Below are 115343 nucleotides of genomic sequence, written 5' to 3'. Positions count from 1 at the left end.
CCGATAGTGCTGATATCCAATCTGGCCATGAAGGTACGGATGGAGGAGGTAAAGCCGATTCAAGGGCTGGCCGTTTACCAGGCCGGGCGCAGGGCGGCCCTTATGGTGAGCAAGATGGTGCAGTACCGCCGTTACCTCTCCGAGGATACCGTCCTTCCCGTAAACGATAATCACAGGCGAAAATCCGCGGTCAAAGCTCAGCGGTCACCGGTGGATGCGGGACAATTCGAAGAATTAATATCCGCCGCCGTCGCCCGGAAATAGGATGCAGTGGCACCTCATAACAGTGTTCTCCTGATAAACCCCAATCAGATGCAGCCCCCCGTGGCGCCAATCGCCCTCGATTACCTGGCCTCGTCGCTGAATGATTCCAGCTATCGCGTCGACCTGCTCGACCTGTGCTTTTCCAGCGATATCGCCTCCGATATCCGCCGCTACTTTGCGTCGAACAGCCCGTCTGTTGCAGCCATAACCCTGCGCAATACCGACGACACGACATTCGTCACACGCGACTTCTTCTTACCAAAGATAAAGAGTCTCGCCGCATGTATCCATGAGTGTACTGACGCTCCCATAGTACTCGGCGGCTCCGGCTTCTCGGTGGCGCCGGAGGCCATCCTGGACTTCTGCGGGGTGGATTTAGGAGTATGGGGAGAGGGGGAGCGGGCCCTGCCGCTAGTTGTCGATCGAATTATCAATGGTGGGGATTACCTCGATGTGCCGGGGCTGGTGTATCGCGGCGAGAATGGCTTCCATCGCAACAAAGCGGATTACATCGACCTGGATGAAATGCCGACGCCGCGGCGGGACACCATCGACAATCGCCGCTATTACAGGGAAGGCGGCATGGGCGGCGTGGAGACCAAGCGCGGCTGTCCCAAGAAGTGCATCTACTGCGCCGATCCGCTGGGCAAAGGTATCAACCTCCGCATGCGTTCGCCCTCCAGCGTTGTCGATGAGATGGAATCGCTGTTGGCCAATGGTATCGAGCACATCCATATCTGCGACAGCGAGTTCAACTATCCCTATATGCATGCCCGCTCCATCTGCCGCGAGATCATTGACAGGGACCTGGGCTCGAAGTTGCGCTGGTACGCCTACTGCAGCCCGATACCGTTCGATGAGGAGCTTGCGAGCCTGTTCCTGCAGTCGGGTTGCGCCGGCATCAACTTCGGCGCGGACAGCGCCAGCGACCGCATCCTGAAGACGCTCGGCCGCGATTACTCAGCCGAGGACGTGGTTCGGACTGCGGAAATCTGCCGCCGCTCGGGGCTTGTCTTCATGTATGACCTGCTGCTGGGCGGCCCCGGCGAGACCCGCGAGTCGCTGAAAGAAACCGTCGAGACCATGAAGCGCATGTCGCCGCAGCGCGTGGGCGCCAGCCTGGGCGTGCGGGTTTACCCCGGGACGAGGCTGGCGAAGATGATCCTGCAAGAAGGCCCCGTCGAAACTAATCCCAATTTGCAGGGTGAGCGAGATGAGGCATTCCTGGCGCCCGTGTTCTACCTGTCGTCCGAGCTGGGGGAGGACGCGTCGAGCTATCTGGAGGGGCTTATCGGCGGGGATGAGCGCTTTCTATTTATGGCGGGGGACGCTTCAAACAGTAACTATAACTACAATGCCAATACCGTTCTCGTCGACGCTATCCGCGATGGCTACAGGGGGGCGTTCTGGGATATATTGAGGCGGCTGGGGGAGAAGGGTTAGTCAACCCCCTGCTATCCCCCATACGTTGGTCGTCGCGTAGGGGCGCTGCTTGCTGCGCCCTGTTTGTCGGGCAGGGCAAGCCCTGTCCCTACGGAATACGGGACACCCCTAAAACCCCGGCCCCGATATATCGGGGCACCTCTTTTTCGGTCGATGTGAAGTAAAGGGTTTGCCGGCTTTTTTGACAATCCCCTCATCGTTATGTAGAATTGCCGTTGGTGATTGGAATGAAGAAATACGATGTCATAATTGTCGGCAGCGGGCCCGCGGGCATCTCGGCGGCTATCGAGCTGAGCCAGGCGCAAGACTTGAAGGTGCTGCTTTTAGATAAAGGCAAGGATATTGAGCACCGCGTCTGCCCCGGTCTCAAGGGGGATGACGGATGCCGCCGCTGCTCGCCGTGCAACCTGGTCAGCGGCTGGGGCGGCGCCGGAGCGTTCAGCGACGGCAAGCTCACACTGTCGACCGAGGTCGGCGGACGTTTGAAAGACTATATCGGCACGGCGAAAACCGAGGAGCTTGTCAAATATGTCGACAGCAGCTACTCCAGGTTCGGGCGCTCCGACAGGCTCTACGGCATAGGAGATAAGGTCGAGGAGATAAGGGAGCGGGCCACACTGGCCGACCTGAGGCTGATTCCCATGGTGGTGCGCCACATGGGGACCGAGCATGCCCGCGTCGTCCTGTGCCGCATGCGCGATCACGTATCGAAGAAAGTCGAAATAAGGCTCAACACTGCGGTGCGGTCGCTGATAACGGATGGCGGCAATATCGCAGGTGTGGAAACCGAGGACGGCGAGCGCATCGGGTGCAGCTATCTGATAGTCGCTCCGGGACGCGAAGGGGCGGACTGGCTGGGCCATGAGGCGCAACGGCTGAAGCTCACGCTCGAGATAAATCCCATAGATGTCGGAGTTCGCGTCGAAGTTCCCGAGGCCGTGCTCAAAGATATCACCGACGTCATGTATGAATGCAAGCTGGAATACTACTCCCAGTCGTTCGACGACAGGGTGCGGACGTTCTGCATGTGTCCTGCCGGAGAGGTGACCATGGAGACCACGGGCGGCGCGGACCCCGTGACCACGGTCAACGGCCACAGCTACGCCGAGCGCAAGACCAACAACACCAACTTCGCCATACTGGTGAGCACCACCTTCACTGAGCCCTTCCGTGATACCATCGCCTACGGACGCTACCTGGCGCGGCTGGCCAACCTGCTGAGCGGCGGCGTCATCGTCCAGCGCCTGGGCGACCTGCTTGAGGGCAGGCGCTCGACAAAGGATCGTATAGAGAGGGGCAACGTTGTGCCGACGCTGAAGAGCGCGGTGCCGGGCGATTTGAGCTTCGCTCTCCCATATCGTCATTTAAAGGACGTCATCGAGATGCTGCAGGCGATGGACAAGCTGGCGCCGGGCATCGCGTCGCGCCACACGCTGCTCTATGGCATCGAGGTCAAGTTCTATTCGTCGCGCCTACTACTAAGCGACAGCCTTGAGAGCGAGATATGCAACATGTTCGCCGTGGGGGACGGGGCCGGGGTCAGCAGGGGGCTGGTGCAGGCCTCCGCCTCCGGGGTGGTGGCGGCGCGGGAGGTGCTGCGGCGGGCGGGGGCTAAGGTTAAGTCGGCTTGACAATTCCTTTACTTAAAAGGATAATCGGCGTATCACAAAAAGGCAGGAGGTGCTGTTATGGCTACGGATGAAGGGAAAGTACCTGAGGGCGGGCAGGAGCCGCCTAAGGAACCTGTTGAACCTAAGGGTGCTAAAGCGAAGCAGAAGCCGCCTAAGAAGGGCGGAGGCGTTCCCGGCTGGGCTGTGGCGGTTATCGTTATCGTTGTCATAGCTGTTATAGCCGGAATTGCGGTCGGGGTGGTGATGGCTATGAGCGGTGGTGGGGAGAACCAGGCCCCGACGATCACAAGTTTGACAGCAAATCCATCCAGTGTAACTACAGGTCACTCATCGACTATAACGTGCGTAGCGAGTGATCCGGATGGTGATACATTGGACTATGACTGGGAATATACAGGGGGAGAATTACAGGGTTCAGGCACTACGCGGACATGGATTGCGCCGAATGTAGAAGGAACGTTTACCGTAACGGTTACTGTCGATGATGGCAACGGCGGAACCGATCAAGACAGCGTAGCGATCGTTGTTGCCAACGCTCCGACGCCTACACCCACGCCAACATCGACGGCATCTCCTACTCCTACGGCAACATCGACGGTGGCTCCAACTCCTTCCCAGGGTTCGATTGATATACAGTCCACTCCCTCTGGGGCAGCGGTGTACATAGACGGTGTGGATACCGGAAGCATAACGCCTTATGTCGCTACTCACCTTAACGAGGGGCCGCACGTTGTCAGGCTTGTATATCCGCACTACGAGTGGCGCACGGAGTCCGTGCCGGTATTCGGCGGAGCGACTGAATATGTAAACTGGGCGCTTGATTGGTCTCCCACACAATCGGTGACTATACAGCCGGATGCGCTTACTGGTAAGGATGCATACGTATTTGAAGGGGACCCAAGTTCTAACAGGGGTACCAATGCAGAGATATTCGTCAGCGGCAATGCCCTTGGTTCGCAATGCAGAGCGTATATTCAATTCCTTCTTGGAAGTGTACCTTCATCCGCTGTGATAATCGATGCGAAGCTCGGCTTGTTTTATGAAGACAATGCTGGCGGTTCCACTGAGGGTCCTGTAGGGGTTTATCGCGTGACTGGTACATGGGATGAAACTACCATCACGTGGGACAACCAACCCGCTATAGTTGCCGGAGTCGTTGCGACGACTACAGTCCCTGCAATTCATACGGACGATTGGATCTATTGGGATATAGATGACCTGGTACAAGGGTGGATATCAGGCTCGCTGCCAAATCGGGGTTTGACGCTAAGAGATACCGATGAAACAACATTTGAGGGATATAAAGGGTTCTATTCTGATGACAATGGAGCCGATACACCCAAGTTGACAATCCAGTACTACGATCCGGCGCCGTAGTTTCAATCAGATTCTTTTATGAAAACGAGGAGGGCTGGAGAAATCCAGCCCTCTTTTATTATGAGTTTTTTGGATTAAGGAAATGGGGCTGGATAAATTTAGCAACAAGTAATATAATAAAGCAGAACGAAAATGTATTGACAGGGGCGCACTTTTCTGGTAACATTACAATTTGCGAATGAAGGCCTCGATGCTTTTTTTTATTTCCTCGTGATTTAAAGCTTCTATTTTTTACGGGGTATTTTTTGCCTTTTTTAGGGGGGATTTATGAGTTCTATGCAAACGGTCAGCCAAGGGGCTGCACCCAGGAAATCGTATTCCAGGATAGCCCACATCTTAGAGGTGCCCAACCTCATACAAATCCAGCTGAACTCCTACCGCAGGTTCTGTGACGAAAGGCCGTATTACTTGAGCCCGGATGAGCGCGGAGGCTTAAGGACGCTGCTTGATGAGATTTCCCCGATACAGGATTTCTCCGGGTCCAGGTTCGAGCTGCGGTTCCTAAGTTACGGATTCGGCGAGAAGAGCGGCGCTAAAATGCCGGCATTCAAGGATGATGAGCAGTTCTGGGAATATATGCGGAACGCCGCTCCGGACAAGCGCTCGGAGCGGGAATGCAGGGAACGCGACATCACATACGCTGCTCCTCTTTATGTCAAAGTGCAGCTTATCATCAAGGATACAGGAGAGATCAAGGAACAAGACATCTTCATGGGCGATTTTCCCCTCATGACGCCCAAAGGCACCTTCATTATTAATGGAGCGGAGCGGGTCGTGGTCAGCCAGTTGATCCGTTCCCCAGGCGTATATTTTACCCTTGAGCAGGATGTCACCACCGGCAGACACCTGTGTTTTGCTAAATTGATACCGGAGAGAGGCGCCTGGCTGGAGTTTGAGACCAGCAGCAAGGATGTCATCTCGGTAAAAGTGGACGGAAAGAGGAAAATCCCCGTCACAACCATGCTGAGAGCCGTCGGTTACAGCAGCGACGAGGAGATACTGAAGCTCTTCGAGGGGGTGCCGGACGGCCATCGCTATATACAGGCGACTATAGAGCGGGATTCCATAGTACACAGTAAAGAAACGGCGCTGATCGAATTCTACAGGCGGTTGCGTCCCGGTGACCCTCCTTCAATGGATAACGCCCAGAGCCTCATAGAAAACCTGCTGTTCAATCCCAGGCGATACAATATGGGACGCGTTGGGCGCTACAAGGTTAACAAGCGCCTGAATCTCGATATACCCCGCACTCATCAGACGGCCACCGGCGAGGACCTCATAGAGATAGTACGCCATATCATTATGGTTAATACCGGCTCCGATAACTCAGACGACATAGATCACCTGGGAAATCGAAGGGTGCGCACTGTAGGCGAGCTGATCCAGAATCAGTTCAGGATCGGTCTCTTGCGCATGGAGCGCGTGATCAAGGAGCGCATGAGCATAATCGACCCGGAGTCGGTCACGCCGAGCGCATTGATTAATGTAAGGCCGGTGGTGGCCGCCATGCGCGAGTTCTTCGGAGCCTCGCAGCTGTCACAGTTCATGGACCAGACCAATCCGCTGGCGGAACTAACCCACAAGCGCAGGGTCTCCGCGCTGGGCCCGGGCGGTCTTTCCAGGGAGCGCGCCGGATTCGAGGTCAGGGATGTTCACTATTCGCACTACGGTCGCATATGTCCTATCGAGACTCCTGAAGGTCCCAACATCGGTCTGATAGGATCGCTCTCCACGTTCAGCATAATTGACGAATACGGATTCATCCAGGCGCCCTACCGCAGGGTTGTTCATGAAATGGACAACGATTCCGCGGAGCTCGCGGGCCGGGTCGCGACAGAGGATGTAGTCGATGATGACGGAAAGACGGTGCTTAAGGCCGGTACTAAGATTACTGAAAAAGCGGCGGCGAAGCTTTCCAAATTAAGCAAGGGGAAGATCAGAGTTTCTCCTTTTGTATCTAATGCGGTCATATATTTCTCAGCGGATGAAGAGGATGAATACGCTATCGCGCAGGCGAACGAGCCTCTGGGTGAGAGAAACCAGTTCGTTAACGAAAGGGTGGAGGCCAGACTCGGCAGCAAGTTCGAAGAGTCGCTGGCTACCAAGGTCAACCTTATGGACGTCTCACCCAAGCAGATCGTGAGCGTTTCCACGGCGCTTATTCCCTTCCTGGAGCATGACGATGCCAACCGCGCTCTGATGGGATCCAATATGCAGCGTCAGGCAGTTCCGATAATCTGGGCCGAGTCCCCGATAATAGGGACCGGCATGGAGGCGCAAGCGGCGTATGACAGCGGACAGGTGCTGATCGCGGATCGAGACGGGGTCATAAAGTCCGTTACCTCCAAGCAGATAGTGATCAAAGACGGGAAAAAGGACCACGTGTATCCGTTGACAAAATTCGCCCGCTCGAACCAGGGAACCTGCATTAATCAGCGCCCCCTTGTTTCTAAAGGAGACAAGATTAAGAAGGGACAGGTGCTAGCCGACAGCTCCTCCACCGATCATGGCGAACTGGCGCTGGGAAGGAATGTCCTTTGCGCCTTCATGTGCTGGGAAGGGTACAATTTCGAGGATGCGGTGGTTATCAGCGAGAGCCTGGTTAAAGAGGATAAGTTCACCTCTATCCATGTAGAGAAGCACGAGATAGAGTCCAGGGATACCAAGCTTGGACCCGAGGAGATTACCCGGGATATCCCCAACGTAGGCGAGGAAAGTCTAAGAAATTTAGATGAAAAAGGTGTGGTGCGTGTCGGTGCCGAAGTCAAGCCGGGAGACATCCTTGTGGGCAAGATCACGCCCAAGGGAGAAGCGGAGCTCAGCGCCGAGGAGAAGCTGCTGCGCGCCATATTCGGTGACAAGGCCCGGGATGTGAAGGATTCGTCGCTCAGGGTGCCCCACGGCGAATGGGGCAAGGTTATAGATGTCAAGGAGTTCACCCGCGAGACGCATAGCGAGCTCCCGCCAGGCGTTAACAGAATGGTGCGCGTGTGGGTGGCGCAGTTGAGAAAAATCTCCGAAGGCGATAAGGTTTCGGGGAGGCATGGCAACAAGGGAGTGGTCGCCAGAGTCCTGCCCGTAGAGGATATGCCTTTCCTGCCGGATGGGCGGCATGTGGATATTGTTCTAAACCCCATCGGCGTGCCGTCGCGTATGAACCTGGGACAGGTGTTGGAAACGCACCTCGGATGGGCCGCTAAGACGCTGGGCTTCAGGGTCGATACGCCGGTGTTCGACGGCGCCGACAACGATGATATCGAGGACGCGCTGGCCCAGGCCTGGCTCGCTCACCGGACAAACGCCATCGTTCCCGACCCCGAGAAGGGCGACCGTTTCGAGGTCGATATAGCCAAAGCGTATCTGGACGGCCTGGGATATGACGGGGCAAAGGTCTTCGGTAACGATCATGTCGGGGAAGCCAGACGTGTTGCGCTGCTGTTATGGATGAAGGATGTGGGGGCGAAGGTGAAAGCGGGTATCGATGATGAGGAGTTATTGGCGGCGGCGCTGAAGACCAGCAAGGATAAAAGCATTCCTCTGCCGATCTGGGGCTCGACTACTCTGTATGACGGCCGGACGGGAGAGCCGTTCGATCAGCCGGTCACGGTGGGATGTACATATTTAATGAAACTGATTCACCTGGTTGAAGATAAGGCGCACGCCCGCTCAACCGGTTCATATTCGCTTATAACACAGCAGCCGCTGGGCGGCAAGGCGCAGTTCGGCGGCCAGCGTTTCGGCGAGATGGAGGTGTGGGCGCTAGAGGCTTACGGCGCGGCCCACGTGCTCCAGGAACTGCTGACCGTCAAATCCGACGACGTCACAGGCCGGGCCAAGACATACGAGGCTATTATCAAAGGCGACACCATCTGGGAGCCGGGAGTGCCGGAATCCTTCAAGGTTCTGGTAAAGGAGCTGCAGAGCCTGGGTCTTGCGGTTGAAGTCTTGAATGATGACGAGGAAAGCGTGGTGCTGGCCACCGACCTGGGCGAGTATCCGGGTGCAAAGATGCCGAGACTCGAAGGGAGAGACATTGGTGCTTGAAGTTAACGATTTTAGCGCAGTGAGGATTTCTCTGGCTTCGCCGGAGCAGATAAGAAGCTGGTCCTGGGGCGAGGTAACCAAGCCCGAGACCGTTAATTACCGCACGCTTAAGCCGGAGCGGGACGGCCTTTTCTGTGAGCGGATATTTGGCCCGACCAAGGATTTTGAGTGCTATTGTGGAAAATACAAAAAAGTACGCTACCGCGGGATCATCTGCGATAAGTGCGGCGTCGAGGTAGCCCGGGCCCGGGTGCGCCGCGAGCGCATGGGTCACATAGAGCTGGCGGCTCCGGTGAGCCACATATGGTTTGTCAAAGGCACGCCCAGCGTGCTGGGCCTGCTTCTGGACATTTCGCCGCGAAACCTGGAGCGCGTACTGTATTTCTCCCAATATATCATTACAAGCGTGGACGAAGCGGCCAAGGAAAAGGCTCTGGCCGGGCTAAGGGAGCAGTTAGCAGCTATAGAGTCCACAGAGGAAACAACTCCGGAGATAGCCGGAGAGAAGCAGAAACGCTGGGATGAGATAAACAGCAGGATCGACGAAGTAGAAGAGATCAAGAAACTGGTTCTGCTCGGCGATAATAAACACCGCGAACTTGGCGATAGATATCCGGGCGTATTCAAGAACGGCATGGGAGCCGAAGCTGTCCTGGATATACTGGCCACGCTCGATCTGAACGGATTGAGCGAGGAGCTTTATAAAGAGACCAAGTCCAGCACCGGCCAGCGCCGCAAGAAGGCGATAAAGAGGCTCAAGGTGGTGGAGGCGCTAAGGAGGAGCGGGAATAAGCCGGAATGGATGATCATGTCGGTTCTTCCCGTGCTTCCTCCGGACCTGCGTCCTATGGTGCAGCTCGACGGCGGCAGGTTCGCCACGTCGGACCTTAATGATCTTTATCGCAGGACGATCAACCGCAATAATAGGCTGCGCAGGCTGCTGGACCTGGGCGCGCCCGAGATTATCGTTCGCAATGAGAAGAGGATGCTCCAGGAGGCCGTGGATTCCCTTATCGACAACGGCCGCAGGGGCAGGGCCATAACGAGCGCCGGCAATCATAAGCTGAAATCGCTGTCGGATATGCTCAGGGGCAAACAGGGACGCTTCCGCCAGAACCTTCTCGGCAAGCGTGTTGACTATAGCGGACGTTCGGTCATCGTGGTCGGACCTGAGTTGACGCTGGGTCAGTGCGGTTTGCCCAAGCGGATGGCCCTCGAGCTGTTCAAACCGTTTGTGATGCACCATCTCATAATTCAGGGCCATGCCCACAATATCAAGAGCGCCAAGCGCCTGGTGGAGAGGGAAAGGCCGGAGGTCTGGGACGCTTTAACGATTGTGATGAAGGAGCGGCCGGTTCTGCTTAACCGCGCCCCCACACTGCACCGGCTGGGCATCCAGGCATTCGAGCCCGTTCTGATAGACGGCAGCGCCATTCAGATACACCCTCTGGTCTGCACCGCGTTTAATGCCGACTTTGACGGCGACCAGATGGCGGTGCACGTTCCTCTTTCCAGGGCGGCGGTTCTGGAGGCGCGGGAGGTCATGCTCTCCACAAGGAACATGCTGCTGCCAAGTTCGGGCGAACCGGCGGTGGCCGCCACCCTCGATATCGTTCTGGGGTGTTACTACCTGACCATGCCCAAGGTAAACGGGAAAGGCAAAGGGCTGGCCTTCAGCGACTTTGAGGAAGCAAAGCTGGCTTACGATATGGGCATAATAGACCTTGGTGCCGAGATCGAGGCAAGGAATGCGGAAGGAGAACGCTTAAAGACCACGGTTGGACGCATCATTTTTAATGAAGTCGTTCCCGAGGAACTGGGATTCTTAAATAAGACGACAGATAAAGGGACGCTGAGGCGCATGGTGGCCGATTGCTACAAGAAGCTGGGCAACGAGAAGGCCGCAAAACTTGCCGACGATATCAAAAGACTCGGGTTCCGTTATGCTACGCAGTCGGGTTGCAGTATAGCGATACATGATATGCAGGCGCCGGAGTCCAAGAAAGGGATATTGGAAGAGATAGACAAGAAGGTGGCCGAGGTCGACAGCCAGTTCCAGAAGGGGCTTATCTCCGAGGATGAACGCTATACCAACACGGTTAGACTATGGTCGGAGGCGACCGACCGGGTATCCAAGGCCATCGAGGAGAACCTGGATAAGTACGGCTCAATATATTTGATGGCTACTTCGGGGGCCAAAGGAAACATTGCGCAGATAAGACAAATGGCCGGCATGCGAGGACTGATGGCCGACCCGTCGGGGCGGGTTATCGACCTGCCTATCCGCTCCAGCTTCCGCGAGGGTTTAACGGCGCTGGAATACTTTATATCCACGCACGGCGCCAGAAAAGGCCTCGCCGATACCGCCTTACGCACCGCGGACAGCGGTTACCTTACAAGAAGGCTCGTGGATGTGGCTCAGGACGTTATCGTGCTTGAAGAGGACTGCGGCACGACTTCCGGCATATGGATCACATCGGATTCGGGAAGGCGGATCATAGCGCCTTTCGAGGAACGAATATCTGGCAGGATCGTTATAGAAGATATCGTACATCCTAAAACCGGCGAGGTCATTATCGAGAAGGATGAAGAGATCGATGAAGGCAAGGCCAAGGAAATCGTTCAGGCCGGGATCAAGAGCGTTTACGTTAGATCGGCGCTGTCCTGCCAGCTCAGGCACGGCGTCTGCCAGAAGTGCTACGGCAGGAGCTTGGCGCACGGGACAAGGGTCAGGATGGGCGAGGCGGTGGGGATCATCGCGGCCCAGAGCATCGGCGAGCCCGGCACGCAGTTAACCCTGCGCACGTTCCATACGGGAGGCGTCGCCGGACAGGATATCATCAGTGGTCTGCCTCGCGTTGAAGAGTTGTTTGAGGCTCGTTCGCCGAAGATCCAGGCGGTCATCTCCGAGATAGACGGACAGGTACAGGTCATTGAGGGAGAAGATGAGCGCAAGATCAAGGTGGAAAGTTCTGAAACATACAAGGAGGAGGTTACCCTCCCTTCAGGCTGGAAGGCCAGCGTCAGCACGGGGCAATGGGTCGATGTGGGGGAGGTCCTTGCCGAGCCGGGAAAGGGCTCCAAGGCGCTGACAACGGAGGCCGAGGCTGCTCCGCATATCGCCAGGGTTGCCGGCACAGTGAGTGTCGACAAAAATCTGATCTCCATCTCATATGAGGAGAAGGAACAGCGCGAATATATCGTTTCGGCCGCGTCGCACATCATTGTCGAGTCGGGCCAGCAGGTGCATGCCGGGCAACAGATCACGGAAGGTTTCCTAAATCCGCAGGATCTGCTTCGTATCATGGGGCGGGAGTCCGTGCAGCAGTACCTGGTAGACGAAGTGCAGCAGGTATATCGCTCCCAGGGCGTGGCCATCAACGATAAACATATCGAGACCATAGTGCGCCAGATGCTGCGCAAGGTAAGAATAGATGTCCCCGGGGACACCGAACTGCTACCCGGCGAGCTTGTGGACCGCTTTACTTATGAAGATATCAACGCCAAGGTGCTGGCCGAAGGCGGCGAGCCGGCTACGGCGCAACCGGTTCTATTGGGGATAACGAAGGCTTCGTTGAATACGAACAGTTTCCTGTCGGCGGCATCATTCCAGGAGACTACGAGGGTCCTTACCGAGGCCGCGGTGGCAGGTAAGACGGACAAACTGCTCGGACTCAAGGAGAATGTCATCATAGGCAAGCTGATACCGGCAAGGTGTGTTCTCTCGCCCGAGGCTATGGCTTCGTTGATGCCTCCTCCTCCGCTCGTTCTGGATGAGAAGACCTTTGAGGGAGCGCTGCTGGAGGCATTGGACGGCGGTCTGATTAGAGACGAGATGGCATTGGCTGAGGAACTGGCGGCGGAGAAGGGGGAGGAAGAGGACCTGATAGAGGAGCCTTCCGCAGAGATCGAGCCGCCTGAGGAAGAGCCATCTGAAGAAGATTAGCGCCGGGTCGGAACTGACACATAGTCGAGCCTGAAAGCCTTGCCGATAATTACTGCAGTTGTGTCTGCGTGGCCTTCATTAAATGTAATCGGCGGCGCGATTCTGCAAGCGTAATCAAGGAGTTATTTCTATGGCCATAACTTCAGGGCCCAGAGCGCGATCGAAGCAGAAACAAGGGAATAAAAATACTCGTTCTAGGTCTGGAGCGAAGCTTCAGCCGCTCGGTCCTGTAGGTTCGTTCATTGAGCATCACTATCGTCACTTCAACGCCGCCGTATTGCTCGATGCGGCGCGAGCCTACCGCGATTTCCTGTCGCGGGGCGGAAAGATGATGGTATCCATGGGCGGCGCTATGAGCACCGCGGAGCTGGGCCTGTCGCTGGCCGAGATGATACGTAAGGACAAGGTACATCTCATCACTTGCACCGGCGCCAACCTCGAAGAGGACGTCTTCAATCTCATCGCCTACGACCTATACGAGGACGTGCCTAACTACCGCCACCTTACGCCTAAAGAGGAAAAGGCGCTTCTCGACAGCCGCCTGAACCGCGTGACCGATACCTGTATCCCCGAGTACGCGATCATGGAGCGTATGGAAAAGCCCATACTAAAGCTCTGGGAGAAGGCGGACAGGAAAGGCGAGCGCTACTTCCCCCACGAGTTCCTGCAGCAGCTCCTGGCCGGCGGCGGGATGAAGAAGTTCTATCAGATCGACCCCAAAAATTCGTGGATGCTGGCCGCGATGGAGAAAAAGGTGCCCATCGTCGTTCCGGGGTGGGAGGACAGCACCCTAGGCAACATGTACGCATCATATGTTATTCGTGGGAATATTAAGAACCCGCATACCGTGCGCACCGGCGTAGAGTACATGGTCTGGCTGGCCGATTATTACACCAAAACGACAAAGAAGCATCCGATGGGCATGTTCCAGATCGGCGGCGGCATCACCGGCGACTTCCCTATCTGCGTTGTGCCCATGCTTCAGCTGGACCTGGAGCGGGACGTGCCGCTGTGGGATTACTTCTGCCAGGTGAGCGACAGCACAACCAGCTACGGCTCCTACTCCGGCGCCGTGCCCAACGAGAAGATCACATGGGGCAAGCTCGGCGTCGACACGCCCAGGTTCATCATCGAGTCCGACGCCACCATCGTTGCGCCGCTGGTCTTCGCCTACGTGCTAGGCTGGTAATCGGCGATTCTCCCGAAGTCGTGAAGCTAACTTCGCAGTTATCCGCGGTCATTATCATTAACCATTCGTTGTCATTTATACTATAATCAGATCGGTTGCTTATATCCGTATCCGCGTCGGCGGGAATGAGAGGTTTGCTGCATGAAGAAGTGGCTGTTTTTCATCGGCACGGTTTTCATCGCTCTCATAGTCGTGGCCGTTCAGGTATGGTCGCTGGGCACTGACATCGGCCCTGCCGAGGATTGCGTGGAGCAGTTCATGTCGGCGGGTCAGTCCCGTAATTATGCCTCGGCCGATGCCCTCTATGTCGGGCTGGGCGCGTCGAAGAGCGACATCCAGGATTTCATCGATGAAAATTATGACGAACTGTTCGCGGAATACGAACATGTCGAATCATCGGGATGGCGTGTGGATACCAAAGAGTCGCAATCGACGAATATGAGCCTCTCGGTGATACGCGGCGATATCGTCTACGGCGATGGAGCGAAGCTGTCGTTCAACGCCGGCCTGACCAGGTACGACGGCTCATGGAGGATATGGTCTATAACAATCGACGGCAAAGAATTGTGACGTCGGCCGCCGGTTGCGTTTATTGATTGCAGTTGACTTTGACAACCCGGAACTGACATAATATTTTAATTTACGAATATCGCTTTCCGAAAAAGAAAACATAGATGGAAGAACTTGAAATAATCCGCGGGGTACTAATCTCCATCGTGGCCGCCGCGGTCATGGGCTACATAATGCACAGGCTGCGCCAGCCTGTCATCATGGGATATATCATCGCCGGCATCATCATCGGGCCGCAGCTCGGGCTCAAGTGGGTGACCAACCCCGACGCGATAAATTTCACCTCTGAACTGGGCTTGATAGCGCTCATGTTCATGGTAGGGCTGGAGCTCGACCTCAGGAAGATTAAACAGTCCGGCAAGTCGCTTCTCGTCGTAGCGGTGCTTCAGTTCGCCATATGCGTAGGCCTGGGTTTTGCTTTCTTCAAGCTGCCGGCATTCAGCGACGGCGGTCAGTATGCCACTTTGTATCTGGCCATCGTCTTCGCCCTCAGCAGCACTATGATCGTGGTCAAGGTGCTCTACGATAAGTTCGAGCTGGATACACTGCCGGGCCGCATCACACTGGGCATCCTGGTTTTGCAGGACATCTGGGCTATCATATTCCTTACCGTTCAGCCTAATCTGGCTGATCCCGCGATAGGCACCCTGGGGCTTTCGCTTCTCAAGGGGGTGGGGCTAATCGCTGGAAGCGTACTTGTCAGCCGTTACATATTGCCGTTCGTCTTCCGGGGCATAGCCAAGAATCCCGAGCTTATACTGGTGGCGGCGCTGGGGTGGTGTTTCCTTGTCTCATGGGTCTCGGGCGATGTCCTGGAATTAAGCCGGGCCATGGGCGCCCTCATCGCCGGCGTCAGCTTATTCGCCTTCCCCTATAAGCAGGAGATAAACGACAGGGTCAGCAGCATCCGCTCCTTCTTCCTCATCCTGTTCTTCGTCTCACTGGGTATGAGGGTAACCGAGCCTACGCTGAATATTTTCGTTTGGTCGCTTTTGGCGGCCCTGTTCCTGATAGCGAGCCGTTTCATTTCCACGTTCCCGGCGCTGTACCTGATGAAGAAGGGCATCCGGGTAAGTTTCCTTGTGCCGCTAAACCTGTCGCAGATAAGCGAGTTCGCCCTTGTCATCGTTGCCATCGGGATCACGTACGGTCACATCAATGAAAGCGTGATGACCATCGTGCTCTTCACCGTGATGATCACGTTCCTTTCGTCCACATACATGATGACCTACAGCCACAAGCTGTACCTGCTGGCGGACCGCGTGCTTAAGAAGATGAAGATGCCGGATGTGGGGATAAAAGAGGAAGATGGCGCCGGGGCCGAAGCGCATCGCCCTATACTGTTCCTGGGTTTCTACAAGATAGCCAGCCATCTGCTGCAGGCGGTGGAGAAGCTGAACCCTGCCATCAAGGATAAGATCGAGGTCATCGATTTCAATCCGGAGGTTCACCGCAAGCTGGGCAGACACGGCGTTAAATGCGATTTCGGCGATCTGGGCAATACCGGGACGCTGAAGGAGTGCGGGATCGAGGAGGCGAAAGTCGTGGTCTCGACCATACCCGATACGATTCTGAAAGGCACGAGCAACCTGGCGCTGCTCAACTACACGAAGAGGGTTAATCCCAAGGCCAGGGTAGTGGTCACCGCCGAAAGCATAGAGGCGGCCAAGAAGTTATGGGCCGCCGGAGCCGATTTTGTGATACTTCCCCACTTCGAGGCGGCGGAGAAGACGGCCGCCCTGCTGGAGAAGCTGCTGACCGAGGAGGAGATTCCGAATGAATGCTCGGAGTACCGCTGCAAGGTGACGGAGGACGAAGGAGAGATCATCGGGTGATATTTTGAACATTGTTCCGCGATTTCTAACGTAGGGGCGAAAAATTTTTCGCCCCTACTGTTATAATAGCCCTTGTGAGAATGTTGGAAAGAGTCTTATTCAACCCCCTGTTATCCCCCAGTCTTGGGGGAAGAGAAAAGGAATAGGGGACACCCCTAAAACCCCGGTCCTTCCGAGGAAGGACACCTCTTTTCCGAGAGGCTCTTTATTATGATGAAAAATACACCTGAAACGCAGCGCACGACGTTAGAATTCGTCGATATCGCGCCGCACGGCGACGCCGTCGCATATATGTGTGACGAAGCGGTTTTCGTCGCGGGCGTCATCCCCGGTGAGGAGGCCGTTGTCGATGTTCGTCGCGGACGTCGCGGTATGCTGTACGGTCGTATCGTCGAAATTACATCGAAGTCACCATATCGAGTGGAGCCGCGCTGCCCCCATTTCGGCGCGTGCACCGGATGCCAGTGGCAGCATATCGATTACAGCTTCCAGCTCGAATTAAAGCGCGAGGCGGTGCGCCGCCGGCTCCAGGACATCGGCGGCTTCGCCTCCCCACCCCTGCGCGCCGCCCTGCCCGCCGTCGAACCCTGGAACTATCGCAACCACGCCCGTTTCACCGTCGACCGCGACGGCCGCCTCGGCTTCGTGCACCGATGGCGCCGCAATTTCGTCGCCGTCGACCATTGCCACATCATGAATCCGTGGATAAACGAGACGCTGTCGGCCTTACAGGGGCGCTGCCAGAAGAGAACACAGATATCCGTGCGCTACGGAGTCAACACGGGTAGCTACCTCATCCAGCCCAGGATGCCGGAACTCGACCTACCGTCCGGCCAGAAATGGTACGACGAAGAACTCAAAGGGCGGCGTTTTCGCATCTCGTCGCCGTCCTTCTTCCAGGTGAACACGGCGCAGGCGGGGCGCATGATCGATTTCATCGAAGATCGGCTCGATCTTAAGGGTAACGAGGTAATCGTTGACGCCTTCGCCGGTGTGGGCACCTTCGCCGCCGTACTCGCGTCTAAGGCGGGTAAGGTCATCGCCATCGAGGAGGCGCCCGCCGCTATCGATGACGCGAAGGTCAACATCGCCGGTCTGGAAAACGTCGAGTTTATCATAGGTAAGACCGAGGTCTTGCTGCCGTCGCTCGATATAGCGATCGACGCCGTCATCCTCGATCCGCCGCGCGTGGGCTGCCAGCGCAGCGGACTCGACGCCCTGCTGAAGCTCGCGCCGCGCAAGGTCGTCTATGTCTCGTGCGACCCGGAGAGCCTGGCGCGCGATTTGCGTGTCCTGTGCGACGGCGGCTACCGCCTGGCCGAGGTGCAGCCCGTCGACATGTTCTCCCACACCTATCATGTCGAGTGCATAGCGACGATCATCCGTAGCGATATCTCGCCTGACGTCGTCCTTGCATCCGCGTCGCCTCGCCGCCGCGAATTGCTGCTGGCGCTGGGGCTCGATTTCGTGTCGGCAGCGTCCTCCGATGACGAGAGCATATCGTCGGACGAATCTCCCGCTGCCGTCGCCGAGCGCTTGGCTTTGCTCAAAGCGGAGTCGGTTGCCGCGTCGCATCACGATAAAGCTGTCATAGGCGCCGATACCATCGTCGTGCTGGAAGGTTCGATTCTCGGCAAGCCGCGCGATGAGGCCGAGGCCGCCGATATGCTGCGCCGCCTGCGCGGGCGGCGGCACGAAGTTATCACCGCCGTGGCCGTTATCCGCAACGGAAGTTCATTCGTAGACCACGTGTCGACCGGGGTTACGATGCGTAACTATAGCGACGATGAGAGCGCAGACTACATCGCTTCCGGCGACCCGATGGACAAGGCGGGTGCGTATGCGGTGCAGAATACGATTTTCGCTCCGGTGTCCAGCGTCCACGGCTGCTATCTCAACGTCGTCGGTCTGCCGCTGTGTCTTTTGGTACGCCTTCTGCGCGAGGCCGGCGTCGCGGTCAGGCCGAGGCCGGAGTGGGCTTTGCACCCGAAGTGCCTCGAGTGCGATGGGGGAGTAATTCTAAAGAATTAATTATAGAATAAGCCCGCCATCTTTTAGGATGGCGGGCTTTCGTTAAAGACTCAGCTGTGGAGAAACAAAACTCTTGGTTTAGTCATACTGAAAGATAGCGGTGGTATCGTCTGAGGCGTATACACCTACGGCGAACACGGTGTAAGGAGAAACTCCCCAGACATCTAAGAGACAAGAATAGGGGTCGCAATCCATCTGCGACCATGATGTGCCGTTGTAGTGCAGGACTTCATGTCCGAAGTATCCGCCTACGGCGAAGACATCGGAGGATGAAGTGCCCCAAACCTTAAAGAGGTTTCCTGAGCTGACGTTCATGTTCGACCAGCTGCTTCCATTGTAGTGTAAGACAACACCGTAGTATTCACCTTCGCTATAGCCTGTGCCAACGGCGAAGACGTCTGTGGCGGAAGAGCCCCACACTCCACATAGCATATCACTGGTGCCGCTAGTCATTGATGACCATGAAGAGCCGTTATAGTGTAGGATGGTTCCATCTAGGCCTACAGCGAAGACATCGGAAGAAGAGGTTCCCCACACGCACTCAAGGACTGCATTAGAGCCGCTGGTCATTGATGACCATGAAGAGCCGTTATAGTGCAATATAACGCCGCTTGTTCCAACAGCAAAGACATCGGAAGAAGAAGTTCCCCAGACATTGAAGAGGCCGCTAGATACAGGACTACTCATCTGACTCCAAGAGTTGCCGTCGTAATGGACGATTGTTCCCTGATGGCCCACAGCAAATATGTCGGAGGATGAAGAACCCCAGACATCGTAGAAGAAGTCCGTTGAGTAATGGTATACTTCTCGCCAATCGTTGCCATTGAAGTGCATTATGGTGCCTTCGTCCTGAGTGTGTCCGTTACCTCCGACTGCATAGATGTCAGAAGAATTTGATCCCCAGACACCGAAGAGTTCGTCAACCGCAACGTAGTTATCCATCTCTTCCCAGGTGGCGTATGAGACTACGGCTTCAACGTAATCGATATTCATCTGGTCTGTGACAGAAGCGTATACCCCCCAGTTAAGCGTGCCGAGGTTTGTTGAGTCTATGTAATCGTCGCAGTTGCTGGTGATAGAGCGCGTCATAGTGCTGTCGGAGCCGGACGGAATGCTCATGGTAGTGCCGATTTGGTCCCATGCGCCGGTATTGTTGTTGTATGCCCGTATCTGGAAAGTTGCAGTGGTGTCCAGATATCCTTCAAAGGTTAGATCGATCTGTTTAACACCAGGGGCATATTCATCCGTCGTTTGTTGGAACCACATGAAGACCTCGTCGCCGTATCCTGGATCGGAGGTTTTCCACCTGGAGTCGTCGCTGGCGGAAATAGCTTTGAATTCAGTATCATTGGCCAGGACGCGGCTGTTCAAGTTGCCGCTAATAGCCCCTGTTTTCCCAGTAAATGGTATGGCATCCACATCGCAATATGCCGCGGTGCTGACTAGCGTATAGTTATAAGTCGACTCGCCAGGCCCGCTTGACTGCGACCATGCTATCATGGCGCTGGATATCACGCAGCAAGTGGCAATGGAGAGCACCAAGATAAAGGTTAACACAAAGTTTATTTTTTTCACTGATAAACTCCTTAATCACTATGTTTTTATTGGCATACGAAAGCTATGTCTGACGTTATCTGTCTGTGCTATACCTCCTTTCATGAGTGGACAAGAAAAAAGCCCTTCTCGATTGAGAAAGGCCCAGTCCATATTATATATACGGCAGCCCAGCTATCCCGTACGCGTGATATTGGGATCTGTGGCTTTGCGTCCCCTCCTTGCAGAGGGTTTGCCCTTCTCGTCCTATGGGTAATATTAATAATATATTACAGTCTATAGTTTAAGAAACATGGAGGATATGATGAGCATCAAGTGGGGCCAAGCATAGCATATATATATGAACAATGTCAACATAATAATATAGCTTAATATTATTATAAAAATGCATTAGAATTATCTTATATAGGCAATGGTTAATACACACTTGTTATGCGACGGTGGTGTGGGGAGATGGGGGAGTAGCCCGTTTCTTGCAGCTTGTTCTGCCGTTTATACTGAACTATCTAAGGTCATCGATTAAGTCGTTAATTGTGTCCATAGCCCTGGCGCTATCCCACATACCACAAACGTTTTCTGCACACGCCCATATCTCAGGCAGGCATATCTCAGGAGTGGTTCCCTGCGGCAGTATTACCAGTTCGGTCGGAGTTATGATTCGATATCCGTCCTCGTTGGTCGTGATATGATCTCTTTCCTCCTCAGGGACTATGATACAGGTCGTTATCTCGACGGGTTGTGCAAATGAAACGTATACGAACTTACGGTGGGCTTCGTAAAGTTGTTCGACTGTTTGCAGACCACTGTAGTGTATGTTGATTGACAACGCGATGCGCAGCGCTTCGTCGCAAACATCGTTGAAATGTGCGGAATCCGGGGTCAACTCTATAGTTGCGCCGTCTTCGTAGCCAACTGTTATACCGGAAACCATCGGTTTTAAGTTATCTATTTCAGCCGTCGTCGGGTTGCAGGAATCCGAGCAGCCTATTGAAGTGAAGCTGACAGCAAGCAGAGTAATAATTGTGAGGGCAGTTATGATTCGACGCTTAATTGTGTCTATCATGGTGTAATTCTCCCTTCTTGCCACTTACTATATCTAGTCGATCCGCGCTATCTAAGGTCATTGATCAAGTCGTTAATTGTGTTCACAGACCTGGCGCTTCCCCAACAGCCGCAGATAATTCCTAAATCTTCTGTTTCGTTGCAGCTCGCCCATATCTCGGGAAGACTTTCATTCGGTAATATAACCATCACGGTCGTCGAGATAATTCGATAGCCATCTTCGCTCGTCGTGATATACTCTTGTCCTTCCTCGTCGACGGAGATGCAGGTCGTTATATCTACAGATTGCGAGAAGAAAACGTATATAAAAGCTTGGTTAGTTTCAGAGAGTTGCTCGACCGTTTGTAAGTTAGACACGCAACGGCACTGACTGTTGATTGACAATGCAATGCGGAGAGCTTCATCGCAGACCTCGTCAAAATGTGCGGAATCCGGGGTCAACTCTATAGTTGTGCCGTCCTCGTAGCCAACTGTTATATTGGAAACCATAGGTTTTAAGCTCTCTATTTCAGCCGTCGCCGGGTTACAGGCGTTCGAGCAGCCTACCGAGATAAAGCTAATCGCGAGCAGTGTAATAAGCGCAATCTTCGCTGTGGCCGAGCTTTTAAGTGCGTGTAACATAATACAATTTTCCTGATGTTTATTAATGGGTATATTATATCAGACGTTTGAAAGTTAGAAATGCTCCCTTTAGAGGTTTCATAAAAGACTCGCGATTGTGCATTTGATGAACATGAAATCTGGTATTGGCTAGAGTAATCGGGCCTACAGCGGATATCTGAGATTTATCAAACCCACGAAAAAGATGTTTATGAACAGGTGGATGATGAAGGCGGGCCAGAAGGACTTGCCCCGGTAGACGACGTAGCCGAAGATAATCCCGGTGAATATGGTGCTTATCGTCTCCAGCTCCGGCTTGCCTAGGTGCATCAGCGCGAACGGAACCATCTGCAACAGGATAGCGCCCTCTTTGAGCTTGTCCTTGAGCCCGAACAGCAGGTAGCCGCGGTAGATGAACTCCCACGCGAACAGGCTGATACAGCTTGTCCAGAAGTATTTCAGGAAATCGAAGTCGGCGGCTTGGTAAAAACTCTGCAGTGAGGAACTGAAAGAGGACGCGAACAGAACAATCGCTGCTATCAGGCAGATCACGCCCACGTGCAGACCCCATATGCGGGGGATGCCCAGCCTGAGGCCGAAGTCGAGGGGGTTCTTGCGCAGGATTATGAAGATTACCGCTATCGGGCAGACGGCGCAGTAGATGAAGGTGCTGAGCCATTCCGGTTCGATAGGGTGGTACCGTTCCAGGCAGAGGAACAGAACGGCGGAGGCGACGATGATCGTCTCACTGCTGTTGCGCTTGAGAGAACGTCCGATCTCGGCGAGCTCTTCTTTAAGCGGATGCATGAGGATAGTGTAAGAAAATCTGATTTGAAAGGCAAATGGTCGATGTCGGCTCTTTGGAATTACATTATCGATGCGTTAACTAGTCCCCGCGCTCGCGCTTCTTCTCGGCCAGGCGCAGCTCTCTCCTGCTGGCGGCCTGCTCGTGGCGCCGCTTTTCCACGTCGGTTTCAGGGATTACGGGCGGCACCTCCACCGGCTTGCGCTCTTTGTCCAGCGCGACATATGTCAGATACGCGGATGCGATGTGGCGCTTCTCGCCGGTCATGACATTCTCCGTCTCGACACTGACGCCGACCTCCATCGATGTCCTGCCCACGAAATTCAGTGCGGCCTTGAAGGTAAGTATCTCGCCGATGAACGCCGGATTGTGGAAATCGATCCTGTCGACCGAGGCCGTCACCGTGTTGGCGTGCGAGTGCCGCGCGGCAACCACGCCGCCGCAATCGTCTATCATCCTCATGATGACGCCGCCGTGGACGTTGCCGTAGTAGTTGGCGTCCTGCGGCGTGACGAAGTGCGAGAAAACGAGGGCGGTTTCTTTGACGGTCTTACCTTGCATTAAATCTCCTTAGGGTCGAGCTGTGTTGAGTTATCGTAGTGTATCGACACATGGGGTGTCAAGCAAAAACACGAATTGTCATTCTGAGTCCTTCCATGCCGGGATTTATTGGAAGGACGAAGAATCTCGTGTCTGGTGGATTGGGGAAAGACGAGATTCTTCAGTCGTCCTTCCACGAAATTCGACCTGTGGAAGGACTTCTTCAGAATGACAAAGGGCGAGACGACCTCGCCCCTACATTGAATCGATAACTTATTTCTTCGGCTCTTCCTTTATGGTGACGCTGATTATCTTGGAGCCGTTCTTGAGCTTCTTGAGGACGTCCATGCCCTCTACCAGCAAACCGAAGACACTGTGCCTGCCGTTGAGGTGCGGCTGAGGCCCGTAGCATATGAAGAACTGGCTGCCGTTGGTGCCGGGCCCGGCGTTGGCCATGGACAGCGCGCCCGTGGTGTGCTTGAGCTTGGCGTTGAACTCGTCGGCGAACTGGTAGCCCGGGCCGCCGCTGCCAGTGCCTGTCGGGTCCCCGCCCTGCGCCATGAAGTCGGCGATGACGCGGTGGAAAGTCGTTCCGTCGTAAAAGCCTTCACGGGCCAGGAAAACGAAGTTGTTCACGGTCATGGGCGCGTCCGCGGCGAACAAATCCAGCACCAGCGTGCCGGCCGATGTCTCTATGGTGGCGGTGTAGCTATTCTTGGGATCGATGGTCATGGCGGGGGGAGCAGCGTATTTCTTCATGTTCTTTTGTACCTCCTCGTGAGAGGATACTTCATGCGCGATACGGTGTCAACGAGTGTTTTCAGAACAGACTGCTGAAAAAGTCCTAATCAACACCCTTTATCCCCCAGTCTTGGGGGAGTTTTAAAGCTGGGGGGCACCCCCAGTTCCCCCATCAGGAGAGAAATCTCCTGCACCTCTTTTTCGTCGGTCTCCAGACGTCGCAGCCTAAGTTTGACAAGCGATGGCGCTCATTCTAATATGAATTCCGGTATGTTCTTATCGGAGTAATATGTAATCGAATGAAATATATAAAGACTTTCGTATCGCTCTCATTAATTCTTATCATGGCGGCTATGATCCCATTAGTCGGCTGCGGCAATGGAGGAGAAGAGGCTACACCCACCCCGATGCCGACGGCGACCGCGATCACGCAGACGGGAGAAACCGGTACGCTCTCCGATATCGCAGGGGATGTTCAGGTGCTCAGATACGGGTCGAATTCTTGGATCGAGGCGACGTCGGGTATGAAAATCGGAACGGGCGACAGCTTACAAACAGGTGACGACGGCTATGTGCTCATCACATTCTTCGATGGCAGCGTGATGGAAGTTGAGGCAGATACCGAAATATCGGTCGAGGAACTGAGTGTCGCGTCGGGGGGCTCGACGACCGTCCGCATCCACCAGACGATTGGCAGCACTCTCAACCGCGTGGAGAACATCATCGACTCATCGTCGAAATACGAAGTGGAAACGCCGGCAGGGACTGCGGCGGTGCGGGGCACGACCTTCCGCAATAATGTGGAGCGTGACGGTGGCATAATCCATACCTGTGTCAGCACCTTCAATGAGGAGGGGCAGCATTTTGTGGACTTCAGCAATAACGGGGAGACGGTGGAAATCCCCGAGGGGAAGACGGCCTGCTGTTGGGAGGGCGGCGTCCCCGGCAATCCCTTCTGGACCGATCCGGATGATAACCCCGCCAACTTCACCGGCGGCGGTGGCGGCAGTTGTTACGGTTACGGCTGTTACGTGTATACAACTCCGACGCCTACACCTATGCAGGAATGCTCGCCCGGCTGCTATGAATACATGATAGGGGACGGTAATTGCGACGAAGCATGCTATACCGAAGCTTGCAGCTATGACTATGGGGATTGTGCGGAATAGTGAAGCCGATTGACAATTGTTATAAGTAATTTTAATATAGTTCTCGATTAAGCGGCTTTGAGATTTTATAAGTAAGAGGATTGTATTATGAAGAACGCATCGATATTCAAGTGGCTTTCAGTAATGCTTGCGGTGCTTATTGTGGCGGCGGCTATCGGCTGCGGCAAGGGTGGGGAGCAGCAAGCGACGCCCACGCCCGTTCCCACGGCCACATCTTCTCCAACAGCTACGACGCCTGCCGGAGAGTCGGGCACCCTGTCCGATATCGCAGGGGATGTGCAGGTTCTCAGAAGCGGGATTTCCGCATGGGCGGCTGCTACGGATGGGATGAAGATATGGACGGGAGACGGGCTGAAGACCGGCAGCGATGGATACGTACTGATTACGTTCTTCGACGGCAGTGTGATGGAAGTGGAGGCTGATACAGATATATCGATCGAGGAGCTCAGTGAGAATTCAGGAGGCTCTACGACCGTACGCATCAATCAAGTTATAGGAAGCACTATCAACCGTGTGCAAAACCTTGTTGATTCCTCATCTACATATGAGGTTGAGACGCCCGCAGGCTCGGCGGTGGTGAGAGGCACAATCGAGAAGATTCAAGTAGGCCTATATGGTCGTACATGCACCGAGGTTGTTGATGAGGAAGATACAGAAGAGCATTCTGCGGTCTTTACCGGCATGGGGGTCGCTGTGGCTATAGCTGAAGGGATGATGAGTTGTTGCGAGGCGGGCGGTATCCCGGGCCAGCCGTTCTACACCGACCCGGCAGATGACCCATGGCAGGGTGGCGATGGTGGCGGCGGGTCTTACTGTCCGCCCGAGTGTTGGGAGGAAGGTTCCTGCGTCTGCCCGTGTTGTTGCCTGTCACCATGTTATTGGGTTGCATACCAGGGTGTGTATATAGAGGGAGAGGGGACGCCGTTATTATCAATTTTTCAAAACATATTAGTAACTATCCTGAACGGTTACACTGGGCAATGCTACTGCCCGGAGCCGACACCAACTTACACACCGCCGCCGAGTACGTAAAGATAGCTTAAGTTAGTCCGATGCCGTCCTTTTTAAAGCGATTAACCAGGAAGCGGCGCAGGCAGTTCAGGCATGTGCTGATAGCGCTGGGCATCGGCGTCGCCTTTGCCCTTATTACGTTTTTCGTCCAGCCTTTCTCCAGCATACAGTATCGCCTCAGTGATATGCTTTTCGTCCCCAGGGACCCCTCCCCCAATATCGTTATAGCTGCTATAGATAACGATACATTGAATCAGTACGGCAGGTTGGCGGAATGGCCCCGCTCGCTCCATGCCCAGGCAATAGAGAACCTGGACAATGCAAAGGCCATGGTCATAGGCTATGACGTGCTCTTCGCAAGCGAGACCGCCAACGATTCGGTGCTGGCTAAGGCTATGGCGGATGCCGGCAACGTTGTCATCGCCGTGGCCGGGGATGAGGATGGACAGATAAGCTCGCCGACCCATGAGATCACCTTCCAGGACGTTCTCCACCCGGCCGCGATGCTGGAGAATGCGTCTGTGGCGACGGGGCATGTCAGTGTGCTCATCGGCGAGGGCGGCATCGTACGCGAGATACCGCTGGTTATCTGTGAAGCGGAGGGCGACACGTATCCTGCGCTTATGATGTCGGTGATGTACACACACTTCGGGCAGGAACTGCCGTCGGAATTCACTGTCGATAATGGTGTAATGCATCTGCTTGACCGCGACATTCTCGTCGATGACACGAAGAGCATGCGCATCAATTATGCCGGGCCTCCCGGCACATATACCATGATATCGTACGCCGACATCATCCAGGGCAACTTCGATCCCGAGCTGGTCAAGTTCAAGATGGTGCTCGTGGGCATGACGGCAACCGGAGATCCGGACTCCTGGGTAACGCCCATATCCCCGGAGAAGATGTACGGGGTGGAGATCCATGCCAACGCCATGGATACTATACTGAACCAGCTCTATCTGGTGGAGATGAGCAAGGTTAACACCTTCCTTATCGTATTATTGCTGGTGGGCATACTGGGCTTGGCCCTGCCCTTCCTTAACCTGCGCTGGGGCGCACTGCTCAGCATACTACTGTTCATCGCTTACGGCCTGGCCGTATTCTTCAGCTTCGATTACGGCCATATTTTGAATATGCTGTATCCTCTGCTGGCGATACCTATAGTCTATATAACGGCGCTGATATGCCGCATAACCTCGGTGCAGGCGGACAGGCGGGAGACAAAAGATATCTTCGGCAAGTACGTATCGTCCCAGGTGGCGCGTGAGATTCTCAACATGGCCGACAGCGACCGCCTCAAGCTCGGCGGCGTGCGGCGCGAGGTAACAGTGTTCTTCTCCGATATCAGGGGCTTCACCGCCATGAGCGAGAAGATGACGCCGGAGGCCGTTGTCGATACTCTTAACCGCTACCTGGGCGTCATAATCGACTGCGTTCTGGCAAATGGAGGGATGATCAACAAATTCGCCGGCGACAGCATCATGGCCGTATGGAATACGCCTGAGGACCAGGCGGAGCATTGCCGTCTTGCGGTGAAGGCTGCCATCGAGTCCCAGCAGGCGGCGGCCAAGATAGCCGTCGGCGCCAATGAACCCGCGGTGCAGTTCGGCATCGGCATCAACACCGGCCCGGCGCTGGCCGGCAGCATAGGCACCGAGGGCCGCGCCGAATACACTGTCATAGGCGATACCGTGAACCTGGCGTCGCGCATCTGCTCCGGCACGCCCGGCGGACAGGTATGGATCGGTGCGCAGACCTACGAACAGGTGAAAACGTTCGTCGAAGCGGTGGAATTGCCGCCGCAGAGCTTTAAAGGCAAGGCCGAGCAGGTGAAGGTGTATCAGGTTGTGAGGTTGCTTGGACAAGAGGGGCAGATAATTCCTGCAAAATAGTGCGGGACTTCGGTTATAATATCATCATCCTATACCGTCTTTCAGGAGGATCATCGTGCGACTTACCGTGCTCGGCTGCAGCGCCGCTTATCCCGGACCGGATGGAGCCTGTTCCGGATATCTGGTGCGGGAGGGAAAGATGAATCTGCTGGTCGATTGCGGCACCGGCGTACTGAGCAACCTGCAGAAAGTCGTTGCTTTAGAAAAAGTCGACGCCATAGTAATCTCGCACCTGCACGCCGACCACTTCTACGATCTTATCCCCTATCGATACGCATTGATGCGGCTTATGCGAGAAGATATTAAATCTGCGTTGTACGTGCCTCCCGGCGGGAAGAAGGCTCTACTGAAAAACGTTTCCGTGTTCGATAAATCGCCGGACTTTTTCTCGAAGTATTTCGATGTCGAGGAATACGATCCAAAGTGTGGCATTCGGGTCGGGAAGCTAAACATCGAGTTCGCTGCTGTTAAGCATTACATACCCGCATACGCCATGGCGATATCGGGAAAGAAAAGGCTCGTTTATTCCGCCGACAGCGGAGTTTGCGACGAGCTGGCCGAGATAGCTAAGGGGGCGGACCTTTTCCTGTGCGAGGCCGCTCGCTGCTCGCGTGACGACGGGGAGTGGGGGCATATGCTTGCGGGCGATGCGGCCAGGCTGGCGAAGAGGGCTGGGGTTAAACGACTTATTCTTACGCACTTCTGGCCCGATTATGACTATTCGACGAAATTGAAGCAAGCGGGGAAGGCTTTCGGTGGGGGGTTGGAGGAAGCCGCTGTTCTAAGCGAGCATTTCGTTTAAACGATTAATCATGTACGTCTGTTTCCTTCGATAAATAGTAGAAGGCCGCTATTTTTATATATAACGGCCTTCTCACATTTCTTACAAGTTCAAATAAACCAAATTTACGTTGACCGGTTCTTGTTACGGGCAGTCTCCGCCGTCCCAGTTGCAGCCTTCGTTGTAGCAATCGGGGTCGAAGTGTCCGTCCCCGATCTGTGAGTAATGGCAACCGGAACCTTCACTGCAAATGTCGTCCTGCATGGAAGTGGCTGTGGGGTATTGCTGTGTAGCAGTGGGTGATGTAGCAGTGGGTGATGTAGTGGGAAAGAAAGGTAAAGCCCTGTTGCTTTCACAGCCGATCCCGACTCCGGCAGCCAGCGCCAGCACTAATATCAATCCTAGAAACAGTAAAGGGGCTTGTTTCTTCATTTGCGTTTACTTCCTTTCTCTGGAATACGGCAAATCGCGATCTTGAGAATATATCGGATTACATACACGCCAGGCGCTTTTTACGGTGTGTATATATTAAATTCTAATTGTCGAATTGTAAAGGGGTAATGAATCGATAGCATGGCTTTTTACGTACAGAAATATGGATTGCCTGCCGGTATTTTCCTGTATACTGTATCTTATGGAAATGTCCCTTAAGCAGAAATCCTTGCTCGATCTCAACACAACTCAGCTTGAAGCTCTGCTGGACTCCCTAGGCGCGCCCGCGTACAGGGCTAAGCAGGTGCAGCAGTGGATATACAACAATTATGCCGCCTCATTCGATGAGATGGCCAATCTGCCGAAAGAGTTACGTCGACGCTTGAGTGACGAAGTCGCGCTTCGAGCCGTGTCGCCCAAGCACGAGGCGGTATCGCGCGACGGCACGGTCAAGATGCTGTTCTCGCTGCGTGACGGCAAGACCATCGAATCGGCGCTCATGCCGTACGCCGCCGCTAAAGGCCGTTCCCGCCACACGGTCTGCGTCTCCACCCAGGCGGGCTGTCCCATCGGCTGCCCGTTCTGCGCCACGGGGCAACAGGGCTACGAGCGCAATCTGACACCGGGCGAGATAATCGACCAGGTGCTGCACTTCGCGCGGCGGCTGCGGGATCAGAGCGAATCAACAGTCGACAACATAGTTTTCATGGGCATGGGCGAGCCGTTCCTCAACTTCGACGCGCTGTGGCAGGCGATAGAGATGCTCAACTCGCCGCAGGGCTTCGGCCTGGGCGCGCGCCAGATGACGATATCCACGGCGGGCATTGTGCCGGGTATCCGTCGCTTGAGCCGTGAAAAATTGCAGGTCGGCCTGGCTGTCTCGCTGCATGCCGCTGACGATAAGCTGCGCAACAGGCTGGTGCCCATCAACAGGAAATATCCGCTGGAGAAGCTGATAGCTGCCTGCCGCGACTACTTTGAAGCCACGGGCCGCCGCGTCAGCTTTGAGTACGCGCTGTTCGAGGGCGTCAACGATTCCATCGAGCACGCTCGTGATTTGTGCCGATTACTCAAGGGCATGAACTGCCACGTCAACCTCATTGCCGGTAATCCGACGAGCGACGTTGAGTTCAAGTCTTCGGGCAAGGACGCGGTGCAGGCGTTCCAGGGAGAGCTGGAGCAGCGCCATATCCCGTGCACGCTGCGGGTGAGGCGGGGTATCGATATCGCTGCGGGGTGCGGGCAGTTGCGGAGCCGGGTGGGGTAAAGGGGCGGGTTTAACTATTCGTAATGTGTCCACATGCGGATTATCTTTACCGTTTCAATGTCGTCGAGCACCTGATAAACCAAACGATGCTGGATATTGATTCTCCGGGAGCATGCGCCTGAAAGGTCCCCCACGAGCTTTTCGTAAGGCGGCGGGCTACGGTATGGGTCTTCCTTAAGGATTTTCAGCAGGCGGATTGTTTGAGGTTTGAGTCCGGATTGTGCGATTCTCTTGGCGTCTTTCTTGGCCTGCTTGGTAAAGACCAGCCGCCAGCTCACCAGCCGGGCTCCTCGTCGCACTCTTCGACCGGGGTTTTAAGGCCCTGCTTAATCGATTTCTTCATGCCCGGGATAGAGGTCAGATATAGCGTTTCCTGAATCGCGCGCCAGTCTTCTTCCGCCAGGAGAATAGCGGTGTTTCTCTTACCCACGATGTGAACCGGCTCGTGCGTTTCCTTAACGTCGTCGACCAGATTATATAGCCGTTTTCTTGCTTCCGATGCCGATAGCGTAGTCATTTCAATACCCCCTGTCGTACCGCATATCGTACGATAATGAGCTTCCGATGTCAAGCCGTTTTGCGTATAACTACGGTCGGTAACTTACTCATTTCTTCTTTAGCTGTTTCTTTGCCGACTTGATGAACTGCCCGAATTTCTTTTCCTTCTCGCGTTTTTCGAGGTAGGACATCTCGTTGTATTCGGATTCCTTGAGGAGTTTCAGATAGCTCCGGTAGCGCTCCTCGCTCAGCTTCCCCTCAGCAATCGCCGCCAGGAGCGCGCAGCCCGGCTCCGTTGTGTGGGTGCAGTCGACGAAACGACAGTCGCGTGATAGCTCTTGAATATCAGCGAAAGTCTCTCCTATTCCGGCGCTATCGCCGATATTGCCCAGCTCCCGCATCCCGGGGGTGTCGATAATCATCGCTCCTTGCTCAAGTACGATCAGTTGGCGGCGCGTCGTAGTATGTTTTCCCCGCCCGTCTTTGGCGCGGACTATGTTTGTCTCAAAGAGGTCGCGGCCCAAAAGATTGTTTAAGAGACTGGTCTTCCCTACCCCGGACGAGCCGAGCAGGCAATAGGTTTTGCCGGGCTCTAATAGCTGGCGCACCTGATCCAGCCCCGAGCCGGTCGTGTTGCTGAACGCGATCACCCTGCAATCGATGTTTGCCCGCCTCACCGCCGAAATCCTCTGCTCCAGTTCTTCGGTGCCAACCATGTCGCTCTTTGTGAGCAGGAGCACGGGCTCAATCCGCCCTTCGTTTATCATCACCAGGTAGCGCTCCAGCCTGCGCAGGTTGAAATCGACATCGCAAGATTGCACGATCAGGGCGACATCGATATTGGCCGCTATCGCCTGGTAGTCGATTTTCTTGCCGGATGTTTTACGCCGCAGGAAAGATTTTCTCGGGAATATGCCGTGGATGACGGCGAACGTGTCGGAGTTGTAGTACTGAACAAGAACCCAATCGCCTACGCAGGGATAGTCCGTGCTCGACTCGGCGGCGAAGGTCAGTTTGCCTGTAAGTTCGGCCAGAACCTCGCTGTTCCCGTTGCTGGCGAGGTAGCTGTCTCTGTTGACCGCGGTTACGCGGGCCGCGCTGCAGTCAGGCCTCTGCAACTCTTCCCGTTTGCTCTGAAACCACTGGTTGAATCCAAGCTCTCTAAGTTCCATTTGAACGATTTCCCTATCCTATAATAACAGACAACTTTCCCGCTGCTCCTGATGTGGGGTGCGGGCAGCTGCGGAGTCGGGTGGGGTGAGAGTGGGGATAGACCACACACGATTGTAATGTGAGGAACATTGTAAGAAACGACCTGCGTAACCCTTCACTGTTTGGTTGGCTCTTTCCAAACATCATGTAGAACCTTGTCTTCGATTATGATACACATGATACCACGCCAATTTTCCATCCAGCCCTTTTGGGCGTTGCGAGCATTTTCCTCGATATATTTTCTGGCTTTAGGCGATAGTATTGAATTGCAGTGCGGGCAACGAGGGTAGGCTTCTCTTCTGAATGTGCCGCCACACGCACACGGGTTCAGAAAAGCCTCTGCGGATTCAGGGATTAAACCAACGTGAATTTCCTTTTGAATACCTTCCGGAATACCTTTCGGAATATGCCAGAGATTTAGCAAGCAAGTCTGCCCACATTTATCACAATATGCGTATCCAGAATCATTGAAACCGTTGTGAATCATGTAATAGCCGAACTGTTTACGGCATATTTCGCAATACCCGAAGCCTTTCTTACGGGTCACAGTTAGACGAAGCCTTCTAATATTACTTTTAAGCATTTCTACGAATGTGGTCATTTTATATCTGTAGGAATGGATATCGACTTATATATATTATAATCGGTTCCTCGATTCCCTTTCTTACAAAGTCTTTGTTCCATAAATCGGGGTTCTTCTTGATGAACTCCTGCATCGTTGAAATTAAGGGCAGGAGCCGTTTATCCCTATGCTATGAAACACCTTCCCCGCCGCCGCGAGTTCGGCAGTAGGTATGGTTATCCCCAGCATATCGGCGCGGCACAGGTTGAAGGCAATTTCCACGGCATTCGGATCGACGATGGGGATCGCGCCCGGGTCCGCGCCGCTCAAGATATCGCCGCCGATGATGCCGGTGTAGATGCCGGTCTTGTAGCCGTCAACGCCGGCGGTGGAGAGGTAGCCGTCCTCGGCGTGGAACGTGAGGAAGCCCACCTCGGGCAGGTTGCTGTTGGCCACGGTCCAGTCAACCACGTCCTGCGCCGGAACCACGTCGCCGCCCTCGTCACGCAGCTGGTGGTAGGTGATGATGCCGACGAAATCGGCCTTGGTCTGGTATTCGATGACGGTCGTTTTCCACTCGTCGAACGTCTCGTGCTGGATGGGGCCGATGATCTCCAGCGGGGGGTCGGCGATCACGTTCGTGTATCTCTGGTTGAAGTTGTCGATCACGGCGTTTGAGCTGGTGCTTGAATCGGCCAGCAGCACTATGCTCTGCGCGTCCGGCGATATGCGCACGGCCAGCTCGAAGGCGTCCTCGAAGGGCAGGCGCTCCAGCGTGCCGGTCATCACGCCGCCGGGCTGATCCAGGCTCTGGATGGTGTCATATATGGTCGGATCGATGTTGATGCCGCAAAAAACGAAAGGAAGCGCGCTTTGAGGGTGATCTTCGGTGTAGGCGACGGCCACATATTTGAGGGCGTTGTCGTCGTTCACAAAAACGATGTCGGGATCAAGTTCCTCGATCATGTCGACGGCGAGAGCGGCGCGCTGCTCTATCTGCTCGACGGTGGTATAGGTGACCTTGGTGTCCATGTAGAACGTCTCGATATCATAGTCGATGTCTTGTTCAAAGCCCTGGCGGTAGAGCCCCTCGATTATCCCCGCCTCGATATCGCTGTTCCAGTCCCAGCCCTCGTGGTAGGAGTGGATGAGCAGGATTTGGATGTCGGGGGTTGCCGTCGGTTCCGTGGTCGAAGAACAACCGGCTACGACGACGGTCGTTATCGTCAATAGAATTGCGAGAAGTAGGGACATTTTCGTTTTCATCATTGTATATTCCTTTATTTGCCTATATCCTCGTTCCACAGTTCCGGGTTCTTCCTGATGAAATCCTGCATCAGCGCATAGCACTCGTTATCGTCGACATCTATCACCTCGACGCCGTGTTCCTCCATGAACGATCTGGCGCCGGGGAAAGTTCTCGATTCGCCTGCTATGACCTTCTTGATGCCGAACTGGACGACGGCTCCGGCGCAGAGGTAGCAGGGCATCAGCGTTGAGTACAGCGTCGTACCCTTGTAGCTGCCGATGCGCCCGGCGTTGCGGAGACAGTCGATCTCGGCGTGGGCCATGGGGTCGCCATGCTGCACGCGCCTGTTGTGTCCGCGCCCGACGATTTCGCCGTCCTTTACGAGCACCGAGCCTATCGGGATGCCGCCCTCCGCCAGGCCCTTCTTCGCCTCGTCGATGGCGGCTTTTAGATATCGGTCCAATCAACCCCCTCAATTATCGGGCGCGACGAACCTCGCCCCTACGGTCAGATTTCAAACAACTCGACCATGAAGGTGTCGTGTCGATATGACGGAAGGCTATTTGGCCTTGACGTACTTCTTTACCAGGTCCACAGTGTCCGTCACACTGAGTTTCTCGAACAGCAGCGCGAAGCGCTCCTCAAGGTCCCGTCCTATCGCAGCCATTATGGCGTCGGGCAGGTCCCACATCTCCTTCTTAAAGTCGCCGAAGGCCTTCTTGCGCGTCTTGTATAAGAACTGCTCGTCCGTCTCTCCTGATTTTCTGTCGGCGGCGTATTTCTCCATGAGGCTGCCGTTGATTTTCTGGATGAGCGAGTCCGGGAAGTGCGGGCTGTCTAAGACGATGTTCTGGAAGCCGGTGGCCAAGTGCACCTCGACCGTGCCAACCTCGGGGAACTTGTGGAAGGCCTCATCCGGCAGCGTGGACGCCCCGTGCTGCACGGCGCCGCCCATGCCGTATTTCTCTTTCGCCGTCCGCGACAGGTCTTCCAGCGTCTTGAAGTCGATTTTAACCTTGGCAATCGATCCATCGGGCAATACGACGCCGCCGTGCGACGTGCCGGTCTGCACGCTTATCTTTGAAATACCTTTAACGTTGACACCGAGCTGCTTTTTGTAACCCGCCATGAAAGCGTCCAGGTCCTCAACCGTGCTGTTGGCGGTGCCCACCTCGCCTATCTCGCCGCCTACGGAGACGGTCACGCCCTTGGGCTCCATGCCGCGGATGAACTTTGTCATATCGGCGGTGATGGTGTAGTTGTCCGTCTGTTGCTCGGAGATGGTTTTTTTCGATAAATCGACTACGGTTGAAGCATCGATGTCGATATTATAAAATCCGGCAGCCACCGCCTCGCGGATGAGGTCTTTGATGGCGTTCAACTCCTTCTGCGCGTCGGTTTGATATTTTTTGGCGTTAACCTGGAAGTGGTCTCCCTGCATGAAAATCGGGCCGGTGAATCCCTCGGCCATGGCGGCGGCCAGCACGCAGGCGGTGTACTCGGCGGGGCGCTGCAGCGTGTAGCCGATCTCCGAGCGCGCGATCTCGAAGATCATGGCGCCCACCTTGCCCTTGACCGCCGCGCGGAAGACGGCGCGCGCCATATCGAATGTGACGCCGCGGAGGTTCATCGCCGGCACCGTTTTACCGCTGTACTTACCCTTCCCGGATGCTTCATACAGTCCCTGGATGCTGGCGAGATGTAGGCCGTTCTCCCCGGCCAGCTTGCGAATTTCGAGAAAGCCGTTGTCTCTGGCCTGCGCATCGGCGGTGAATACAGTGTCGGATATAAGCTTTTCAATCTTGTTTGCATCGACAGACATATGTACACTCCTTATCAGCGAAGGATTTTCCTCCGCCCGTTGTATCTCTCGGTATCGTACTCCGTAGCTACATCGACCTTATAGAGCTTACCGGTCACCTCGTTTATCGGGACCGATGTGATCTTGTTATTCTGCAGCGATACCATCCTGCCGAACTGGCGTTTCACCACCAGATCCACGGCGGCGATGCCGTAGTAGCGGCCCATCCTGCGGTCATAGGCGCACGGCGCGCCGCCGCGCTGAAGGTGGCTGAGCACCACGCTGCGCGTGTCCAGGCCCGCGGCGTCGCTTATCTCCTGGGCGATGACATCGCCGATGCCGCCCAGCGCCTCATGGCCGAAGGCGTCGACGGTTGCTTTCTTTATCGCTTCCTTGCCGCCCTCCGGCTTGGCTCCTTCTGCCACGACGATGATATTGTATCTGGCGCCGCGCTTGACCATATCCTTCACCAGGCTGTTGACCTTCTCGAAGGTGAACTCGTGTTCCGGTATCAGGATCATGGAGGCCCCGCCGGCCTCGCCGCCTATCAGCGCCATCCATCCGGCGTTGCGGCCCATGACCTCGACGACGAATGTCCTGCCGTGTGCGCCGGCTGTAGTTCGCAAACGGTCGACTGATTCCAGTATGACATTGATCGCGCTTTCGAATCCGAGAGTGTACTCGGTGCCGGGCAGGTCCTTATCGATGGTCTTGGGTATGCCGACTACATTGATGCCTGCGGCATCGAGCTTGCCGGCAATACTGAGGGTATCGTCGCCGCCTATCGCTATCACCGCCTCCAGGCCGAGCTTCTCTATGTTTTCGATAACTTTCTTTGACTGGTCGTTCTTGGGATTGTAGGGGTTCGTACGCGATGAGCCGAGAAACGTGCCGCCGTACCTGTCCCAGGAGCGGACTATCGCCGGCGTAAGGATAATTCCGTGCGGAATCTCGAAACCGTTAACGATCGAAGCGTCGTGCACCAGATTGTCGGGGTCGATATTGATGAGGCCTTTCCAGCCATTCCTGATGCCGATGACCTCGAACTCGGCACCGGCCTCGGCCTGCGTTCTCTCGTCCGATGCCGCCGTCACCACCCATTTAAGCGCCGGGTTCAAGCCAGGGCAATCGCCGCCCCCGGTTAAAACGCCGATACGTCTCTTTTTCATAGTAGTATCCCCCTGTGAATGAGATGGTTAGTAAAGGTTAGCACAGTCGATATAAATTTTCTACCGTCCTTAGAGACACGATGTAACCTCGGGCCAATTAAATCGACCCGTCCGTCGTTAAGAGATAATGCCGCGCTCTTTCAGGCTTACGAACCTGTGGTCGCCGATGATAATGTGATCGAGAACTTCTATGTCCAGCGCCTTCCCGCCTTTTATGATGTGCTCTGTGGCGGCGATGTCGTCGCTGCTGGGTTCCGGATCGCCGGATGGGTGGTTGTGTACCACGATCATGGCGGGGCAGTTCTCACGCACGGCGTTGCGGAACAACTCGCTGGTTCGAATCGTCGATGCGTTGACATTGCCTTTATAGACCTCGTGAATCGCAAGGAGGTGATTCTTTGAGTTTAGAAGCATGACTCGGAGATGTTCCTGCTGAAGGGGGCCCATGTCGTCCATGAGCAGGCCGGCGGCATCCTGCGGGGAGCGGATAATCGTTTTCTCCTCCGGCTGGGTGGATGCAGCCCTGCGCCCCAGCTCCAGAGCGGCCTTTATCTGGGCCGCTTTGGACTGGCCCACCCCGTGCTCGTTGCACAGCTCGTTGAAGCCGGCGCGGGAGAGCCCTGTGAGGCCGCCGAACCTGACAATCAGCCGGTTCGCCAGCCCCAGGACGTTTTCGGCGCGTGTTCCCGTGCGCAGTATTATAGCCAGAAGCTCGCTGCTGGAGAGGCTTGCGGCGCCGTTTTGACGTAGTCGTTCACGGGGGCGTTCTCCGGTGGGGAGTTCGCTGATGCGGATGTGATATTCCATCAGGTATATAACCCTCCTCTTAACGTCTGTGAGGTATGTAGGGAACAACTAATTTATCGGTTATTATGTTGAATTTAACTACATGCCGCTCGACGGCGAGGCCCAGGGTTCTATGTAAGTGGATTCTTTAGCCGGGGTCACCAGCAGACGGTCGATTTCGCTTAATATCTTCTTGCGTTCCGGATTGTTTTTCCATGCCTGCCATTCAGGCAAGCTGTGCCAGGTGCTGATTACAATGTGCGTGCCGGGGTTGTCCACGGAGAACAGGGTTTCTCCCGTCTCATATCCGGGCTGGTTCACAGCCAGAACCCTCAACTGCTTTGATAGAGTCTGCAATTTATCCTGGTTTTCCAGCGTTACAGTGCGTTCAATGATAACCTTGACTGTCATTGGTCAACCCTCCTGTGTTACCTGTGTCTCCTCGTAGCCCATTACGATTAAATAGTTACGGGGGCGGATGCCGGATAACTGCCGCCGATGACTCTAAGAAAACCAGATTCGTGCCAGACGGATGGGACAGGGTTCACCTTGGTCATCAGCACCCGGTGTTCTATCAAGTTTGTGCCGGGTGCCGATGCTAAGATGCTTATTCAGGCTATGACTGGAATCGTTGAAGCCTCATTGTGATTTATTTGATTTCTACAGTGGCGCCGGAAGTCTCCACTTTCTGCTTTATTGAAGCAGCTTCCTCTTTGGAGATCCCTTCCTTTATCGCCTTCGGGGCTCCCTCTACGAGATCCTTGGATTCCTTCAGTCCTAAGCCTGTGACCTCGCGTATAATCTTGATCACCTGTATCTTGTTCGCCCCGATCTCTTTGAGCATCACCGTGAACTCCGTCTGCTCTTCCTCTGCGGCAGGGGCTGCTCCCGCGGGAGCGCCGGCCACAGAGGCTACAGCCATCGGCGCCGCAGCGCTGACACCGAACTCCTCCTCTAGGGCTTTGACCAACTCGCTGAGTTCGAGGACGGTCATATTCTTAATAACACCTATAAGTTCCTCTTTGCTCATTTTCTGACTTTCCGACATTCTATCCTCCTTTTTCCAATTGCTTTTGTCTTGCAGAGAGTACGTATGTTAGCCCGGCTATATTAGCGTTGAGCACATTAACCAGCCCGTAGAGCGGCCCTTTGAGGCCGCCGAGCAGCTTAGCCACAAGCACCTCTTTTGGCGGCATAGTGGCCAGAGTAGCGACCTCGGCCGCGCTCAACACCCGGTTCTCGATAAGGCCGCCGCTTATCTTTAACTGGCTTTTTGTGCTGCGGATATATTCCATCAACACCTTCGCCGGAGCGGCTATGTCATCGTAGCCGAGAGCCACGGCGGTAGGGCCAACTATTATCTTGTCCAGATCATCCTTGCCGGCCTTTGTTGCCGCAAATCGCGCCAGGGTGTTCTTGATCACACGGAACTCGATCTGTTGGGCGCGCAGCTTGCGGCGCAGGTCGGTCATCTCGGCTACGGTGAGCCCGCCGTAATCGGTGCTGATGATTACGCTCGCGCGTTCCACCTTTTCGGCCAGCTCATCGACAGACTGTTTTTTTTCTTCCAGACGCATGTCTCACCTCTTAAATAAAAAAGTCCCAGTGCCATAGACATGAGGGACTCTTAGATCGGAGCTTCACCTCGGCAGGCCTTTCATTAAGCCGTAAGGCGCCTGCTGTCTATGGCGTTGCGTACGCTATTTGTTTTTCAAGGTTGAATAGTGGAATAGCGCATATCCCACACAATACCGCGTTATCGCGGTTACAATCAACAGCACCCCTAATACCGCCGCTAAAATCCCGCCAACCCTTCCGTCGGGTGCGTCGAGAATCAGGAACGCTATAACCGTCAGGGCTATTCCAGCTATTGCCCTGATGATTCTATCCGGATTGCCTATGTTCGGCTTAATCTTCACTTCGGACACCGCTAGGCTAACTGGCCTTTAGATCTAAAGCGGGTTTCAGGTCTACGTTTACACCCGGCCCCATCGATGTGCTGATAGAGATGCTCTTTACATATTGGCCTTTTGCACCTCTCGGTTTGGCTTTTACTACGGTTTCGATAATGGCGGCAAGATTCTCGAATAATTTGTTATCGTCGAAGCTGGCTTTGCCTATCGATACATGGATTACGGCGGTCTTGTCGAGCCTGAAGTCAACACGCCCCTTCTTCGCCTCGTTGATGGCGCGAGCGATATCGGCGGGCTGCACTATCGTCCCCGATTTGGGATTGGGCATAAGCCCTTTCCTTCCCAGTATCTTGCCGAGTTTTGATACCTTGCCCATAACATCAGGATTGGCTATGGCCACATCGAAATCTAGCCAGCCTTCCTCTATCTTCTTTATCAAGTCCTCGCAACCGGCGAAATCGGCGCCGCTTTCTTGAGCAATCCTTACTCCTTCGCCCTGTGTGAAGACTATGACCCTTACCTGTTTCCCAAGTCCATGCGGCAGGCTGGCGACGCCTCTCACCTGCTGATCGGCGTGCCTGGGGTCCAATCCCATGTGCATGTGCACTTCAACCGTTTCATCGAATTTAACGAACGATGCCTTCTTGAGAAGCGCAATGGCCTCTTTGGGATCGTATTCCTTCTGGTGGTCTATCAGCTTAGACGCCTCTTCGAATTTCTTACCGTGCTTAGCCATTATTCTACCTCGATCCCCATGCTTCTCGCCGTTCCCTCTATCATCAGCATAGCGCCCTTTACATCAGCGGCGTTCAGGTCTTTCATCTTCATTTTGGCGATCTCTTCAACCTTGCTTCTGGGAATCTTGCCTACCTTCACTGTGTTAGGTGCGCCGCTCCCCTTCTCTATGCTGAGCGCTTTCCGCAGCATATCTGCTACCGGAGGTGTCTTAAGCGTGAATGTGAATGAACGGTCGTCGTAAATGGTTATCTCCGCCGGGACGATCGATCCCGTTTGAGACGCCGTACGCTCGTTATACTCCTTGCAGAAGCCCATGATATTGCAGCCGTGCTGCCCGAGTATCGGGCCGACCGGCGGCGCCGGACTTGCCTGTCCTGCCGGCAGCTGGATTTTTATTATTGCTTTTACCTTTTTAGCCAAGTTACTACCCCTATGAAATGCTTCTCGCTGTGAACTAGATTCGTTCTATCTGCAAGAAGTCTAATTCTACCGGCGTCTCTCGCCCGAAGAGAGATATCAGTACCCTGACCTTGCCTTTCTCAGGGAATATCTCATCTACTATACCTATCAAATCGATGAAAGGCCCGTCTATTACGCGAACGCTCTCTCCTTTACGGAAACCGACCTTGATCCTCGGCGTGTCTCCCTCCATCCGCTGGAAGATGTTCTTTACCTCTTCCTCTTCCAGCGGAACGGGCTTGCTTCCGGCGCCGACAAAGCCGGTAACTCCCGGGGTGTTGCGCACAACGTTCCAGCTCTCGTCGGTTAATTTCATCTCCACCAGTATATAGCCGGGAAAGACCTTTCTCGCTACGGTTTTCTTCTGCCCGTCCTTGATCTCTATCTCGTTTTCGGTTGGGATGGTCACACTGAAAATCTTATCTTGTGCATCCATAGACCGGATACGCTGTTCTAAGTTGGTCTGAACCCGCTGCTCATAACCGGAGTAGGTGTGAATGACATACCATCTCCGCTCTGCTTCTGCCATTTCTTTTCCTTAGAAGTGGGTGCAAGGAAAACCGGTACAAGCGGTTTTCTGATATGCCTCCCGTCTCCCTACCCTCCTATTATCAATTGCATGAGACGCGTGAACCCGTAATCGACAGCGCCCAGGAAAATCCCTATCGACCCAGCGATAATGAGCACCATTACTGTAAGACGTCTCGTCTCCGCTCTTGTAGGCCAGACAACTTTCCTGAACTCGCCCGCTATTTCACTCACGTAGCGGCGGAGCCATGGAATTATGTGTCCCACTGCGAAAGAAGGTTTGGCCATATCACTTTACCTCACGGTACACTTTCTGGGTGCGGCAACGCGGGCAAAACTTCTTAAGCTCCAAACGCTCCGGGTCATTTTTCTTGTTCTTTGTTGTTGTATAAACCCTCTCCTTGCACTCAGTGCATGCGAGATGGATTATCTCCCTGGATCCCTTCTTAGCCAATAAACATCTTTCCCCTATATATTAGATACGAATCGTAGTAGTTATGCGATTATTTTTGTGATTACGCCGGATCCTACAGTCCTGCCGCCTTCTCTGATAGCAAATCGCATGTTAGTCTCCATAGCTACCGGCTCGATAAGCTTGATATTCATCTTAATATGGTCGCCGGGCATGCACATCTCTACTCCCTCCGGCAGGGATAAAGAACCGGTAACATCGGTTGTCCGGATGTAGAACTGCGGTTTATAGCCGGTGAAGAACGGAGTATGGCGGCCGCCTTCCTCTTTTGTTAGAACATATACTTCGGACTCAGCCTCGGTATGCGGTGTTATCGTTCCAGGCTTGGCCATAACCATTCCTCTGAGGATGTCATCGCGCTCCGCGCCTCTGATGAGCAGTCCGACCGCGTCGCCCGGCTCGCCTTCCTGCAAGGTCTTATGGAACATCTCGACGCCGGTAACAACCTTTTTCTGAGTTGCTTTCAATCCGACCAGCTCTACTTCATCGCCGACCTTGACGATTCCGCGCTCGATACGCCCTGTCGCCACGGTGCCGCGTCCCTTGATGCTGAAGACGTCTTCCACCGCCATCATAAAGGGCTTGTCCTTCGGACGCACCGGTGTCGGTATGAAGCTGTCGACGGCGTCCATCAATTCGAGAATGCGGCCGCACCACTGGCAGTCGGGCTTTCCGCAGCCGCACTGGAGCGCCTTTGTCGCAGAGCCTTTGATAATGGGCGTCTTGTCGCCCGGGAACTCGTACTTACTGAGCAGATCGCGCAGTTCAAGCTCCACTAACTCAACCAGTTCAGGGTCTTCCATGAGATCGATCTTATTTATAAAAACCACGATTGCGGGAACGTTCACCTGGCGGGCCAGAAGGATGTGCTCTCTGGTCTGAGGCATGGGGCCGTCGGCCGCGGATACTACAAGAATCGTGCCGTCCATCTGCGCCGCGCCGGTGATCATGTTCTTGATGTAGTCGGCATGACCCGGGCAGTCAATATGTGCATAGTGGCGCTTGTCAGTTTCATATTCAACGTGCGAAATGGCTATAGTCAAGATTTTTGTTTCGTCACGCCGGCCCTGGGACTCGGAGGCTTTTGCTACCTGGTCATAGGAGACAAAAGACGCTAATCCTTTTCCCTCTAGTACCTTTGTGATAGCAGAAGTCAGAGTGGTCTTGCCATGGTCAACGTGCCCGATCGTTCCTACGTTTACGTGTGGTTTGGTTCGTTCAAATACTTTCTTCGCCATTTCTCCTCCTCGGTTAATAAGCCCACAGTCAGACTTGAACTGACGACCCCGTTCTTACCAAGAACGTGCTCTACCACTGAGCTATGTGGGCACTAAGACATAATAACTAAGGCATAGCCGAAAGCTATGCCAGAGCATTTTACTATCTATGTATTTTGTTGTCAATAGCTTCAACGATTGAAATACATATGGCGGCGTTCGGGATTTATTCTATTTTCACTGATGAAAGTGGCGAGAGTTGGATTCGAACCAACGAAGCCCGAAGGGCGGCAGATTTACAGTCTGCTGGTTTTAACCACTCACCCATCTCGCCGTTTGCTCTACCGTTAACATTATAACAGCCCGAGAGCGGAGTCGAACCACTAACCTAGTGTTTACAAAACACTTGCTCTGCCATTGAGCTACTCGGGCATGACGATATTCAGTAATGCAGACAACGGCCTAGTAAAATTATCATTTTTAAGTCATATTGTCAATAATTAATTCATATGAGGGATGCCCCTTATCAAAGAAGAAATCATCTGGTATACTGCTGTGGGGCAAAAAAGGCTCAATGTACTAAGGGTCAAGAGGAGGAAGCTGGTGCCTGCTGTAGCTGTTATTGGAGCGCAATGGGGTGATGAGGGGAAGGGGAAGGTCGTCGATGTCATCGCTGAAAGAGCGAACATGGTTGTGAGGTATTCCGGCGGCAGCAATGCCGGACATACCGTTATCAACACAATGGGGACATTCAAAATGCATTTAATCCCGGCCGGGATTTTCCACAGCGATGTTATCTGCATAGTTTCCAATGGCGTGGTATTAGACTGTGATGTGATTCTACAGGAGATCGATGCATTACAGAGCAAAGGAGTGCCGGTCAGCCACCTGTTCATAAGCGATCGGGCGCATCTTATCATGCCTTACCACATATTGCTCGACGGGCTTGAGGAGGAGGCGCGGGGTAAGGGTGCTATTGGTACGACAAAGAAGGGCATCGGGCCGGCTTATATGGACAAGGTGGGCCGCAGCGGCATACGCGCCGGGGATTTGATGGACAAGAAGAATTTCAAGGAGAGATTGGCTATAGTTCTGAAAGAGAAGAACTTAATGCTTACAAAGCTCTATGGCGCCGAGCCGCTGGACTTGGGGGAGGTCTATAAAAAATACTGCGATTATGGGGATAAGCTGGCTCCTTTCCTCAAGGAGACGGATATGATGATAGCGGAGGCTATCGAGCAGAATAAGAACGTTCTGCTCGAGGGAGCGCAGGGGTCTCTGTTGGATATAGACTTCGGCACTTACCCGTTCGTTACATCAAGCTCAACTATTGCCGGGGGAGCATGTGCAGGTCTTGGATTGAGTCCGCTTAAGCTCGGTGGCGTCATCGGCGTTTTCAAGGCTTATTGCACCCGGGTCGGCGGCGGGCCCATGCCGACGGAATTACTGGATGAAGTCGGGGAGAAGATAAGACAGCATGCCAAAGAGTGGGGCGCGACCACCGGGCGCCCGCGCCGATGCGGCTGGTTCGACGGCGTGGTCGGGCGCTTCAGCGTTCGCATCAACGGCTTCACCTCCATTGCGATGACTCGGCTTGATATACTGAGCATACTGCCATCGATAAAGATATGCACTTCTTATAAGCTCGACGGAAAAACTATCACGAGCCCTCCTTCAAACGTGGCGACGCTGGCAAGGTGTGAACCGGTATACGAGGAGCTTCCCGGTTGGGGGGTAGACATCACCGGGGCCAGAAAACTGCAGGATCTTCCGGAGAATGCCAGAAGCTACGTGAAGAGGATTGAGGAATTGCTCAATTGTCCCGCCAGTATCGTATCCGTAGGAGAGCGGCGTGAGCAGACAATAATCGTCAAGGAGCCGTTTTAAGGCTGCATCGTCCCTGCGTCAATAGTCGAGTGGATGATTCGGCGAGGTAACTGAAATGGCGAGGGAATACGTTCATCAGGATCTGGGTAGGGAAATACACTCCATATCCGGTTACTACGTTCCGTTGCATGAGATAAGGTGGCAGTATAAAGGCAGGGAAGTCCTCTACGTTACAGGGGCCTTTATGATCGATAACAGCTGCTGCGTCCGGGGCGGCTCAATGTATGCTATAGTTCCGGGATATATAGTCAACTGGGAATCGAAAAAGAGTCCGGAAGGTTTGCCCGTATCAGAAGTGGAGCCGATCGCGGACGACCAGACAAAGAGGGAAATAGCCACGTTCCTCAGGGATCAAGAGTGCGCCGGCAGCATAGAGTTCTGGTAATCCCGGCCTTTGCCGATCGTGATTCGCGTCCGAGTAGTTTTTCCTAAATCTTCAGGTCGACGGTGTATTTCTTCAGCGCATCCTCGATTACTTTCGCCGATTTCTCATCGGGCTCGGTGAGCGGCAGTCGCGGCTTGCCGACCTTAAAGCCTACGTGATTCAGGGCGTATTTTATCGGTATGGGGTTCGATACCACGAACAGCGCGTTAATCAGTGGCAACAGCCGCATCTGAGTGGCGGCGGCCTCTTTCATCTTCCCCTTGACTATCTGCTGTATCATCTCCTGCAACTGCTTCCCGACGAGGTGCGAGGCGACGCTGACCACTCCGTAGCCGCCCATAGCCATGATGGCGAAGGTGTCGCCGTCGTTGCCGCTCCATACCAGGAAATCCTTGCCGGCTCCCGTGATGATTTTGGCCGACTGTTCCAGGTTGCCGCTGGCCTCTTTGAGGCCGATGATATTGTCGATCTTGCTAAGGCGCACGGCGGTCTCCGGAGCCAGGTTTGTGCCTGTGCGTCCGGGCACATTGTACAGGATACACGGAAGGCTGGTGCTTCCGGCGATGGCCTTGAAGTGCTGGTACATTCCTTCCTGGGTCGGTTTGTTGTAGTAAGGGACGACGAGAAGTACGGCGTCCACCCCGCGCTTCTCCGCCTGCTTGGTCATGGCGATGCTCTCGCGGGTGCAGTTGCCTCCGGTGCCGGCGATGATCGTTCCTTTCTTGCCGATGGACTCTCTTACTGCCGTGAACAGATCGAGCTGCTCTTCATCGGTCAGGGTGGGGCGCTCGCCGGTGGTTCCGGTGACCACCAGTCCATCGCTCCCGGAGTCGATGAGCGCCTTGGCCAGCTTCTGAGCCTGCTTATAATCCAATTCCCCCCTCGCATTGAAGGGTGTTACCATCGCTGTTATCAATCTGCCTATTTTCGCCATTGCTATAACCTCTCTATGTGAAATTCGAATCGAGGAAAAGGCGAGGGGCCCTCGCTCCTACGGAAAATTTCGTTCTATAATCCCAATAGCTTGTCGAGACCGACGATAAGGCCCTTGTTCTCGTTTACGTGCTTGACGGCCATGAGAACACCGGGCATGAACGCCTCACGGCTTACCGTCTCATGGCTGATCTTGAGCGTCTGTCCCAGTGAGCCGAAAATGATATCCTGATTAGCCATATATCCCGGCAGGCGCACGCTGTGTATGCTTATGCCGTCGACATTTCCGCCGCGTGTGCCGGCCAGCGTCTCTTTTTCCAGGGGCGGCATGGTGAATCCCTTGCCGCGGGCTTCGACCATGGCCTTAGCCGTCGAAAGCGCCGTGCCGGACGGGGCGTCGGCCTTTTTCTCGTGATGTTTCTCTATGATCTCGGCGTAGTCGAAATATTTCGCCGCTACTTTAGCCATATGTATCATCAGTATTGCCCCGAGGGCGAAATTGGAGGCTACGACAGCGCCGATCGTATTGTCGCGGCACAGCTTATCGATCTCGTCGATATCCTGCTGCGAGAAGCCGGTCGTTCCGATGACCAGGTTCACCTTATGTTTAGCGGCGGCGCGTATCGCCGGCATGGCGGCTTGATAGAGGGTGAAATCCACCATTACATCCGGGTTCGTAGAGGAAAGAATTGAATCGACGTCGCTGGAAAGAGGTATCTCCGCGGCAGTGCCGGGCAACGCGAGCTTATCGCTCTTGGCTTTGATGTCAACAGCCCCTACCGCCTGCAGTTCCGTGTCCGCGCATACGGCGCGCAGTACCTCCTGCCCCACTCTGCCTAGAACGCCGTGAATAACTACCTTGATCATGGTTTCGATGCCCCCTTCTTACAAAGGTTTATCGATTGGGCCTGCGGTTCGGGTTTCTTGGTTGATCGCGGCGCGGCGGCCGGTCTCCGCGGAATCCACCGGGACGCTGCGGTCTATCGCGCTGGCTTTGCGGCGGGGGCGTTTGCTGACCGCCTTCACCACCAGCTGCATCCTGGAAGACGGCGCGGCGTGACAGGTTAACGCGTCCCATGCGGTCGATCTCGATGACCTTGACCATGACCTCGTCCCCTACCTTCACCGCGTCTTCTACGCTGGCCACGCGGTAATCGGCAAGCTCGCTGATATGGACCAGGCCCTCTTTGCCGGGAAGGACCTCCACGAAAGCGCCGAAGTCCATAAGGCGCGTTACCTTTCCGGTGTACACCGCTCCAACCTCGACCTCCTTGGTCAGGTCCTCTATTATCTTGATCGCTTTTCTGGCGCTTTCTTCATCGGCCGACGCTATCAAGACCGTGCCGTCGTCTTCAATATCCACTTTGGACTTGGTCTGCTCAACGATCGATCTTATCATCTTGCCGCCCGGGCCGATAACAGTGCCGATCTTCTCCGGATTGATCATCATCCGGTATATCCTGGGGGCGTATTTGCTGAGCTCGGTGCGGTGAGTACCGATTGCCTGATTCATCTTATCGAGAATGAACAGTCGGGCCTCGTACGCCTGCTTCAATCCCTTCTCGATAACAGCGTATGGTATTCCTTTGAGCTTGATATCCATCTGCAGGGCGTTGATACCGTCGACGGTTCCCGCCACTTTGAAATCCATATTGCCGTAGGCATCCTCCAACCCCTCTATGTCCGTGAGGATGACGTATTGGTCCCCCTCCGCTATCAGTCCCATGGCCACACCGGCGACGGCCTTCTTTATCGGGACGCCGGCATCCATCAGCGATAGGCTGCTGGCGCAGACGCTTCCCATTGAGCTGGAGCCGTTCGAGGACAGAACCTCGGAGACCACTCGCAGCGTATATGGGAACTCTTCTTTCGTCGGGATTACTGGTGTCAGCGCCCGTTCCGCCAGCGCGCCGTGTCCTATCTCTCGGCGCTTGGGGCCGGTCATGCGGCCTGTCTCGCCGACGCAGAAAGGCGGGAAGTTATAGTGATGCAGGAAACGCTTGCTGTCCTGCTGGCTGATAGTATCGATCATCTGTTCTTCCGACGACGAGCCCAGCGTTGTGATGCTTAGTACCTGGGTGCTTCCGCGTGTGAACAGGCCCGATCCGTGTGTGCGGGGCAGTGCCCCCACTTCACAGGTTATAGGCCGGATCTCGTTCGGCTTACGACCGGCGGAGCGTACGCCCTTCTCCAGGATTTGCGATCTGACCGCTTTCTTAACCAGAGCCTCGAGCGCTGAGCTTATTTCTTTCGATGTGAATTGCTCGTTCAGCTGTTTATTTAACTCCTGCTCGATGGCGTCGAGGTCAGCCTGCCTGTCGAGTTTGGTTTTGTATACTACTTCGCCGAGCCTGTCGCCGACGATGGCGGAGACGGCTTCCAGGGCTTCAGGTTTGACTATTGCCGGATTGAAATCCATTTTGGGTTTACCGCACTCCTCGCGCAGTTTTTCCTGAAGCAGGATAGCGTTCTGATTGGCCTCCTGCGCCATCATGATGGCATCGAGTATGACCTGGTCCGCTATCTCATCGGCCTCGGCCTCGACCATGGCTGGAGCGTCTTTGGTGCCGGAGACCACGATATCCAACTTGCTTTCCTCCAGCTGGCTGAAGGTGGGATTCAGGACTAGATTACCTTCTATGTAGCCCACGCGGACCGCGGATATGGGGCCGTCGAACGGCACCTTGGATATTGATAGCGCGGCAGAAGCGCCGATGATGGCCAGTATATCAGGATCGTTCTCCTGGTCCGTGGATAACACCGTTATGACGATCTGCGTGTCGTGTTTGAAGCCTTTCGCGATAAGCGGACGCAACGACCGGTCTATGAGACGGTCGGCTAAAATCGCATCCTGGCTGGGGCGGCTTTCCCTGCGGATGAAGCTGCCGGGTATCTTACCCGCGGCGTAGTGCTTCTCCTCGTAGTCTACGGTCAGGGGCACCATGTCCGCGTCTTCCCTCTCTGTCTTGGATACGCAGACCGTGGCTAAGATTAACGTGTCGCCGTACCGAACGGTAACGGAACCATCCGCCTGATTGGCAATAGCTCCTGTTTCAATAATAAGAGGCTGGCTGCCCAGCAGACATTCGTACCTGTGTGGCATCGCGGACTCCTTCCTTACTTACGGAGACCAAGTCTGGCGATGAGCGAACGGTACCGCTCCGGATCTTCCCGGCTTATGTACTGCAGCAACCGCTGTCGCTGCCCCACCAGAATGAGAAGTCCGCGTAGCGAGTCGTAATCATGGCGATTGACCCGCATGTGCTCGGTCAGGTTGTTAATCCGCTCCGTGAGCAGAGCGACCTGAACCTCCGGGGAGCCACTGTCTTTCTCGTGGAGGCGAAACCCCTCTAATATGGCCTGTTTTCTCTCTTTATTCATTACAGAATAGGAAGTATATCATAGTCCGAGGGTAATGTAAACTATTCGCTCAATTCTCCGCGAATATCCGACAGTCGTCGTCCTTTCTCTTTTGTAATGCCGGTGTCATATTGAGTCCTATATGCGGTCTGTGGTGATGATACCTGCTAAGGAAGTTTTCGACCAGCCTGTCACACCGCTCTAAGTCATCAAGGCTATAATCCCGCCAGCCTAAGCATTCTTTATTGGCATTTATTCAATGTCAACGTCATGTTGCGACGCTGTTGAACTAAATAAAAATGGCCGCTTCCATTACGGAAGCGGCCATCGTTCTGACTTAACTGTCGATTCCTATTCCGGCATCCTGCCCTGACCGGGGACCGCTGATATTTTGCCTCTCTCGGGGATGTAGTAAGGTGACGGGTACCACCAGTCGCCGGGCTCCACTACGCCGTCCTCGATGAGTATGTGCATCAGGTTGTAGGGTATGGCCATGAGGCACAGGCCGCCGGGGTGGCCCGAGGTCTGATGGCAGAGGTACAGGCCGTCGATCGGGGTGCGGTATCGGGCGATATCCCGGAAGTGCGGCTTGTTGAACAACTGGTCGCCGCAATGTCTGTGTCCGCACCATGTGCCGCCCAGGAGGCTGCGGTTGCGGTGTATCATCTCGAACGGAGCAGTGGACCAGTGCATGATCACATTGTCGTCTTCCAGCCCCTCAAGCGGGCCGCTGAAGGCCTTGCGGAAGTATGCTTCCATCTCGGTCTTGACCTTATCGGCGGCGTCGGGGGCCTCTACGTTGTACTCAGGAGGCGTAGCGCCCGCCTCGAAGGTGGCGGAAAGAACGCCTTTAGGATAGACGCCGGGGCACTGGTTATCGGTGGGATCGAAGGCCTGGCTCGGCGCGAGGAACCAGAGGTAGCGCTCGGCCGGCACGCTGGGGTTGCCCTTAAAGGCGTCGACGTCGCTCACGTTTTCGTAGTAGATATCGCGGGAGTCCATGGGATAGGCGCTGCCGTAAGGAACTTCCTGGTGGCCGCCGCCCATCTTTTGCCACGCGGGTTTCCATGACAGCGGTTTCTTCAACAGGAACTGTGATACCCATAGGGTTCCGCCTTTAATGCTGATATCATTGACCTTCTGCAGGAAGCCTTTATCCAAATGACTCGGTCCTACGAGCTGGTTGAATGTCTGTTTGACATCGCATGCTGAGATAACGGCCTTATCGGCCCAGATGGTTTTCTCTCTGGCAGCAGCATCGTCGCGCAGGCGCACGCCCACGGCCCTGCCGTTCTGTACGATTATCTCTTCCACGGGGCAGGCTGCTTTGAATGTCGTGCCGTGAGCAATGGCGGCGCGGAAGATAGCGTGGAAGTAGCCGTGCATGCCGCCGCGGGGCACGCTTAACGCAGCGATGAAGAGCTGCATGACATTGATGAAGGCGGGGATGGCCACGCCTTCCCAGTGAGCCGCGGCACCGGACCACCATGCCGCCGAGGCTACGGTGCACTTCCACGGCTCGGTATCGAACCACTCGTCCATGAAGTCAAACAGTGTCATATCAAGGATTTCTTTCGTCCAGACCTCGGGGACGTATTTCTTGTAGACCTGCATATAGGGTATGGTATTCTCATCGATCTCCACATAATCGGGGTGCGGCGGGCACCAGTTGGTGGCGCGCATCAATTCGCGTGCGAAGGGCGGGTTGCCCACGAGGCCGCTGATTTTCATGTAGCCGGCCATGTCCTTGGGGCTCAGTCCCGCTATGCCGTTGCTGCATGATAGACCGTTGGTGGCGTGACCGATGACATCCTGGGGGTTCCATGTCATACGGAATCCGTACTTCCAGAGCTCGAGCTGATCGAAGCCGGGCGCCGGGGCGGCATACATTAATATAGCGTGAGGATAGAGGCGCAGACCGGCTTTAGCCTCCGCCGTCTCGGCGGAGCCGCCCGCCTCGTATCGCTCTTCCAGCACGCAGACCTTGAGCCCGCTCTTGGAAAGGTAAGCCGCGAGCGCGGTACCGTTGGGGCCGCCTCCAACAATAACAATGTCGAAACGATTATCTGCCGTCATAGAATGTGAACCTCCTCTATGTTTTCTCTCATTATTTACAGTAGTGTTCGTTTAATATCGCGATGTGTGTTCTACTACTGACGGCGAATTTTAGCATATATCAGAAAGAAAAAGTCAATACTTTTTAGGCATTTTGTCGGAAATTGGAAAGAAGTAAAAGCGGGTTACCTGTTAGGTATCTGATTATCCCTGCCGCAGCGCGGGCACCGGATAACTTTGCCTTTGTAATCCGGAGGAATTCTGAAGGCGGTGCCGCACTGGCAGGCCAGCGCGGTGTATTTGTTGAGATTCTCTAGTACCGAAGAGACCTCTCTCGAACGATCAAGCTTCTCTCTCTTTTCAGCCGCTTTATCCTCAACTGCAGACTGGCGTGTCGCAACCAACCCGGCGGCTCCCGCCCCCGCCAGCGCCGCGCCCGGGATCACGCCTCCCTTGCCCTTGTGTACCTGGCGAAAGGCTTTATCGTAGTCGGCGAAAGAGGCGCCTCCGGCCATGCTGCGAAGTATTCTGATCCTCTCGCGGACAGGAGGGTGCGTGCTGGTGAGGTCGCTGGCCGACATGCCTTGTTTACGGAAGGGATTAGCGATATACATTGGTGCGAAGGCCTGGTTGGCCGATTTGAGTTGTACCGTTGAGCCCGAGATCTTCTCCAGCGCCGAAGCGAGTCCCTCCGGGTACCTTGTGTAGAGCGCTCCCGAAGCGTCGGCCAGATACTCCCGCTTTCGGGATATGGCGAAGTAGATTAAATAGGCGAAAATCGGCGCGAGTATCGCCAGCGCCAGCGCAACGATAATAATAATTGCTCCGGCGCTTCCTCCTCCCCCGCTGCCGCTGCGCCTGCCCCCGCCGCTGAACAGCATAACCCTGCTGCCGTACCAGGCAAGAATAACTATGGTTCCCAGCAGGACGCTGCACAGCGTCATCAGTAGAACGTCGCGGTTCTGGATGTGGGATATCTCATGGGCTATCACGCCCTGCAGCTCATCGCGGTTCATCTTCTGCAACAGGCCGGAGGTAACGGCGACCGCCGCATGCTTGGGGGAACGTCCCGTGGCGAAGGCGTTCATGGCTGGATCGTCGATGATGTAAACATCCGGCATTTTCTCCAGACCGGAGGCTATCTTCATCTCCTCCACCACGTTCCAAAGGCGCGGATAATCGCTCGGTCCGATCTTCCGGGCTCTGGAAAGCGATAGAACAAGAGCTCCGCCCTGGAAGTATGCTATAAGGTTCATGACCAGCCATATGATTAGGGCGATGATCAGGCCGGCCAAGCCGCTGCCGAGGAAGGCTTCGCCCAGGAAATAACCCAATAACACCAGCACCCCCGCGAGAGCGGCCACCAGTATCACCGACCTTATTTTGTTGGACCTTATCTGCGCCCACATACCAAAGCCTTGCTATCCTAGCTGAAGCTTACCTTGGGAGCCTGTCTCTCCGCCGCTGACTCTACTTCGAAGAACTCTCCAGCCTTGAAACCTGAGACGCTGGCGATGATGTTCGAAGGGAACATCTGAACCTTGTTATTCAGCGTCATTACGCTGTCGTTGTAAAACTGGCGCGCAAAGCTTATTTTGTTCTCGGTGGACGTTAGCTCTTCCTGAAGGGCTAGAAAATTCTCGTTCGCTTTTAGATTGGGATACTGCTCTGCTACGGCAAAGAGTTTGGAAAGGGCGCCGCTGAGCCCACCCTCAGCCTTAGCCTGCTCCCCCACACCCTTGCCCACAGCGCTTACCGCGGTATTGCGGGCCTGGATGACAGCTTCCAGTGTTTGCCGCTCGTGTGCCGCATAGCCTTTGACCGTCTCCACCAGATTCGGGATCAGGTCGTGACGCCTCTTCAGCTGTACATCGATCTGGGCCCATGAATTCTTCACCTGGTTCCGCAATCCAACTAGCGAGTTGTAGATGACGAAGAACATGATTCCCAGTATGACCAGAATACCGACGACGATTACCACTGCGATCACCCATGCCATATCACACCTCCAAATTCTATAGCTATTCTCTGGACTTAAAGGTCTCGCCGAGAAATTCTATCACTCTGTCCGGAGCGCCTGATGCTGCCGCGTGTTGCGACACCAGATGTTTAATAACCTGACCCACCTCGCCGCCGTCGAACCACAGACCCTCTCCTTGGATACAAGCGTCGATTATCACCTCCGGGTCGCTTATTATAGCGACCTTCTTCATCTTCTTCCCGCATAGGGAACACTTTCTCGCGGCCTCTTTTATTTTCCTTTCAGGCATCCCCAGAATTTTCTGCATATTGAAGTCGGCAGAGTGCATCCCCGCGGATTCCAACAGCAGCTCAAGCTCGCCGGCATCGAACCATACGCCTAGACATCTCGTGCAATAGTCGAGCTCAATCCTATTGTGCTCGACTACTATCATAGGAACTTTACAGACGGGACAGCGCATCGTAAGAGCCTCTCTGTCTTGATAACGTATTGTTTATTATAATCTCGGCGCGGAATACCCGCTGGATTTACCCGGAGGTCCCTGCCAGATGTCGGCGGCACAGTTTGCCTTCAGCAGGTTCTCAAACTCGGCCATTTCCGTTTCTATTTGTTCGTTCCTGCGCCGCAGCTTGGCATCCATGCTCCTGAATTTCTCCAGAGGTATCTCGCCGACCTTGTTGCGTGTGCTGAGGTTATCGAGATCCTTTTTAACCACGCCCTGTTCTTTTTTCAGCGCGTCCAGCTCACGCTCAACCCTGTTCTTGATGGCTTTAATCTCGGACTCAGCCGGGGGGATTTTGCGGCCGTATTCTTCCTTCATTGAATCATACTGATCATTCGGCACCGATCCCTCGGCCTTCAACTTTTCCAGATTCTTAAGGTATCCCTGGTTTGATTCCAGTGCCGTAAAAGCTGCGTGCAGGCCTTTCGCGTATTTTGAAGCCATGATATCCCTCCTTAGAACGTATTTTCACCGGTATTATGTAGATTGAGGATAAATAAATATAGCAGGTATTTAGGCATTTGCCAATACCTGTGACAAGTCTCTCGATTGCGTTGTAATGTTGGTGTCGACATTAGTAGTGTCGACTTGACAATGCGATATGATGTCGCATTACATGACGAACGACAGATAGAGCCAGTATACAAGTATATTGATAACGGTCAGCGGCAAGCCTATACGGGCGAACTCGAAAAAAGTAAGGGTCTCACCCGCATTCTTCTCCGCGTTTTGAATTATTATCACGTTACTAACTGCACCCAGTATCAGCAGGTTCCCGGCTATAGTGCTCCCCGCAGCCAGAGCCATCAGTTCCTTCGTCGAGGCTCCCAATTCCGTCAGCGTCGGCATGTACAGGGCGACGAGCGGAACATTGGAAACGAACTGGCTCAGGATTACGGATACCATCATGATAACGCTGACAGAAGCCAGGTTCATGTTCATGGATTCGAGTTGGCGCTGGAAGAAACCGGATTCCCAGACGCTGGCCATAAGTATGAACATCGCGGCAAAGAAAATCATCGTGTGCCAGTCTATTTGTCTGATTATCTTGAGTCTCTGCGGGCTGAACAGGATAACCGGCAATGCGGATGCCAGGGCGATGTAGGTCAGCCTGAAATCGACCTCTACTCCTGCTGAGACTATCGCGATCTTGGCAATCACGAGGGTGACGAGTAGTGCCAGCGAAACGCGGCACAGCCTTACGAGACCTTTGTCGATTATGAGCGTGGGGGGTATGTTTATTCTTTTCGCATCGAAGTGTTTTCCATAATATATTTTCAATACGAGGTAAGCTGCGAGAAGATTCACGATGGTGGGTACGGCCAGGTATTTAAAGAAGCTGATGAAAGGATTCGGCACCGGACCGTCGACGGCGATGAGGAGGTTTTGAGGATTTCCTATAGGGCTCATAGTGCTGCCTATCGTTATAGAGAAGGCCAGCGCAAATAAGAGCAGTTTTGTATTTACATTGCTTTTTCTGGCCAGCATGATAACGATCGGGGTGCCGACTATTGCCAGGGTGTCGTTCATAAGGAAGGCGGACAAGAATCCCATTAAGAACAGGATGTAGAGAACCAGGCCGTCTGTAGAGTGCGCCGCGCGGAACAACTTCGACGACAAATGCGAGAGGTAGCCGCTTTCCTCCATGGCCCGTCCTATGACGAACATGCCGAAGAGAAAGAGCATGACATCGAAGTTGATGGCCCTTAGTGCGTTCAGCGGGGATATTTCAAGCGTCAGCAGGACAGCTATAGCGCCGAGCAGCATAATCTGCCATAGCTGGAATCGTATTCGTCCGATCTGTCTGACGGCTATGAGGAGAAAAACGATTGATAGGACGATGATTGATATCATATTTGAATTAATTGTATGGCAGATATATTATATTACTTGGGGCAGCTAAATCAATCTATTATAGCTGTTGGATAGTATATGGTAATGTATCGTCATTAACGTTCGGAAAGTGATTTAAGGAAAGGGGGCAGCAATGAAGGTTCCGCAGTATGTAACGGTCGCCGAGGTGAAGAGGGTTTGCAAGGAACTGGGTTTAAGGGATTGGACGAAAATTAAAGACCCAAAGGTAACAGCCAAAGAAGCGCAGGTCATCCTAAAGGTCGTGAATGTGAAAAAAATGAAGATCGCTCTGGAAGACTTCCGTATAGGACTCGAAGTCGAGTTGGAGCACGGCACTATGTTTGATGATGCCAACGTGACAAACAACCATCCAATACTCACGGGCATGATCGTGCTGGCTCATATGAAGGAAACGCTCGATTATTATCAGAGGCTCGATGTCGCCGAGATAGAGGGGGATTTGCTCAAGGCTGTTCTGTCTAAGAAGCTCGATAAGATCGAAGCGAAGTATAAGAAACTCATCAAAGCCCAGGGTGCCCTTAATAAGGTAGTTGCTGCACAATTAAAGTAGACCTCGGCCTCGACAGTTTGAAAAGAAGTTGTAAAACAGCAAGAGGATGACCTTTCAAAAGGTCATCCTCTTTAAAATCTCGATATTGGTGGGCCATCTTGGTCTCGAACCAAGGACCTCAGTCTTATCAGGACTGCGCTCTAACCAACTGAGCTAATGGCCCGGATTTAGTTCTAGATGGATACTAACTTGATTAATCGCCCCCGAGTTTTCCTGACAGGTGAAGTAATAGAACTGTGCAGAATACCCCAAGGAACAGAACGGTAAACACGTTGCCGGCAATCGCCGTGCCATCACCCCACACGCAACCCCATCCGGCTAAACATGCCCTGCTGCCGATTATTTGCAGTACCAGCGAAAGGAGAGCTACACATCCAACTGCTATGGCGCTGATTAATAGAGCTATCTGGTTAGTGAGAAATCCCGACAGATATAGCAGTGTTATGCATCCGGTAGCGCCTAGGAATATGCATTCCAGGGAGCCGCCAAAGCCGAACGTTCCACCTGCTGCAACCCCGACCAAGATTGTTGCTAAAAGGGCTAATCCAGCTACGATCCAGGCACAGACGAAATAAACCATTTTTACACCAGCCATCTGTTCCCTCCTTAGAATTCTTACCCAGGTTCCAGTTACAAAGAATAGCTCTGTCTGAACCTGAGCTTTGCTTATTCTATCAAGGAGAACTGGTTAAATCAATACGCGCGGTCATGTTAATAAATAAAGAAGCACCTTAACACCTGGGTAGCAGAAGGAAGAGTTTAAAACACAATAACACCGACGCGGCAGTTTTTTGTAAGACCGGCCGCATCGACCGACCTAGGAGATTAAGCCCGAAGGCTTGTTTATCTCCCTAGAAAGGAGGTGATCCAGCCGCAGCTTCCGCTACAGCTACCTTGTTACGACTTCGTCCCAGTCACCAGCCCCACCCTAGGCGACTACTTCCCTTGCGGGTTAGCCCATCGACTTCAGGTGTTGCCAGCTTCCATGACGTGACGGGCGGTGTGTACAAGGCCCGAGAACGTATTCAACGCAGCTTGCTGATCTGCGTTTACTAGCAACTCCGGCTTCATGCAGGCGGGTTGCAGCCTGCAATCTGAACTGAGGATGGTTTTTTGGGATTAGCTCCGGGTCGCCCCTTGGCATCCCTCTGTACCCTCCATTGTAGCGTGTGTGTAGCCCAAGCCGTAAGAGCCGTGCTGACTTGACGTCATCCCCACCTTCCTCCCCGTTTTGCGGGGCAGTCTCGCCAGAGAATTCAACTGGCAACGAGGGTTGCGCTCGTTGCGGGACTTAACCCAACACCTCACGGCACGAGCTGACGACAGCCATGCAGCATCTGTTTACAGGCCCCGAAAGGCGGATGGGCTTCCCCATCCTTCCTGTATATGTCAAGGCTTGGTAAGGTTCTTCGCTTAGCATCGAATTAAACCACACGCTCCGCTGCTTGTGCGGGCCCCCGTCAATTCCTTTGAGTTTTAGCCTTGCGGCCGTAGTCCCCAGGCGGGATACTTAAAGCGTTAGCTTCGGCACGGAGGGGGTCGATACCCCCCATACCTAGTATCCATCGTTTGCAGCGTGGACTACCAGGGTATCTAATCCTGTTTGCTCCCCACGCTTTCGCGCCTCAGCGTCAGGTGCAGCCCAGAGAGCCGCTTTCGCCACTGGTGTTCCTCCCGATATCTACGCATATCACCACTACACCGGGAATTCCGCTCTCCTATGTTGCCCTCAAGTTCCCTAGTATCTCTGGCACCCTCCCAGTTAAGCCGGGAGATTTCACCAAAGACTTGAAGAACCGCCTACACGCCCTTTACGCCCAGTAAATCCGGATAACGCTCGCCTCCTACGTCTTACCGCGGCTGCTGGCACGTAGTTAGCCGAGACTTATTCCTCGGGTACCGTCATTATCTTCCCCGAGAAAAGGGGTTTACAACTCGAAAGCCGTCATCCCCCACGCGGCGTTGCTGCGTCAGGCTTTCACCCATTGCGCAATATTCCCTGCTGCTGCCTCCCGTAGGAGTCTGGACCGTATCTCAATTCCAGTGTGGCTGATCATCCTCTCAGACCAGCTACCGATCTGAGCCTTGGTGGGCCATTACCTCACCAACTAGCTAATCGGGCGCAAGCCCATCCTAAAGCGCCGAAGCTTTCCTCCTTGCGGAGCGTATGCGGTATTAGCCCCGATTTCTCGAGGTTGTCCCCCACTTTAGGGTAAGTTCTTACGCGTTACTCACCCGTCTGCCACTGCCTGATAAATCAGGCCGTTCGGCTTGCATGCATTAGGCACGCCGCCAGCGTTCATCCTGAGCCAGGATCAAACTCTCCAAAAAAGACAATTTGATCTGTAAAGAACCTTCCTTCTGCTATCCAGTTGTTAAGGTGCAACGAAATCATATGTTATCATGCTGACTCAGGGTTGTCAATATTCGAAAGCCTGAGTTTGGAAAGTGCGATTGTCGTATTGATGTGCGACTTGACGGAGTCGTTGTATCCCGTTATATAATGAAAAACGCGATTCGGCAATAAAGAGAGACCTCCATTATCGAGATGCGAATTATTACCGGTACAGCTAAGGGGCAACAGATAAGAGCGCCTAAGGGTGTCCGCTTGCGTCCTACGTCGGAATTGACGCGGAGCATGATGTTTTCAATATTGGAATCCATGGATGCCGATTGGTCGCTTGTGCTTGATATATATGCTGGCACCGGTTCTCTTGGTATCGAGGCGCTGAGCAGGGGCGCCGGCTGGGTTGATTTCATAGAACAGGATCCTAAATGCTGTGCGGCGATAAATGAGAACCTGTCGAATACCGGGTTTTCGGATCGGGCCTGCGTATATTGTATGGCTGCGATGAAAGCGGTCTCTTATCTCAAGAAGCAGTATGGTATCGTAGTGATGGGACCGCCTTACCGTGATAAAGCTTTCCTTCAGTTAGTTGAGAAGCTGGCCGTTTCTACGTTGGTTGGCAGGGGTTCCACCATAGTTGCAGAGCATTCCTATCATCTTCCTCTCGAATCGAAATATGGCGATTTCAATCTGATAAAAGAGCGCAAGCACGGCGATACCTGTATTTCAATCTATCAATAGGAGGTAGTAATTTGGTTCTAGCCCTTTATCCAGGAAGCTTTGACCCGGTTACAATGGGGCATGTTGATATCGCGGAGCGCGCGGCCGCGCTTTTCGACGGGGTTGTTGTTGGAGTATACGAGGTTCCGCCAAAGCAGTTGCTGTTTAGTACCAACGAAAGGGTCGCGCTGATGAAGAAAGCCCTGAAACATATACCCAACGCGAAGGTGGTCAGCTACGAAGGACTCACGGTGGAATTCGCCAGGAAGATGAAAGCCAAGGTCATTGTGCGCGGCCTGCGTATGAGCTCCGATTTCGAGAAAGAGTTTGAAATGGCCCTGATGAACAAAAAGCTGGCATATGACATCGAGGTGGTGTGTTTCATGACGAAGCTGGAATTTGAGTTTGTCAGCTCGAGCCTGCTCAAGGAGGCGGCGAGGCTGGGTGGGCATATAGACGATCTGGTTCCTCCGCATGTCATGGATGCCCTGAACGAGAAGTTCTCTAAGAAGTAGTCCCTGTCGGAGTGAGTGGCGTGACGGTAGGAAATATCAAGTGTCTGCGAAGACATATCCATTATAAGGAGGTAAAAGGTGGCCTATAAAATTGTCGAGACATGTATAAGCTGTGGAGCTTGCGAGTCGGAATGTAAAAACGACGCGATAAGCGAAGGCGATACGATTTATGTGATCGATCCGAATAAATGCACGGAGTGCGTCGGTGCGGCTCTTGAGCCGCGGTGCGTCGGTATATGCCCGCTTGATGATTGCATTATACTCGATCCTGCCCACAAAGAGGATAAAGCTGCATTGCTTGAGAAGTGGCGTAAACTCCATCCGGGGGAGACGCCGGTCGCCGGAACTTTCTAGTCAGATATCGGGGTTTTTTGCCCTATAATCATTGTCTGAAATCCGATTATGGCGTTCAGGCGCGGGTTATCAAAGTGATAAAGGTGCGTCTTCTTTAAGATGCGCAATCCCGTATTACCTATAATCCTCGTTGCTTTCGGGAAAGTTTCTTCTATAAAGAAGGCTTGGAACATGTAGAACTGACACCCGAAGGCAAATCCGTCTTTCTCTATCGGCCTTAATCCTGCCTGCTTGACCAAACTCGACAGATGATTGTTAGAGTAGCTTGCCTCCGGGTAAAAGAGAAAACGCGGGCCCAACAGCCGCTTCGTCAGCGAGTGGAACAAGGCGAATTTGTTGGGAACCGATACTATAACTATCCCGCCGGGTTTGCATACTCTTGCGTGTTCTTTAAGCATCTGCAGCGAGCGTTCGACCGGGAAATGCTCGATCACCCCCTCCGAATAGACGACGTCGAAAGAGCCGTCCTTGAACGGGAGCGCGAAACCGTCTCCCTTCATCGCGTCTACGTATACCCCCTCCTGCTTACAGAAGAATGCGATGGTGGGGAAGGCGTGATCCGGTATATCTACGCCGACGCATCTGCAATTCAGCTCTCCGGCGATCTTTGTGAGGATGCGCCCGCTGCCGAAGCCGATTTCCAGAACAGTCGAATCCCTGGGGATATGCTTTCGGAAGGTGCTGTAAGCGTAGGGGAAATGCCAGGAGTCGTTCTTGAGCCATTCGGGGAAATACAGCCAGGTTGGTTCTTGAGGCATCTGTATATCTCAGCAGGTGATGTGAATCAGTGCTGCTGCTCTCTTCCCTTCGTCGGTCAGTTGGTTCCATTTTTGCACTGCGTCGCGAGACGGCAGAATGACCAACTCGGCTGATTGCTTTTCTGCGTATATCTTTGCTTCATCTGAAAGGCGGGCTCTAGATAATATGCCTATACCGATAATGATCGTCTTCGCGCCCGAGTCGAACAACTGCTGTATCTCATCTTTATTGATACAATGAGAGCCGACTACCCAGAAGCCACCGTCCCTGTGTTTTATTGTGTCGTCAGGGAGGAGGACGAGGTCACGGATGTGTTTTGTTCCGTCAATTACGGCTGAACCGAAACCGAACTTGTCGAACTTGAGCATAATCGTCTCGTTTCTCCATCCAGCTTTGCCCTGCGGATATCTGATCGAAGGCTTTAACTTACTGGAAAAAGTCCTTAACTGAGTCGAAATCACCCGGCAATAGAACAAGGATGCCCGGGATCCAGTCGAGCATTAATTGCGCGATCCCGGAGCCCTGGATAAAATCGGTGCCTAGTCCGTATTTTACGCATGCGGCAAGTACCGCCGCGCACAGCAGTGCTCCCGATGCCAATCCAAATATTCCCCCTAGCAACCTGTTCAACCATCCCAGTAATGCCAGGTGGACAAACTTGGTTAGAATAACAGCAAAGATAATGGATATAATCAGGGTACCGACTAAGATTATCGCGTATCCTGCCCATTTGGCATAATCTGCGTTATCTATTGACAGCCACCCCCCGACGGTCGGCGCGTACAACCCCGCCAGGATAATGCCGACAATAATGCCGATGAGAGGCATTATCATGCTGATGAAGCCGCGCCATATGCCGATTACGGTGGAGAGTACTAAAACCGCGATAAGGATGATGTCGAACCAGTTCATTTGTATCTCCCGCTATTATAAGGGCGTCGGGGTGCCTGCGCCGTCATGATGGTATGGTCGGTTGCATTATTATGAGCGACATGATATATCGAAGTACATTCTGGCAGGCGAATATAGACGGCACAGCAAATCGATCTGTGTGAAGTTAGATCGTGCGATAACTCTAACGACGGTCGGATTAGCGCCTCCTGCCGAGGTACTCATCCAGCATCTTGCCTTCTGGGAAGGTGGCGTATACTTCTTTAAGGACTTTCCCGAACAGCTTGCTGGCGTCTGTTACGCTGAGAGTCTTGCTGGGGTTGTTCTTGATGTAAGAAATAGTTATGCTCTTGGCGATATCCCTGGCGTTGGGAAGGGTATCCTCGCTGGATTCAATAACCTCTTTCAATACAATCCCAAAAACCTTCTTGACGTCTTCAGTTTTTACTTCACATTTAGCTACGATTGCCACGCTGATGTCGCTTGCAATGTCGTACAGTTCCATGTGAATCGCCTCCGTCACTATCATTTGTCGCTCCAATCTAGAAATCACATTGTATTACATTAATTATGTTTTGAAAAGGGGTTTCTGCAAAATTAGACAATTTTGGCTGTAGCCTCGAAGAAACAGGAGTGTATTGACTTATTTGATATATGTGATAGCATAAAGGGGTTAATTTAGATAGTGATAAAGAGTTATTAAATATGCGTATTAGCGGCTTATTGTTTTTGGCAGTTCTGTCAATTGTGGCAGCATTGGTTTCAGTACTCAATTATGCAGATAAAGCGGGAGTTGCCCTGGGCGCGGATGACAATGGAGCCCCGACTACCGGTTGTATAGTCATTAATGAAATTATGTATAACCCGCCGCAATCGGGGACAGACAGCGCATACGAATGGTTCGAATTGTATAACATGTGTGACGAGAATATCGAATTGGTTGGCTGGGGAATCAGGGACAATGGAGGCTACGATACAATTCCGTCGATTGGTATATCGGCGCACGGGTTTGCAGTAGTAGCTGCTTCCGAGTGCTTCTTTGAAAACCTCTCTACTTATAATGCAACGGTATTTCTTATACAGGATGGGAAAATCGGCAGTAATGGGCTGGGCAACGAAGGAGACCGTCTTATTTTGACAGACGATGGAGGAAATATTATTGATGCGCTTTCGTACGGGAGCGATACTACAATAAATGCGTCGTGGATGAAGAAGGTTACAGAAGGACATTCTATGGAGCGCCAGCCGGCAGGCGGTGCGTTTGATGACAACTCGAATCCTACTCCGGGGTTCGGTTGGTCGGATGTGACTCCGACTCCTACGCCCACGCCAACGTCCACACTTATCCCTACGCCAATCCCCACGCCAACGCCTACACTCACGCCAACGCCTACCACTACACCTACGCCTACACCCACGCCCACACCCACACCCACACCCACGCCCACAACTACACCGAGTCCGTCGCCAACTCCCGCGGGCACGGTTGCGTCAAGGGGCGATGTGTTAATCAATGAAGTCCAATACGACCCGCCACAGGCCGGTACTGATTCAAGATGGGAATGGTTTGAGTTATACAATGCATGTGACGAGACTATAGATATAGTCGGCTGGGTCATCGAGGACAACGGGGGGAATGATTCAATTCCTTCGATGAGTATATCAGCTCACGGTTTTGTAGTAGTAGCCGCTTCGGAAGGCTTCTTTGAAAACCATCCCGAATACGATAGTGCAATCGTTTTTATGGAGGATGGGAAAATTGGCAGCAATGGGTTGAGCAACAGTGGAGACTGCCTGATATTGACGGATAGTGAAGGGAACGTAATCGACGATCTCTCATATGGCGATAACGATAGCATAACATCGCCGCCGTACGCCAAGGTCACTGAGGGACATTCCATGGAGAGACAACCGGCGGGCGGCAGCTTCATCGATAACTCGGAGCCCACGCCGGGGACAGGTCTGCCGCCTCCCACACCGACCCCCGTGCCGACGCCCTCTCCTTCGCCTACGCCCTCGGTCTCGCCTACGCCTGCTGTTCCGGGGACAGTCGCCGACAGGAGCGATATCGTTATCAACGAGGTGCAGTACAATCCGCCGCAATCGGGATCTGAATCGGGGTACGAATGGTTTGAACTTTACAATACGCGAGACTTCGCGATTTCGCTGAGCGGCTGGAGGGTGAGCGATAATTACAGCAGTGACACTATCCCTCTCGCGAACATTTCGCCTCACGGTTACCTGGTCGTCGCCGCGTCGTCTGCCTTTCACGAGAACTTCCCGAATTACACCGGCGCCATCGTCTTCATCGAGGACGGCCGTATAGGTAACGGCCTGGGCAACAGCGGCGACTTGCTCATACTGAGAGATTCCGATGATAACGCGATCGATTCGCTCTCTTATGGCGAGGATGATAGTATAACGTCGACGCCGCATGCGAAGGTTGGGGAAGGCCATTCCATGGAGCGTTGTCCATCGGGCGGCAGCTTCATCGATAACTCGGAACCTACGCCGGGGTCGGGCTTGAACGACTGTGCCCCGATACCCGAGGCTTCTCCAATCGCGACGAATTCCTCGGTCGGCACCGTTGCCAATCGAAGCGCCGTTCTGATCAATGAAGTTCAGAACAATCCGATACAGCCGGGATCTGATACAGACTGGGAGTGGATCGAGCTCTACAATCCGGGTATTGAGGCTGTCGACCTGATCGGATGGAAGATAAGCGATAATCATGACGCGGACGACATTCCGGTGCTTAATCTTCCCGCGGGCGAACTGGTCGTAGTGGCCGCCTCGGGAAATTTCTCGGATAACTTCCCGGATTATGATGGGGCAATCGTATTTATCGCGGACGGCCGTATCGGCAACGGGCTTGGGAACGGGGGCGATCATCTCGTCCTGAAAGACAGCGCGGGGACAACAATCGACGAAATTTCATACGGCGATAACGACAGCATAACCTCGCCGCCCTGGCCGGATGTCGTCGAGAGTCATTCCCTGGAGAGGTCTCCCTGCGGCGGGCAGTTTATCGACAATGATGCGCCCACGCCCGGGCGCTGTCTTGCGATTATCTCCAACAGCGTAGATTGCGCGGACACGGAGCCGGTCGCGCCTGTGTCGGATGAGAGCGATTTGGATATGAAGCATAAACAGCAGTCGGCGGATGCGTCTCTGTCGGCAAGCGGCAAGGCACATACGTCATCGCCTTATGGGAGTTCGGATGAATTTCCCGGCTTTTCCCTCAGCGCCCTATTCATCACTCTGTTTCTATCCCTCGCATCAACATTGGCCTGGGTGGCATACAGGCGCAAGGCCGGATAATTGTCTCATGCCGCCGTCTAGGCTATAATTCAAACCAGTCCCATGCAAAAACCATCTACTATAGCGATAGACGGCCCGGCGGCCTGCGGGAAGACTACTGTCGGTAAGCTTCTGGCGCAGAAGCTCGGCTACAGATTCATCGACACCGGCGCCATGTATCGCGCGCTGACCTGGGAGGCTTTACGGCTCGGCGTGGATATCGATGATGAAATCGCCCTGAGCGATCTGGCGGAGCGGACGAAGATGGAGATACCGGCGGGAAAGGACGACGGCATAATCGTCAACGGCCGGTATATCGACCGCGAACTGCGCGGCCCGGAGGTCGATTTCGGAGTTTCTCCCGTAGCCAAGGTGGCCGGCGTGCGCAAGGTTCTGGTGCGCGAGCAGCGCCTCATGGCAAGGGAGGGCGGGTTGGTGATGGTGGGGCGGGATATCGGCACCAACGTCCTGCTTGACGCCGACCTCAAGATTTACCTCGATGTTTCCGTTGAGGAGCAGGCCAGACGCCGCTACAAGGAGATGGTGGAACATGGCGAAAAGGTTGAATATGAAGATATACTTGCCGGGCTCGTTCGCAGGGACGGCATCGACAGCAAGCGCTCCGTGAATCCGCTGGCGAAGGCGGCAGACGCGGTCGTTATCGATACCGATAAACTAAACGCCGATGGTGTCTTGAAAGAGATTTCAAAAATAATCGAGGGTCAATAATGCCGTGGTTTCATGATCTGGGTATCGCTTTTGTAATGAGGCCCCTTCTCTACCTGACCACCCGTTATCGGGTCGAGGGCAGGGAGAACGTTCCTATAAACGGGCCTTTGATCGTCGTGTCCAATCATCTCAGCATGACCGACCCCTCGGTGCTTTCCACGAGCATACCGCGCCTTATCATATTTATGGCTAAGGAAGAGGTGTTCAGCCATCCCATATTGGGACCTTTCGCCAAGGGCTGGCATTCATTTCCGGTGCGGCGCGGACAGATCGACAGGGAGGCGCTGCGGCAGGCCGATCAGACGTTGCGCGACGGTCTGGCGCTTGGTATATTTCCGGAAGCAAAGAGGAGCGCCGGAAAGTTGCAGCAGGGATATTTCGGGGCCGCATTGATCGCGCTGCGCAGCAAGAGCCCGATCCTGCCCGTAGGCATAAAAGGTGCGGACAAAATGAATAATATCAGCTATATATTTCATCGCCCGGAGCTGGTCATTAATATCGGGAAGCCGTTCACGCTGCCGCATTCCGGCGGCAGGCTGACCAAGGAGCAATTGGCTCCGGCTACGGATATCATCATGAGGAAGATAGCCGAACTATTGCCTGAAAGCTATCGGGGGTATTATGCGGATAGAGAAGGCGTCTGAGATAGGCTTCTGCACCGGTGTCAGGCGCGCCATCAACATGATAGAGAAGGCCGCCGGTGAGCTCGGCCCGCTGCAGACGCTGGGGCCGGTGGTGCACAATCAGCAGGTGGTCGATAAACTCGCCGAACGCGGAGTCACCGTGGCCGACAGCCTCGACCAACTTAAGCGCGGCATCCTCTGTATCAGCTCGCACGGCGTCGGCCCGCAGGTTATCGCAGAAGCCGAGGCCCGCGGCATCAGGATAATCGATACCACGTGTCCGTTTGTGCGGCGGGCTCAGGTTGCCGCTAAGAAGCTGGCCGCCTCGGGGTTTTCCGTAGTAGTTTTCGGCGATAGGAATCACCGCGAGGTTCAAGGCCTGCTGGGATACGCCGGTGAAAAGGGGCTGGCGACGAAGAAGGTTCCCGCTTTCAAGAAGCTCTCGCCCCGCGTCGGCATCCTGTCACAGACGACGCAGAGGTTCACGGCTTTCGAAGAGTTCGTGTCGTCATTTATACATACACATCTTGAGGACCTCTCCGAGTTGCGTGTGGTTAATACAATATGTGATGCAACACGGAAACATCAGGAGGCGGCGCTGGAGCTTGCACGGCGCTCGGACATGATGCTGGTGGTCGGCTCTCGCAGCAGCGCCAACACCAAGAGGCTTGTCGAACTGTGCTCGGATGTCGTTAAGACCCACCATATCGAAACGGCGCGGGAGATCGCCCCATCCTGGTTCAGCGGCAAAGTCGGCCTCGTCGGTATTACTGCGGGGGCCTCGACACCTGATGAAGTTATCGATGAGGTCATCTCTGTCCTTAATGGACTGCGATAGCATTTGTCAGCTAGTATATGTTATAATTACTCACTACTGAGCCTAGAAAAACCAAGGGAAAATTTGTCTGATGGACGTTCATCCTTGTGTATCAATCAACCGTTTTAACAGTAACATAAAAAGCATCAAATCGAATTCCCCTATTGAAAAATCAGCTACACTGAAATATATACTCAAACCCAAGCATACCGGCGTTTGTCGCAGCCGCATTCATTAACTGGAGGTAGCAATGTCAAAGTACGTCTATTCATTCGGTGGCGGAAAGGCGGACGGGAACGAAGCGATGAAGAATCTGCTCGGCGGCAAGGGGGCCAACCTGGCCGAGATGGCGGGACATCCTTCACTACGCCTGCCGGTGCCGCCCGGGTTCACTATAACAACGGAAGTCTGCACTTATTACTACGATCATAAAAAGAGCTATCCCAAAGAGCTAAAGGCCGAGGTCGGCAAGGCCTTAGCCCAGGTCGAAAAATTGAGCGGCAAGAAGTTCGGGGACGCTAAAAATCCGTTGCTCGTTTCCGTGCGTTCCGGGGCGCGAAGGTCCATGCCCGGCATGATGGATACGGTGCTAAACGTCGGGCTTAACGATACGACGATCAAAGGCCTTATCGCTCAGACAAAGGACGCGCGCTTCGCCTATGATGCCTACCGCCGCTTGGTGATGATGTACGCCGATGTTGTCATGGAGAAGGCAGAGGGCATCGAGCCCAGGGGCGGCAAGGGCATACGCAAGGTGCTCGACGAGCGTCTGGAGGAAGTGAAGAAGCGTAAAGGTTATAAGAGCGATACGGAATTGACCGCAGACGAACTCAAAGCTCTGGTGGTCGAATTTAAAAAGACGGTTAAAACCATCCTCGGCAGGCCTTTCCCCGAAGATCCGCAGGCCCAGCTCTGGGGTGGCATCGGTGCTGTTTTCATGAGCTGGAACGGCAAGCGCGCTGTCGAATATCGCCGCATTGAGAAGATACCTGACGAGTGGGGAACCGCGGTCAACGTGCAATCGATGGTTTTCGGTAATATGGGCCAGGATTCGGCGACAGGCGTCGCTTTCACGCGCAACCCGGGAAACGGCGAAAACCATTTCTACGGCGAATACCTCATCAACGCGCAGGGCGAGGATGTTGTTGCGGGTATACGCACGCCCGGGCCGGTCAACGAGTACTCAAAGAACGCGCAGAGTAAAAATCTGCCCACACTGCAAAAGGTGATGCCTAAGATTTACAAGCAACTGGACGAATACCAGCAGCGGCTGGAGAAGCACTATAAGGACATGCAGGACATCGAATTTACTATCGAGAACGGGAAGCTTTATATGCTACAGTGCCGCGTTGGTAAGCGCAACGGCGTGGCGGCTGTGCGCATGGCCGCTGATATGTATAAAGAGGGCCTCATCGATGCCGATACCGCTATCATGCGAGTGGCGCCCAATCAACTCGTTGAGCTGCTCCTGCCCATGATCGATCCTAAGGCCGAGGCCGGCGTTCCCGCTATAGCGAGCGGCCTCCCGGCGGGGCCGGGCGGGGCCAAGGGAAAAGTCGTATTCACCTCCGCTGACGCCGTGGCTAACTCGGAGAGGGGGGAGAAGGTCGTACTGGTGCGTGAAGAGACCTCGCCGGAGGATGTCGACGGTATGCACAAGGCGCAGGCCATACTTACCAGCAAGGGGGGCATGACATCTCATGCCGCGCTCGTTGCGCGCGGGTGGGGCAAGTGCTGTATCGTCGGCTGTTCCGACATCGAGATCGCCGACAATAATAAGTCGTTCAAGACCAAGAGCGGCAGGACGGTGCGCGAGGGGGACTGGATCACGCTCAACGGGACCAAGGGCGCGGTTTATGAAGGCAGCCTGACCCTCATCGATGCCGACCTTGAACGCAATAAGACCTATAAGGATTTCATGAAGCTCGTCGACGAGGCCCGCGTGCTCAAGGTTCGCACCAATGCCGATACGCCAAAGGACACTAAGAAGGCGCGCGAGTTCGGCGCCGAGGGCATCGGGCTTTTCCGCACCGAGCACATGTTCTATGGTGAGGGCAGCGACAAGCCGCTGTTCCTGCTGCGCAAGATGATAATGAGCAAAACTGTCGAAGAGCGAAAGGCAGCGCTGAAGCAACTCGCCGCATTCGTCAAGAAGGATGTAAAGGCCACACTGGAGGTGATGGACGGGCTTCCGGTCACGATACGTCTGCTGGACCCGCCGCTTCATGAGTTCGTGCCGCACAGCCAGGATAAACTGAAGGCATTGGCAGCCGAGTTGAAGATCGACATGGCCGAGGTGCACAAGCGCGCCGAGGACCTGCGCGAGAACAATCCCATGCTGGGTCACCGCGGCGTGCGCTTGGGGATCACGTATCCGGAGATAACCGAGATGCAGATACGCGCCATATTTGAGGCTGCGGCCGAGCTCATCGCCGCCGGCAAGAAGGCCAATCCCGAGATAATGATTCCGGTGACCTGCGCCGATACCGAGATAATCGATCACAAGGCGATTGCCGATCGCGTGCATGCAGAAGTATGCAAGAAAATGAAGATGAAGAAAATTCCCTACATGTTCGGCACCATGATCGAAATACCGCGCGCGGCGCTTACGGCCAACCAGATCGCCGAGGTGGCCGAGTTCTTCTCCTTCGGCACCAACGATTTAACGCAGATGACGTTCGGCTTCAGCCGCGACGACATCGGCTCGTTCCTGCCGGATTACTTGAGAAAGAAGATACTGAAGGACGATCCGTTCCAGACCGTGGACCAGACAGGCGTCGGCGAGCTGATAAAGGTCGCTATCGAGCGCGGGCGTTCGGTGCGGCCCAAGCTCAAGGTGGGTATCTGCGGCGAGCACGGCGGCGATGCGGAATCGATCAAGTTCTGCCATCGCGTCGGCATGGACTACGTGTCCTGCTCACCGTTCCGGGTTCCGATAGCGCGTCTTGCCGCGGCTCAGGCTGCGGTTGAGGATAAGCCGGTCGTAAAAAAGAAGGCGTCACCAACCGGTGCGGGCCGTGGCAGGAAGAAGGCGACCAAGCGATATAGTCGCGGTCAGTCAAAATAGGGCGTTTATCTCAGGTTTTAAAAACGACTTTATATATGCTATAATAATTACTCGGCAGTCTATAGAACGGGAATATTGTCTCTTGTTGACTCTAGATAAACCTTCAGATGTATTACCACGTACCGGATTAGGTGTTACTTTGTTCGTTGACTGTGCGTAAATTAGATAGAATTCAACTAGAAGGGAAGACATGAATCAGGTAGACAAGATAATCGCCGATTATAAAAAAGACAAGGACGCGCTCATTCAGATACTTATCCAGATACAGAAAGAGAACCGGTGGCTTTCTGAGGACGTTCTCAAGAAGGTCAGCAAGAAGCTCGATGTACCCATCAACCAGATATACCACATAGCCACCTTCTATAAGGCCTTCAGCCTGGTGCCTAACGGCCGTCACTCCCTTTCCGTGTGTCTGGGGACGGCCTGTCACGTGCGCGGCGCGCCTCGTTTGCTGGACAAGGTAAGCGAAGTGCTGGGCATTAATCCCGGGGAGACCAGCGAAGACATGAAGTTCTCATTGCATACCGTTAACTGCCTGGGATGCTGTGCCCTTGGCCCGGTGATTCAGATTGATGATGAGTACTACAGTGATCCCTCATCGACGGAACTCAAGAAAATCATCGCAGAGTGCGACTAAAGGGGAATTATGCCACAACTGAAATCTAACGCCGATTTAACCAAACTCAAAAAACAGATACTCTCAAAGAAGGCTACCAAGCGATATGTCTCAATCAATGCAGCCGGAACCTGCGGCATGGCCTACGGCAGCGACAAGGTATATAAGGCCTTCACGAATGAGATAAAGAAACAGGGACTTTCCAAAGAGGTGGAGGTCAAGGTTACAGGATGCCTCGGCTTCTGCGAGAACAGTCCGATAGTTATGATCCTTCCCGACGACATCAACTACTTCAAGGTTAAGCCGGAGGATGTAGCGGAGATAGTCTCCAAGACGCTGGTGGAGAAAAAGATCGTAGACCGCCTGCTCTATAAGGGTGACGGTAAAAAGATCGTGAAAATCGACGACGTGCCTTTCTACAGCGGGCAGAGCCGCATCGTCTCAGGCAACAATCGCTATATAGATCCTGAGAACATCAATGACTACATCGCCTTGGGGGGATACTCCGCCCTGGCGCAGGTGCTGGGGAAGATGAATCCAAAAGAGGTTCTCGATGTGGTTAAGCAGTCTAACCTGCGCGGCCGCGGTGGAGGTGGCTTTCCGACAGGTGTGAAGTGGGAAACGTCCGTCAATGCCCAGTCGGATATTAAATACGTCATCGTCAATGCCGATGAGGGAGACCCGGGCGCTTATATGAATCGTGCCCTGCTCGAGGGCAATCCGCACAGCGTGCTGGAGGGATTGATTATCGGCGCATACGCCGTTGGAGCCAGAGAGGGTTACATATATGTGAGGCAGGAGTACCCGCTGGCCATCAAGCATCTTTACGTGGCGTTGGAGCAGGCGCGCGAGTACGGGCTGCTCGGCGAAAATATCCTCGGCTCGGGCTTCGATTTCGATATCATCGTTCACCAGGGCGCGGGCGCCTTCGTATCGGGAGAATCAAGCGCGCTCATGACAGCCATCGAGGGGCGCGTCGGCGAGCCGCGGCCCAAGTATATACGCACAGCGGTGAGCGGCGTCAGGGAGAAGCCCAGCATCCTTAACAATGTCGAAACGTGGGCTAACGTCCCGCTTATTATCAATAACGGCGTCGGCTGGTTCACCAAAATCGGCGTCAAGGAGAATTACGGCACCAAGATATTCTCGCTCGTGGGCAAGGTCAACAACACCGGACTGGTCGAGGTTCCTCTGGGCACCACGCTGCGCCAGATCATATTCGACTGCGGCGGAGGCATACGCAAGGGCAAGAAGTTCAAGGCGGTGCAGACAGGCGGACCCTCGGGCGGGTGCATACCGGCGAGCATGCTCGACATGCCGGTGGACTTCGACCAGCTGGCCAAGGCCGGCTCCATGATGGGCTCCGGCGGCATGATCGTCATGGACGAGGATTCCTGCATGGTCGATGTGGCGCGCTACTTCCTGGACTTCCTGGCCTTCGAGTCCTGCGGCAAATGCGTGCCGTGCCGAGAGGGCATACGACAGATGTTAAAGATTTTGAATCGAATATGCGACGGCAAGGGCAAGGAAGGCGACATCGAGCTTCTGGAGAGCCTGGCCGATGTGCTCAAGGACGCTTCGCTCTGCGCCCTGGGTCAGACGGCGGCCAACCCGGTGATGAGCACCATCAAATACTTCAGGGATGAGTACGAGGCTCATATCAAAGAGAAACGTTGCCCCGCCGGCGTCTGCAAATCGCTGGTTTCATACTACATCGTACCGGAGAAATGCCAGGCGTGCGGCATCTGTTTGCGCGAGTGCCCCGTGGGCGCTATATCCGGAGAGAAGAACATCGTCCACGTTATCGATCAGAGCAAGTGCACCAAGTGCGGTTCCTGCATAGAGGTCTGCCCGGCCAAGTTCGATGCCGTGGTTAAGATCTCCGGTAAGCCTGTTCCCAAGGCTCCGGAAAAGATGGAAGTGATACGCAAGAAAGAGGCTAAGAGCTGATGAAGACGGTTACGTTAAACATAGATGGTAAATCTGTGACCTGTGAAGAAGGTAAGACTTTACTGGATGCAGCCAACAGCATCGGCATCATGATACCGACGCTATGCCATAACGAGAAGCTGGCGCCATACGGCGGCTGCAGGATATGCACTGTAGAGATCACCAAGAATAAGAAGAAGCGCCTCGTGACCGCCTGTGTCTATCCCGTCGAGGAGGGGCTCGAGGTAAAGACTGACACGCCCCAGGTAAGAAAGATAAGGGCCACCGTTCTGGACCTGCTTCTGGCTTCCTCTCCCAATGCTAAAAATATAGTCGAGATGGCTAAGGAATACGGTATCCTGGAGAAGCACTTCGAAGCCGAGAGGACCAACTGCATCCTCTGCGGCCTGTGCGTGCGTTACTGTCATGAGGTCAAGAAGGCCAACGCCATCGGTTTCGTCGGCCGCGGCATCGAGCGCCGAGTGGTCTTTTTCCCTGAGATCGCAAAAACGGTTTGCGCCAGTTGCCGCGAGTGCTTCAGCCTCTGCCCTACGGCTAAATTACCGTCGGAGACCGACGGGGTTTCATTCGATAATCTGACACTCGGGGACTTCCTTAAGGTTAAGTAGCCCCACCGCTTACAGGAGGAAAAGCAAGGTAATTATGGATTTGCATTCCTCCATTCATTTGACCAATTCAGACATTCGTCTCAGGCTTGAGGAAAGCGAGGGACGATTGTCTCCTTATGCCGCGCGGAGTCGAATGACCAGGGGCAGGGCGCGCAGCGAAGAGCCATGTCCCATGCGAACCGAGTTCCAGCGCGACCGCGACCGCATCATCCATACCAAATCGTTCCGGCGGCTGATGCACAAGACGCAGGTGTTCATCGCTCCGGCCGGGGATCATTACAGGACACGGCTGACGCATACGTTAGAGGTCTCGCAGATCGCCAGGTCCATCGCCCGCGCCCTCAGTTTAAACGAGGATTTGACCGAGGCCATATCGCTCGGGCACGACCTCGGACATACGCCTTTTGGCCACATGGGGGAGGACGTGCTCGACGAGCTGTATCCCGGCGGTTTCCGCCACAATGAGCAGAGCCTTAGGGTGGTGGAGGTTCTGGAGAACGACGGGCGGGGGTTGAACTTGACATGGGAGGTCAGGGACGGTATCCTTAATCACTCCAAGAACTGGACGGACATCCTTGATAGCGGCGTCGGGCTGGCGTCTACCCTGGAAGGACAGATATGCAAAATAGCCGATGCCGTGGCCTATATCAACCATGACATAGATGATGCGATACGTGCCGGTATAATAGACGACAGCGATCTTCCCTCCGATGTCGTTCGTCTGCTGGGCGGCGCGAACAGGGAGAGGATAAACTCGCTTATCGTCGATATCGTCGGCCACGGGCAGGAGACCGCGGCGGAAAGCGGAGGACCTCCCGATATCGGGATGAGCCCCGCGGTCCGCGAAGCGGCTAATAAGCTTAGGCAATTCTTGTTAAAGAGGGTCTATTGCGAGGCCAGGGAGGATGCGGAGCAGGCGCGGGATATAATATGCACCCTGTACCGGTATTTTACCGCGAATGCCGAAAAGCTGCCCGATGAATATCGATTGGTTTACGGCGACGTGGAGCGCAGCGTTGTGGACTACATATCCGGCATGACCGACAGGTATGCACAGGAAATCTATAATGAGGAATGTTCTACCCGATAGGTTGAAATAATGGCAAACATCGACGACATCAAAGACAGGATAGACATCGTAGATCTAGTATCGAGCTACGTCACGTTGCAGAAGTCGGGGCGCAACTTCAAAGCCCTGTGCCCGTTCCACAGCGAGAAGACGCCCTCGTTCTTTGTGTTTCCCGAGAAAGGCACCTGGCACTGCTTTGGCAGCTGCGGCGTCGGCGGCGATATCTTCTCGTTCGTTATGAAGAAGGAAGGTCTGGATTTTGGCGCTGCGTTGAAGCTGCTGGCGGACCGGGCCGGCATTAAGCTTGAGCCGAAAGTGAAAGATCAGGCAAAGGAACAGGGGCTGGACAGGCTTTACGAGATCAACGAAGCGGCTGCTGATTATTATCACGATATCTTGATGAACGGCAAGGCCGGGGAGCCGGTGCGGCACTACCTCAACAAGCGCGGCATTGCCCAGGGGGCTATAGAAGAATTCCGCTTGGGATTAAGCACCGAAAGCTGGGATGCGCTGAGCAGACACCTTGCGACTCAGGGCTGGAAGGTTGGCGAGATGCTGAGGGCCGGCCTGGTGGTCGCGAAGGACGACGGCGGACACAGGGACCTGTTTCACAACAGGCTTATGTTTCCGATAAGGAGCCAGGCGGGCCGCGTGGCGGGATTCGGCGCCCGCGTACTGGACGGCGGCCAGCCGAAATATTTAAACTCACCGCAGACCGCGGTGTTCGATAAAAGCGGTCTGCTGTACGGGTTGGATATGGCCAGGCAGGCTATCAAAGAGGATGACCTGGCGGTCATAGTGGAAGGTTACATGGATGTCATAGCCGCCCATCAATACGGCTCCAGGAATGTTATCGCGCCCATGGGTACCTCTTTGACATCCAGGCAGATCGATCTAATAAAGAAACTTACAAAGAACATCGCGCTCGCTCTTGATTCGGATGCCGCCGGCGAGCAGGCTACGTTGAGGGGATTGGAAGTGGCCAGGCAGGCTCTCAGCAAGGCAGTAGACCATCGGGAGCGCGGCTGGCTGGACGGCGAGATGAAGGTTGAAGGCAGGCTGAAGGTGATACTGATGCCTCCAGGGAAAGATCCCGACGAGGTCATACGCGATCAGCCCGGGGAGTGGCAGCGGCTTGTCGCCAACGCGATGCCGGTCATGGATTATTTCTTTGAGGCGGCGCTGTCCAAGTTCGATCCCGGTACCGACAGCGGGCGTTCGGCTATAATAGACAGGCTGCTGCCGCGCGTCATGGAGATATCTGATATCGCGGACAAGGAGATATACTTCAGGAAGCTCGGCAAGCTGTCCGGCGTAGCCGAGAAAACATTGTTGGCCAAGGCGGCGCAGATACAGCCGACGAAGCGGGAGAAAGGCATCAGGCAGCCTGCCGTTCCGAGCCTGGCTGTATCCAGGTATCCGCTGGAAGAGTATTGCCTGTCGCTGCTTTTGCAGAGACCTGATCTCTGGGACGGGGCACTGGCGCTTTCACCGGAGCATTTCGAGGGCACGGAGAATCAAGAGATATTCACGGCGTGGATGAATAGTCCCGATATCGAAAAGATACGAGCATGTCTTGACGCCAGTCTGCATGAGTATCTTGACAGGCTCCTATTAAGGTGCTTGCCGCCGGCTACGGAAAAAGAGGTTAAGGTTGCCTTGTCCGACTGCGTCAGGCGGCTCTGGGAGCAGCGTTTGCGCAGACTGAAGGCTCTTGAGTCGATACTGATGTCCGAAGCCGAGTCCGAGGGCGATAAGAATATCATTAAAGAGCAGGTGGAGGCACTGCTTCAGAGGTCTCTGGAGCCCACCACTCAGCTCAAGGATGTTTTTGAAAAGGCGAAGAGAGGAGGGTTGGGCATTCGAAAATGAAAATGCGAGGAGACGGGGGTTTAGATAAATTGCTCAATTCCAAACTGCACAACGAACATAACGATGACGCTCGTGATATAGGGACGGAACACGATCTGGGCGCGCTGGCCGAGCTCTACGCCGCTCTGGCACGCGGCGATATAAGCGAGCGTGGCGATAAAGCCGCTCACTCCTGGGTTGATGACGCCGCGGAGGTCGTCGAAGATGAAGTTATAGAACCCGAGATAGAGCCTGAGGTGGATCTCGAGAAGGCGCTTGATATCGAAGAGCAGGACATAATTGACGACCCTGTTCGCCTGTATTTGAGAGAGATCGGCAATGTGTCGCTGCTCAATGCCAGCGAGGAGAAGGTCCTGGCCAGCAAGATGGAGCGGGCACGGCATATTAAACGGATACGGGATGAATGGTACGCCAGAAACGGCGTCGCCGCCACGCAAAGTGAGATCATTATAGTAATCTTGCAGCAGCTCTGCGACGCGGCGCCCCTAATACAACTCCTTGAGAGTGAATTAGAGTTGAGTCCTGCCGGCTCTCTAGTGGAGAGGATATCGGATCCGGATTTCAGGAAGGCTGTGGATGCCGCGATAAATCAGCAGCTTATAGAAAGCACTGCGGAACAGAGCGAAGTCAATGTCAGCGATACCGGTATAGCCATGGTAAACCTTTCACTCAACAGCAGCCTGATACCTCCCGCAGTGATGGATATACTGGAGGATAATGTCATAGGAGAGGTGGCCTATCTGTTGGCTCAACCTCGCTTTAAGAAGCTGCTTCAGGCTAAAGAGAAGGAGATATCCGCCTACTTTTATGAGGTGGCGTATGAAGCGGCCAGAGCGGAGAAGCACCTCACGGAAGCAAATCTGCGTCTCGTGGTGAGCGTGGCTAAGAAGTACATCGGCAGGGGCATGACCCTGCTCGACCTGATACAGGAAGGCAACATCGGCCTGATTCGAGCGGTGGAGAAGTTCGATTACCGCAAAGGCTATAAGTTCAGCACATACGCTACGTGGTGGATTAGACAGGCCATCACCAGGTCCATCGCCGACCAGGCTCGCACGATACGCATCCCGGTTCATATGGTGGAGACCATAAACAAGCTGCTGCGCGTGAGCCGCCGTCTGGTTCAGGAGCATGGCAGGGAGCCCACCAGCGAGGAGATAGGCAAGGGTATGGAGGTGACTCCGGAGAAGGTGCGCGAGATCATCAAGGTTTCGCAGGAGCCGGTGTCTCTTGAGACACCGATCGGCGAGGAGGAAGACAGCCACCTCGGCGATTTCATCGAAGACCGCAGCGCGCTGGCGCCTCCCGACGCGGCGTCGCATCAGCTTTTGAAGGAGCAGATAGACGAGGTCCTTTGCACACTCAATCCTCGCGAGCGCCGCGTGCTTCAGCTAAGGTTCGGTCTGGAGGACGGGCGCAGCCGCACGTTGGAAGAGGTGGGACGCGAGTTCGGTGTCACCAGGGAGAGGATACGTCAGATCGAAGCCAAGGCGCTGAGAAAGCTGCGGCATCCCAGCCGTTCAAAAAAGCTCAAGGATTATCTTGAATAAGCTCAGTAAAAAGGCTGTCAGGAACATATCCATTACCACATGCGGCGTGTTCGCAGTGTTATGCCTTGTCTCGGGCATATTCTTCTATCTGGTTACCGGGCCCGTTTCATCGGATGAGTGGGGTGTCGAACGTGTAGATCCATCTATTGAATTGGCGGACGGTCTTGACGAGAAGATAGACGAATTAAAAGAGAGAATTGAATCCGCTTCGAGCGGCGAAGATCTCGTTCTCACGATTACGCAGGAAGAAGCCACCTCCAAGCTGGACGAGATGGCCCGCAACGGCGATATCGCCATAGACACGGAGAATCCCCAGGTCTATTTCGGCGCGGGCACGATATGCGCTTCGGCCAGGGTGCAACTCGGTGTTGGCATGGAGACGGCGGTGCAGGTTGAGATAGGGGCCAAGGACGGCAAAGCCGATTTTACAATAAGGCGGCTCGAGTTCGGCAGGCTGGCGATTCCCAAAACACTGATTAATAACGTCATGACCGCTGTCGAGCATGAACTGGTGGGGCGTTGGGATGAACTGCCGGTTACGGTGGAGGCAATCGATGTAACGCCGGGATTGATGACGGTCACGATGGTGAAGAAGTAGAATATTTCTGGTAAGTGCCGGTCAACCCCCTGCTATCCCCCTTGGGAAGGGGGAAACAATAACCGAACCCCCTGTTAGTCCCCCATACGTTGGGGGACATTTATTAATATAGGGGACACCCCTATAACCCCGTCCCCGATTCATCGGGGTACCTCTTTTTTAGCGGAACATCTTTCCCAGGTTTCCCAATCCGCCCATACCGCCGCCCTTCTTCATCCGCGATACCTGCTTCATGAGCTTCTGCGTCTGGCGGAACTGGTTCAGTAACTGGTTCACATCCTGGGTCGTGGTGCCGCTGCCGCCGGCGATGCGGCGCTTGCGCTTGCCGTCTATGATATCGGGGTTGCGCCGTTCCTGCGGCGTCATTGAAAGCACCATTGCCTCAATCTTCTTCAGCTTCTTATCGTCCACGGCCTCGGGGTTTTTACTGGCGACCGATGATAACCCGGGTATCATCTCTACAAGCTGGCTGAACGAGCCCATTTTCTTGAGTTCGCGCAGTTGAACAAGGAAATCCTCCAGGTCGAAGCCGGCATGCTTGACCTTCTCCTGAAGTTTCAGCGCCTGTTCCGCATCGAAGCTCTTCTCGGCCTTCTCGATGAGCGTGAGCATATCGCCCATTCCGAGTATTCGAGAGGCAAGGCGGTCGGGATAGAACGGCTCCAGCGCATCCATCTTCTCACCGATGCCGATGAACTTGACGGGCACGCCGGTCACGGATTTGATCGACAGCGCGGCGCCGCCGCGGGCGTCGCCGTCCATCTTGGTCAATATCAGGCCGGTGAGGCCCAATTTGGCATGGAACTCGGAGGCGGCGTTCACCGCATCCTGTCCGGTCATGGCGTCAACCACCAACAGCACCTCAACGGGCTGGAGCACCTTCTTGACCTCGGCCACCTCGTTCATGAGCTCCTCGTTGATGTGCAGCCGGCCGGCGGTGTCGGCTATGACCCAGGTCGATGCCAGTTCGTTGGCGCGTTTCAGGGAGTTGGCGCAGACCGCGGGCGCTTTCGATGTCGGATTTTCGCTATAGACGGGGATATCGAGCTGTTTGCCTAGGGCGATAAGCTGGTCGATGGCGGCGGGACGCTGCATGTCGGCGGCCACCAGCAGCGGGCGCTGGCCCTGCTTCTTCAGGTGCAGCGCCAGCTTGGCCGCCGTCGTCGTCTTGCCCGAGCCCTGCAGCCCGGCGAGCATGATAACCGTCGGGGGGTGGTTAGCCGTTGTCAGGCGGGCGGGCGCGCCTCCGAGCACGGCGGTCAGCTCCTCGTTGGTTATCTTTATCACCTGCTGCGCCGGCGTGAGGCTCTCCAGCACGTCGCTCTGCAGCGCTCTCTCGCGCAGCCTGGCCACAAAGTCCTTGACCACTTTGAAATTGACATCGGCTTCTAGCAGCGCCAGCCGCACCTCGCGCAGCGCCTCATCGATGTCCTTCTCGGTGAGACGGCCCTTGCTTCCCAGCTTCTTGAATACCGCATTCAGTTTTTCGGATAGGTTGTCAAACATCGGTCAATCTCAAACTAGGACAATTGTAATCGGCGGCGGTTCAGGAATCAAGGTGATGGGTTCGTACGTCGATATCTTGACACCGTTAACCGCAATGTCTATAGTATGTCCCACATATATAGAATCATGTCGGTGCCGCAGCCAACTTTTCTTCAGGAGCGCAAGTTATGGCGGTGCAGATAGTTACCGACAGCACTTCGGATATCAGCCCGGAGCTGGCCCGAGAACTGAATATCAGGGTGGTGCCGATATATGTCCGCTTTGACAGGGAGATATATCGCGACGGGGTCGACATCTCCGCGAAAGACTTCTACAGCAGGCTGATCACCTCGCCCGTTCACCCTGCCACGTCACAGCCCAATCCGGAGGATTTCATCCGCGTGTACAAAGATTGTGCCGGCAGCCATGACGGCATCGTTTCCATTCACATATCATCTAAGATCAGCGGGACGTTCAACTCCGCTTCAATTGCCAAGAAGAACCTGAACAGTTCCGTTCCCATAGAGGTGATTGATTCCGGTTTCAATTCCGCCGGGCTGTGTCTTGTGGTCACGGCCGCGGCGCGGCTGGCGCGATCCGGGGCCTCCATGGCTGCGGTTGTGGAGGAGGCCTACAGGTCGAAGCGGCAGGTTCGCATGTTCGGCATGTTCGATACAATGAAATACCTGGCCCGCGGCGGCAGGTTGAACAGGACGATCGCCGAAGCTTCGCGGCTGTTGAACGTGAAGCCTCTGCTGACGTTCAGGCAGGGGGAGATAGTGCGTGCGGGCCTCGTGCGCACTACCGCTAAGGGCATTGACCGGATATTTGACTACGTGAAGCAAAATCTGCCGGCAAGCGAGCTGATTATCGTTCACAGCTGCGTGCCAGACCAGGCGCGTCTGCTTAAAAGCCGCCTGGCGACGCTGCTTCCGGAGGAGAGTATCAGTATAGCCGCGCTGGGGGCCGCGCTGGGGGTTCACGGGGGGCCGGGGGTTCTGGTGCAGGCGCTGAGACGCGTCGAGCCTGGAAACTCGTAGGGTAACCGCACGTAAGGAGGGGGAAATATGGCTTCGCAACAGATAATTTTACTGGTCATAAATATCATCGGCGGCATTGCCGTAATCGGCAGCTACATACTGGGGCTGCACAACGCCGGGCCGAACGCGGCCAACGCCCTGTGGGGAGGGGTTCCCGCAGCCATCAGGCCGGTCTACGGCGTGTATATGATACTGGCCGCAATTGGCTATCTCGCCTTCCTCTATTTTATCCTGGCCCGGCTGACGCCCGCCGAGGTGAGCATCTCGGGCAGGTTCGGATATAGCACGTTCTACGTGATCTTTCTATTGATTCTGATACCGTCGGCTTTCTGGATGCCGCTGACCAATGTCTACGTGGGCAATCCGGGAACTGCTCTGTGGGTCGGAATCCGAGTTGTGCTGGCCATTGTAGGGCTCGCCTCGATCGCACTGGTCTGGGCGCTTCTAGCCCTTAAGACCCAAACGTCAGGGGTTGCATACTGGCTGGCCGTCGCCGGCAGCATATATTTCGCCTTTCACTGCGCCGTCCTGGATGCGATCGTCTGGGCGGCATTATTCAAATAGGCGCTTCCGCCGCCGCCGATTATGTTAGAATAGTGGCACTATGGCCAAGCTCACCTTTTACGGCGGCGTCGGCGAGATCGGCGGCAACAAGATACTGGCAGAGGCGGACGGCGCGCGCGTCTGGCTCGATTTCGGAATGAGCTTCGGGCAGTCGAACCTGTACTTCGACGATTTCCTCCAGCCCAAGCGCTACAATGGCGTTGTCGATTTCATTGAGATGGGCCTTCTTCCCGAGCTGCCCGACATGAACGGCTTCTACCGCCAGGATTACCTGTCGCATGCGGGCATGGCGGTCGAACCGGCCCACGCGTATGATGCCGTGTTCCTCAGCCACGCCCACGCCGACCACGCCAATTACATACATTTCCTGCGCGGCGATATCCCTATTTACGCGATGGACGTGACTAAGCTGATGCTGGCCGCGATGGAGGAGACCTCGGGGGGTGGCTCGTTTTGCGATTTCCTCAATCTCAAGGAGTCCTTCAAGCTGAGGCCGAGCGCAAGGGGGGAGGGATTGACCAAAGTCAAGGGGGAGGAAGCGAAGGTCGCGCGGGAGTTCCGCGGGCTGAGCGGCGGCGAGCGTATCGCCGTCGGTGATATTGAGATCGAAGCTGTGCCTGTGAACCACTCGCTGCCCGGGGCCTGCGGTTATCTCATCCATACGTCTCAGGGCGTAATCGCTTATACCGGCGACCTGCGTTTTCACGGATACGCGGGCGAGCTGACACGTGAGTTCGTGAGGCGCGCGGCGGAAGCTAAGCCTATCGCTCTCATCTGCGAGGGGACGCGCATCGACCAGAAGGAGGGGCCAACCGAGGACGATGTTCAGGAGAAGGTCGCCGGAGTGGTGCAAAAGACCAAAAACCTCGTCATAGCCAACTATCCATGGAAGGATATCGAGAGGCTCAGGAGCTTCCATGAGGTCGCCAGGACGACCGGCCGCAAGCTGGCGTTGAATCTTAAACAGGCCTATCTGCTGCGGCGGCTGGAAGGCAGCGATGCGGGAGCGCCTTCGCTCGATGACAAAAACATCGCAATATATGTGGACAGGAAGGGTTGGGGCCTTATAACTAAGACGGATCAGGCGGCTTATCCGGACAACGTCGTGAAGCAGGACTACGCTACATGGGAGAGAGAGTTCCTTGAACGTCCCAACTGCGTGACATGCGACGATATCCATCGCAACCAGGGCCAGTACATCGTCCGCATCGATTTCTTCGACCTCACCGACCTGGTAAACATCAGGCCGGACGCGGGTTCCAGCTACATCTGGTCCAAGACAGAGCCTTTCGACGAAGAGGCCGAGATCGAGCAGTACAGGGTCGAGAACTGGCTTGAGCACTTCGGGCTCATGCCGTACGAGAAGGCGCACGTCTCCGGCCACGCCTCGGGAGTCGAGATAAATCGTTCCATAGAATCGATAAACCCGAAGGCGCTGTTCCCCGTGCATACGGAGCATCCCGAGCTTTTCGCCGTGCCTAAAGGAGTCGAAATAATCATTCCCGAAAAAGGCAGGGAATATCAGATATGATTCCCGTCAAGCTGTCTCTGCACAATTTCATGTGCTACCGCGAGGCGTCGCTGCCCTTCGACGGTATACACGTCGCCTGCCTCTGCGGCGATAACGGCAACGGCAAGTCCGCGCTGCTCGACGCGATAACGTGGGCGCTCTGGGGCAAATCGCGGGCCAAGACCGACGATGAGTTGATACACCTGGGTATGACGGATATGGAGGCGGAGTTCGAGTTCGCCGTCGGCAAAGAACGCTATCGTGTGATACGCAAGAGGTCGAAGGGGAAGCCGCGCCGTCCCGGCCAGTCGGTCCTCGATTTCCAGGTCGCCGCGGATGACGGCTTCCGCTCGATATCGGGCGACTCGATACGCGAGACCGAGCGCAAGATCATCGACACGCTGCGCATGGACTACGATACCTTCATCAACAGCGCCTATCTGGTGCAGGGCCGCGCCGACGAGTTTAGCAAGAAAGAGCCGTTCAAGCGCAAGCAGGTGCTGGCCGATATCCTTGGGCTCTCGCGCTACGATGAGCTGGAGGCCAAAGCCAGGGAGCAGGCCAGGCTGAAGGAGCGCGAGGCCAGGGACCTGGATATAGCTATAGCGCAGATGAACGGGGAGATCGCCGAAAAAGAAACGCATGAAGCCGAGCTTCACAGCGTCGGCGAGACGGTCGCATTGATGGAGAAGGAATGGAAGAAGTTTCAGGATGACATTCGGGTATTACAGGAGCGCAAGCAAAGCCTGGATCTGAAACAGAAACAGCAGACGGATATCGAGAGGCGCATCAAGCAGGCTGAGGATGCTATACGTTCGGTCGAAGGCCGCATCCGCGACCATAGCAAGCGCGTGGAGAGATACGAGTCTACGATCGCGGCTTACGCCGATGCGTCGGCAAATATAAAAACCCGTCTCGATGAGCTTGCAGGACAGGACGCATTGCTCGATAAAAAACGCGGCGAGCATCAGGAGTCGTCCAATCGAATTCACTATCTAGCGACCGAGAATGACAAACTAAAGAAAGAGATGGAGGAACTGCGCGATAAGGTCGACATGCTGTCGTCCGGAGAAGCCGATTGTCCTCTGTGTGGTACGGAACTCGGGGTCCAGGGTCGCACCAGGATAATGAAGAATTACGAGAAGCAGGGGTTGGAGAAGAAGGAACTTTTCCGCGCCAACGAAGAAGAAATACACAAGCTCGAAGCTGCGGCGAAATCGTTAAAGGTCGATATCGGTGGGCTGGAGCGGACGGTGCGCGATGGGCGCGAGCAGTGGGCCCGGCGCGCCGAGGCGCTCGATAAGGATTACAGGGAGGCCGGGAAGGCGCTGCCGGAGGAGCGCGACGCGCTGAAGAAAGCCGGGGACGAGCTTAAACGGTGGTCGGAGGCGCTCGATGCCGAGACTAAAAACCGTGACACCCAGAGGGCTGAATTAGTAGATTTACCAAAGGCGCAGGCTGAACTCGCTACGAAACAGAAGGAATCGAACGATGTCGCACGCAGCCTGGAGCAGGGGCGGCAGCGGATGGGATCGGTGCAAGAGAAGCTCGACCGCTGCGCTAATCTAGAACGCGCCCGCGCCGAGAAGTCGACGCTGAGAGAGGCGGTCACAAAAGAGCAAAGGATATACGAGGAACTGTCGCTGGCCTTTGGCAAGAAGGGCATACAGGCCATGCTCATCGAGAACGCGCTGCCCGAGCTGGAGGAGGAGGCCAACAGGCTGCTGGCGCGCATGACGGACAATCGCATGAGCGTGCGCGTCGAGTCGCAGCGGGCGCTGAAGAGCAAAGAGGGCGAGGCGGAGACGCTCGATATCGTTATCGGCGACGAGCTGGGCACGCGCCGCTACGAGATGTACAGCGGCGGCGAGGCCTTCCGCATCGATTTCGCCCTGCGCATCGCTTTGTCCAAGCTGCTGGCGCGTCGCGCCGGTGCGCCGCTGCCCACGCTGATCGTCGACGAGGGGTTCGGCTCTCAGGATGCCGGAGGCCGCGAGCGGCTGGTGGAGGCGATAAACTCGATCCAGGATGATTTCGAGAAGATACTGGTCATTACCCACATCGACGAGATGAAGGAGTCCTTCCCCGTGCGCATCGAGGTGACGAAGGGGGCCGACGGGTCGAAGGTAGAGGTGGTTTAAGAGATTGACATGCGTCGATTATTAGGTTTAAATTGACTCACATAGTCTATGATGTGGGTGTAACGCACAAGAGCGTCGATTCCCAGCGGACAATATAGAGATGGATACAGAGCCGACGGTAAAAAAGACACTGCCGATGACGGTAGCCTTCATAGCAATCAAAGGCTCGTTATCTTTTATCAACTCCGCGTTCGGAACGCTTTATACCTTTGTGGCTGAGGCGGGATTTATCCCTGCTGTTCCTCCGTCGAGGATTTTCTTCAATGTTCCGGGCAAGGTGCCGGAGCAGGATTTGAAGTGGGAACTGCGGGTGCCGATAGTCGGGGTCTGCGATCCGTCGGGGCCTGACGAAAGGGGACTGGGGTTTCGATCCCTGGAAGGGGCTGAGGTGGCTTCGATAATTCACAAAGGCCCTTTCTCCACTATCGGAGAGACATACGATAGAATCATGGCATGGATTGCCGATAACGGATATGAGATGTCCGGCCCGTGTGAGGAGGTATACATTACCGAGCCGGGGAACACTCCTACCGCCGAGATTCTGACAGAGATCAGGTTCCCTATAAACAAGAAATAGGCAAAAGCCGCGGGATTGCATGCCATCGCTTGGGAGGCGATGGTTTTTTATTTCTCTCTGATCTTATCCAGGGCGTATTCCGCGCACTTGCTAACCCATGCATCCTCGTGACTGAGACACTCGGTCAGGGCCGGTATGGCGGCGCTGGCGGCGGGTCCGATGGCGCCCAGCGCCTTGGCCGCACCACCCATTAGATAGAGATCATCCCCGGCGAGCGCCTGTATCAAGGCTGTCACCGATTCCGGGTCGGCGACCTGCTCCAGGTAGACCACCGCCCAGTAGCGCGCCTCGGGATTCTGGTGATCCAGTTGCCTGATGTATATCTGTAGTTCTTCCTTGCTCAATGTATACCTCGTTTTCTCTGTGTAGTCCCTTTATTATGCGTCAATCTGGGTCGTTGGTGGAACCCCCGCGCCCGCCGCGCCCGGAAAAAGAGATGCGTTTCAATAATCGCTCGTGAAATATTCCGATATAGTTCCCGATGCGTATTGAGTGCAGTATAACATCGATCGTATTAACTGTATCCGCGTCGTAGCTCTGTATCAGCCGTTCTCTCGCCTCGGGATCGGGACTGCCGTCGGAATCGGCCCAGTGCTGGGCGTAGAGCACCGCTATCGCCTCGTCAGGCGGACAATCGTCCACGCTGCCGATGAGCAGGCCGGCGACCTCGTCCTTGGATATTCCGCTTCGCAGCGCCGCCCCCGTGTGAGCCCACGAGCAGTAGCGGCAGCCGGTGACTGCCGTAACTGCCAGCATCAGCCGCTCGCGGAAGGCGGGCGCTACCGGCGCGCCTCTGGCCATCCTTATCATGGAGCAGGGGCGTCTGGTTATAAACCACATGTCGGAGAGGAAGCCGGTGAACTTGAGCGGTTTGTACTCTCGCGATACCGCTGCCGGAGGGTCGCCCCCTGATTGTCTCGGCGTTTTCGACATCTTATCGCTTTCTAACCGGATTCTGCCTTGCGTCTGCCGGCTGTGTTTCGAGCAGCTTCTTCAGATATTGCCCCGTAAAAGATTTTTTTACTTTAACTATCTCCTCCGGCGTGCCGACGGCGATGACGTAGCCGCCCTTGTCTCCGGCGCCGGGCCCCAGGTCGATGATATGGTCCGCATTCTTTATCATATCAAGATGATGCTCGATAAGCACTACCGTATTGCCTGAATCGGCAAGGCGCTGGAGCACCTGTAGCAACGCCGCCGCGTCCTCGAAGGAAAGGCCCGTGGTCGGCTCGTCGAGGATATAGAGCGTCCGCCCCGTTGAACGTTTCGACAGTTCGGCGGCCAGCTTCACGCGCTGCGCCTCCCCGCCCGATAACGTCGTAGCCGGCTGGCCCAGCCTGATGTAGCCCAGCCCCACGTCGCTGAGCGTCTCCAGCTTGTTCTTCAGCCTGGGGATGTTCTCGAACAGCGGCAGCGCCTCGGCCACGGTCATGTTCAGCACCTCGGCGATGTTCTTTCCCTTGAAATATATCTCCAGCGCCTCGCGGTTGTAGCGCTTGCCGCGGCAGACCTCGCAGGGCACGGTGACGTCGGGCAGAAACTGCATCTCGATGTGGATGTAGCCGTCGCCCTGGCAGGCCTCGCAGCGCCCGCCCTTGACGTTGAACGAGAAGCGGCCGGCCCTGTAGCCGCGCGCCCGCGCCTCGGGGACGGTGGCGAAGAGCTCGCGGATGGGGGTGAAAACCCCGGTGTAGGTGGCCGGATTGGAGCGCGGCGTGCGCCCGATGGGCGACTGGTCTATGCTCACCACCTTGTCGATATGTTCCAGACCGTCGATGCCGTCGCAATCCCCCGGCCGGTCCTTGGCGCGGTAGAATACCTGCGCGATCTTCTTGTGCAATATGTCGCCGATGAGCGTGCTCTTGCCCGAGCCCGATACGCCGGTGATGCAGACCAGCTTCCCCAGCGGTATGCGCACGTCTATATTCTTGAGGTTGTTCTGGCGCGCCCCGCGAATTACTATCTCTTTGCCCGACCCCGTCCGGTGTTCTTTATCCAGTGGAATCGTCCTGCGCCCGCTGAGGTAGTTGCCCGTGCTTGACGCTTTGCACTTCAAGATATCGTCGAGCGTCCCCGCAACCACGATCTCCCCTCCGTGCTCTCCCGCGCCGGGCCCCATGTCTATGATGTGGTCCGCGGCGCGCATCATAGCCTCGTCATGCTCTACTACGATAATAGTGTTGCCCAGGTCGCGCAGTTTCTTCAGCGTCTCGATGAGGCGGTAGTCGTCGGCGGGGTGCAGGCCGACTGTGGGCTCGTCGCAGATGTAGAGCACGCCCATGAGGCCGCTGCCTATCTGGGTGGCTAGCCTGATGCGCTGCGCCTCCCCGCCGGACAGCGTGCTCGAAGCTCGATTGACACTTAGATAATCGAGGCCTACGTCGCGCAGGAAACCGAGGCGTCCGCTTATCTCCTTGAATATCTGGCGGCCGATGTGCATCTCGCGCTCGCTGACGATCGGTTTCGAATTGTTGCCGCCAGTCAGTGAGTCGACCCATGCTATGGCCTGGTCCACGGACATGGCGCTGACCTCGGCGATGTTCTTTCCGACGATTGTCACGGCCAGCGCCTCGGGCTTGAGCCGCAGGCCGCTGCATGCCGGGCAGGGGCGGCTCATCATGTAGCGCTCTATCTCGGAGCGCACATAGTCGGACTCGGTGTCCTTGAAGCGCCGCTCCAGGTTGCGTATGACGCCCTCGAACTGCGTCTCGTACTCGTACGTTTTACCGAGCTGGGTCTCGTGTTTCATAGTGAGTTGCTGCCCGCCGCTGCCGTATAGCACAATATCGAACTGCTCAGGGCTCAGGTCCTTTAGCGGCGTATTAGTCGAGAACCCGAACTTACGTGCCACCGATTCCAGCATACTCATGTACCACGGGCTCAGCGAGCCGGACCTGGTCCAGGGCATTACGCCGCCCTCGGCGATGGACAGGTTCTTGTTCGGCACGACCAGCTCAGGGTCTATCTCCAGCTTGATGCCGAGGCCGGTGCAATCCGGGCAGGCGCCGTGCGGGCTGTTGAAGCTGAAACTGCGCGGCTCTATCTCGCCGATGCTGATGCCGCAGCGCGCGCAGGCGAAGTGCTCCGAGAATAAAATCTCCTCGCCGTCGACGACCTGAACCAGCACTACGCCCTTCCCCAGCTTGAGCGCGGTCTCCACGGATCCGGACAGCCGCCCCTTCTGCTCTTCGCCTTCTATGACGAGGCGGTCGATCACTGCTTCTATTGTGTGGTTCTTGTATCTGTCGAGGGCGAAGTCCTCGGAGAGGTCGCGTGTCTTGCCGTCGACCCGGACGCGCACGTAGCCTGCCTTCCGCAGGTCGTCGAATACGTTGAGGTGCTCGCCCTTTCTATCCTTGATGATGGGCGACATGATAATGACCTTTGTGCCCTGTGGCAGGGCCGCGAGCGAGTCGACGATCTGTTGCACGGTCTGCTGCGCAATCTCCTGCCCGCAGTTGGGGCAGTGGGGGTGTCCGATGCGCGCAAAGAGAAGTCGCAGATAATCGTAGACCTCGGTGACGGTGCCCACGGTGGAGCGCGGATTCCTTGCCGGGCCCTTCTGGTCGATGGAGATGGCCGGGCTCAGCCCCTCGATATAATCGACGTCGGGCTTTTCCATGCGGCCGAGGAACTGGCGCGCGTAGGCCGAGAGCGATTCCACGTAGCGGCGCTGGCCCTCGGCATATATCGTGTCGAAGGCCAGCGAGCTTTTACCCGAGCCGGAGACGCCGGTAATCACCACCAGCTTGTCCCTGGGGATGGTGACGTCGATATTTTTCAGGTTGTGCTCTCGGGCACCTTTTACTACTATTGCGTCCAGCGGCATATTTGGTTAATCAACCCCCTGCTATCCCCCAGTCTTGGGGGATTCTTAAAAAGGATAGGGGACACCCCTAAGACCCCGTCAGGAGACCCTGTCTCCTGTACCTCTTTATCCGTCATTCCGGCGGAGGCCGGAATCCATAGAGGGCGAGACGACCTCGCCCCTACAATGACGATTTGATTTGCAACCTTTAATTGTAGCACGAGGGGAATGATTCGAATAGGGGCATACAGTTCTGTAGATTAGGGCGCTACCCAGTTGACAGGTTTTTGCGTTTGTGTATACTGTGATACACGGTGGGCCTGGATAAAGGTTTCGGTATTACAAACCCATGGAGGCGCGGCACCTGTTCTACCAGTGGTCCAGTCATGGAAGTCCGGCATACGTGGGCTCGAAGCTGCATCTTAAAGGGAACCACTCAGAGGATCAAAGGAGGTCACGTATGTCATTTCAAGACAAGACACTGACGTGTCGGGATTGCGGGAAGGAATTTGTGTTCAGCGCGGGCGAGCAGGAGTTCTATCAGTCGCGGGGCCTGGAGCGGGAGCCTGCGCGCTGCAAGGAATGCCGTACCGTGAGGAGGCGCAACCGCACCGGCGAGACCCGTCAGATGTTCACGGTGATCTGCGCGTCGTGCGGCAAGGAGACAGAGGTTCCCTTTGAGCCCAAGGGAGACCGCCCGGTTTACTGCAACGACTGCTTCCAGAAAGTCAGAAGCACGCGGTAACAGAAAATAATACTAATCGATAAGCCGAGATACAAAAGCGCCGTTCTCGGTTTTGTTTTTGGAGGGACCTGTGCATGTCGGTACCTGCATAGTGAAGCTGCGCCTGCCTGAGAACGGCTCTCTTAAGGGCAAGAGGCAGGTCTCAAAGTCGATAATCGAGAGAACGAAGCACAGGTTCAATGTCGCCATAGCCGAGGTCGAGGACCAGGACCGCTGGCAGACATTAACGCTGGGGGTGTCCTGCGTCTCCAACAGCGGCCCGCACGCCAACGAAATCCTCTCAAAAGTGGTCAATTTCATCGAGAACAACAGGTTCGATGCGGAACTGGTCGACTACGAGATAGAGATCATCAATGCCCTCTGAAATCGAATCCTCTGCATTTCTGTCGCGTCTCAAGGAATCATCCGAATATGCCGCCCGTATCGCACATATCGAGCGCATCCACCCCCGCGCCGCCCGCCGCGGCGAGCTGTCCCGCCCCCTGAACGCGGAACTGCAGCAGGCGCTGGAGAACGCCGGGCTGTTCCCCTTCTACAGTCACCAGGCGCAGGCGGTTAACGCCGCCCGCTCCGGCTCCAATGTGTTTCTTGTGACGCCCTCCGCCAGCGGCAAGACGCTGGGCTATAACGTGCCCGTCCTCGATCGATTGCTGTCGCACAGCCGCAGCCGCGCGCTGTACCTTTTCCCGACCAAGGCGCTGGCGCAGGACCAGCTGCGCGGCCTGAAGGAGCTGATCGATGCGCTTCAGCCGTCGGCGGTCAAAGACGCGGACTGCACCACGTTCGATGGCGACACAGCCAGAGAGGATCGGCGTGAAGTAAAAAAATCGGCGCGCATCGTGCTCAGCAACCCGGATATGCTGCACGTCGGCATACTGCCCAACCACGAGTCGTGGTCGTCTTTCCTGCGCAATCTTTCCTATGTTGTCGTCGACGAAGCGCACGTGTACCGCGGCGTCTTCGGTTCCAACGTCGCCAACGTCCTCCGTCGCTTACGTCGCTTATGCCAGCAGTACGGCTCATCGCCGCAATTTATCTGCTGCTCGGCTACCATCGCCAACCCCAAAGAGCATATCGAAAATCTCGTCGGCCTGCCGTTCGATGTCATCGACGTTGACGGCTCCCCCTACGGCGGCAAGGATTTCGTCTTCTGGAACCCTCCGCTCATCGCAGATAAGAAGGGCGGCGAGGCGCGGCGCAGCGCCAACTCGGAGTCCAGCCTGCTCTTCACCGAGCTGGTCAAGTCCGACATGCGCACCATCGATTTCGCCAAATCGCGCAAGCTGACCGAGCTCATCTACATGTACACGCGCGACCGCTTGCGCAAGGAGGCGCCGCGGCTGGCGGAGAAGATAATGCCCTACCGCGCCGGCTACATCGCGGAGGAGCGCCGCTTCATCGAGCGCCGGCTCTTCGACGGCGGCATCACGGGCATCGTGTCGACGAATGCGATGGAGCTCGGAGTCGATATTGGTGATTTAGATGCCACCGTGCTCACCGGCTATCCCGGCAGCGTGTCCAGCACCTGGCAGCAGGCGGGGCGCAGCGGCCGACGGGGGGAGCGCTCGCTGAGCTTCCTCATCGCCATGGACGACCCGCTGGACCAGTATTTCATGCGCCACCCGGAGGCCTTCTTCGGTAGAATATATGAGAGCGCTATCATCAACCAGTCGAATCCTTATATCTTCAGGCAGCACCTGCTGTGCGCGGCATGGGAGCGCCCGCTGGATAACCTCGACGCCGATATCTTCGGCACGAAGTATGTCGACGCCCGCAACGAGCTTGAGGCTGAAGGATTGCTGCGCCAGCGCGGCGGCAAGTGGTTCCTCTCGCCGCAGATATCGTATCCGGCGGAGGGGGTCAACATCCGCTCGGCCTCATCCGACCGCTATAGTGTTATCGATGTCGCGGACGGCAACCGCGAGATCGAGACCGTGGACGCGTCGGTGGCCTTCTGGCAGCTGCACCCCGGCGCGATTTACCTGCACCAGGGCGAGACCTATCATGTCACCGAGCTGGACATACCGTCGCGCACTGCTTATGTAAAGCCTGTAGATATCGAATACTACACACAGGTGCGCGAGGTCGAGGACCTGTCGGTCAAGAGCGTCGTCAAGAATAAGGACGTCGGCGAGGTCAAGGTTTGCCTGGGCGGCGTCACCGTGACCAACCAGGTCATCTCCTATCGCAAGAAGCGCCAGTTCAGCGATGAGGTCATTGGCGAGGAGCCCCTCGATCTGCCGCCGACGGTCTTCTCCTCTGTGGCCTTCTGGTTCGATATCCCGCGCAAGATCGTCCACCAGCTTGCCGAGCTGGGCCTCGATTTCGCCGGCGGCATCCACGCCACCGAGCACGCGGCGATTGCTTTACTGCCCCTCTTCGCCCTGTGCGACCGCAACGATATCGGCGGCGTCTCCACTCCGCTCCATGCCGATACGGGCAAGCCGCAGATATTCATCTATGATGCCTATCCCGGCGGCGTGGGCATAGCCGAGCGCGGCTATGAGTTTATCGAGGAGCTATGGAAGGCAACGCTTACGTTATTGAAAGACTGTCCCTGCGAGTCCGGCTGCCCGGCGTGCGTGCAGTCGCCCAAGTGCGGCAACTACAACGAGCCGCTGGATAAGAGGGCGGCGGTGGTTATTTTGGAGGGGTTGGTTAACAAAGCGAGTAGCGGGTAGTGGGTAGTAAGGGTAAATTAGTGTTCAAGATTATTGAGTATACGGTGACCGCCAGAATACCATGCCAGACCTCGTTGATTTCCAAGTACCAAAAACAAGGCAAATCATTGCCCATATATTTTCAAAAGCAAAGCTACTAAAATACCCTAGCAATATTCCTTCCCTCCTAGCGAGTTCCCAATAAAGACCTATGCCCATCATTATTGTAAATATGTCGGCTTGTTTCTCCTTGTCTTTATCTGGAAGGAATTTTCTGGTAGACCAATTTGAGCCTAGCGGGCTAAGGTATTCTAATTTCTCACCTAAGTATACATGAGATAGTTCGTGACCTATGATATAAGCTAATGGAAACGGCTTCGATACAAATTTTCTGTCTATAGTGATAACGTGTTGATAATGAATCTCTGACGTATTTCCAAAAGAATCTTTTTTATAGTAACATGTAGACCTGCAATTTCCAGGAGCCCCTAGGTTATCCTTTGTCACTATTTGTATATTTTTACTGTTGAGATTCAGATATTTTATAAAGAGCTGGGACACTCCTTCGACTCCGCGTCTCTCAAAATTTTCAATTACCTGTGCTAAAGGTGGAGGTGGGAGCTCAAAATCAAAAATAGTCTGGAGAAATGCTATCTGCTCCCTGACGAAATGATCCACATTAATATCTCTATGTATTGTAGGTGGCACTATATCGTCTGGATAGACGTTTATAGTGATAACTAAATCCCCCCGTACTGATCTTACCTTTGTCCCAGCATCTGGAATTCTTATAATGTCTCTATGTCGTGTCCTAGCTGGAACAATGAAATTATGGGTTGTGTTCTCGATGGTAATCTTCTTTTCTATTCCAAAGATTGCTTCGCGTTCCGATATCCATATTTCTTTATGTAGATCTTTCCCATAGTCAACTTCAAATTTTACTAGTAAATCACCTCTTCTCTTGTATTTAACAGTGCCTAATCCAGCCAGACGCATAGTAAACTCGCGTTTTCTGAAATTAGGGATTCTAACTGCATAATTCTTATTATTCCAAGCTAGGTATACTTCCTTGCCGAGGTCGTTTTTTGTAATCAATTGTTCCTTAAATTGATCGATACCGGTGTCAACTTCGATAACAATATAGGTTTTTGATGCAGCAGTGACCCCTTTTTTATTTGTAATTAATTTGGTAAGCTTTTCAATCGGGAAAATATCACCACTTTTACTGCCTCGTGGGATAATTACTTCATTTTCTTTATCAGCAACAGCGATTTTCAAGATATATTGTTTTTCAACAAGGGCCTTGTCAATAATAACGCGTCTATATCGACTTGTACCATCTTGGACTTTCCATCTAACTAATAAATCTCCGCATATCAGGCCTGATTTAAATCCCCTTTTTTGATAAAGCATATCTTCTAATTCAGAAATCTCTTCAGGTATTGGTAAATACTTCTTTTGCGGTATGCCCCAATGCTTAATCACCACTTTTTTACTACCGCCTTCGGCGATTTCTGCGGGGGTGATGGCTAATTTGACATGTTTGGATTTACGCGACGTGAGCGTAAATGATGACGGGATACAAACTAATATAACAATAGCTAATATGATAAGAATCAGACCGGGCAAGTGATAACTCCGTTTATGAATACCTTAATATAACTGCGATAGTATGAAGGTTTCTTTTTATCCGGTTTGGGCATAATTGATTTACAATTGTGCTTTGGAAGTGCCCCTTGAATCTAAAGACATAATATCATTAATACGTTGGAACGGCAATAAATTTGAGATTAACTGTGCAACGAATTGAATTTTCGTACCCCTGCGAGTCCGGCTGCCCGGCGTGCGTGCAGTCGCCCAAGTGCGGCAACTACAACGAGCCGCTGGATAAGAAGGCGGCAGTGGTGATACTGGAGGGGTTGGTGGGTGGGGCGGCACCCAAGGGCGAATAATTATTCGCCCCTACACGATGATTAACGATTATCCTCGCCGTACGGTGCGCGGCGCTCGCGCAGCAGATGCAGGCAATGAGCGTTCAGGCTCTCGCCTTCACGCAAGGCTTCTATCGTCAGCGTCTTATGCAGGTCCTCACCGACACGAAGCACGAATTTGCCGGAGTACTTCTTCCCCGCCGTCGGTGCAGGCAGCGGCTCGCCGTCCTCCTGGTAAACCTTGATCCACTCATCCACCGCCTGGCATAATTCCTTATAGACCTCGCCCTCGTCGTCGCCGTGCACGCCGCCCAGCATGAGACCGGGGCAGGTGCCGACATAGCACTTGTCTTCCTCCGACCACTCGACGATCTTTAAATATTTATCACTCGGTTTCAAGTATGTGGCTCCGATTTTCTGTGAATAGTAGTATAGTACTACTTTAGTATCATGATGACAAGTGCGGCAACTACAACGAGCCGCTGGATAAGAAGGCGGCGGTGGTTATTTTGGAGGGGTTGGTGGGTTTTATAATCTAACTAGAGGGCTTTATCACTGGCTAATGGAGGGAGACTATTAGTCATTAATACTCATCACCGTGGCTAGATGTCCATGGTGGTGGTCCATCAGAGATATAATATGCTCTCACTTCTATGGGGGCATCGTTGGCATTCTTAGGATAAGCTAGCCCGGAATCCCTCATCTTTTTGGCATATGTTAAGGAATTGTCAACTTTCCTTTTTGTTGCCCAGTCAGACGCATTTGGAAAGAGTACTTTCGTCCCATTTTTAACAAACAGATTCCAGCGCCAATTTATGGTGTAGAGTTCTTCGATTGCTCCAGATTTCATTGGTACAGAGTATTTTGGGAATAAACAATTAAGAATATCTCCAAAGTTGCGTGTTCCGTTGAAGATACTGGGGAACTTGCTCTCGAGGTTATTGTTTATAGTTACGCCTGCCCATTCTTGTTTCTCTTCCAGTTCCCAAGCTTCTGTGAGTGCTTTACCTACGAAAATAGCATCTTTTATATTTATGTACATATCACCGAATGATACCCCACCTCGAACAAGGAATTTTTGAACCATAAGTGTCTGGACAACGCGAAGAGTGTATATCAAGAGTTCAAGAGCACTTTGCTCCGTATCGTCATGTGAAACCAGAATAATTGAATCCGAAAAAGTGTGCTTAATGCAGTAAGGCTTTTCGAGGTCTCTTGAGGGAAAGAATGTTGGCTCTTTTCCTGGTTCCATTAAAGGACGAATGAGACGGCCTAAGTTATTTGATGCGGCGGTATATGCCAGTCCAAGTTCCTCAGCTGAGGTCGAATTGACTAGCTGTTTAAAACCTAAAACGTCCAGAAAGGCAACACTTCGATTCATAGTTTATATCCTTTAATAAATAGAATTGCTTTCCTCTTTTTCAACCTTCATCGCACTATCTTCTCAAACCTGAAGTCATCCATGATGTACCCCCCGCCTATGTCCATCACAATCTCCCCGGCCTTTGCAAACCCCAGCCGCCCGTACCACGCAATCGCCTCCGAGTTGTACTTGTTCACCGTTAGCCACAGCGTCTTGATGTCGGACTTACGGCAGAGCTCCTCAACAAAGTCCATCGACTCTTTGCCGATGCCGCCGCCGCGCCTGTCCTTGAGTACGTATAGCTTGCTGAACTGGGAGCTGGATTTCGCGTGGTCGGGCACTACGGCCAGGTAGCCCACGGGCTCGCCGTCACGTATTATCAGGTAGTATTCATAGCCGCCGGCGATCTGCGCGGCGATGGCGCTCTCGCTCTGGAAATTTTCCATCATATAGTCCACCTGCGCCTGCCCGATTATTTTGGTATAGTGCTCGTTCCAGATCTCATGCGCCAGGCGCGCGGTCTCGGCGATGTCTTTTTTGGTTTTGACGATGGTGAATGTTGTCATGGTAGTTCAGCTTAAAGCTGGTCAACCCCCTTTATCCCCCACTCTTGGGGGAAGGGAGGTTCGGGGGACACCCCCGAATTCCCCCGGTCCCGATTTATCGGGACACCTCTTTATTATAGACTGTCATTGCGAGGAGTCCTTCCATGATATCACGGTATATAGAAGGACGACGTGGCAATCTCGTCGACGTTCAACCCCATGAATCCCCGATGCTTCGGTCATCGTGTAGGGGCGAAAAATTTTTCGCCCCTACGGGTATCAACCGGATTCGGGCAACCACAGGGGGTTGCCCCTACATTTTGGTCGGGCGATACAGGGAGGGCGAGACGACCTCGCCCCTACAATTATCGCTCCTTGAATACCTGGCCTAGGTAGTTCATCGTGTTGATGTTTATCGGCATGAGGTACACGCTCGAGTTATAGGCACTAATCGACTTTATAGCCCGCCTGGCAAAATTTGCGTTCCACTCCATGGTCGGCTGGAAATCGGGCGGGAAGAAGGCGTTATTCTTGCTCTCCCAGTAGTTTTTCATCGTCTCTTTGAGCACCGGGCTGATGCCCCAGAATACGGTGTAGTCCTTGAGCAGGTCGAGATATATCTCAAGCAGCCTCACGTCGAAGAAGGGCTGGGTGAAGAAGCCGTCGGCGCCGGCGACCCGCTTGTCCTCGATGTAGTCAAGCTCCTGGCGGAAGCTGCTGCGGTACTGGTCCAGCGCGGCGTATATCTTTATCTCCGGCGCCTCTTTCTTGAAGATGCGGATGAGCTCAAGGCACGAGTTGCGGTAGACCATTCGCGTCATGCCCTGCGGCTTGTCGCCGGTGACGATAAGCACGGAGTTGATTTTATGCTTTTTGAAATAGGGGATGAGCTTGAACGGCTCGCGCAGGTTGAAGTCGATGGCGCGGATGTGCGGCACCACGTTCTCGAAATATTTAACGCCGATCCTGGCCGCATCCCAGCTGCGTATCTCAAAATCCAGCAGGTCCGGTATGTTGAGAACGTCGATATCGGGGAAATCTTTTCTTATGGCCGCGATGTCCCTCTCGAACTGCTCGAATGTGCGCGGCGCTATTTCTATAGATATGTTTTTCATTGCGAACCGTGTTTCTTTCTTGCTTCTATCGTTGCCCAGCCAATCCAGAACATGCCCGATACCATGAGGCCGATTCCGACCGCCCACAATGAGACCACGGAGTACACGAAGCCGAGCACAGTCATAACTACGCCGCAGACTAAATTAACACTGCCCGCCAGTATAAACCCTAGCCGCTGCGTTTTGTTCATCGCAATTATCCTTTTCTATACGTATTTATAATCATAAGAATGATATAAATTTATCGTAGTCGTGTCCATGTGCGCGGCGCTATTTCTATAGATATGTTCTTCATGGCTTCTCTTGCAGTGACAGCTTTATGAATCTTATTGGGACAGGTCGGGTTTGTCAACCTTTGTATATAGCTCTGCGATGAGGTTTCAGGCGGACTGACGCCGTGTTATAATTGGCTCTCGGCTTCCGAAGGGATGGCGGTAAGTTCTATAGCCATCACTCCGGCGGTTGCGGATAGAACACCGTGTCGAGGTTGTTGGTATGATTCGCAATTCAAGAGATGTGGAACGGAAATCATCGGCGATCACGCTTTCCGATATGGAGATATTCATATTTCCGGAGATCATTTACAGCCTGGTGCTGGCCAACATAATGTCTCCCCGAATATGGGCCTGGCGCGACGATCCGTGGTTTGCAAACATCGAACGGATGAGCCCGTATCAGCGCATCTCGCGGTTGAAGCAGTACATAATGAACAATTACGTCTTCAATCTGGATCTCGATACATGGGGGCTGACCACCAAGGAACGGGAGCTGGCCAGGTTCAGCGACTTTATCAGCGAGGAGACGCTCAGCCAGTCCAACGCCCTGTTCGGCTACGAGGGCGATAAATATTATTTCGATATCGACATCCGCACGCATTTCGGCCTCGATAAATACAAGGGCAACGTGATCCCCTACTGGAAGACGGAGACAGTGGAAGCGATGGATGCTTTCCGGTATAAGCCGGGGTATAGAACGGGTGCGGGTGAATGCGTCTCGCTGGCGACTCTTTATGCCGCGGCGCTGTTCATAGTAGCACGGATCCCTTTGCAGGATATCTATCTAATGGCCACGCCCCTGCACTCGCAGAATTTCATAGATGTGGACGATGGAATTCTCACCAACAACCGCAGGCTTGTTACCAGGGCTATGTGGTATAACGGGACGGCGATATCGGCACAGGCAAGAAGGGCGCTGGAGAATGAGAGAATCACGGTTGTCAGCCACCTGACCGGATTCATACATACAATATACGAAGGTGCGACAATCGATGAGAAAGCCTACGATCATTTTACAGAGCGGCTTGAGGGTTTTCTAAAGACAAGGCTTTCAGACGAAATTATCGACAATTTCTTGAGACACACGAGCGATATGCAGAAGTGCTTTCAGGTCAGATGGCCTGTTCGCGGGATCGATCACTATATAGGGGCGGAGAAGGCTTTTGCTTACGAATATGACAGCCCGTACATGCTGAGCAACAAAACGCGCGGCAAACTGCTGTCACAAATCGACAGCGAGGAGTTTCAGAAGACTCCGTTGCCGCGCCGTATCATTATGAACGATCTTGAGGACTGGGTGCGGAAAAACGATGTCGAGTGTAAGAACCCCGATGACCTGGAACGGCTGAAGAAGCAGTTCGCCTCGGAATGCTTTGAATCGCAGGTCGCAATTGAAAAGTTGGCCCGATTCTGCACCGTCGTGCCCAGGCTGCCGGATGCAAAGGCCAAGGAGTTCATTCTCAGCCAGGAACCGCTGGGCATTGATTCTAATATGAGTCGCGGGGAAATAATCGACAGGCTGGAGGACATCCGGGCGAAGAATGATACGGCTGATCTGGCCTTTTATGCCTACCGCGATCTCAACCGCACGGATGCTGAGCCTTTCATACTTGCCGCTACTCAGCGTAATCCCGTTTCCATTGAAGGCATGAAAGAATTGGACACAGATGCGGTAATCCGCAGGATAAACGAAATGCCGGCTGAATCCATATATGGAGAGCCGGGTCGGCTAGCGCAGCCGGACGAGGCGTGGAACTACCGGCGCGGTGACGGGGTGGAAAAGGCTATACTTCTGGCTAATATAATTCACAATCGCAGGCCGGGGGACGGCATCACGATTCAAGTCATCGGGGAAAAGGTTACGCTTGAAGCAGGCGGAAAGAGCTATGATTTTAGATCGGGGAAAGGTCTTGCTGAGCAGAGATGGAGCATATGAAGCCGCCGGCGTCGATTCTGCTTCTTCCTTCTCGATCTCCTTCGCCTATACGTTAATAACGTAGGTCTCAGCGAGCTTGTCGTGCAGGCCCTGCTTGCGTTTGTCAAAAATAATCAGCAGGAAGCCGAGGCCCAAAGTCAGCCCACAGAGTATGTATCCCAGATAGCGGATAATGACCGCTCGCAAGTCGATCGGTTCCCCGTTCGTCTTTATGATCTTTACGTTGAAGACCATCCGCCCCAGCGTCTGTCCCCTCCATGCCCACATCCCGATAAAATAGAGGACGTTGGCCCCGCCCCAGCTGATGAAGGATAGAAGGATGGTGTCAATAAAGAAAGCCAGCAAGCGCTTCGTGAAACCGGCGCATGATAGTTTCTTTTCGCTGATTTGTGCCGACTCGGGATTCGTGCTCATTTGACCACCTCGAAGTTAACAGTTTCGGAATGTCGATGATAGCTGGTTAATGATTATTTGTCAAATTATTGCGAAGCGTCTCGAGGCTGAACCCCCTGTATCCCCCGGTCTCGGGGGAAGTGTGGATTCGGGGGACACCCCCAAGTCCCCCGTCAGGAGACCCTGTCTCCTGTACCTCTGTGAGCAGCTAACCTTTCTTTGAGAGAGCTATACAGGATTCAGATGCTCCGTGAAAATGTCAGTTCCCCCCTCTTTATTGAAGATTGGATAGCTGTGGAGCGACTTCGACCAGGGTGTGCAGAGGGTTTTCCCTCTGCCGGGGTATTAGGGGTGTCCCCTAATCTAACAAATGTCCCCCAAAGTATGGGGGACTACAGGGGGTTTGGTAAAAGCACAACTCCTTAACTTGCCATCGAATCGTATTTAAACTAAAATCCAGAAGGGGTTTTTAACTCTCGATACTAAACGGACTGGAGTAACTGATAGTGCAGATAAAACTGGGATTCTACGGAGCGGCGCGCAACGTCACCGGCTCGAAATATTACTTAGAAGCCAACGGCAATAAATTTCTCGTCGACTGCGGCATGTATCAGGAGCGTTTCCTCAAGGACAGGAACTGGGAGCCGTTCCCTTTTTCGCCCGACGGCATCGACGCGGTTTTGCTTACCCACGCCCATATCGATCACTGCGGCATTCTGCCCAGGCTGGTGCGTGACGGCTTTAAAGGCCGCATATACTGCACCGACGCCACCGCGGAGATCGCCAAGATAATGCTCGCCGACTCCGCGCGATTGCAGGAAGAGGATGCGCTGAGCAAGCAGAGAAGGCATGAACGGGAGGGCCGCAAGGGACCGCATCCGGAGGTGCCGCTCTACACGTTGCATGATGCTGAGGCCTGCTATCCAATGTTCTATCCTGTTCCGTACGGTAAAACGCTGCGTCTGGCCGACGGCGTGGAGGCTGCCTTTCACGACGCGGGGCACGTTCTCGGCTCGGCGATGATCATGTTCGATATAAGCCGTAACGGAGAGAGCAGGAAGATACTGTTCTCGGGCGATGTGGGCCGCCACGATAAACCGATACTAAAAGACCCCACATATTTCGACGAAGCGGATTACATAATCGTCGAATCGACGTACGGCAACAGGCTGCACGAGGACGGGGACAAGATCGCCGAAGAGCTTGCGGATATAATCAACTCCACGGTCGAGGCCGGCGGCAACATCATTGTGCCGAGCTTCGCCCTGGAGCGGTCGCAGGAGATACTCTACTACATGAACGAGCTTTTGGCGGCCGACCGCATACCGCATATCATGGTGTTCTTTGACAGCCCGATGGCTGTGAGCATCACGGGTATTTTTGAGGACCACCTGCATCTTTTCGACAAAGAGGCTAAGGCGCTGATCAAGAGCGGCAAATCCCCATTCGATTTTCCGGGGCTTAACAGGGTCAGGACAACGGACGAGTCGAAGGCGATAAACCGGATATCCGGCAGCATCATGATAATAGCCGGCTCCGGCATGTGTAACGGCGGCAGGGTCAAGCACCACCTGGTGAGCAACATATCGCGGCGTGAGAGCACGATACTGTTCGTCGGCTACCAGGCGGTGGGCACGCTGGGACGGCAGATCGTCGACGGCTCAAAGGTGGTTCGAATCCTGGGTCAGAAGTACAAGGTCAAGGCCAGGATCGTTCAGGTGAACGGCTTCTCGGCGCATGCAGACAGGGACGAGCTACTGCGCTGGCTGTCGGCTGTGAAGAACAGGCCCAGGGGGGTATTTGTAACGCATGGGGAGGAGGAGGCTGCCATGAGTTTTGCCGGGTCGATTAAGGACAAGATGGGGTGGAACGTCTCGGTGCCGCAGTATCAGGATGAGGTTGTTCTCGATTAATCGCTCGCGTTTCGGGCGCGATGCCGCTACGATATCCGCGCCAGGGCCTTTTTACCCATGATCTCCTGTTTGAGGTACCAGTTCTGAACCGTCTGCGCAACCTCTTCCGGATTATCGCTCACGCGCAGCAGGTTGAAGTCCTTCTCGTAGATCATCCCTTTCGGCAGGACGATATTTTTAAACCAGGTTAACAATCCTTCCCAGTACGTCGAATTGAACAGAATCACCGGGAATGGCTTTATCTTGTGGGTCTGCATCAGGGTCAGCACCTCTGTCAGCTCGTCCATCGTTCCCAGACCGCCCGGCATTATCACGAAGGCGGTGGCGTATTTCACCAGCATGACCTTGCGCACGAAGAAGTGATGGAAGGTCAGCGTCTTTGTAGCGTATTTGTTGGCCGACTGTTCCTCGGGCAGTTCGATGTTGAGTCCCACCGACGTTACCCCGGCCCTGGCCGCCCCTTTGTTGGCCGCCTCCATCACGCCGGGACCGCCGCCGGTGATGATAGAAAACCCCATATTCCCCAGCCTGAAAGCTATATCTTCGGTATCCCTGTATACGTCGTCGTCCGGTTTCACCCGTGCCGAGCCGTAGACGCTCACGGCCGGTTCCACGCCGGAAAGCCTGTCGAATCCCTCGACCATCTCGCCCATGATGCGGAACATGCGCCAGGATTCTTCTTTGGCCATCTCGTTGATTTCATATCCGTTCGGCATACAGCAGCTCCTATAAAGTTTGTAAGATTGTACCACATTCGACAAGGGGGCAGACAATCGATTTGAATCAACCCCCTTCTGATACCCTTGAAAGGGGGAAACAGCATCCGAACCCCCTGTTAGTCCCCCATACGTTGAGGGACATGTATATTAATTTAGGGGACACCCCTAAAACCCCGGCCCCGATATATCGGGGCGCCTCTTTCTTGAGGGGAGAGGCTAGGTGAGGGTGATTACCTTTTCTTGCCGCTACGGTACGATGGCGGAGCGGGTAACCAGGCCCTTGTCCTGCTCCTCGAATGCCTTGTTGATGTCGTCGAGTTTGTACGTCTTACCCAGCAGCTTGTCGAACGGGTGTTTGTTCCTGGTGCGGCTCAGGAAATCGATGGCCTTCTTCAGCGTATCGCGTCCGTAGAACACCACGCCGTAGATCGTCTTGGAGCCCATCACCAGCGACGACGGGTCGATGGTGGCCATCTTGCCCGGGCTTATGTTTCCGACTTCCAGGAAGCGCCCCGTATTGCTCAGCATGCTCAGCCCCTCCGGCACCGCGGAAGGAAAGCCTACGAGTTCCGCAACCACGTCCGCCCCGCGATAGCCGGTCAGCTCAAGCACCCGCTGCACACGGGCTTCCGGCGTCTTGTGTTCTCGCATATCCACGATATCATCGGCGCCGAAGGCCTTGGCCAGCTCAATACGGTCGGGAATGCCGTCGACGACTATTACTTTGTGCGCACCCATGTCTTTGGCTACAGCAGTCGTGTAGAGTCCCAGACCGCCGGCGCCCTGTATGACTATAGTCTCGCCTAAGCCGAACCTTACTTTTTCGAGTCCGTAGATGACCTCGGACAGGGCGCAGTTCACCGGGGCCACCGTCTCGTCGGTCAGTTCGTCCGGCACCTTGATCACGGTCTGATTGGGCTTGAGGTAGTAGTACTCCGCATAAGCGCCGGTAAAGTGCGGCGGGGAATCGACGGGGAAGATAAAAAGCTGGTTCATGGAACAGGCGGCGTCCTGGCCCTTGAGGCACGCCGGGCAGCGCCCGCACGGATTGAAGTATCGGTAGACCACCCTGTCGCCCACCGCCAGCGGCTGGCCCGCCGAGTCGGTGGAGACGCCCTCTCCCAGCTTGACCACCTTGCCCGTCATCTCGTGGCCGATGATCGAGGGCATGGGCAGACCCAGCCCGGCCAGGTCGATGTCGCCGCGCCACATGTGCAGGTCCGAGCCGCATATCGTGGCCATCGTAATCTTGAGCAGTATGGCGCCGGGTTCGGGGTCGGGCACAGGGTATTCCTTTATCTCGAACGGTTTACCCAGTCCGTGGTAGATCGCTGCGCGTCCCATTTCAGCCATTATAGTGCCTCCTCATTTTCCGTGGTCGGTGTATTTGGTGTCGACGGTGGTAATCAATCATTCTACTATATTTTTTACAGCCTGTGGTAAATGGTTCGTAAATGAGAATAAGTCCGGTCGGATTATTTGTCAGGTTTGGACGAATCCCGGGGACTTTATCGCGACGGCCGGCTGAAGCGCTCGTTGAAGATGTGTTCCTTGACCACGGAGCGGATCGCGGCAAGCGCCGGGGTTTCCGGCAAGTCGAGAAGTGATTTTCCGGTCAGGTCGTGGTAAGCAACCTTTTCGTCCTGCGGCACGTAGCCCAGCACCTCGATGCCTATGTCCGCCGCCGCTTTGCCCAGCACGTCCTCGTTGCCGCTCACGCGATTGAAGACTATGCCAAGCTTCTCGCACTTGATAACACGCTCGCGGCTCACCAGCTCCTTGATCTGGGCGGCGGTCTTGAGGCCGCGGGAGGTGGCGTCGCTCACGATTATGAGCGTATCCACGCGCCCAACTACCTGGCGGTTTATCTGTTCCAGGCCGGCTTCACCGTCGATAAGAATCGTGTCGAAGCTTTTGGAGAGGGTGGCTATGGTGTCCTTGAGTATGCTGTTGACGGGGCAGTAGCAGCCCAGCGTCTCGGTGCGCCCCATGGCCAGCAGCGCAAAGTTGTTGGTTTCGTGAAGGGCCTCAAAGGCCATGTAATCTACCTGGCTGGCGATCGTCCGCTTCTCTTCATCCTTGCCGCCCCTGGCGGTCTTGATTATCTGCTCGCGGATCTGCCCCATGGTGCGCTTGATGTCTATGCCCAGCGCGATCGGCAGCCCCATGGCCGGGTCGGCGTCTATCAGCAGCAGCTTGCCGGCGCGCCCGCTGTCGATAAGGACCTTGGTCACCATGGCTGTGAACGCGGTCTTGCCGGTCCCCCCCTTGCCGCACACGGCTACCAGCCTCTTCTTCATGTCGTTTGTCTCGGCCATATCAAGCTCCCGCGGTTAATTGGTCAATCTTCGGATTCGGAACCGCCGTTCGACTTCTTTGTAACCTTGCGCACGTTGACGATGTCCTTTATATCATCGCATACCGTTCGATCCGGACACGCGTCGCAATCAAATGTCGAAAAGCACTCTATATCGTAGCCCTTCGATTTCCAGACATCTTTGGTTACGTTCTTCGATATCTCGCGTACCTGCTCGCTCAGGTCCTCAAGCGGCCGCAGGTCCTCTTTGCCGGATGTCACGAAAAGTATCTCGATCGCCTCGACCTCGGGAATCGAGGATTTGTATACGGCCATGAGCGCCCTGCCCAGCGTCTCGAAGGAGAAACCCTTCGCGGCGGCGTCGTTGCTGATCCGGCTCCAGGCGTGGCGCGACATGCTCTTCAGCATGTATCCTTCTATCTGGTCCGAGACATACTGGGTGCCTTCCAGAACCTCGTGCTTGTCCCCGCCGAGCTTTTTGCCTGCGACGATTATAACCTGTCCGAAGGGCAGGCTGGCACCTTTGGATTCGGGGATGTCCGGCCCCGCCAGCGTTACCCGGCCGCTTTTCACCAGCGAAGGATCATCAGTCCAGAGGAGGAAGGACACGGAGCCGATCTCCGGGTTGCCCAGCTCTACGAACGTGTCGCCGCGCAGGATCAGGTCCGCCCCCGCCTTGGGGCCCACGCGTACCGGCATTCCACTGAGAAGGTCGCCGACCGATTCCGGGCAGTCGATTTCCCTGAGCTTCCCGCCTTTGCGCCTTAGCTCCGCCGAGTATTGGGATACTTTCGTTATATAAGGGTTAAACAGGGACATAAATCGTATCCAGTCCTACAGTACTCGCTAATGATGAATTCTGGCCTGCCCCCGCATGTCTCTGTGAAGGCAGACCAGAATGAAACACTAATTATCTTAGCGTTAGGTTCAGGCTTTTCCCCCTACCTCTTGATGCTGTTGAACCTTCTCCGCGGCGATTACCGCCGCTCCCAGCGCCCCCGCTATCTGCGGGTCATGAGGCAGATGTACTACTTTTACGCCCAGCTTTTCTTCAAGCGCTTTGGCTAGGCCCTCGTTCTTGGCGCAGCCTCCGGTTAAAGCTACGTCTTCGACGAGGCCTACCTTCCTGACCATCGAGGCCAGTCTCGAAGCAACCGAATGGTGTATGCCTGCGGATATATCGGTAAGCTCCCGCCCTTCGTTGACCAGAGTTACAACCTCGGATTCTGCGAACACGCTGCACTGGCTGGAGATGACGGCAGGGTCCTTTCCTTCCAGAGCCAGCTTTGAAAGCCCTTCAAGGTCGACTTGAAGAGCACGCGCCATCGCCTCGAAAAAGCGTCCGGTGCCGGCGGCGCACCTGTCGTTCATGACGAACTCAAGGACTTTGCCGTTCTCGTCGATAGACATCACCTTGCAGTCCTGCCCGCCGATGTCAACGACCGTCCTGACGGACGGGCTCAGCCAGTTCGCGCCGCGGGCGTGGCAGCTTATCTCCGAGATATTCTCCTTGGCGAAAGGTACTTTCAGCCGGCCGTACCCTGTTCCTACAATGTAATCCATCTCATCCATTGTTTTCAGGCCGACCTTGCCCATGGCTTCTTCCATAGCCATCTTGGCCGTTACCTCGGGCTTGGTTGTAGAAGAGACAATGCTGTAAGCAGCGATCTGCCCGTCCTTCATTATGACAGCCTTGCCCGTAGTAGAGCCTATGTCACAACCACCAACAATCATTGTTTTCCTTTCAGTTTCTAAATATACGAATCTTCAGCGTATATTTTTAGTGTATACTATTTTTTCTGACCCAGTCCAGAGGCCTCGAAGAATTTGGAAATCCTATCCTTGACCTCGTCTATGGCCGTGTACCTCTTGTCGAACAGGTCCAGGCCGATGGACAGGAACGGCACGCCTATCTCGCGGCATTTCTCTCTCATCATGCCGATGCTGGCGTTTCCGTCCTTGTGTCCCATGTGGCCCGGCCAGATGACGCAGTCGATCTTGTAATCTTTAACTATGCGCTCGATGTCCGCCAGGAAGTTGTCCGCTACGCCGCGTGCCTGCCTAATCATGGGCACCTGTGTTAGGGACCTCTTTGCCAGGTCGCGGAACATCGTAGTTTCGTTCGTGGTATCTATCGGCTCGTAAGGGGTGTAGCCGAACATGTTCATTACGATGTTTACGCCCCACTCCGATTCCAGCCACGGGCTGATGTCGAACTGCCACAGTATGGGCAGGATGTCGAACCAGAGCGCCCTGATGCGCTCGCCGGCGGCCATGCCCTGCTTGGCCTTCACGCGCTTCTCCGCGTTGGCCACAACCTTCTTGAACCAGTCCACGGCCTCGATCTTGCCGGGATAGTAGTAGCAGGCCAGCGCGAAGCATTGCGGCGGGCCGATGGTCCAGTCGTGCGGGCACGGCACGGCTTTCCTCAGCTCATTGTACTCGGCCCACAGCGCATACGTCTGGTTAGATATCTTGCATACCTCGCGCAGGCGGTCTATATCCAGCTTCTTGCCTGTGCACTGAGTTACAAAGTCGACCATGCGCTTGGTCTCTTCGCCGTAGTATTTGTAGGTTCGTTCGTCCTCCCAGTACGGCGAGTCCGCGCCGAATACCGGCACGTCATGCCATGATTTGCTCTTTGCAATTGCCTGGTGGATAACTACCGTGCCGTCGCAGGGGTGGAGCAGGGCGATGAGCCCGGCCGGCTTGGGGGTGAGGTCTTTAGCCACGTAGAACATGGCCAGCCTCAGAACCGTGCAGAAATCGGTGGGCACGCCCATCTTCTCTGTTTCGTCCGTATCCGAAGCCAGGAAGGGGGACGACACTCCAAGGAACGGCGTCTGGAGGAAAATCCACCAGGGCACGTCCATCGCGGTGAAAATCTCGGGGCAGTTGGCGAAATAGGCGGCTATGAAAGGTATGTCGTTCTCGGCGCAGTTCATAATCTCGTCGTATTTGTCCATGACCGTCTTAAGAACAAAGCGGTTGATATCCGCTTCCTCGGACGGATCCATTCCGAGCATATCCACCAAGCCCTGGAGCAGGGCCTTATCACCCCTCAACCGTTCCAGCTGTTTATCCAGTCTTGCCTGATCAACCTTGCTCATGTCTTACCTCCCCATGCTTTCTATAAACGCCTGTATGCGGGTCCTCACCTGGCCGGCGCCGGCCATGAGGTATTCTCTATCCAGTTTCAGTAGAGGGACGTTTACTTCTTTTAAATCGTCGCTCAGCATATAGAGTTCGCCGGCCCACAGGTCACAGAATACAAGTCGTTCACCTACAACGCCGTCGACCTTGAACTCCTTTATTAAGTCCTTGACGAGCTGGGCGCGCCGCGCCTGGTCCCCGAACATGCGCGGGCAGGCCGGGCGATCGGCTATATAATACTTGGCAAGTGCAGCGATGGGGTCTTTCATTTTCTCATCGATGTTTGCCCTGAAATTCTTGAGGCCGAAGCAAAGAACATCTGTTACTACCAGCCCTCCGGTGCTTTCTATTATTTTGAGGTACTCAGGGTCATCGAGTATGCCGCCTATGACCAGCAGCCGGGCTTTGGCTTTGCCTACGCCCTCGCTCTTGCTGAGGTCGGCGATGAGCTCCTTGAGCATGGGGTTATACTGCTTCAGCGGCATGGCAGTTCCGGCAACCATTACTGCCAGTGTATCTGCGCCGGTAATGGGTGGATTATCCTTCTTTCTGAGTTCGTAGAGCTCGCGCTGAAGGTGACGCGTCTCATTGTGCAACTTTATTGCCTCTTGCAGCTTATCATCGGTGATCTTTACATTGAACTTGTCCTCGATAGCTTTTTGCACTATCTTCAGTTCGTCGTAATACCATTGGATCGATGGGTCTGAGATTTTCTTGGGCAGGCTCATCATCTGTACAAGGGGGGTCTTTATCTTGCGTCTCCAGTTGTCATAAATCCTGCGCACGTGATCGCAGTTGTTGAGCACGATGAGGCCGTCAAGAAAGTCATAGTCTCCGGCAAGTCCCATATTAAGGGCGTTGCGGCAGAAACTGCAGTTTATGCTGCTGAGGTAGGCGTCCGAGAGGTCGGTTCCCTTGCTGCCTGTAGCCCTGATGCGGAAGGGGATCATGCCGGCGGCTGTGATTATTTCTGCCGGCCCATAGCCGCAGAAATAGCCAATTACCTTTGTTCCTTTCTCCTTCTCTTTTTTGAGCGCCGGGTTCAAGAGGGTTTTGCTTGCTTCGTGAAACTCCTGTAATACCCGAGACTTGGTTTTTGTCTCCAATTTACCCGCTCCTTTCCAGTTGCTAAGCAACTTCCCTTTATTTACTTATTAGCCAGTTGATTTCCAAAACTCTTTAGTTGCCATTCAGCGAAGCTGAGAATCGCACAAAAAAATAGAGTGTTATCTAACATAAGACATGAATTTGAAATTATGTGGGTATATAGTGACATGATATATGAGATGCGACTCTTGACGGCACTCTACCTGAATTAATACAACTACTCATGTTTATGTCTGATTACATTTCTTTGAACATTAAGAGGATAAATTGAAACACCCATGATGACAATAGACGAAAGAGGGGAAAAAGCCTAGTCTAAAGTCTAGTTTCAGGTTCTACCTCTCGATTAGCTGTTCCCGCATAGCAAGGGCTACAGCTTCGGTTCGGCTGGCGACACCCAGTTTGCGGAGGATGTTGCTGACATGGAATCTCACCGTGGCCGGGCTGAGAACAAGTTTCTCGGCTATCTTCGGATTGCTCAGGCCTTCCGCCATGAAGGCCAGCACCTGTCCCTCGCTTGCCGTGAGCTTATAATCCTTTTGCCTCAAGGCCTTTCTGTCCATACCGAACGCATCTATAAGCTCCTGTTCCCGTTCGGTGATGTCACGCAGGTTTACCACCACGCCGTTCACCTCGGGGATGTGCACCATGCTGTGCGCCGTGGCCTCGATCACCCGGCCGCCTCTTCCTTCTTTTCCCAGGGTGCGGCCGATGAGTCTCATGGTTTCGCCGGGGCTCTGCGCCAGTTGTTGAAGCATATTTGCCACTCGTGACAGGTCGTCGGGGTGAACTATTCCCAGCGGGTCCCTGCCCACCAGGGAATCTCCTTCGAAGCCGAACATATGTGACGCGGACAGGCTCTCGTACAGAAGCTCCATGTCCTTGTTCAATACCAGTATGGCATCCTGAGAGTTGTCGATGAGCGCGTGGAAGAACGCCATCTGCTCCTTTTCCCCCCGCTCTTTGCGGGCGCGCGTGAGTTCCACCTCCAATTCGGCGACCCTCTGATACAACCTGATTAATGCCGACACGGGTTGCTCATTCCCGTCTCTCAGGCTGCGTATAAGCTTGATCACAGCAGGATTTACATGGTCCAGAAATTGGGTGGGGACTTTTTTTGCAAGACCGAAGAGTTCATCCGCATCCGTATCCAGGGCATTGGCCAGGGCTGTAATCGTTTTACCCCGTGGCGGATGCATAGCTCCATTTTCTATCTTGCTTAAATATGTGAAGCTAATACCGACCCTGCTCGCCAGCTCGCGCTGGGAGAGCCCCTTGTCTTTTCTTAATTCCCTCAACCTTTGTCCGAAGGTCATACAATCCACCAGTATCGAAGCTTTTTGAAGACTCTTTAAGGGTATAAAATGTTGAGTTGATTGTCAAGTTCAACTATTTCTTCAACCCAGCATGGAGTGATTTCAAGGTTCGGGAAAATAGTCGAATAGCTGGAATGAAACATGAAACCGAGAACGAGAGGATTCTAGATGTCTGCGATACCAGGTTCGAAAGGTCAGTTTTTACTTAATAAAATATCAGAAAGCTTTCTTGCAGTTCGGACATATGAAGTGGGTCGAGAACCAGTGTCCTTCGGTCCGTTTGTTATCGGGTATCATCTCCTGTACCACGCTTTCAGAGCATACTGGACATGAGAACAGTACGGAAAGGCCTATCTCCTGCTCCAAACGGGCCGCATCAAGCTTTCTCTCCTTGACCGACAGTTTATAGGTTTTAATATTCCTGGTGGATTCGCCGGCTTGCTGATCGTCCCTGGTAAGTATTTCATTTATCTTGACCAGTATCTCGCGGGGCGAGTAGAAACCCTTTACCAGATAATCGGTGGCGCCCAGCCTCAAGCCTTTTTTAACGTTTTCCTGTTCTCCAACAACGGTTAAGATAATCACGGGGACATCCTTTGTGGTCGCATCGGCGCGGATGTTCTTGAGAACCTCGAAGCCGTGCAGCCTGGGCAAAGCCAGGTCGAGCAAAACTACATCCGGCAACTCGGCCCTGGTCATGAGCCAGCCGCTTTCCCCGTCTTCGGCCGTGAGCACATTATAGCCATCGCTTTCGAGAAGGTCCTTAAATATATTTCTAAAGGCAGCCTCGTCTTCAACAATTAAAACCTTGCCTTTTATTCCTTTGTTGTTCATCGGTCTCCTCCTAAGGCGATTATATTATCGATAAAATCATTATTCTTTATATAACGGAACCGTCAATATGAAAGTGCTGCCTTTTCCTATAGTTGATGAAGCGATTATATCGCCATTCTGCGCTTTCATGAAGCCTTTTGCTATATATAGGCCCAAACCCGCACCGCCGCCGGCCACAGGCCCGCCGCTGAGTATCTTCTGCCGTTTGAAAAGCTCTTGCAGCACCTCATCCGACATACCCGGTCCCGTGTCCATTACTTCCACGATGCCGTATTCTTCATCATGGCTGACTTTAATCGTGATAGATCCCTTGTCGGTAAACTTAGTGCAATTATTAACGATGTTGGCCAAAGCCTCGACGCTCTTGTCCCTGTCTGCAAGTACGACTATGTCCTGGTTGTTCGCGCCCTCGGTCTTAAGCGCCAGTCCCTTCTCCTCGATCTTGCCATAGTAATCTTTGATTACGGTGCTGACTATATCGTTCAATTTAGTCGGGCCCAGGTCTATAGAAAGCATGCCGCGTTCAATCATCGATGTATTCAGGAGGTCGGAGATCAGCCTGTAGTTCCTCAGACACAGCACCCGCATATCGGAGAGATAGCGCTTCTGCTTTTCGTTCAGTTCTCCGGTCAACCCGTCGAGCATGTTCTCGACGTAGCCTCTTATACCCGCTACCGGTGTTTTCAACTGGTGAGACACAAGTGCCACAAAATCGCTTTTGGCCTGGTCCATTTTTTTACGGGCGGTTATATCTCTTATCACACATATGAATCCGGTCGGGTTCCCTGCGCCGTCGCGTGATACAGTGGCGCTGATCTCTCCCTCGAACTCATTGCCATTCTTATCTACCATGGTGAATTCTCTGGTATAGCCTTCCCCCTTTTCCAGGGCTTCCAATAACGATAGTTTCGCCTCTTCGCGGTTTTTTTCCGCGATGAATGATAACCCGTCCAGTCCAACAACTTCCTCTTTGCTGTTGAACCCGAACATCCGCACTCCGGCCATGTTCTCTTCGATGGCCTTCCCGCTAAGATCGGTAACCACAATGCCATCTCCGATGGACTCGAACGTGAACCGTAATTTTTCTTCCGACGTCCGCAGCAGATTCTCCATTCGTTTCCGGTCGGTGATGTCATGTATGATCGTTACGAATCCAGCCATATTGCCATCGGCGTCGTGAAGGGTGCTTATGCCAACCTCGGCGTCGAATTCCTCACCAAGCTTGCTGCGCAGTTTGAAGTCGCCCCAGTCGATAGGACGGCCCTGCACCGCCTCGTTCATCGGCTGCATCGCTTTTTCGATATCTTCCGCGGTGATGAAATCAAGCGCGTTTTTCCCTATCATGTCTTCTTTGGTCGGATATCCGGCTAAGCGCCTTGCCGCTTCGTTGACCTGCAGCATATTTATTTTCAAGTCGGTAACAACTATACCGTCCTTTATCGAATCAAAGACTATCTTCAACTTTTCTTCCGATTCCCGGAGAGCCTGCTCGGCGTGTTTCAGGTCCGTTACGTCCAGGGCGATTGCCAGAATAGCCCGTTTCGCTTTGTACTTAATGGATACTACTTTCTCCAGTACCCATACGATGTCCCCATTACTTTTGAGGAGCCTGAACTCGTGGAGGGCTTTGACCTGTCCCTTAAGGCTTGCGATAACCTCTTCTATGACCCGTTCTCTGTCTTCCGGATGTATGTAATCGGCGGTGGGTTTTCCCATGAGTTCCTGACTGGTATATCCCAGCATCTCTTCGAAGATAGGGTTCAAGTACTGGAACGTGCCGTCTTGTACTATGCTCACACCGGTTACCGCATTCTCAAGCGTTATACGCGACATCTCGCGGGATTCACGCATCTTTTGTGTATTAATCAAGGCTTCATCGTAGAGCCGCAGACTATCTATCGCTATTGCGGACTGAATGGACAGAATCCACAGAGGCTGTTCATCGGCTTCAGGGATATCATCGCGACGGGTGAAGGCCAGGATGTTACCCAGAAGGCATTGTCTCATTGTGAGCGGCACGGAGATCATGGTCCTAGCGCCAAGCATCTTCTGTACAGCAGCATATTCAGGGGGAGGTTGGGGTTCGGATGTGACTTCTTGGCTATCCTGTTCACTGTCCGGATTAGTATCCGATAGATCTACATTTTCCTGGATTTGGGCAGCTATTAGCATTTGTTTTACGGATATTTCCGCCTCTTTTGCCAACTCCAGGCCTGGTTTACTGAAGAAGGCTGTCTCTGCCTGTGCGTTTTTGTCCACATCGAATATTATTACGAAGGCGTGGTCATATTCCAGAATGTTAACGACGGTTTCAGCAATTTTAGGGAGTATGTCTTTTATAGACATTGTGCTATGAATGTTCGTATATGCTCTTTGCAGTGCGAGGAATTGATTGAGCCTCGCCTCCGCGTCGGGAAGCTTTTTGGTTGGCTGTTTCTTCGTCTCGTCCTTATCCATAAAAGTGAACCTCAAAAGGTCTCGGAACGCCCAAATATTGTTTGAATAGTTCGTTACACTTTTACTACTAAGTTAAACATAAGTCAAGTCGCTGAAAAGTTATGATTACGATGCAATCATCTGTTAGATAAAGCTCATTTCATTAATTTTCAGTAATTATATATTATTTATAAATGATTTGTAAATTGGTTTAGAATTCTTTCTTACAGACGGGACAGACAAAACGGCCTGAGAATGAGTGTTTGCCGTCTTTTGCCGGGTCCGGGGTCAATTCCAGGGATACCTCCATCCTGCAAGCGGGGCAGTTAAAGTATAAGCCGAGGTGAAGCTCCTCCTCTAAAGCAATCGCGTCCAGCAGCCTTTCTTTTACTTCAACCCTATATGTGGTTAATGCCGGTCGTGCTGCCGCGAGCGCTGCGTTTATCCTTTTAAAGGTTTCCATAGCCGTGACCAGACCTTTTACCAAGTAGTCTGTAGCGCCGAGGTCGGTGCCCTGTTTTATTTCTTTGTCTGACCCCTGCACGGTCAGGATAATGATTGGCATGTTGCCGGTGGATTCGTTGGCTCTAATCTTCTTTAATACTTCAAATCCATGAAGTTTAGGTAAGTTCAAATCAAGAAGCACGAGGTCCGGTTTTTGCGTTAGAGCTATGTTCAATCCCGCTTCGCCATCCTCGGCAGTTAGAACGTTGAAGTTGCCGCTCTCAAGCATGTCCTGGTATATGGTTCTGAAGG

Annotated in this window: 104 protein-coding genes, 4 tRNA genes, 1 rRNA gene, 4 pseudogenes, 1 riboswitch and 1 other annotated feature (2 of these 115 running past the window's edge); of the genes and pseudogenes, 46 read left to right on the top strand and 67 right to left on the bottom strand. The window is 54.2% G+C overall.

Annotated features, from left to right (window positions below):
• The 11 genes and pseudogenes from WC562_06445 to rlmD all read left to right on the top strand — a co-directional run.
• Positions 1–264 carry the final stretch of a CoA-binding protein gene (locus WC562_06445; GenBank protein MFA5055792.1) on the top strand. The gene continues 1224 nt to the left of window position 1, outside the view, so 264 of the gene's 1488 nt are visible here — the last part of the coding sequence; the start codon falls outside the window, past its left edge; the stop codon is at positions 262–264.
• Between the two features lie 60 nt (positions 265–324).
• Positions 325–1707: a radical SAM protein gene (locus WC562_06440; GenBank protein MFA5055791.1), complete on the top strand. Its 1383-nt coding sequence runs from the start codon at positions 325–327 to the stop codon at positions 1705–1707.
• 227 nt (positions 1708–1934) lie between these two features.
• The gene (locus tag WC562_06435) at positions 1935–3338 is read left to right on the top strand and encodes an FAD-dependent oxidoreductase (GenBank protein ID MFA5055790.1); all 1404 of its coding nucleotides are present in this window, start codon (positions 1935–1937) and stop codon (positions 3336–3338) included.
• Positions 3339–3395: 57 nt separating this feature from the next.
• Positions 3396–4715, top strand: a complete 1320-nt coding sequence (locus WC562_06430) for a DNRLRE domain-containing protein (GenBank protein MFA5055789.1) — start codon at positions 3396–3398, stop codon at positions 4713–4715.
• Positions 4716–4982: 267 nt separating this feature from the next.
• Positions 4983–6443, top strand: a pseudogene (locus tag WC562_06425) (DNA-directed RNA polymerase subunit beta).
• A 225-nt stretch (positions 6444–6668) separates the two neighbouring features.
• A pseudogene (locus WC562_06420) lies at positions 6669–8690 on the top strand (DNA-directed RNA polymerase subunit beta).
• Positions 8691–8751: 61 nt separating this feature from the next.
• Positions 8752–12705 carry a DNA-directed RNA polymerase subunit beta' gene (gene rpoC, locus WC562_06415; protein ID MFA5055788.1) on the top strand — a complete coding sequence of 1318 codons (3954 nt, stop codon included), beginning with the start codon at positions 8752–8754 and terminating at the stop codon, positions 12703–12705.
• A 130-nt stretch (positions 12706–12835) separates the two neighbouring features.
• Positions 12836–13894, top strand: coding sequence for a deoxyhypusine synthase family protein (locus tag WC562_06410; protein ID MFA5055787.1), 1059 nt, complete (start codon positions 12836–12838; stop codon positions 13892–13894).
• A 141-nt stretch (positions 13895–14035) separates the two neighbouring features.
• Positions 14036–14464 carry a hypothetical protein gene (locus WC562_06405; protein ID MFA5055786.1) on the top strand — a complete coding sequence of 143 codons (429 nt, stop codon included), beginning with the start codon at positions 14036–14038 and terminating at the stop codon, positions 14462–14464.
• A gap of 104 nt (positions 14465–14568) precedes the next feature.
• Positions 14569–16299, top strand: coding sequence for a cation:proton antiporter (locus tag WC562_06400; protein MFA5055785.1), 1731 nt, complete (start codon positions 14569–14571; stop codon positions 16297–16299).
• A 210-nt stretch (positions 16300–16509) separates the two neighbouring features.
• On the top strand, positions 16510–18330 hold the full coding sequence (gene rlmD / locus WC562_06395; protein ID MFA5055784.1) for a 23S rRNA (uracil(1939)-C(5))-methyltransferase RlmD: 1821 nt from the start codon (positions 16510–16512) through the stop codon (positions 18328–18330).
• A gap of 78 nt (positions 18331–18408) precedes the next feature.
• On the opposite strand, the gene WC562_06390 is transcribed toward rlmD, so the two are convergent.
• The 6 genes from WC562_06390 to WC562_06365 all read right to left on the bottom strand — a co-directional run bounded on the left by WC562_06390 (position 18409) and on the right by WC562_06365 (position 23650).
• On the bottom strand, positions 18409–19905 hold the full coding sequence (locus WC562_06390; GenBank protein MFA5055783.1) for a hypothetical protein: 1497 nt from the start codon (positions 19903–19905) through the stop codon (positions 18409–18411).
• 140 nt (positions 19906–20045) lie between these two features.
• A riboswitch (cyclic di-GMP riboswitch) is annotated at positions 20046–20131 on the bottom strand.
• 255 nt (positions 20132–20386) lie between these two features.
• Positions 20387–20947 carry a hypothetical protein gene (locus WC562_06385; GenBank protein MFA5055782.1) on the bottom strand — a complete coding sequence of 187 codons (561 nt, stop codon included), beginning with the start codon at positions 20945–20947 and terminating at the stop codon, positions 20387–20389.
• Between the two features lie 47 nt (positions 20948–20994).
• Positions 20995–21567: a hypothetical protein gene (locus tag WC562_06380; GenBank protein ID MFA5055781.1), complete on the bottom strand. Its 573-nt coding sequence runs from the start codon at positions 21565–21567 to the stop codon at positions 20995–20997.
• A 144-nt stretch (positions 21568–21711) separates the two neighbouring features.
• Positions 21712–22353, bottom strand: coding sequence for a CPBP family intramembrane glutamic endopeptidase (locus tag WC562_06375; protein MFA5055780.1), 642 nt, complete (start codon positions 22351–22353; stop codon positions 21712–21714).
• Between the two features lie 79 nt (positions 22354–22432).
• Positions 22433–22912 carry an acyl-CoA thioesterase gene (locus WC562_06370; protein ID MFA5055779.1) on the bottom strand — a complete coding sequence of 160 codons (480 nt, stop codon included), beginning with the start codon at positions 22910–22912 and terminating at the stop codon, positions 22433–22435.
• A gap of 252 nt (positions 22913–23164) precedes the next feature.
• The gene (locus WC562_06365; GenBank protein MFA5055778.1) at positions 23165–23650 is read right to left on the bottom strand and encodes a peptidylprolyl isomerase; all 486 of its coding nucleotides are present in this window, start codon (positions 23648–23650) and stop codon (positions 23165–23167) included.
• Positions 23651–23931: 281 nt separating this feature from the next.
• Between WC562_06365 and WC562_06360 the strand changes: the two genes are divergently transcribed.
• The 4 genes from WC562_06360 to WC562_06345 all read left to right on the top strand — a co-directional run bounded on the left by WC562_06360 (position 23932) and on the right by WC562_06345 (position 28509).
• The gene (locus tag WC562_06360; GenBank protein MFA5055777.1) at positions 23932–24801 is read left to right on the top strand and encodes a FecR domain-containing protein; all 870 of its coding nucleotides are present in this window, start codon (positions 23932–23934) and stop codon (positions 24799–24801) included.
• Positions 24802–24888: 87 nt separating this feature from the next.
• The gene (locus WC562_06355) at positions 24889–25833 is read left to right on the top strand and encodes a FecR family protein (protein MFA5055776.1); all 945 of its coding nucleotides are present in this window, start codon (positions 24889–24891) and stop codon (positions 25831–25833) included.
• A gap of 20 nt (positions 25834–25853) precedes the next feature.
• Positions 25854–27707 (top strand): adenylate/guanylate cyclase domain-containing protein, encoded by a 1854-nt coding sequence (locus WC562_06350; protein ID MFA5055775.1) that lies wholly within the window; start codon positions 25854–25856, stop codon positions 27705–27707.
• 55 nt (positions 27708–27762) lie between these two features.
• Positions 27763–28509, top strand: coding sequence for an MBL fold metallo-hydrolase (locus WC562_06345; protein MFA5055774.1), 747 nt, complete (start codon positions 27763–27765; stop codon positions 28507–28509).
• 123 nt (positions 28510–28632) lie between these two features.
• Here the strand turns inward: WC562_06345 and WC562_06340 are convergent, their stop codons facing one another.
• Complete coding sequence (locus tag WC562_06340) at positions 28633–28920, bottom strand: LNR domain-containing protein (GenBank protein MFA5055773.1); 288 nt, start codon at positions 28918–28920, stop codon at positions 28633–28635.
• A 229-nt stretch (positions 28921–29149) separates the two neighbouring features.
• Between WC562_06340 and rlmN the strand changes: the two genes are divergently transcribed.
• Positions 29150–30187 (top strand): 23S rRNA (adenine(2503)-C(2))-methyltransferase RlmN, encoded by a 1038-nt coding sequence (rlmN, locus tag WC562_06335; protein MFA5055772.1) that lies wholly within the window; start codon positions 29150–29152, stop codon positions 30185–30187.
• 14 nt (positions 30188–30201) lie between these two features.
• Here rlmN and WC562_06330 read toward each other — a convergent pair whose 3' ends face one another.
• From WC562_06330 to WC562_06225, 22 genes are all read right to left on the bottom strand, one after another.
• Positions 30202–30465: a Txe/YoeB family addiction module toxin gene (locus tag WC562_06330; protein ID MFA5055771.1), complete on the bottom strand. Its 264-nt coding sequence runs from the start codon at positions 30463–30465 to the stop codon at positions 30202–30204.
• A complete protein-coding gene (locus WC562_06325) occupies positions 30462–30704 on the bottom strand; it encodes a type II toxin-antitoxin system Phd/YefM family antitoxin (protein MFA5055770.1) in 243 nt (80 codons plus the stop codon). The genes WC562_06330 and WC562_06325 overlap by 4 nt, the downstream gene beginning before the upstream one ends.
• An 88-nt stretch (positions 30705–30792) precedes the next feature.
• Positions 30793–31857, bottom strand: coding sequence for a ribosome small subunit-dependent GTPase A (gene rsgA / locus WC562_06320; GenBank protein ID MFA5055769.1), 1065 nt, complete (start codon positions 31855–31857; stop codon positions 30793–30795).
• A gap of 155 nt (positions 31858–32012) precedes the next feature.
• A complete protein-coding gene (locus WC562_06315; GenBank protein MFA5055768.1) occupies positions 32013–32444 on the bottom strand; it encodes a hypothetical protein in 432 nt (143 codons plus the stop codon).
• A gap of 177 nt (positions 32445–32621) precedes the next feature.
• Complete coding sequence (locus WC562_06310; protein MFA5055767.1) at positions 32622–33728, bottom strand: ABC transporter substrate binding protein; 1107 nt, start codon at positions 33726–33728, stop codon at positions 32622–32624.
• Between the two features lie 11 nt (positions 33729–33739).
• Positions 33740–34171, bottom strand: a complete 432-nt coding sequence (locus tag WC562_06305; protein MFA5055766.1) for a nucleoside deaminase — start codon at positions 34169–34171, stop codon at positions 33740–33742.
• A gap of 96 nt (positions 34172–34267) precedes the next feature.
• Positions 34268–35530 carry a class II fructose-bisphosphate aldolase gene (locus WC562_06300; protein MFA5055765.1) on the bottom strand — a complete coding sequence of 421 codons (1263 nt, stop codon included), beginning with the start codon at positions 35528–35530 and terminating at the stop codon, positions 34268–34270.
• A 14-nt stretch (positions 35531–35544) separates the two neighbouring features.
• Positions 35545–36678 carry an ATP-dependent 6-phosphofructokinase gene (locus WC562_06295; protein ID MFA5055764.1) on the bottom strand — a complete coding sequence of 378 codons (1134 nt, stop codon included), beginning with the start codon at positions 36676–36678 and terminating at the stop codon, positions 35545–35547.
• Between the two features lie 117 nt (positions 36679–36795).
• A complete protein-coding gene (gene radC / locus WC562_06290) occupies positions 36796–37485 on the bottom strand; it encodes a DNA repair protein RadC (protein ID MFA5055763.1) in 690 nt (229 codons plus the stop codon).
• Between the two features lie 78 nt (positions 37486–37563).
• Positions 37564–37875: an antibiotic biosynthesis monooxygenase family protein gene (locus tag WC562_06285; protein ID MFA5055762.1), complete on the bottom strand. Its 312-nt coding sequence runs from the start codon at positions 37873–37875 to the stop codon at positions 37564–37566.
• A gap of 238 nt (positions 37876–38113) precedes the next feature.
• A complete protein-coding gene (rplL, locus tag WC562_06280) occupies positions 38114–38494 on the bottom strand; it encodes a 50S ribosomal protein L7/L12 (protein MFA5055761.1) in 381 nt (126 codons plus the stop codon).
• A gap of 19 nt (positions 38495–38513) precedes the next feature.
• Positions 38514–39041 (bottom strand): 50S ribosomal protein L10, encoded by a 528-nt coding sequence (gene rplJ, locus WC562_06275; protein ID MFA5055760.1) that lies wholly within the window; start codon positions 39039–39041, stop codon positions 38514–38516.
• Positions 39042–39048: 7 nt separating this feature from the next.
• Positions 39049–39171 (bottom strand) — a sequence feature (ribosomal protein L10 leader region).
• On the bottom strand, positions 39165–39383 hold the full coding sequence (locus tag WC562_06270) for a DUF2892 domain-containing protein (GenBank protein ID MFA5055759.1): 219 nt from the start codon (positions 39381–39383) through the stop codon (positions 39165–39167). Its footprint overlaps the feature before it by 7 nt.
• 16 nt (positions 39384–39399) lie before the next feature.
• On the bottom strand, positions 39400–40113 hold the full coding sequence (gene rplA / locus WC562_06265; protein ID MFA5055758.1) for a 50S ribosomal protein L1: 714 nt from the start codon (positions 40111–40113) through the stop codon (positions 39400–39402).
• A complete protein-coding gene (gene rplK, locus WC562_06260; protein MFA5055757.1) occupies positions 40113–40535 on the bottom strand; it encodes a 50S ribosomal protein L11 in 423 nt (140 codons plus the stop codon). Before rplK ends, rplA begins: the two co-directional genes overlap by 1 nt.
• A 34-nt stretch (positions 40536–40569) precedes the next feature.
• On the bottom strand, positions 40570–41103 hold the full coding sequence (nusG, locus tag WC562_06255) for a transcription termination/antitermination protein NusG (protein ID MFA5055756.1): 534 nt from the start codon (positions 41101–41103) through the stop codon (positions 40570–40572).
• 68 nt (positions 41104–41171) lie between these two features.
• On the bottom strand, positions 41172–41390 hold the full coding sequence (gene secE, locus WC562_06250; GenBank protein MFA5055755.1) for a preprotein translocase subunit SecE: 219 nt from the start codon (positions 41388–41390) through the stop codon (positions 41172–41174).
• 1 nt (position 41391) lies between these two features.
• On the bottom strand, positions 41392–41556 hold the full coding sequence (gene rpmG, locus WC562_06245) for a 50S ribosomal protein L33 (protein ID MFA5055754.1): 165 nt from the start codon (positions 41554–41556) through the stop codon (positions 41392–41394).
• A 41-nt stretch (positions 41557–41597) separates the two neighbouring features.
• The gene (tuf, locus tag WC562_06240) at positions 41598–42812 is read right to left on the bottom strand and encodes an elongation factor Tu (GenBank protein ID MFA5055753.1); all 1215 of its coding nucleotides are present in this window, start codon (positions 42810–42812) and stop codon (positions 41598–41600) included.
• Between the two features lie 19 nt (positions 42813–42831).
• Positions 42832–42903 (bottom strand) — tRNA-Thr (locus tag WC562_06235).
• Between the two features lie 138 nt (positions 42904–43041).
• Positions 43042–43125, bottom strand: a tRNA-Tyr gene (locus tag WC562_06230).
• Between the two features lie 26 nt (positions 43126–43151).
• A tRNA-Thr gene (locus tag WC562_06225) sits at positions 43152–43223 on the bottom strand.
• Positions 43224–43394: 171 nt separating this feature from the next.
• Here WC562_06225 and WC562_06220 point away from each other — a divergent pair.
• Together WC562_06220 and WC562_06215 are read left to right on the top strand one after the other, a co-directional pair.
• The gene (locus WC562_06220) at positions 43395–44678 is read left to right on the top strand and encodes an adenylosuccinate synthase (protein ID MFA5055752.1); all 1284 of its coding nucleotides are present in this window, start codon (positions 43395–43397) and stop codon (positions 44676–44678) included.
• Between the two features lie 55 nt (positions 44679–44733).
• Positions 44734–45063, top strand: coding sequence for a hypothetical protein (locus WC562_06215; protein MFA5055751.1), 330 nt, complete (start codon positions 44734–44736; stop codon positions 45061–45063).
• A gap of 43 nt (positions 45064–45106) precedes the next feature.
• Here WC562_06215 and dapA read toward each other — a convergent pair whose 3' ends face one another.
• The 10 genes from dapA to WC562_06165 form a co-directional block, all read right to left on the bottom strand.
• On the bottom strand, positions 45107–45997 hold the full coding sequence (dapA, locus tag WC562_06210) for a 4-hydroxy-tetrahydrodipicolinate synthase (GenBank protein MFA5055750.1): 891 nt from the start codon (positions 45995–45997) through the stop codon (positions 45107–45109).
• Positions 45998–46071: 74 nt separating this feature from the next.
• A complete protein-coding gene (gene dapB / locus WC562_06205) occupies positions 46072–46863 on the bottom strand; it encodes a 4-hydroxy-tetrahydrodipicolinate reductase (protein MFA5055749.1) in 792 nt (263 codons plus the stop codon).
• A gap of 28 nt (positions 46864–46891) precedes the next feature.
• Positions 46892–49099, bottom strand: a complete 2208-nt coding sequence (locus WC562_06200) for a polyribonucleotide nucleotidyltransferase (GenBank protein ID MFA5055748.1) — start codon at positions 49097–49099, stop codon at positions 46892–46894.
• Positions 49100–49113: 14 nt separating this feature from the next.
• Complete coding sequence (gene rpsO / locus WC562_06195) at positions 49114–49377, bottom strand: 30S ribosomal protein S15 (protein MFA5055747.1); 264 nt, start codon at positions 49375–49377, stop codon at positions 49114–49116.
• A gap of 330 nt (positions 49378–49707) precedes the next feature.
• Entirely contained in the window at positions 49708–51432 is a 1725-nt protein-coding gene (locus WC562_06190) for an FAD-dependent oxidoreductase (protein ID MFA5055746.1), read from the bottom strand.
• A gap of 164 nt (positions 51433–51596) precedes the next feature.
• The gene (locus WC562_06185) at positions 51597–52820 is read right to left on the bottom strand and encodes a M48 family metalloprotease (GenBank protein ID MFA5055745.1); all 1224 of its coding nucleotides are present in this window, start codon (positions 52818–52820) and stop codon (positions 51597–51599) included.
• Positions 52821–52837: 17 nt separating this feature from the next.
• Positions 52838–53410 (bottom strand): LemA family protein, encoded by a 573-nt coding sequence (locus WC562_06180; GenBank protein MFA5055744.1) that lies wholly within the window; start codon positions 53408–53410, stop codon positions 52838–52840.
• Positions 53411–53432: 22 nt separating this feature from the next.
• On the bottom strand, positions 53433–53852 hold the full coding sequence (locus WC562_06175) for a zf-TFIIB domain-containing protein (GenBank protein ID MFA5055743.1): 420 nt from the start codon (positions 53850–53852) through the stop codon (positions 53433–53435).
• A gap of 36 nt (positions 53853–53888) precedes the next feature.
• Positions 53889–54338 (bottom strand): CdvA-like protein, encoded by a 450-nt coding sequence (locus tag WC562_06170; GenBank protein MFA5055742.1) that lies wholly within the window; start codon positions 54336–54338, stop codon positions 53889–53891.
• Between the two features lie 168 nt (positions 54339–54506).
• A complete protein-coding gene (locus WC562_06165; protein ID MFA5055741.1) occupies positions 54507–55748 on the bottom strand; it encodes an SLC13 family permease in 1242 nt (413 codons plus the stop codon).
• Positions 55749–55881: 133 nt separating this feature from the next.
• Between WC562_06165 and WC562_06160 the strand changes: the two genes are divergently transcribed.
• Entirely contained in the window at positions 55882–56319 is a 438-nt protein-coding gene (locus tag WC562_06160; GenBank protein ID MFA5055740.1) for a DUF5661 family protein, read from the top strand.
• A gap of 86 nt (positions 56320–56405) precedes the next feature.
• Here WC562_06160 and WC562_06155 read toward each other — a convergent pair.
• The 3 genes from WC562_06155 to WC562_06145 all read right to left on the bottom strand — a co-directional run bounded on the left by WC562_06155 (position 56406) and on the right by WC562_06145 (position 58650).
• Positions 56406–56482 (bottom strand) — tRNA-Ile (locus WC562_06155).
• Positions 56483–56512: 30 nt separating this feature from the next.
• The gene (locus tag WC562_06150) at positions 56513–56914 is read right to left on the bottom strand and encodes a hypothetical protein (protein ID MFA5055739.1); all 402 of its coding nucleotides are present in this window, start codon (positions 56912–56914) and stop codon (positions 56513–56515) included.
• Positions 56915–57174: 260 nt separating this feature from the next.
• Positions 57175–58650: ribosomal RNA gene (locus WC562_06145) — 16S ribosomal RNA — on the bottom strand.
• Between the two features lie 217 nt (positions 58651–58867).
• Here WC562_06145 and WC562_06140 point away from each other — a divergent pair.
• From WC562_06140 to WC562_06130, 3 genes are all read left to right on the top strand, one after another.
• On the top strand, positions 58868–59407 hold the full coding sequence (locus WC562_06140; protein MFA5055738.1) for an RsmD family RNA methyltransferase: 540 nt from the start codon (positions 58868–58870) through the stop codon (positions 59405–59407).
• An 11-nt stretch (positions 59408–59418) separates the two neighbouring features.
• Positions 59419–59901 carry a pantetheine-phosphate adenylyltransferase gene (gene coaD, locus WC562_06135; protein MFA5055737.1) on the top strand — a complete coding sequence of 161 codons (483 nt, stop codon included), beginning with the start codon at positions 59419–59421 and terminating at the stop codon, positions 59899–59901.
• A gap of 78 nt (positions 59902–59979) precedes the next feature.
• Positions 59980–60255: a YfhL family 4Fe-4S dicluster ferredoxin gene (locus WC562_06130; GenBank protein MFA5055736.1), complete on the top strand. Its 276-nt coding sequence runs from the start codon at positions 59980–59982 to the stop codon at positions 60253–60255.
• On the opposite strand, the gene WC562_06125 is transcribed toward WC562_06130, so the two are convergent.
• From WC562_06125 to WC562_06110, 4 genes are all read right to left on the bottom strand, one after another.
• The gene (locus WC562_06125; protein ID MFA5055735.1) at positions 60252–61013 is read right to left on the bottom strand and encodes a class I SAM-dependent methyltransferase; all 762 of its coding nucleotides are present in this window, start codon (positions 61011–61013) and stop codon (positions 60252–60254) included. The genes WC562_06130 and WC562_06125 overlap by 4 nt on opposite strands.
• 9 nt (positions 61014–61022) lie before the next feature.
• A complete protein-coding gene (locus WC562_06120; GenBank protein MFA5055734.1) occupies positions 61023–61382 on the bottom strand; it encodes an MTH938/NDUFAF3 family protein in 360 nt (119 codons plus the stop codon).
• A gap of 58 nt (positions 61383–61440) precedes the next feature.
• Positions 61441–61926, bottom strand: a complete 486-nt coding sequence (locus WC562_06115) for a CvpA family protein (protein ID MFA5055733.1) — start codon at positions 61924–61926, stop codon at positions 61441–61443.
• A 178-nt stretch (positions 61927–62104) separates the two neighbouring features.
• Positions 62105–62434 carry a hypothetical protein gene (locus WC562_06110; GenBank protein MFA5055732.1) on the bottom strand — a complete coding sequence of 110 codons (330 nt, stop codon included), beginning with the start codon at positions 62432–62434 and terminating at the stop codon, positions 62105–62107.
• A 176-nt stretch (positions 62435–62610) separates the two neighbouring features.
• On the opposite strand from WC562_06110, the gene WC562_06105 reads away from it, so the two are divergent.
• From WC562_06105 to WC562_06045, 13 genes and pseudogenes are all read left to right on the top strand, one after another.
• Positions 62611–65226, top strand: coding sequence for a lamin tail domain-containing protein (locus WC562_06105; protein ID MFA5055731.1), 2616 nt, complete (start codon positions 62611–62613; stop codon positions 65224–65226).
• Between the two features lie 42 nt (positions 65227–65268).
• Positions 65269–65934, top strand: a complete 666-nt coding sequence (gene cmk, locus WC562_06100; GenBank protein MFA5055730.1) for a (d)CMP kinase — start codon at positions 65269–65271, stop codon at positions 65932–65934.
• Positions 65934–66578 (top strand): lysophospholipid acyltransferase family protein, encoded by a 645-nt coding sequence (locus WC562_06095; protein MFA5055729.1) that lies wholly within the window; start codon positions 65934–65936, stop codon positions 66576–66578. The genes cmk and WC562_06095 overlap by 1 nt, the downstream gene beginning before the upstream one ends.
• Positions 66556–67395 carry a 4-hydroxy-3-methylbut-2-enyl diphosphate reductase gene (gene ispH, locus WC562_06090; protein ID MFA5055728.1) on the top strand — a complete coding sequence of 280 codons (840 nt, stop codon included), beginning with the start codon at positions 66556–66558 and terminating at the stop codon, positions 67393–67395. Before WC562_06095 ends, ispH begins: the two co-directional genes overlap by 23 nt.
• A gap of 229 nt (positions 67396–67624) precedes the next feature.
• Positions 67625–70441, top strand: coding sequence for a pyruvate, phosphate dikinase (gene ppdK / locus WC562_06085; GenBank protein MFA5055727.1), 2817 nt, complete (start codon positions 67625–67627; stop codon positions 70439–70441).
• A 190-nt stretch (positions 70442–70631) separates the two neighbouring features.
• The gene (locus WC562_06080; GenBank protein MFA5055726.1) at positions 70632–71078 is read left to right on the top strand and encodes an NAD(P)H-dependent oxidoreductase subunit E; all 447 of its coding nucleotides are present in this window, start codon (positions 70632–70634) and stop codon (positions 71076–71078) included.
• A gap of 9 nt (positions 71079–71087) precedes the next feature.
• Positions 71088–73007 (top strand): NADH-quinone oxidoreductase subunit NuoF, encoded by a 1920-nt coding sequence (locus tag WC562_06075; protein ID MFA5055725.1) that lies wholly within the window; start codon positions 71088–71090, stop codon positions 73005–73007.
• Positions 73007–73615 carry a 2Fe-2S iron-sulfur cluster-binding protein gene (locus WC562_06070; GenBank protein ID MFA5055724.1) on the top strand — a complete coding sequence of 203 codons (609 nt, stop codon included), beginning with the start codon at positions 73007–73009 and terminating at the stop codon, positions 73613–73615. Before WC562_06075 ends, WC562_06070 begins: the two co-directional genes overlap by 1 nt.
• Before the next feature lie 34 nt (positions 73616–73649).
• The gene (locus WC562_06065) at positions 73650–74705 is read left to right on the top strand and encodes a deoxyguanosinetriphosphate triphosphohydrolase (GenBank protein ID MFA5055723.1); all 1056 of its coding nucleotides are present in this window, start codon (positions 73650–73652) and stop codon (positions 74703–74705) included.
• A 9-nt stretch (positions 74706–74714) separates the two neighbouring features.
• Complete coding sequence (dnaG, locus tag WC562_06060; GenBank protein ID MFA5055722.1) at positions 74715–76556, top strand: DNA primase; 1842 nt, start codon at positions 74715–74717, stop codon at positions 76554–76556.
• Positions 76553–76918: pseudogene (locus WC562_06055) on the top strand (sigma-70 factor domain-containing protein). The gene dnaG and the pseudogene WC562_06055 overlap by 4 nt, the downstream one beginning before the upstream one ends.
• 471 nt (positions 76919–77389) lie before the next feature.
• Positions 77390–78106: pseudogene (gene rpoD / locus WC562_06050) on the top strand (RNA polymerase sigma factor RpoD).
• Entirely contained in the window at positions 78099–78704 is a 606-nt protein-coding gene (locus WC562_06045; GenBank protein ID MFA5055721.1) for a hypothetical protein, read from the top strand. Before rpoD ends, WC562_06045 begins: the two are co-directional and overlap by 8 nt.
• A gap of 159 nt (positions 78705–78863) precedes the next feature.
• Here WC562_06045 and ffh read toward each other — a convergent pair whose 3' ends face one another.
• A complete protein-coding gene (ffh, locus tag WC562_06040) occupies positions 78864–80210 on the bottom strand; it encodes a signal recognition particle protein (protein ID MFA5055720.1) in 1347 nt (448 codons plus the stop codon).
• A 167-nt stretch (positions 80211–80377) separates the two neighbouring features.
• On the opposite strand from ffh, the gene WC562_06035 reads away from it, so the two are divergent.
• The 5 genes from WC562_06035 (at position 80378) to WC562_06015 (ending at position 86021) form a co-directional block, all read left to right on the top strand.
• Positions 80378–81229: a DegV family protein gene (locus tag WC562_06035; protein MFA5055719.1), complete on the top strand. Its 852-nt coding sequence runs from the start codon at positions 80378–80380 to the stop codon at positions 81227–81229.
• Between the two features lie 27 nt (positions 81230–81256).
• Positions 81257–81793, top strand: a complete 537-nt coding sequence (locus tag WC562_06030; protein ID MFA5055718.1) for a hypothetical protein — start codon at positions 81257–81259, stop codon at positions 81791–81793.
• Positions 81794–81833: 40 nt separating this feature from the next.
• Entirely contained in the window at positions 81834–83324 is a 1491-nt protein-coding gene (locus WC562_06025; GenBank protein ID MFA5055717.1) for an MBL fold metallo-hydrolase, read from the top strand.
• On the top strand, positions 83321–85444 hold the full coding sequence (locus WC562_06020) for an SMC family ATPase (protein ID MFA5055716.1): 2124 nt from the start codon (positions 83321–83323) through the stop codon (positions 85442–85444). Before WC562_06025 ends, WC562_06020 begins: the two co-directional genes overlap by 4 nt.
• Before the next feature lie 100 nt (positions 85445–85544).
• Positions 85545–86021 carry a GyrI-like domain-containing protein gene (locus WC562_06015; protein ID MFA5055715.1) on the top strand — a complete coding sequence of 159 codons (477 nt, stop codon included), beginning with the start codon at positions 85545–85547 and terminating at the stop codon, positions 86019–86021.
• A gap of 47 nt (positions 86022–86068) precedes the next feature.
• Here WC562_06015 and WC562_06010 read toward each other — a convergent pair whose 3' ends face one another.
• From WC562_06010 to uvrA, 3 genes are read right to left on the bottom strand one after another with little or no spacing between them, the layout of a single operon-like run.
• Positions 86069–86365 carry a HEAT repeat domain-containing protein gene (locus tag WC562_06010; GenBank protein MFA5055714.1) on the bottom strand — a complete coding sequence of 99 codons (297 nt, stop codon included), beginning with the start codon at positions 86363–86365 and terminating at the stop codon, positions 86069–86071.
• Positions 86366–86405: 40 nt separating this feature from the next.
• Positions 86406–86954: a carboxymuconolactone decarboxylase family protein gene (locus WC562_06005; GenBank protein ID MFA5055713.1), complete on the bottom strand. Its 549-nt coding sequence runs from the start codon at positions 86952–86954 to the stop codon at positions 86406–86408.
• A gap of 1 nt (position 86955) precedes the next feature.
• Positions 86956–89850, bottom strand: a complete 2895-nt coding sequence (uvrA, locus tag WC562_06000; protein MFA5055712.1) for an excinuclease ABC subunit UvrA — start codon at positions 89848–89850, stop codon at positions 86956–86958.
• 439 nt (positions 89851–90289) lie between these two features.
• Here uvrA and WC562_05995 point away from each other — a divergent pair, with 439 nt between their 5' ends.
• The 3 genes from WC562_05995 to WC562_05985 all read left to right on the top strand — a co-directional run bounded on the left by WC562_05995 (position 90290) and on the right by WC562_05985 (position 93255).
• Positions 90290–90574, top strand: a complete 285-nt coding sequence (locus WC562_05995) for a zinc-ribbon domain containing protein (GenBank protein ID MFA5055711.1) — start codon at positions 90290–90292, stop codon at positions 90572–90574.
• A 70-nt stretch (positions 90575–90644) separates the two neighbouring features.
• Positions 90645–90938, top strand: a complete 294-nt coding sequence (locus WC562_05990; GenBank protein ID MFA5055710.1) for a DUF503 domain-containing protein — start codon at positions 90645–90647, stop codon at positions 90936–90938.
• Positions 90928–93255 (top strand): DEAD/DEAH box helicase, encoded by a 2328-nt coding sequence (locus WC562_05985; GenBank protein ID MFA5055709.1) that lies wholly within the window; start codon positions 90928–90930, stop codon positions 93253–93255. The genes WC562_05990 and WC562_05985 overlap by 11 nt, the downstream gene beginning before the upstream one ends.
• Positions 93256–93285: 30 nt before the next feature.
• Here the strand turns inward: WC562_05985 and WC562_05980 are convergent, their stop codons facing one another.
• On the bottom strand, positions 93286–94863 hold the full coding sequence (locus WC562_05980; protein MFA5055708.1) for a DnaJ C-terminal domain-containing protein: 1578 nt from the start codon (positions 94861–94863) through the stop codon (positions 93286–93288).
• 167 nt (positions 94864–95030) lie between these two features.
• Between WC562_05980 and WC562_05975 the strand changes: the two genes are divergently transcribed.
• Positions 95031–95186 (top strand): hypothetical protein, encoded by a 156-nt coding sequence (locus WC562_05975; protein MFA5055707.1) that lies wholly within the window; start codon positions 95031–95033, stop codon positions 95184–95186.
• Between the two features lie 21 nt (positions 95187–95207).
• On the opposite strand, the gene WC562_05970 is transcribed toward WC562_05975, so the two are convergent.
• The 4 genes from WC562_05970 to WC562_05955 all read right to left on the bottom strand — a co-directional run bounded on the left by WC562_05970 (position 95208) and on the right by WC562_05955 (position 98275).
• On the bottom strand, positions 95208–95564 hold the full coding sequence (locus tag WC562_05970; GenBank protein MFA5055706.1) for a toxin-antitoxin system HicB family antitoxin: 357 nt from the start codon (positions 95562–95564) through the stop codon (positions 95208–95210).
• A gap of 184 nt (positions 95565–95748) precedes the next feature.
• On the bottom strand, positions 95749–96546 hold the full coding sequence (locus WC562_05965) for a hypothetical protein (protein MFA5055705.1): 798 nt from the start codon (positions 96544–96546) through the stop codon (positions 95749–95751).
• 47 nt (positions 96547–96593) lie between these two features.
• Positions 96594–97094, bottom strand: coding sequence for a GNAT family N-acetyltransferase (locus WC562_05960; protein MFA5055704.1), 501 nt, complete (start codon positions 97092–97094; stop codon positions 96594–96596).
• 344 nt (positions 97095–97438) lie between these two features.
• Positions 97439–98275 (bottom strand): methylenetetrahydrofolate reductase, encoded by an 837-nt coding sequence (locus WC562_05955; protein MFA5055703.1) that lies wholly within the window; start codon positions 98273–98275, stop codon positions 97439–97441.
• A gap of 408 nt (positions 98276–98683) precedes the next feature.
• Between WC562_05955 and WC562_05950 the strand changes: the two genes are divergently transcribed.
• Positions 98684–100399, top strand: coding sequence for a hypothetical protein (locus WC562_05950; GenBank protein ID MFA5055702.1), 1716 nt, complete (start codon positions 98684–98686; stop codon positions 100397–100399).
• A gap of 45 nt (positions 100400–100444) precedes the next feature.
• Here WC562_05950 and WC562_05945 read toward each other — a convergent pair whose 3' ends face one another.
• On the bottom strand, positions 100445–100813 hold the full coding sequence (locus tag WC562_05945) for an RDD family protein (protein ID MFA5055701.1): 369 nt from the start codon (positions 100811–100813) through the stop codon (positions 100445–100447).
• A 485-nt stretch (positions 100814–101298) separates the two neighbouring features.
• Here WC562_05945 and WC562_05940 point away from each other — a divergent pair, with 485 nt between their 5' ends.
• A complete protein-coding gene (locus WC562_05940) occupies positions 101299–102705 on the top strand; it encodes an MBL fold metallo-hydrolase (GenBank protein MFA5055700.1) in 1407 nt (468 codons plus the stop codon).
• 26 nt (positions 102706–102731) lie between these two features.
• Here the strand turns inward: WC562_05940 and WC562_05935 are convergent, their stop codons facing one another.
• The 11 genes from WC562_05935 to WC562_05885 all read right to left on the bottom strand — a co-directional run.
• On the bottom strand, positions 102732–103421 hold the full coding sequence (locus WC562_05935) for a TIGR00730 family Rossman fold protein (GenBank protein ID MFA5055699.1): 690 nt from the start codon (positions 103419–103421) through the stop codon (positions 102732–102734).
• 249 nt (positions 103422–103670) lie between these two features.
• Positions 103671–104777, bottom strand: coding sequence for a zinc-binding dehydrogenase (locus WC562_05930; protein MFA5055698.1), 1107 nt, complete (start codon positions 104775–104777; stop codon positions 103671–103673).
• A gap of 155 nt (positions 104778–104932) precedes the next feature.
• Positions 104933–105742 (bottom strand): AAA family ATPase, encoded by an 810-nt coding sequence (locus WC562_05925; protein ID MFA5055697.1) that lies wholly within the window; start codon positions 105740–105742, stop codon positions 104933–104935.
• 23 nt (positions 105743–105765) lie between these two features.
• Entirely contained in the window at positions 105766–106560 is a 795-nt protein-coding gene (locus WC562_05920) for a carbon monoxide dehydrogenase (protein MFA5055696.1), read from the bottom strand.
• A gap of 108 nt (positions 106561–106668) precedes the next feature.
• A complete protein-coding gene (locus WC562_05915; protein ID MFA5055695.1) occupies positions 106669–107475 on the bottom strand; it encodes an acyl-CoA dehydratase activase in 807 nt (268 codons plus the stop codon).
• Between the two features lie 56 nt (positions 107476–107531).
• Positions 107532–108851 carry a 2-hydroxyacyl-CoA dehydratase family protein gene (locus WC562_05910; GenBank protein MFA5055694.1) on the bottom strand — a complete coding sequence of 440 codons (1320 nt, stop codon included), beginning with the start codon at positions 108849–108851 and terminating at the stop codon, positions 107532–107534.
• A gap of 3 nt (positions 108852–108854) precedes the next feature.
• A complete protein-coding gene (locus WC562_05905) occupies positions 108855–110000 on the bottom strand; it encodes a 2-hydroxyacyl-CoA dehydratase family protein (GenBank protein ID MFA5055693.1) in 1146 nt (381 codons plus the stop codon).
• A 336-nt stretch (positions 110001–110336) separates the two neighbouring features.
• Positions 110337–111317 carry a LuxR C-terminal-related transcriptional regulator gene (locus tag WC562_05900; GenBank protein ID MFA5055692.1) on the bottom strand — a complete coding sequence of 327 codons (981 nt, stop codon included), beginning with the start codon at positions 111315–111317 and terminating at the stop codon, positions 110337–110339.
• Positions 111318–111533: 216 nt separating this feature from the next.
• Positions 111534–112151: a response regulator transcription factor gene (locus tag WC562_05895; GenBank protein MFA5055691.1), complete on the bottom strand. Its 618-nt coding sequence runs from the start codon at positions 112149–112151 to the stop codon at positions 111534–111536.
• 39 nt (positions 112152–112190) lie between these two features.
• Positions 112191–114608: a PAS domain S-box protein gene (locus WC562_05890; protein MFA5055690.1), complete on the bottom strand. Its 2418-nt coding sequence runs from the start codon at positions 114606–114608 to the stop codon at positions 112191–112193.
• A gap of 190 nt (positions 114609–114798) precedes the next feature.
• A protein-coding gene (locus WC562_05885) for a response regulator (GenBank protein ID MFA5055689.1) crosses the window boundary here: on the bottom strand, positions 114799–115343 show its 3' portion. Its footprint extends 49 nt past the window's final position; the window shows 545 of its 594 coding nt (coding positions 50–594); its start codon lies off the right edge, out of view — the gene reads right to left on this strand; the stop codon is at positions 114799–114801.

The sequence above is a fragment of the Dehalococcoidia bacterium genome (genome assembly GCA_041649635.1).
In the GTDB taxonomy this organism is placed as follows: Bacteria; Chloroflexota; Dehalococcoidia; order E44-bin15; family E44-bin15; genus JAYEHL01.
This window is presented reverse-complemented; position numbering and strand designations above follow the sequence as displayed.

What these genes read in the sequence shown, in the direction of transcription:
- WC562_06430 (MFA5055789.1), top strand. Translation starts at nt 3,396, where the DNA reads ATGGCTACGGATGAAGGGAAAGTACCTGAGGGCGGGCAGGAGCCGCCT.
- tuf (MFA5055753.1), bottom strand. Translation starts at nt 42,812, where the DNA reads ATGGCGAAGAAAGTATTTGAACGAACCAAACCACACGTAAACGTAGGA.
- WC562_06160 (MFA5055740.1), top strand. Translation starts at nt 55,882, where the DNA reads ATGAAGGTTCCGCAGTATGTAACGGTCGCCGAGGTGAAGAGGGTTTGC.
- ispH (MFA5055728.1), top strand. Translation starts at nt 66,556, where the DNA reads ATGCGGATAGAGAAGGCGTCTGAGATAGGCTTCTGCACCGGTGTCAGG.
- WC562_06365 (MFA5055778.1), bottom strand. Translation starts at nt 23,650, where the DNA reads ATGAAGAAATACGCTGCTCCCCCCGCCATGACCATCGATCCCAAGAAT.
- WC562_06310 (MFA5055767.1), bottom strand. Translation starts at nt 33,728, where the DNA reads ATGATGAAAACGAAAATGTCCCTACTTCTCGCAATTCTATTGACGATA.
- dapB (MFA5055749.1), bottom strand. Translation starts at nt 46,863, where the DNA reads ATGATCAAGGTAGTTATTCACGGCGTTCTAGGCAGAGTGGGGCAGGAG.
- ffh (MFA5055720.1), bottom strand. Translation starts at nt 80,210, where the DNA reads ATGTTTGACAACCTATCCGAAAAACTGAATGCGGTATTCAAGAAGCTG.
- WC562_06065 (MFA5055723.1), top strand. Translation starts at nt 73,650, where the DNA reads ATGGATTTGCATTCCTCCATTCATTTGACCAATTCAGACATTCGTCTC.
- WC562_06180 (MFA5055744.1), bottom strand. Translation starts at nt 53,410, where the DNA reads ATGGCATGGGTGATCGCAGTGGTAATCGTCGTCGGTATTCTGGTCATA.
- WC562_06190 (MFA5055746.1), bottom strand. Translation starts at nt 51,432, where the DNA reads ATGACGGCAGATAATCGTTTCGACATTGTTATTGTTGGAGGCGGCCCC.
- WC562_06165 (MFA5055741.1), bottom strand. Translation starts at nt 55,748, where the DNA reads ATGATATCAATCATCGTCCTATCAATCGTTTTTCTCCTCATAGCCGTC.
- WC562_06355 (MFA5055776.1), top strand. Translation starts at nt 24,889, where the DNA reads ATGAAGAACGCATCGATATTCAAGTGGCTTTCAGTAATGCTTGCGGTG.
- WC562_05900 (MFA5055692.1), bottom strand. Translation starts at nt 111,317, where the DNA reads ATGACCTTCGGACAAAGGTTGAGGGAATTAAGAAAAGACAAGGGGCTC.
- WC562_05910 (MFA5055694.1), bottom strand. Translation starts at nt 108,851, where the DNA reads ATGAGCAAGGTTGATCAGGCAAGACTGGATAAACAGCTGGAACGGTTG.
- WC562_05985 (MFA5055709.1), top strand. Translation starts at nt 90,928, where the DNA reads ATGCCCTCTGAAATCGAATCCTCTGCATTTCTGTCGCGTCTCAAGGAA.
- WC562_06105 (MFA5055731.1), top strand. Translation starts at nt 62,611, where the DNA reads ATGCGTATTAGCGGCTTATTGTTTTTGGCAGTTCTGTCAATTGTGGCA.
- WC562_05965 (MFA5055705.1), bottom strand. Translation starts at nt 96,546, where the DNA reads ATGAATCGAAGTGTTGCCTTTCTGGACGTTTTAGGTTTTAAACAGCTA.
- rlmD (MFA5055784.1), top strand. Translation starts at nt 16,510, where the DNA reads ATGATGAAAAATACACCTGAAACGCAGCGCACGACGTTAGAATTCGTC.
- rpsO (MFA5055747.1), bottom strand. Translation starts at nt 49,377, where the DNA reads ATGAATAAAGAGAGAAAACAGGCCATATTAGAGGGGTTTCGCCTCCAC.
- WC562_06170 (MFA5055742.1), bottom strand. Translation starts at nt 54,338, where the DNA reads ATGGCTTCAAAATACGCGAAAGGCCTGCACGCAGCTTTTACGGCACTG.
- WC562_05930 (MFA5055698.1), bottom strand. Translation starts at nt 104,777, where the DNA reads ATGGCTGAAATGGGACGCGCAGCGATCTACCACGGACTGGGTAAACCG.
- WC562_05995 (MFA5055711.1), top strand. Translation starts at nt 90,290, where the DNA reads ATGTCATTTCAAGACAAGACACTGACGTGTCGGGATTGCGGGAAGGAA.
- secE (MFA5055755.1), bottom strand. Translation starts at nt 41,390, where the DNA reads ATGGCCAAACCTTCTTTCGCAGTGGGACACATAATTCCATGGCTCCGC.
- WC562_06405 (MFA5055786.1), top strand. Translation starts at nt 14,036, where the DNA reads ATGAAGAAGTGGCTGTTTTTCATCGGCACGGTTTTCATCGCTCTCATA.
- WC562_06325 (MFA5055770.1), bottom strand. Translation starts at nt 30,704, where the DNA reads ATGACTACGCTATCGGCATCGGAAGCAAGAAAACGGCTATATAATCTG.
- WC562_06435 (MFA5055790.1), top strand. Translation starts at nt 1,935, where the DNA reads ATGAAGAAATACGATGTCATAATTGTCGGCAGCGGGCCCGCGGGCATC.
- WC562_06015 (MFA5055715.1), top strand. Translation starts at nt 85,545, where the DNA reads ATGGATACAGAGCCGACGGTAAAAAAGACACTGCCGATGACGGTAGCC.
- radC (MFA5055763.1), bottom strand. Translation starts at nt 37,485, where the DNA reads ATGGAATATCACATCCGCATCAGCGAACTCCCCACCGGAGAACGCCCC.
- WC562_06020 (MFA5055716.1), top strand. Translation starts at nt 83,321, where the DNA reads ATGATTCCCGTCAAGCTGTCTCTGCACAATTTCATGTGCTACCGCGAG.
- WC562_06385 (MFA5055782.1), bottom strand. Translation starts at nt 20,947, where the DNA reads ATGATAGACACAATTAAGCGTCGAATCATAACTGCCCTCACAATTATT.
- WC562_06285 (MFA5055762.1), bottom strand. Translation starts at nt 37,875, where the DNA reads ATGACAGTCAAGGTTATCATTGAACGCACTGTAACGCTGGAAAACCAG.
- WC562_06410 (MFA5055787.1), top strand. Translation starts at nt 12,836, where the DNA reads ATGGCCATAACTTCAGGGCCCAGAGCGCGATCGAAGCAGAAACAAGGG.
- WC562_06030 (MFA5055718.1), top strand. Translation starts at nt 81,257, where the DNA reads ATGGCTTCGCAACAGATAATTTTACTGGTCATAAATATCATCGGCGGC.
- WC562_06370 (MFA5055779.1), bottom strand. Translation starts at nt 22,912, where the DNA reads ATGCAAGGTAAGACCGTCAAAGAAACCGCCCTCGTTTTCTCGCACTTC.
- WC562_06150 (MFA5055739.1), bottom strand. Translation starts at nt 56,914, where the DNA reads ATGGCTGGTGTAAAAATGGTTTATTTCGTCTGTGCCTGGATCGTAGCT.
- cmk (MFA5055730.1), top strand. Translation starts at nt 65,269, where the DNA reads ATGCAAAAACCATCTACTATAGCGATAGACGGCCCGGCGGCCTGCGGG.
- WC562_06005 (MFA5055713.1), bottom strand. Translation starts at nt 86,954, where the DNA reads ATGTCGAAAACGCCGAGACAATCAGGGGGCGACCCTCCGGCAGCGGTA.
- WC562_06340 (MFA5055773.1), bottom strand. Translation starts at nt 28,920, where the DNA reads ATGAAGAAACAAGCCCCTTTACTGTTTCTAGGATTGATATTAGTGCTG.
- WC562_05950 (MFA5055702.1), top strand. Translation starts at nt 98,684, where the DNA reads ATGATTCGCAATTCAAGAGATGTGGAACGGAAATCATCGGCGATCACG.
- WC562_06070 (MFA5055724.1), top strand. Translation starts at nt 73,007, where the DNA reads ATGAAGACGGTTACGTTAAACATAGATGGTAAATCTGTGACCTGTGAA.
- WC562_06295 (MFA5055764.1), bottom strand. Translation starts at nt 36,678, where the DNA reads ATGAAAAAGAGACGTATCGGCGTTTTAACCGGGGGCGGCGATTGCCCT.
- WC562_05915 (MFA5055695.1), bottom strand. Translation starts at nt 107,475, where the DNA reads ATGATTGTTGGTGGTTGTGACATAGGCTCTACTACGGGCAAGGCTGTC.
- WC562_05925 (MFA5055697.1), bottom strand. Translation starts at nt 105,742, where the DNA reads ATGGCCGAGACAAACGACATGAAGAAGAGGCTGGTAGCCGTGTGCGGC.
- WC562_06185 (MFA5055745.1), bottom strand. Translation starts at nt 52,820, where the DNA reads ATGTGGGCGCAGATAAGGTCCAACAAAATAAGGTCGGTGATACTGGTG.
- WC562_06080 (MFA5055726.1), top strand. Translation starts at nt 70,632, where the DNA reads ATGAATCAGGTAGACAAGATAATCGCCGATTATAAAAAAGACAAGGAC.
- WC562_05920 (MFA5055696.1), bottom strand. Translation starts at nt 106,560, where the DNA reads ATGTCCCTGTTTAACCCTTATATAACGAAAGTATCCCAATACTCGGCG.
- WC562_06125 (MFA5055735.1), bottom strand. Translation starts at nt 61,013, where the DNA reads ATGCCTCAAGAACCAACCTGGCTGTATTTCCCCGAATGGCTCAAGAAC.
- WC562_06115 (MFA5055733.1), bottom strand. Translation starts at nt 61,926, where the DNA reads ATGAACTGGTTCGACATCATCCTTATCGCGGTTTTAGTACTCTCCACC.
- WC562_06360 (MFA5055777.1), top strand. Translation starts at nt 23,932, where the DNA reads ATGAAATATATAAAGACTTTCGTATCGCTCTCATTAATTCTTATCATG.
- dapA (MFA5055750.1), bottom strand. Translation starts at nt 45,997, where the DNA reads ATGGCGAAAATAGGCAGATTGATAACAGCGATGGTAACACCCTTCAAT.
- WC562_06075 (MFA5055725.1), top strand. Translation starts at nt 71,088, where the DNA reads ATGCCACAACTGAAATCTAACGCCGATTTAACCAAACTCAAAAAACAG.
- WC562_06375 (MFA5055780.1), bottom strand. Translation starts at nt 22,353, where the DNA reads ATGCATCCGCTTAAAGAAGAGCTCGCCGAGATCGGACGTTCTCTCAAG.
- WC562_05895 (MFA5055691.1), bottom strand. Translation starts at nt 112,151, where the DNA reads ATGAACAACAAAGGAATAAAAGGCAAGGTTTTAATTGTTGAAGACGAG.
- WC562_06175 (MFA5055743.1), bottom strand. Translation starts at nt 53,852, where the DNA reads ATGCGCTGTCCCGTCTGTAAAGTTCCTATGATAGTAGTCGAGCACAAT.
- WC562_06120 (MFA5055734.1), bottom strand. Translation starts at nt 61,382, where the DNA reads ATGCTCAAGTTCGACAAGTTCGGTTTCGGTTCAGCCGTAATTGACGGA.
- dnaG (MFA5055722.1), top strand. Translation starts at nt 74,715, where the DNA reads ATGGCAAACATCGACGACATCAAAGACAGGATAGACATCGTAGATCTA.
- nusG (MFA5055756.1), bottom strand. Translation starts at nt 41,103, where the DNA reads ATGGCAGAAGCAGAGCGGAGATGGTATGTCATTCACACCTACTCCGGT.
- rplL (MFA5055761.1), bottom strand. Translation starts at nt 38,494, where the DNA reads ATGAGCAAAGAGGAACTTATAGGTGTTATTAAGAATATGACCGTCCTC.
- rplA (MFA5055758.1), bottom strand. Translation starts at nt 40,113, where the DNA reads ATGGCTAAGCACGGTAAGAAATTCGAAGAGGCGTCTAAGCTGATAGAC.
- WC562_06140 (MFA5055738.1), top strand. Translation starts at nt 58,868, where the DNA reads ATGCGAATTATTACCGGTACAGCTAAGGGGCAACAGATAAGAGCGCCT.
- ppdK (MFA5055727.1), top strand. Translation starts at nt 67,625, where the DNA reads ATGTCAAAGTACGTCTATTCATTCGGTGGCGGAAAGGCGGACGGGAAC.
- WC562_06215 (MFA5055751.1), top strand. Translation starts at nt 44,734, where the DNA reads ATGGCGAGGGAATACGTTCATCAGGATCTGGGTAGGGAAATACACTCC.
- WC562_05935 (MFA5055699.1), bottom strand. Translation starts at nt 103,421, where the DNA reads ATGCCGAACGGATATGAAATCAACGAGATGGCCAAAGAAGAATCCTGG.
- WC562_05945 (MFA5055701.1), bottom strand. Translation starts at nt 100,813, where the DNA reads ATGAGCACGAATCCCGAGTCGGCACAAATCAGCGAAAAGAAACTATCA.
- WC562_05890 (MFA5055690.1), bottom strand. Translation starts at nt 114,608, where the DNA reads ATGGATAAGGACGAGACGAAGAAACAGCCAACCAAAAAGCTTCCCGAC.
- uvrA (MFA5055712.1), bottom strand. Translation starts at nt 89,850, where the DNA reads ATGCCGCTGGACGCAATAGTAGTAAAAGGTGCCCGAGAGCACAACCTG.
- WC562_06035 (MFA5055719.1), top strand. Translation starts at nt 80,378, where the DNA reads ATGGCGGTGCAGATAGTTACCGACAGCACTTCGGATATCAGCCCGGAG.
- WC562_06025 (MFA5055717.1), top strand. Translation starts at nt 81,834, where the DNA reads ATGGCCAAGCTCACCTTTTACGGCGGCGTCGGCGAGATCGGCGGCAAC.
- WC562_06095 (MFA5055729.1), top strand. Translation starts at nt 65,934, where the DNA reads ATGCCGTGGTTTCATGATCTGGGTATCGCTTTTGTAATGAGGCCCCTT.
- WC562_06110 (MFA5055732.1), bottom strand. Translation starts at nt 62,434, where the DNA reads ATGATAGTGACGGAGGCGATTCACATGGAACTGTACGACATTGCAAGC.
- WC562_06200 (MFA5055748.1), bottom strand. Translation starts at nt 49,099, where the DNA reads ATGCCACACAGGTACGAATGTCTGCTGGGCAGCCAGCCTCTTATTATT.
- WC562_06350 (MFA5055775.1), top strand. Translation starts at nt 25,854, where the DNA reads ATGCCGTCCTTTTTAAAGCGATTAACCAGGAAGCGGCGCAGGCAGTTC.
- WC562_06380 (MFA5055781.1), bottom strand. Translation starts at nt 21,567, where the DNA reads ATGTTACACGCACTTAAAAGCTCGGCCACAGCGAAGATTGCGCTTATT.
- rplJ (MFA5055760.1), bottom strand. Translation starts at nt 39,041, where the DNA reads ATGCGTCTGGAAGAAAAAAAACAGTCTGTCGATGAGCTGGCCGAAAAG.
- rsgA (MFA5055769.1), bottom strand. Translation starts at nt 31,857, where the DNA reads ATGGAACTTAGAGAGCTTGGATTCAACCAGTGGTTTCAGAGCAAACGG.
- WC562_06400 (MFA5055785.1), top strand. Translation starts at nt 14,569, where the DNA reads ATGGAAGAACTTGAAATAATCCGCGGGGTACTAATCTCCATCGTGGCC.
- WC562_06300 (MFA5055765.1), bottom strand. Translation starts at nt 35,530, where the DNA reads ATGTCTGTCGATGCAAACAAGATTGAAAAGCTTATATCCGACACTGTA.
- WC562_05960 (MFA5055704.1), bottom strand. Translation starts at nt 97,094, where the DNA reads ATGACAACATTCACCATCGTCAAAACCAAAAAAGACATCGCCGAGACC.